Annotated in this window: 93 protein-coding genes and 1 other RNA gene (1 of these 94 running past the window's edge); 48 read left to right on the top strand and 46 right to left on the bottom strand. The window is 53.4% G+C overall.

Annotated elements, in window-relative coordinates; all coding sequences use genetic code 11:
• Positions 1-251 carry the 3' portion of a ribonuclease HI gene (gene rnhA / locus LX66_RS24925; protein ID WP_145718574.1) on the top strand. The gene continues 205 nt to the left of window position 1, outside the view, so only the last 251 of its 456 coding nucleotides appear in the window; the start codon falls outside the window, past its left edge; the stop codon is at positions 249-251.
• On the opposite strand, the gene LX66_RS24920 is transcribed toward rnhA, so the two are convergent.
• The 15 genes from LX66_RS24920 to LX66_RS24850 all read right to left on the bottom strand — a co-directional run bounded on the left by LX66_RS24920 (position 248) and on the right by LX66_RS24850 (position 27,598).
• On the bottom strand, positions 248-1,972 hold the full coding sequence (locus tag LX66_RS24920; RefSeq protein WP_145718572.1) for a porin family protein: 1,725 nt from the start codon (positions 1,970-1,972) through the stop codon (positions 248-250). The two genes, rnhA and LX66_RS24920, sit on opposite strands and share 4 nt — an antisense overlap.
• Positions 1,965-3,311, bottom strand: a complete 1,347-nt coding sequence (locus LX66_RS24915) for a PKD domain-containing protein (RefSeq protein ID WP_145718570.1) — start codon at positions 3,309-3,311, stop codon at positions 1,965-1,967. Before LX66_RS24915 ends, LX66_RS24920 begins: the two co-directional genes overlap by 8 nt.
• Positions 3,312-3,346: 35 nt before the next feature.
• On the bottom strand, positions 3,347-3,823 hold the full coding sequence (locus tag LX66_RS24910; RefSeq protein ID WP_145718568.1) for a hypothetical protein: 477 nt from the start codon (positions 3,821-3,823) through the stop codon (positions 3,347-3,349).
• Between the two features lie 3 nt (positions 3,824-3,826).
• Entirely contained in the window at positions 3,827-6,613 is a 2,787-nt protein-coding gene (locus LX66_RS24905; protein WP_145718566.1) for a hypothetical protein, read from the bottom strand.
• A gap of 4 nt (positions 6,614-6,617) precedes the next feature.
• Positions 6,618-8,777, bottom strand: a complete 2,160-nt coding sequence (locus tag LX66_RS24900) for a fibronectin type III domain-containing protein (RefSeq protein ID WP_145718563.1) — start codon at positions 8,775-8,777, stop codon at positions 6,618-6,620.
• Positions 8,778-8,890: 113 nt separating this feature from the next.
• Positions 8,891-13,711, bottom strand: a complete 4,821-nt coding sequence (locus tag LX66_RS24895; protein ID WP_145718561.1) for a hypothetical protein — start codon at positions 13,709-13,711, stop codon at positions 8,891-8,893.
• 35 nt (positions 13,712-13,746) lie between these two features.
• Positions 13,747-15,870 (bottom strand): fibronectin type III domain-containing protein, encoded by a 2,124-nt coding sequence (locus LX66_RS24890; RefSeq protein ID WP_145718559.1) that lies wholly within the window; start codon positions 15,868-15,870, stop codon positions 13,747-13,749.
• Positions 15,848-20,515 carry a hypothetical protein gene (locus LX66_RS24885; RefSeq protein WP_145718557.1) on the bottom strand — a complete coding sequence of 1,556 codons (4,668 nt, stop codon included), beginning with the start codon at positions 20,513-20,515 and terminating at the stop codon, positions 15,848-15,850. The genes LX66_RS24890 and LX66_RS24885 overlap by 23 nt, the downstream gene beginning before the upstream one ends.
• A gap of 170 nt (positions 20,516-20,685) precedes the next feature.
• A complete protein-coding gene (locus LX66_RS24880) occupies positions 20,686-21,822 on the bottom strand; it encodes a tetratricopeptide repeat protein (protein WP_145718555.1) in 1,137 nt (378 codons plus the stop codon).
• A gap of 206 nt (positions 21,823-22,028) precedes the next feature.
• The gene (smpB, locus tag LX66_RS24875; RefSeq protein WP_145718553.1) at positions 22,029-22,466 is read right to left on the bottom strand and encodes an SsrA-binding protein; all 438 of its coding nucleotides are present in this window, start codon (positions 22,464-22,466) and stop codon (positions 22,029-22,031) included.
• Positions 22,466-23,314, bottom strand: a complete 849-nt coding sequence (accD, locus tag LX66_RS24870; protein ID WP_145718551.1) for an acetyl-CoA carboxylase, carboxyltransferase subunit beta — start codon at positions 23,312-23,314, stop codon at positions 22,466-22,468. Before accD ends, smpB begins: the two co-directional genes overlap by 1 nt.
• A 230-nt stretch (positions 23,315-23,544) precedes the next feature.
• The gene (gene fbaA / locus LX66_RS24865; RefSeq protein WP_145718550.1) at positions 23,545-24,612 is read right to left on the bottom strand and encodes a class II fructose-bisphosphate aldolase; all 1,068 of its coding nucleotides are present in this window, start codon (positions 24,610-24,612) and stop codon (positions 23,545-23,547) included.
• A gap of 176 nt (positions 24,613-24,788) precedes the next feature.
• A complete protein-coding gene (locus LX66_RS24860) occupies positions 24,789-25,226 on the bottom strand; it encodes a QcrA and Rieske domain-containing protein (protein WP_145718549.1) in 438 nt (145 codons plus the stop codon).
• Between the two features lie 163 nt (positions 25,227-25,389).
• The gene (locus LX66_RS24855) at positions 25,390-26,193 is read right to left on the bottom strand and encodes an ABC transporter substrate-binding protein (RefSeq protein ID WP_343898894.1); all 804 of its coding nucleotides are present in this window, start codon (positions 26,191-26,193) and stop codon (positions 25,390-25,392) included.
• Positions 26,194-26,239: 46 nt separating this feature from the next.
• Positions 26,240-27,598, bottom strand: coding sequence for a pyridoxal-phosphate dependent enzyme (locus LX66_RS24850; RefSeq protein WP_145718545.1), 1,359 nt, complete (start codon positions 27,596-27,598; stop codon positions 26,240-26,242).
• 111 nt (positions 27,599-27,709) lie between these two features.
• On the opposite strand from LX66_RS24850, the gene bioD reads away from it, so the two are divergent.
• The 11 genes from bioD to LX66_RS24795 all read left to right on the top strand — a co-directional run bounded on the left by bioD (position 27,710) and on the right by LX66_RS24795 (position 37,850).
• Positions 27,710-28,345, top strand: coding sequence for a dethiobiotin synthase (bioD, locus tag LX66_RS24845; RefSeq protein WP_145718543.1), 636 nt, complete (start codon positions 27,710-27,712; stop codon positions 28,343-28,345).
• A complete protein-coding gene (locus tag LX66_RS24840) occupies positions 28,335-28,916 on the top strand; it encodes a 5-formyltetrahydrofolate cyclo-ligase (RefSeq protein ID WP_145718540.1) in 582 nt (193 codons plus the stop codon). The genes bioD and LX66_RS24840 overlap by 11 nt, the downstream gene beginning before the upstream one ends.
• 5 nt (positions 28,917-28,921) lie before the next feature.
• On the top strand, positions 28,922-29,980 hold the full coding sequence (gene lpxK, locus LX66_RS24835) for a tetraacyldisaccharide 4'-kinase (protein WP_145718537.1): 1,059 nt from the start codon (positions 28,922-28,924) through the stop codon (positions 29,978-29,980).
• A gap of 25 nt (positions 29,981-30,005) precedes the next feature.
• Positions 30,006-32,036, top strand: a complete 2,031-nt coding sequence (rnr, locus tag LX66_RS24830) for a ribonuclease R (protein ID WP_145718535.1) — start codon at positions 30,006-30,008, stop codon at positions 32,034-32,036.
• A gap of 58 nt (positions 32,037-32,094) precedes the next feature.
• Positions 32,095-32,478 carry a four helix bundle protein gene (locus tag LX66_RS24825; protein WP_145718533.1) on the top strand — a complete coding sequence of 128 codons (384 nt, stop codon included), beginning with the start codon at positions 32,095-32,097 and terminating at the stop codon, positions 32,476-32,478.
• 108 nt (positions 32,479-32,586) lie between these two features.
• Positions 32,587-33,558: a polyprenyl synthetase family protein gene (locus tag LX66_RS24820; protein WP_145718531.1), complete on the top strand. Its 972-nt coding sequence runs from the start codon at positions 32,587-32,589 to the stop codon at positions 33,556-33,558.
• A 48-nt stretch (positions 33,559-33,606) separates the two neighbouring features.
• On the top strand, positions 33,607-35,241 hold the full coding sequence (locus LX66_RS24815; protein ID WP_145718529.1) for an amino acid permease: 1,635 nt from the start codon (positions 33,607-33,609) through the stop codon (positions 35,239-35,241).
• Positions 35,242-35,372: 131 nt separating this feature from the next.
• Complete coding sequence (locus LX66_RS24810; protein WP_145718527.1) at positions 35,373-35,810, top strand: DoxX family membrane protein; 438 nt, start codon at positions 35,373-35,375, stop codon at positions 35,808-35,810.
• Between the two features lie 143 nt (positions 35,811-35,953).
• Positions 35,954-36,979 carry a Smr/MutS family protein gene (locus LX66_RS24805; protein ID WP_145718525.1) on the top strand — a complete coding sequence of 342 codons (1,026 nt, stop codon included), beginning with the start codon at positions 35,954-35,956 and terminating at the stop codon, positions 36,977-36,979.
• Between the two features lie 22 nt (positions 36,980-37,001).
• Positions 37,002-37,374: RNase P RNA component class A (rnpB, locus tag LX66_RS24800), an RNA gene on the top strand.
• Positions 37,375-37,430: 56 nt separating this feature from the next.
• The gene (locus tag LX66_RS24795) at positions 37,431-37,850 is read left to right on the top strand and encodes a DUF4870 domain-containing protein (RefSeq protein WP_145718523.1); all 420 of its coding nucleotides are present in this window, start codon (positions 37,431-37,433) and stop codon (positions 37,848-37,850) included.
• A gap of 100 nt (positions 37,851-37,950) precedes the next feature.
• Here LX66_RS24795 and LX66_RS24790 read toward each other — a convergent pair whose 3' ends face one another.
• The 10 genes from LX66_RS24790 to panC form a co-directional block, all read right to left on the bottom strand.
• A complete protein-coding gene (locus LX66_RS24790) occupies positions 37,951-39,624 on the bottom strand; it encodes a S8 family peptidase (protein ID WP_145718521.1) in 1,674 nt (557 codons plus the stop codon).
• A 759-nt stretch (positions 39,625-40,383) separates the two neighbouring features.
• Positions 40,384-41,913 carry an L-piperidine-6-carboxylate dehydrogenase gene (gene amaB / locus LX66_RS24785; protein ID WP_145718519.1) on the bottom strand — a complete coding sequence of 510 codons (1,530 nt, stop codon included), beginning with the start codon at positions 41,911-41,913 and terminating at the stop codon, positions 40,384-40,386.
• A 29-nt stretch (positions 41,914-41,942) separates the two neighbouring features.
• Complete coding sequence (locus tag LX66_RS24780; protein WP_145718517.1) at positions 41,943-42,827, bottom strand: DUF1338 domain-containing protein; 885 nt, start codon at positions 42,825-42,827, stop codon at positions 41,943-41,945.
• Positions 42,828-42,886: 59 nt separating this feature from the next.
• Positions 42,887-45,283 carry an ABC transporter permease gene (locus tag LX66_RS24775; RefSeq protein WP_145718515.1) on the bottom strand — a complete coding sequence of 799 codons (2,397 nt, stop codon included), beginning with the start codon at positions 45,281-45,283 and terminating at the stop codon, positions 42,887-42,889.
• Between the two features lie 136 nt (positions 45,284-45,419).
• Positions 45,420-46,235 carry a 3-methyl-2-oxobutanoate hydroxymethyltransferase gene (panB, locus tag LX66_RS24770; RefSeq protein WP_145718513.1) on the bottom strand — a complete coding sequence of 272 codons (816 nt, stop codon included), beginning with the start codon at positions 46,233-46,235 and terminating at the stop codon, positions 45,420-45,422.
• A gap of 28 nt (positions 46,236-46,263) precedes the next feature.
• A complete protein-coding gene (locus LX66_RS24765; protein ID WP_145718511.1) occupies positions 46,264-47,145 on the bottom strand; it encodes a Ppx/GppA phosphatase family protein in 882 nt (293 codons plus the stop codon).
• Between the two features lie 53 nt (positions 47,146-47,198).
• Positions 47,199-49,349 (bottom strand): polyphosphate kinase 1, encoded by a 2,151-nt coding sequence (ppk1, locus tag LX66_RS24760; protein WP_211366527.1) that lies wholly within the window; start codon positions 49,347-49,349, stop codon positions 47,199-47,201.
• A 138-nt stretch (positions 49,350-49,487) separates the two neighbouring features.
• Positions 49,488-50,483, bottom strand: coding sequence for a lysylphosphatidylglycerol synthase transmembrane domain-containing protein (locus LX66_RS24755; RefSeq protein WP_145718509.1), 996 nt, complete (start codon positions 50,481-50,483; stop codon positions 49,488-49,490).
• A gap of 193 nt (positions 50,484-50,676) precedes the next feature.
• Entirely contained in the window at positions 50,677-51,021 is a 345-nt protein-coding gene (gene panD, locus LX66_RS24750; RefSeq protein ID WP_145718507.1) for an aspartate 1-decarboxylase, read from the bottom strand.
• 64 nt (positions 51,022-51,085) lie between these two features.
• Complete coding sequence (gene panC / locus LX66_RS24745) at positions 51,086-51,955, bottom strand: pantoate--beta-alanine ligase (RefSeq protein ID WP_145718505.1); 870 nt, start codon at positions 51,953-51,955, stop codon at positions 51,086-51,088.
• A gap of 247 nt (positions 51,956-52,202) precedes the next feature.
• Here panC and LX66_RS24740 point away from each other — a divergent pair, with 247 nt between their 5' ends.
• The 3 genes from LX66_RS24740 to metK all read left to right on the top strand — a co-directional run bounded on the left by LX66_RS24740 (position 52,203) and on the right by metK (position 55,772).
• On the top strand, positions 52,203-53,018 hold the full coding sequence (locus tag LX66_RS24740) for a glycogen/starch synthase (RefSeq protein WP_145718503.1): 816 nt from the start codon (positions 52,203-52,205) through the stop codon (positions 53,016-53,018).
• Positions 53,019-53,132: 114 nt separating this feature from the next.
• Entirely contained in the window at positions 53,133-54,500 is a 1,368-nt protein-coding gene (locus LX66_RS24735; RefSeq protein ID WP_145718501.1) for a DUF4270 family protein, read from the top strand.
• Between the two features lie 18 nt (positions 54,501-54,518).
• On the top strand, positions 54,519-55,772 hold the full coding sequence (gene metK / locus LX66_RS24730) for a methionine adenosyltransferase (protein ID WP_145718499.1): 1,254 nt from the start codon (positions 54,519-54,521) through the stop codon (positions 55,770-55,772).
• 82 nt (positions 55,773-55,854) lie between these two features.
• Here metK and LX66_RS24725 read toward each other — a convergent pair whose 3' ends face one another.
• Positions 55,855-56,373 (bottom strand): peroxiredoxin, encoded by a 519-nt coding sequence (locus LX66_RS24725; protein ID WP_244620506.1) that lies wholly within the window; start codon positions 56,371-56,373, stop codon positions 55,855-55,857.
• A gap of 128 nt (positions 56,374-56,501) precedes the next feature.
• The gene (locus tag LX66_RS24720) at positions 56,502-57,170 is read right to left on the bottom strand and encodes a hypothetical protein (protein ID WP_145718497.1); all 669 of its coding nucleotides are present in this window, start codon (positions 57,168-57,170) and stop codon (positions 56,502-56,504) included.
• Between the two features lie 156 nt (positions 57,171-57,326).
• On the opposite strand from LX66_RS24720, the gene pyrR reads away from it, so the two are divergent.
• The 12 genes from pyrR to LX66_RS28235 all read left to right on the top strand — a co-directional run bounded on the left by pyrR (position 57,327) and on the right by LX66_RS28235 (position 71,706).
• Complete coding sequence (pyrR, locus tag LX66_RS24715; protein ID WP_145718495.1) at positions 57,327-57,854, top strand: bifunctional pyr operon transcriptional regulator/uracil phosphoribosyltransferase PyrR; 528 nt, start codon at positions 57,327-57,329, stop codon at positions 57,852-57,854.
• Between the two features lie 447 nt (positions 57,855-58,301).
• Positions 58,302-59,237: an aspartate carbamoyltransferase catalytic subunit gene (locus LX66_RS24710; RefSeq protein ID WP_145718493.1), complete on the top strand. Its 936-nt coding sequence runs from the start codon at positions 58,302-58,304 to the stop codon at positions 59,235-59,237.
• Between the two features lie 9 nt (positions 59,238-59,246).
• The gene (locus tag LX66_RS24705) at positions 59,247-59,576 is read left to right on the top strand and encodes a DMT family protein (protein ID WP_145718491.1); all 330 of its coding nucleotides are present in this window, start codon (positions 59,247-59,249) and stop codon (positions 59,574-59,576) included.
• A 103-nt stretch (positions 59,577-59,679) separates the two neighbouring features.
• On the top strand, positions 59,680-62,160 hold the full coding sequence (locus LX66_RS24700; RefSeq protein ID WP_145718489.1) for a PIG-L family deacetylase: 2,481 nt from the start codon (positions 59,680-59,682) through the stop codon (positions 62,158-62,160).
• A 24-nt stretch (positions 62,161-62,184) separates the two neighbouring features.
• Positions 62,185-62,346, top strand: a complete 162-nt coding sequence (locus LX66_RS28275) for a hypothetical protein (RefSeq protein WP_170232421.1) — start codon at positions 62,185-62,187, stop codon at positions 62,344-62,346.
• Positions 62,347-62,530: 184 nt separating this feature from the next.
• Complete coding sequence (locus LX66_RS24695) at positions 62,531-64,228, top strand: sodium:solute symporter (RefSeq protein WP_145718487.1); 1,698 nt, start codon at positions 62,531-62,533, stop codon at positions 64,226-64,228.
• Between the two features lie 107 nt (positions 64,229-64,335).
• A complete protein-coding gene (locus LX66_RS24690) occupies positions 64,336-64,935 on the top strand; it encodes a hypothetical protein (protein ID WP_145718485.1) in 600 nt (199 codons plus the stop codon).
• A gap of 124 nt (positions 64,936-65,059) precedes the next feature.
• Entirely contained in the window at positions 65,060-65,809 is a 750-nt protein-coding gene (locus LX66_RS24685) for a LytR/AlgR family response regulator transcription factor (RefSeq protein ID WP_145718483.1), read from the top strand.
• Between the two features lie 32 nt (positions 65,810-65,841).
• Positions 65,842-67,851 (top strand): sensor histidine kinase, encoded by a 2,010-nt coding sequence (locus LX66_RS24680; protein WP_158642752.1) that lies wholly within the window; start codon positions 65,842-65,844, stop codon positions 67,849-67,851.
• Positions 67,852-67,952: 101 nt separating this feature from the next.
• Positions 67,953-69,134, top strand: coding sequence for an HlyD family secretion protein (locus tag LX66_RS24675; protein ID WP_145718479.1), 1,182 nt, complete (start codon positions 67,953-67,955; stop codon positions 69,132-69,134).
• Positions 69,135-69,143: 9 nt separating this feature from the next.
• Positions 69,144-71,330, top strand: coding sequence for a peptidase domain-containing ABC transporter (locus LX66_RS24670; protein ID WP_145718477.1), 2,187 nt, complete (start codon positions 69,144-69,146; stop codon positions 71,328-71,330).
• Between the two features lie 226 nt (positions 71,331-71,556).
• On the top strand, positions 71,557-71,706 hold the full coding sequence (locus LX66_RS28235) for a hypothetical protein (protein ID WP_158642751.1): 150 nt from the start codon (positions 71,557-71,559) through the stop codon (positions 71,704-71,706).
• Positions 71,707-71,809: 103 nt separating this feature from the next.
• On the opposite strand, the gene LX66_RS24665 is transcribed toward LX66_RS28235, so the two are convergent.
• From LX66_RS24665 to LX66_RS24655, 3 genes are read right to left on the bottom strand one after another with little or no spacing between them, the layout of a single operon-like run.
• Positions 71,810-72,046 carry a hypothetical protein gene (locus LX66_RS24665; RefSeq protein ID WP_145718475.1) on the bottom strand — a complete coding sequence of 79 codons (237 nt, stop codon included), beginning with the start codon at positions 72,044-72,046 and terminating at the stop codon, positions 71,810-71,812.
• Between the two features lie 11 nt (positions 72,047-72,057).
• Positions 72,058-72,348 (bottom strand): DUF1360 domain-containing protein, encoded by a 291-nt coding sequence (locus LX66_RS24660; RefSeq protein WP_145718473.1) that lies wholly within the window; start codon positions 72,346-72,348, stop codon positions 72,058-72,060.
• A gap of 9 nt (positions 72,349-72,357) precedes the next feature.
• Complete coding sequence (locus tag LX66_RS24655; protein ID WP_145718471.1) at positions 72,358-74,481, bottom strand: hypothetical protein; 2,124 nt, start codon at positions 74,479-74,481, stop codon at positions 72,358-72,360.
• Positions 74,482-74,714: 233 nt separating this feature from the next.
• Between LX66_RS24655 and LX66_RS24650 the strand changes: the two genes are divergently transcribed.
• Positions 74,715-75,878, top strand: a complete 1,164-nt coding sequence (locus LX66_RS24650) for an acyltransferase family protein (RefSeq protein ID WP_145718469.1) — start codon at positions 74,715-74,717, stop codon at positions 75,876-75,878.
• A gap of 58 nt (positions 75,879-75,936) precedes the next feature.
• Here the strand turns inward: LX66_RS24650 and LX66_RS24645 are convergent, their stop codons facing one another.
• The 5 genes from LX66_RS24645 to LX66_RS24625 form a co-directional block, all read right to left on the bottom strand.
• Positions 75,937-76,782, bottom strand: a complete 846-nt coding sequence (locus LX66_RS24645; protein ID WP_145718467.1) for a DUF2911 domain-containing protein — start codon at positions 76,780-76,782, stop codon at positions 75,937-75,939.
• Between the two features lie 25 nt (positions 76,783-76,807).
• Positions 76,808-77,482 (bottom strand): response regulator transcription factor, encoded by a 675-nt coding sequence (locus tag LX66_RS24640; protein ID WP_145718465.1) that lies wholly within the window; start codon positions 77,480-77,482, stop codon positions 76,808-76,810.
• Between the two features lie 106 nt (positions 77,483-77,588).
• On the bottom strand, positions 77,589-78,386 hold the full coding sequence (locus LX66_RS24635) for a sensor histidine kinase (protein ID WP_145718463.1): 798 nt from the start codon (positions 78,384-78,386) through the stop codon (positions 77,589-77,591).
• Positions 78,383-79,012 carry a hypothetical protein gene (locus LX66_RS24630; protein ID WP_145718460.1) on the bottom strand — a complete coding sequence of 210 codons (630 nt, stop codon included), beginning with the start codon at positions 79,010-79,012 and terminating at the stop codon, positions 78,383-78,385. Before LX66_RS24630 ends, LX66_RS24635 begins: the two co-directional genes overlap by 4 nt.
• A gap of 55 nt (positions 79,013-79,067) precedes the next feature.
• A complete protein-coding gene (locus LX66_RS24625) occupies positions 79,068-79,478 on the bottom strand; it encodes a hypothetical protein (RefSeq protein ID WP_145718457.1) in 411 nt (136 codons plus the stop codon).
• 709 nt (positions 79,479-80,187) lie between these two features.
• Here LX66_RS24625 and LX66_RS24620 point away from each other — a divergent pair.
• A complete protein-coding gene (locus tag LX66_RS24620; protein WP_145718455.1) occupies positions 80,188-81,078 on the top strand; it encodes a hypothetical protein in 891 nt (296 codons plus the stop codon).
• A 106-nt stretch (positions 81,079-81,184) separates the two neighbouring features.
• On the opposite strand, the gene LX66_RS24615 is transcribed toward LX66_RS24620, so the two are convergent.
• Complete coding sequence (locus LX66_RS24615) at positions 81,185-82,606, bottom strand: aminotransferase-like domain-containing protein (protein ID WP_145718452.1); 1,422 nt, start codon at positions 82,604-82,606, stop codon at positions 81,185-81,187.
• A gap of 100 nt (positions 82,607-82,706) precedes the next feature.
• Between LX66_RS24615 and LX66_RS24610 the strand changes: the two genes are divergently transcribed.
• A complete protein-coding gene (locus tag LX66_RS24610) occupies positions 82,707-83,582 on the top strand; it encodes a DMT family transporter (protein ID WP_145718450.1) in 876 nt (291 codons plus the stop codon).
• Here LX66_RS24610 and xerD read toward each other — a convergent pair whose 3' ends face one another.
• Complete coding sequence (gene xerD / locus LX66_RS24605) at positions 83,583-84,479, bottom strand: site-specific tyrosine recombinase XerD (protein ID WP_145718448.1); 897 nt, start codon at positions 84,477-84,479, stop codon at positions 83,583-83,585.
• Between the two features lie 301 nt (positions 84,480-84,780).
• Between xerD and LX66_RS24600 the strand changes: the two genes are divergently transcribed.
• The gene (locus LX66_RS24600; RefSeq protein WP_145718446.1) at positions 84,781-88,233 is read left to right on the top strand and encodes a pyruvate carboxylase; all 3,453 of its coding nucleotides are present in this window, start codon (positions 84,781-84,783) and stop codon (positions 88,231-88,233) included.
• A gap of 112 nt (positions 88,234-88,345) precedes the next feature.
• Here the strand turns inward: LX66_RS24600 and LX66_RS24595 are convergent, their stop codons facing one another.
• A complete protein-coding gene (locus LX66_RS24595; protein ID WP_145718444.1) occupies positions 88,346-88,762 on the bottom strand; it encodes a nucleoside-diphosphate kinase in 417 nt (138 codons plus the stop codon).
• Positions 88,763-89,059: 297 nt separating this feature from the next.
• Here LX66_RS24595 and LX66_RS24590 point away from each other — a divergent pair, with 297 nt between their 5' ends.
• Complete coding sequence (locus LX66_RS24590; RefSeq protein WP_145718442.1) at positions 89,060-90,064, top strand: DHH family phosphoesterase; 1,005 nt, start codon at positions 89,060-89,062, stop codon at positions 90,062-90,064.
• Positions 90,065-90,178: 114 nt separating this feature from the next.
• Positions 90,179-91,030, top strand: a complete 852-nt coding sequence (locus LX66_RS24585; protein ID WP_145718440.1) for an FKBP-type peptidyl-prolyl cis-trans isomerase — start codon at positions 90,179-90,181, stop codon at positions 91,028-91,030.
• Positions 91,031-91,103: 73 nt separating this feature from the next.
• On the opposite strand, the gene LX66_RS24580 is transcribed toward LX66_RS24585, so the two are convergent.
• From LX66_RS24580 to folP, 3 genes are all read right to left on the bottom strand, one after another.
• Positions 91,104-91,940 (bottom strand): FkbM family methyltransferase, encoded by an 837-nt coding sequence (locus tag LX66_RS24580; RefSeq protein ID WP_145718438.1) that lies wholly within the window; start codon positions 91,938-91,940, stop codon positions 91,104-91,106.
• Between the two features lie 268 nt (positions 91,941-92,208).
• The gene (locus tag LX66_RS24575) at positions 92,209-93,018 is read right to left on the bottom strand and encodes a diadenylate cyclase (protein WP_158642750.1); all 810 of its coding nucleotides are present in this window, start codon (positions 93,016-93,018) and stop codon (positions 92,209-92,211) included.
• 55 nt (positions 93,019-93,073) lie between these two features.
• Positions 93,074-93,919, bottom strand: coding sequence for a dihydropteroate synthase (folP, locus tag LX66_RS24570; RefSeq protein ID WP_170232419.1), 846 nt, complete (start codon positions 93,917-93,919; stop codon positions 93,074-93,076).
• Between the two features lie 43 nt (positions 93,920-93,962).
• Between folP and LX66_RS24565 the strand changes: the two genes are divergently transcribed.
• The 8 genes from LX66_RS24565 (at position 93,963) to LX66_RS24530 (ending at position 99,447) form a co-directional block, all read left to right on the top strand.
• Positions 93,963-94,517: a DUF1599 domain-containing protein gene (locus LX66_RS24565; RefSeq protein ID WP_145718432.1), complete on the top strand. Its 555-nt coding sequence runs from the start codon at positions 93,963-93,965 to the stop codon at positions 94,515-94,517.
• 30 nt (positions 94,518-94,547) lie between these two features.
• Positions 94,548-95,639, top strand: coding sequence for a BT_3928 family protein (locus LX66_RS24560; protein ID WP_145718430.1), 1,092 nt, complete (start codon positions 94,548-94,550; stop codon positions 95,637-95,639).
• A gap of 6 nt (positions 95,640-95,645) precedes the next feature.
• Positions 95,646-96,695: an ABC transporter permease gene (locus tag LX66_RS24555; RefSeq protein WP_145718428.1), complete on the top strand. Its 1,050-nt coding sequence runs from the start codon at positions 95,646-95,648 to the stop codon at positions 96,693-96,695.
• A gap of 276 nt (positions 96,696-96,971) precedes the next feature.
• Positions 96,972-97,223, top strand: coding sequence for a hypothetical protein (locus LX66_RS24550; protein ID WP_244620505.1), 252 nt, complete (start codon positions 96,972-96,974; stop codon positions 97,221-97,223).
• Between the two features lie 154 nt (positions 97,224-97,377).
• Positions 97,378-97,896, top strand: coding sequence for an RNA polymerase sigma factor (locus LX66_RS24545; protein ID WP_145718426.1), 519 nt, complete (start codon positions 97,378-97,380; stop codon positions 97,894-97,896).
• On the top strand, positions 97,883-98,365 hold the full coding sequence (locus LX66_RS24540; protein ID WP_145718424.1) for a hypothetical protein: 483 nt from the start codon (positions 97,883-97,885) through the stop codon (positions 98,363-98,365). The genes LX66_RS24545 and LX66_RS24540 overlap by 14 nt, the downstream gene beginning before the upstream one ends.
• 54 nt (positions 98,366-98,419) lie before the next feature.
• Positions 98,420-98,932: a DUF4252 domain-containing protein gene (locus LX66_RS24535; protein WP_145718422.1), complete on the top strand. Its 513-nt coding sequence runs from the start codon at positions 98,420-98,422 to the stop codon at positions 98,930-98,932.
• Positions 98,929-99,447, top strand: coding sequence for a DUF4252 domain-containing protein (locus LX66_RS24530; protein ID WP_145718420.1), 519 nt, complete (start codon positions 98,929-98,931; stop codon positions 99,445-99,447). Before LX66_RS24535 ends, LX66_RS24530 begins: the two co-directional genes overlap by 4 nt.
• 9 nt (positions 99,448-99,456) lie before the next feature.
• Here the strand turns inward: LX66_RS24530 and LX66_RS24525 are convergent, their stop codons facing one another.
• On the bottom strand, positions 99,457-99,744 hold the full coding sequence (locus LX66_RS24525) for a DUF721 domain-containing protein (protein WP_145718418.1): 288 nt from the start codon (positions 99,742-99,744) through the stop codon (positions 99,457-99,459).
• A 172-nt stretch (positions 99,745-99,916) separates the two neighbouring features.
• Here LX66_RS24525 and LX66_RS24520 point away from each other — a divergent pair, with 172 nt between their 5' ends.
• Positions 99,917-100,483, top strand: a complete 567-nt coding sequence (locus LX66_RS24520; RefSeq protein WP_145718416.1) for a Crp/Fnr family transcriptional regulator — start codon at positions 99,917-99,919, stop codon at positions 100,481-100,483.
• Positions 100,484-100,521: 38 nt separating this feature from the next.
• On the opposite strand, the gene recF is transcribed toward LX66_RS24520, so the two are convergent.
• Complete coding sequence (recF, locus tag LX66_RS24515) at positions 100,522-101,631, bottom strand: DNA replication/repair protein RecF (protein WP_244620504.1); 1,110 nt, start codon at positions 101,629-101,631, stop codon at positions 100,522-100,524.
• Between the two features lie 73 nt (positions 101,632-101,704).
• Here recF and pdhA point away from each other — a divergent pair, with 73 nt between their 5' ends.
• From pdhA to LX66_RS24490, 5 genes are all read left to right on the top strand, one after another.
• Entirely contained in the window at positions 101,705-102,715 is a 1,011-nt protein-coding gene (pdhA, locus tag LX66_RS24510) for a pyruvate dehydrogenase (acetyl-transferring) E1 component subunit alpha (RefSeq protein WP_145718414.1), read from the top strand.
• A 58-nt stretch (positions 102,716-102,773) separates the two neighbouring features.
• Positions 102,774-103,472 (top strand): tetratricopeptide repeat protein, encoded by a 699-nt coding sequence (locus tag LX66_RS24505; RefSeq protein WP_145718413.1) that lies wholly within the window; start codon positions 102,774-102,776, stop codon positions 103,470-103,472.
• Positions 103,473-103,555: 83 nt separating this feature from the next.
• Positions 103,556-103,981: a 6,7-dimethyl-8-ribityllumazine synthase gene (ribH, locus tag LX66_RS24500; RefSeq protein WP_244620503.1), complete on the top strand. Its 426-nt coding sequence runs from the start codon at positions 103,556-103,558 to the stop codon at positions 103,979-103,981.
• A gap of 77 nt (positions 103,982-104,058) precedes the next feature.
• Entirely contained in the window at positions 104,059-104,778 is a 720-nt protein-coding gene (locus LX66_RS24495; protein ID WP_145718409.1) for a (Fe-S)-binding protein, read from the top strand.
• 152 nt (positions 104,779-104,930) lie between these two features.
• The gene (locus LX66_RS24490; protein WP_244620502.1) at positions 104,931-105,338 is read left to right on the top strand and encodes an EVE domain-containing protein; all 408 of its coding nucleotides are present in this window, start codon (positions 104,931-104,933) and stop codon (positions 105,336-105,338) included.
• A gap of 71 nt (positions 105,339-105,409) precedes the next feature.
• Here the strand turns inward: LX66_RS24490 and LX66_RS24485 are convergent, their stop codons facing one another.
• The 3 genes from LX66_RS24485 to LX66_RS24475 all read right to left on the bottom strand — a co-directional run bounded on the left by LX66_RS24485 (position 105,410) and on the right by LX66_RS24475 (position 114,261).
• Positions 105,410-111,763: a fibronectin type III domain-containing protein gene (locus LX66_RS24485; RefSeq protein WP_145718406.1), complete on the bottom strand. Its 6,354-nt coding sequence runs from the start codon at positions 111,761-111,763 to the stop codon at positions 105,410-105,412.
• Between the two features lie 240 nt (positions 111,764-112,003).
• Positions 112,004-113,083: an acyltransferase family protein gene (locus LX66_RS24480; RefSeq protein ID WP_145718404.1), complete on the bottom strand. Its 1,080-nt coding sequence runs from the start codon at positions 113,081-113,083 to the stop codon at positions 112,004-112,006.
• Between the two features lie 5 nt (positions 113,084-113,088).
• Positions 113,089-114,261 carry a glycosyltransferase family 2 protein gene (locus LX66_RS24475; RefSeq protein WP_145718402.1) on the bottom strand — a complete coding sequence of 391 codons (1,173 nt, stop codon included), beginning with the start codon at positions 114,259-114,261 and terminating at the stop codon, positions 113,089-113,091.
• Positions 114,262-114,422: 161 nt separating this feature from the next.
• Here LX66_RS24475 and LX66_RS24470 point away from each other — a divergent pair, with 161 nt between their 5' ends.
• Positions 114,423-115,328, top strand: a complete 906-nt coding sequence (locus LX66_RS24470; RefSeq protein WP_145715802.1) for an IS982 family transposase — start codon at positions 114,423-114,425, stop codon at positions 115,326-115,328.
• Positions 115,329-115,343: the final 15 nt, after the last annotated feature.

The raw sequence follows: 115,343 nt of genomic DNA, 5'->3' as shown, positions 1-115,343 counted from the left end.
CCGACAGTGAATACATTGTAAACAGTATTGAAAAAGGCTGGCTCTGGAACTGGGTAAAGATCGGCTTCAAGGACAAGAAAAATAAAGACCTCTGGCAGCGGTTCATTCCCCTGTATAAAAAGCACCAGGTAAAAATGACCTGGGTAAAAGGCCATGCCAGCAACCCTTATAACAACCGCTGTGACGAACTGGCCACCCAGGCCGCGGATAATGGCCCCTGGCTGACAGACGAGGGGTTTGAGCAGGGTTAAAAGCTGTAATTATACCCCAGCGTTGCCGTCACGTTGCTGCTGTTGCCTTTGGGCGTCCACCGGGTCTGGTGCACGGCATTCAGGTTCACATTATGTTTTTTCAGGAAAATGTAGGCTGCGTTCGCGCGCAGGTTGAGCACCTGTCCCTGTTGCTGTCCGTCGCTGGCGCTGCTGTTATAGGAAGTGGTGAAGCCGGCGGTAGCTTTTTTGTCGAACAGCTTTGCGTTGATGCCCAGGGTGGGGCCCAGCGTCAGGAAATCGTTGCGGCCGATGCTGTTGTAGCTTAAGTTAAAGGCGCCGGTAAAGCTGATCTGGCGCGGTATCAGCAGCAGGGTGTAGGCCGTGTTGGCGTTATAGAAACGGGAGCCGTTGCCTTTCCACAATACGCCGTTCTGTATGTCCGCCGCATCCTGTACGTTGAGGTTCATGTTAATGTTATGGCTTTTGTTGCCGGCGGTCTTCATCATGTAGTTCACATTAAGCCCTACGTTCTGCGACACCTGTTTGAAGTTCAGGGTATCCATATTGCCGTAAGGGTCGGTCTGGTTAATGTATTCAAACTGCGGCCTGATGTTGGTATAGGTCTGGAAGTTGGAATAGCTGAGATTGAGGTTCCATTTTTCATCCGGCATGTAATTGGCGTTCAGGGAGCTGACCATGCGCGAGGTGGCGCCGGCTTTGGTATGGCTCAGGTCGTCGCGCTGGTAGCCTACGTTAACGGCTATATTGGCCTTGTCCTTCAGGAAAGGCTGGGAGAAATTGACGGTGATGTTCTCCAGGTCGTTGTTCATGTAATACGCGCCCAGGGTCTGGTAGCCGGGATCGATGCGCTCATAGCCCAGGCCGATGGTGCTTTTGAAGAAGGTATAGTTCAAGCCTGCTTTCAAGGCTTTATAGAAGCGGGTATTCCGGGCCTCGTACATAAAAACGGTTTCCAGCAGGTTCCCGCCGGATGTTTTGGCCGCCCCGTGGTTATCGCGCCGGTCCAGCTTCATGGCGCTGTTGGCATACTCCGCTGTCAGCTCCAGCCCTTTACGGGGTCGCAGGGTAGCGCTCAGGCTTACGGTCAGGTTCTCTTTCGGGTAGATGTGCAGCGTATCCGGCAGGTATTGCGCAGGATCGGTATGGTCCTTGGCGCGGAGAAAGCTGAGGGCCAGCGCATAGTGCTCCCTGTTCAGCGCCAGCTTAGCCCCGTAACCCATGCGCCGGTAGGAGGGCAGCACGCTGCGGTTGGTGCTGTCATAGTTCACGGCGCGCAGCAGCCGGCCGTACATAGCGCTGATGCTCCAGCCGCTTTCCGGCGCCACGTCTACGCCTACACCGGTAAACTGGTGCCCGTTCAGCGTATAAGGCGAGAACGACATGACCACATCGCCGATATGGGCCGTAACGCCTTTGTAGGTAGGGTGCAGGCTGAGGCGGTTGGGCATGGTGGGATAGGAATAGCCGGCGCCGGCATTGGTGAGGTTAAAGGAAAAGGGCAGGTTGAGCTGGCCAAGCAGGTTGGCGTTCAGGCTGCCGTTGATGAACCAGGTGAAAGGCTGCCGCCCGTAGCCGCCGCCGCTGTTGAATACCGTGCTGGCATTGAGGCCGCCGTTCACTTTAAGCGGCTTGCCTTTGCCAAACATATCGCCGATATTTTCCAGGTTGATCTGTTGCGCCGGTGACAGCAGGGGTAAGCACACTGCCGCGCATAGGCATAGGGCCAGGGGTTTATTCATACTTCTGAACTTTTATGTCCGCCAATATATAGGCCGTGCTGCCTTCCAGCACGAAGTCCTTTATTTTCACCGCGCCTTTGCGCCCGTCCTGCGTTTGGAACAGCACCACGCGGGGTAGCAGGGTATAGTCAAACTGCAGGCCGCCTGTAGCATTGGCCGGCCATTGCAGGCTTTGCAGGGGCGCATCGCTCTGCATGTTGTCAAAATCGGCTACGGTGAGCTGCACATTGCAGTTGCACTGTTCCTGCCGGTTGATGAAGCGGGTGGCGGCAGCGCCGGGTATAGCGCTAAAGGTATAGCTGGCGGCCGAATCCGGGGATATGAACTTGTTATAGGTAAAGTTCCGGTTAAGCCCGAAGAATACCAGGTCTATCTCTTTGCCGCCTGCCGAAAGGTCGTCTCCTTTGCGGAACACTTTCCGCAGCCGGGTGGAATAGAAGCAGCCAATATCCGCATGCGCGGTGCTGATGCCCAGCTTCACATCCTTGATAGTGCGCAGGCGGGAATTGGGCTTTACCGTGATGCTGCGCGTGATGGCGCCGGACTCCTTGCCATTGGCCGTTTTGAGCGTAATGGTATAGGTGCCGGGATCCTGCAGGAAGAGGGTGGTATTGGACGCGGTATCGCTGTCCAGCACGCCGCCGCTGCTTTGCCACTGCTGGCTGAGGTAGCTGCTGCTTTTGCTTTCCAGGATGGCGGTCAGGGGCGCTTCATAATCATCGTCATGGAAGGAGGGCCTTATTTCAAAGTCCGTGCTGAGTGGCGGCTTTACGGAGATGGTTTTGCTGAGCGAGAAGGTTTGTCCGCCGTTGCTTACCTGCAGGGTCACTTCGTGCGGGCCGGGTGTGGTAAACGTAATGAGCGGCGGCGCAGTGCCTTCCGCGGCGGCCGGGTCCCCGCCTTCAAAGGTCCAGTTCCAGGCGCTGCCGCCGGTAGTACGGTTGGTGAATTTTACCTGTACGGGTGAAAAGTCGTTGAGCTGTATTTCGGCATCAAAAGCCACCTGCACGGCGCTGTCCAGCGTGATGGTGATGGTCTTTGTTTCGCGGGTATCCTCATTCCAGGCTTCCAGGGTCACCTTGTGGGCGCCTGCCTGGCTAAAGGTTACGGAGCCGGGGTTCTCATATTCCGAAGTAGCCGGTTCCCCGCCTTCAAAGGTCCATTTAAAGCCGGTAGCGCCCACGCTGCGGTTGGTGAAATTGAGCACCGCGGGCACGGTACGGGAGCTGTCTGCCAGCACATAGGTGAAGTCTGCCGTGACCGGGCGGGGCACTTCCTTATAGCAGGCCGCGCACAGCAGCAGCAGTGTACATAGGGTATAGGGTAAGGGTTTGGTCATAGGCGTTATACATCAGGGAAGATATTCCTGACGGTTCATTTATATTTTTCCTTTCGAATAATCCAGTTACTGGCAAAGAAGAACTGCTCTTCAAAGGGCAATTCCTCTTCATCATGATAGTAAAGCTCCCGGTACTCTATCAGGCCATACTTCTCATCATAAGCCTGGTCTATCTTCAAGCGCCAATACTCATCAAAGTGATACACGGAGAATCCCGATATCCGGGAATTAATAAACCTGGTAGTGTGGATGGTCCTTTCAGCCACGTAGTCTTCTACGTGAAAGGACATACCCTGCCCGTAGTGCTCATTGTGAAAATCAATTAAAGCCTTATTTCCGTGCCGGGCCTTCACATAAATGACCAGGTCGATATTTCCATGATGATATGCTTCTATTATTTTATCGGCGAAAGGTACTTTCATCTCTTTCTCTTTATAATAGCCACTTCTTTTCAATGCAGTAGCTTCATCTACCTGGCTTATCTGCTCAAAAGGTGATCCGAGGTAATACATATATCATTTTAGTTTTAGGTATGGACTTACATCCAGTGCGGCGTCCATTTTAATTATTGATATCTGGAAGTCAATACCGCTGCTTTTTAACCTTGCTGCTATAGCGGCAGTTTCCGCCTGGCTTTCGAAAGCATTCCAGAATTTTGCTTTAAAGGAGCCATTCACGTCTTTTTGAAACATCATACCGCCACTGATCTTGCCCTTCAGCGCATCGGCTTCAATATTCTTAACACGGCCGGTGGAAGAAGTAGCGTTTTTAAACCTGTCTACAAGGTTATCAAATGTGGCTCCATCCACTTTTATGGCTACGTCAATATCAGCTATATCAACTGCTTCAGAAACTTTCAGGGAGCTGCCCTGCACAAAAATAGAATTTTCAGGTAAATCCCACTTTTTTGCCAGGGTTTTCAGTACCTCACTGAATTTTTCGTATTCCTGCAGCGTGTTGAATAAGTTCGGATAACCCCTTTGCTTAACAATCGTCCAGAAATTGCATTGTGATACCAGTTGTTCTGCCGTGAACTGTTTTTCGTTCCTGCAGCCGTTGAAGATGATGTCTTCTATTTCGCGGTCCGGCAGCTCCATTTTTTTTGCGTTGGCAATGATCATCCGCAGCTCATCATCCGTATAACGCATGGTAAACAAGGAGCTTTCCCCGGCAATTCTTTCTGCCAGGCTGTTCCTGATCCTTAACAGCAGGTCGTCTTCCAGTTGCATGGCATTCAGCAACTTGCTGATTTCGTCCAGGTGGTTAGGTTGCTGCCGCAGCCGGGCATCTTCCGCCATTTCCCGTATGATCCTCCTGGTGGTGGCGTTCTGCACCACATTGTCAATACTTTTGATAATGCCGGTGGTCAGGTAAGCTACTCCCACATACATGCCCAGTTCATCAATGGCGTCCAGGGTAGCAATGCCATCCTCTCCCCATTTGTCCTGCACATAGTTCCTGACATCCTCATCCTGGGTAATGACGGAGGCGGTGGTAAAGAATATGTCCGCAGCGGCCCATATCCTGGCAGCGGTAGAAGTGGCCATTACCAGCTCTCCGGTACCTGTAAAAAGGGCTACGGTCAGAATGAGCCCACGGGCCTGTTCGGCCAGTTCTTTCTTGAATTCATTCTGCACCACCCATTGCAGGAAAATGGCGGGAACGGTGATCGTTTCCCCTACTTTTACGGGCATGCCGTTCACGTTCCTGATATAGGCCACCTGGTCTGTGATCACCAGTTTGACCGGCGTAAAGGGCAAGCAGGGATCAAACGTATGGGAGGGCAGGGTACGCCACCTGGTTTTAATGCCGGACGTTACTTTGAACTGGATGCCGGTTTTTTCATCAACGGTAGCATCAACGTCGCTGACTATCTTTACCCGGTAGTTCCCGATCTCTTCTATATACCATTTAAACACATTTCCGTCTATGCTGTTATGGGCGCTATCACCATATTGCAGGCGTTCCGCCATATTGCTTAGTATGAATACAGCCTCTGTATAATTGTCATCTCCCCCGGCATCATCTATTTTCTTCACCAATTTGTAGTAATTGCCCGGTTGGTTGAAAAAATCGAGCAACTCTTTTTTCTGGTCCTGGGGGGTGCCTTCAATAACATCCAGCAGCACGTTCTCGCAGCCGTTGGCTGAAAAAATGGAACCACGTATATCTGTACAGTAGTCCTTGTTCAGCAGGTACTCCAGCAGGCATTTCCGGTCATTGAAAGACATGCCTGTGAATATGCCGGGATTACGCATGGCACGGCCTTCTGTTGGCATGGAATAGGTGCTGGCGATCTTTTCCACCATCGCCTGCGGGTCCGGGGCCTTGCAGAAGTTTTTCATCAGGGTGTCCTTGTCCTGCTGGTAGAAGTACAGGAAAGTATTGGTCACATCTTTAAGCAGCTTGCTATTCCTGCTGACCGTATTATTGTAATCTGTGATGTCTCCATTGCTATCCCGGTTCAGAAAGCTTACCAGGCCGGTAATATCACTTTCGTGTTTGCGGTAGTAACGAATACCGTCAATTACGTACATAGCAGATTCCTGGTGGGTAGTGTATACTCTTTTCAGGTTCTCTTCTATTGTATTACCTGCATCAGGATCGTATACATAGTCATAGGCGCCTTTTGTGGTAATGTCAAACATTACCCATTTAAACACGATCAGGGTTTTGTCGGCCTTGTCATATTCAAAACCCGAGAGCCTGGTCATATCCTCGGTTACTCCCTGCTTTACTTTCTTTAGCAAGGCTTCTGTAAGTTGGGACACATACTTTTCCAATGCTGCCTGGCCGCCTTTTTCTTTTGCAATCCCATCCTTTACATCCGTGTCAAAGGACCGGGTACGCAGGTTCTTCCAGTCCAGTGATTCCTCCTTCTCCCGGTCTTCAATATTTTTTGCATAGTAGACGCCGGATACTACAAAATAGATATCATAATCCTTGTACTTTGTTTTATTCAGGTAATTCTCTTTCAGTTCGTTTATCTGCTGATTGATCTGTATCTGGATGGGGGAGTTATACTCGGTTTCCCCCGGCAGGTAATAGCTGAACCACAAGCGGGCGGCATCGAGCGAAGTAAACCAGGGTACAAAGCCGTCCTGCCCGCCATCGTCGAAGACCAGGTACTGCTTCCTGCCGCCGGTTTTTCCAGGGTTGTTGTTATGTGCGATGGCTTTGACCAGTTTGGCGGACAAGCGGTCCAGCAGTTTTTGCTCATAGTCATCCGGGGGATGACCATAACCGTTAAAAGCGGTTCCTATGAACCATACTGCCAGGATTGATATGATAAGCTTCTGCATGGAATTATAGTTGATCACCGATTTTACAAATTGTTATAAACAGGTATTCCTTCACCCTGGCCTTGATCTCCTCTTCCGGCTGGTTCTTATAAAGCCCGTCCAGTACGTCTTTGACCATTTTTTTACCATTTAATGCCACATCTGATTCAATGTCGGCATCTGTACGATCCGCATAGTGACTATTAATGGCATTGATGATCTTTCTAAAGGTGCTGTAGCTTTTGAACAAGCGGATGTTCTGTACAGGGGCCGTTATATCGTTAAAGGCCTGCTGATCCTTATCGCCTACCGTGATCTTTTCGGTTCTGATAATAAGGATGCCGGTTGCGCTGTTGTTATCCGTTGTAGCAGTAATTGCCGCCGCTTTTTCCCTGGCAGCGGCATATTCATTCTCCCGGTTTTGTAAGGCTTCGGCTTCGGCATGCAGCTCTTTTATAGCCTTGATGATAATTTTCGTGGCATCCTTCACCAGCTTCTCCTTCTCCTTATTCACAGCGGTTACCTCTTTCTTCGCATCCTCAAACTTCTGTTCTGCCGCTTCCATCTTCTTTTTAGCTTCGGCCTTTTCCTCCGGCGTGGTGGCTGCGTCGTAGGCTTTCTTCGCTTCGTCATACTCCTGCTTGGCCTGCTCCATGTTATCCGCAGCTTCGGTCATGCGGTCTTTCAGCGCTTCGGGCAGCTCTTCTTCCGCCATTTCTTTGATCTGCTCCGTCAGCTCTTTGATGGCCAGGTAGTCCTCATCAATGGCCAGGCGGGCCAGGTCGTTGATCACGCCGGCCAGGTCGCTGAAGGCCTGCACTACCGTATCCACGCTGACCACCTGCTTTTCCAGCGGGTCAAAGGTGGTCATGATCACGCCGCCGATCAACTGCCGGTCGGTGTTTACCTTGATGTTCTCAAACTTCACCTTCAGGCGGTTGTAGCCCAGGAAGGGAATGGTGATATAACCGTAACCGGTAAACGATCCTGCGCCGCTTACCTGCAGCAGCCTGACCGGGAAATCGCCGGCCATGATCTGGTCGTCCGGCAGCAGTTGCTGGATGGCGGTCTGGTTGGCGATCTTTATATCCGGCAGCAGGCCGCAGTTCTTGTTGCGGGCGGTATCCTGCGCCGGCACGGTAAAACCGTGCAGGTCGCCCAGGGTTTTATTGCCCAGGGTGCAATAGCCCCCCACGCGGTACTCGTAGCGGCGGCCGGGCACGGCGTCGTAGATGGTAACGGCGTTGCTGTTGGTCTTTACGTTGAACCACTCTGCGTTATCCTTGCCCTGTTCCCGGTACTCCACGATGTACTCAAACATTTTGGGCTGTGGCATCCAGTTGATGCTGATGCGCCCGTCGGCGACCGTGGCGCTTACCTGCTGCGGGGGCTGGCAGTCCTCCTGCAGGGTGAAGTAGAATATTTCGCTGTAGCCGTTGTTGAGGAACACGTCAAATTCATCAACGCCCTGCCTGGCCTTGGCGCGTATGCGCCAGGCATAACGCTTGCCGGGCAGCAAGGGCGGCTCTGCAGGGCCATACAGCAGGGTAGTGGCATTGGTAGTGGTTTGGTACAGGGGCGGCACGGTGCCAAAGGCCGCCTCGGGCAGAATGCCGGTATCCCACAGCTCCGCCAGCGTAAATTCGTATTCGGTCTGGAAAGCGGCATTGGGGCTGCCCATATGCCGGGGCGTCCAGTTAAAGATAATGTTCAGGGGATCGCGGAAGGCCACGGCTTCGCCTTTGCGCGGCAGGTTCAGCAGGGGCGGCTCGCTGGTGCTGATCCATACAGGCGGGGCGCAACCGGTTTTTTCATTGCTGACCAACTGCCCGCTGCGCTCTTCCACCACTTCCATGCAAAAAGTATAGAAACCATCCGGCAGCTTGCCGTTTTGCTGCAGTTGCGCCCGCGGTATGCCGGACACTTCCAGGTTATTGATATCAAAATACGGGGCCAGGTCGTTGAGCGACAGTTGCACCGGTATGCCGGCATCCAGCGGTATCACAGGATAATAGCCATAGTCGCGGCTCCGCAGGGCGGCCGTAGTGCCTTTGATGCTGAGCCGCAGGCGTACCCGCAGCACCGGTTTCTGCAGGTCAGTGTTCAGCAGGGTCACCAGCATGCGGGGTTGCGTGCCGGTGTACAGGTTGCTGAGCTGCGCGGAAACCGGCTGAATGGTTTGCACCTGCACTTTTACGGGGTATTGCTGTGCCGCAAGCCGATGGCATATTATGCAGAATAATATGCTGACTGCTATTTGTATACTGCGTTTCGCTGTCACCGGTATCTTTTTAATAATTATTGACTGATGATGATCTTCCTTATCGCAGGTCCCATGGGCGTTTCCAGCAGCAACACATAGGTGCCGGCCGTTATGTTCAACTGGTAACCGATGTTGAACTGCTGCGCCGGGCTTTCCCTGCGGTCGCTGACCAACTGGTTGCTGATGATGTTGAACAGGCGCAGCCGGATCTCCGCTGTCTTGTCCAGGGAGATGCGCACACTGAACTGCCCGGTGTTCGGGTTGGGCATTACCTCGAAGGACCTGATAAAGGGCTCCTGCGCGCCGCCGGGCTGCGTAAAGGATTGCTGCTCCAGCACGGCGATCTGCTTGGAAAATACCTGCTCGCAATCGCCGATGGTGCTGCGCAATTGTATGTGGTACACGCCGGTATCGCCAAAACGCAGCTCTGCCAGCAGGGTGCTGTTTTGCAGTACGGTGATGTTACGGTTGGCGGGTATGATCCATTCCGTTTTTTCCGGCAGCGGGCTGCTGATGTTGATGAGCGACACGGTTTCATTGCGGAACACCTGCGTGGCGGCCACAAACTCGGCGGAAATATCAACTTTACGCTGTTGTATGCGGATGGTATCGCTGCCGGTACAGCCCTTGCCATCAGTAACGGTTACCCAGTACTGCCCGCTGTTGCTGAGCGTGACCTGCGGCGCTGCGGCCTGGAAGGCGGGGCTGCCGCCCCATACGTACCTGGCCTGCGGGTCTGCAATGGCGGCATTCACCGTCCAGGCCTGCCCGTTGCACAGGGTTTTGTCCGCGCCCAGTTGCACCTGCAGCGGCGCCGGGTCCGGCAGGCTGAAGGTCTGGATGCGCCTGCAGTTGTTGGCGTCCGTGATGGTGAGCGTGTACCTGCCTGCGCAAAGCTGTTCCAGGGCGGCGCCGGTATGACCGGTATTCCATTTATACGTGTAGGGGGGAACGCCGCCGCTGATGCTGGTACGGATATAGCCGTCACAGTCGCCATGGCAGGTAGGCGCTTTGATATCCGCATCTATCACAATGCCGCCGGGGATATAGATATCCGCCTGGTTTTGGGTTTCGCAGCCATGCGCATCCCTTACGAACAGCAGGTAGCTGCCTTCCGTGATATTTTGTATGCCGGCAGTGGTATCGCCGGTGGTCCATTCATAGTGGAAGGGCGCCGTACCGCCGCTGACAATACCGGTAGCGGTACCATCCTGCCCGGAAGCGCAGGTAACCGCCGTGGTGCTGATCGCCACAGACAGCGGCCCCGGTTCTGTGAGGTGGAAGGTGTCAGAGGAACGGGTAATATGATTGTAGTCTGTTACTGTCACCAGGTAAGCGCCGGCGGCCATGCCGTGAATAATGCTGTCCGTTTGCGGTACAGGCACAAGGCTGCCGTTCAATACTTTAAACCACTGGTACTGGTAGGGCAGACCGCTGCTAAGGGGGATGCCGCCTTCCGCATGCGCCACCAGTTGCCCGTCGCTGTCCCCGTTGCAGGCAACATAGCGGTGCTGCGCGATGTATACTTTCAGCAGGGGCGGTTCCGTAAGCTCATAATCCGCGGAGATATAGCAGCCGCCGGTGCTGCCATTGGTGCTACGGCCGAACTGCGCGTCTTTCACCTGCAGCGTGTAGCGCCCGTCACCGGCATGCTCCAGCTTTGTTACAAAAGCGCCGGGCGCAACCTGTTCTGTATGCTGCGTGAGCGGTTGCCCGTTGGCATCCAGCCATTGCACGCTGTAGGAACCGTCAGCAGCAGGCGTGCCGCCGCTCAGCGTAACGGTGATATGACCGTCTGTATAACCAAATGCCTGCGGATCGGCAATCACCACATGGATAATGGCCAGCGGTGCTACAGGCTCCGTGATCGTGGCGGCGGGCTGTTGCATGCACCCGTGCGCGTCTGTCAGCAGCAGGCTGTAATCCCCGGCAGGCTGGTCCAGGATATTGGCGGCCGTGGCGCCGGTATTCCAGGACCAGGTATAGGGCAGGGTGCCGCCGGTAACGGTGCTTTTTACAAAGCCGTCATCGCCGCCGTGGCAGCTTACTGCGCGGGTTTGTAGCTGCACCTGTAGCTGCTCCGGTTCCACCAGGTGGAAGGGTGCAGATTCCCTGGTGATGCCGTTCCAGTCCGTAATGATCACTTTATAGATCCCGGTGGACAGTCCGCGCGCGGTATCGGTCGTTTGCCCGATAGCGTTATAGACGCCATTGTCTGCCTTATACCAGGCAAAGTAATATGGCAGAGGGCCGCTTACCGGTACGCCGCCGGCAGCGGTAGCCACCAGCACGCCATCCGCATCACCCTTGCAGGAAACGTAATGCTGCTCCGATATATCCACCCTCAGCGCCGGCGGTTCCGTTAATGTAAAGGTGGCGGCGACTATGCAGCTTTGCATATCCGGACCGGGGCCGGTATAGTTGGCGTCAGTAACGGTGATCGTGTAGTCGCCTGCGCCGATATTGCCCAGCAGCGACTCGTAGCCGCCGGCTGTTACCTGGCCGGTATGCCCGTTCAGCACAGTACCGTCTGCCCGCTGCCAGGTAACGTGGTAGGCGCCGTCCGCCAATGGCGTGCCGCCGCTGAGCAGCACCCTGATGCTGCCGTCCGTGTACCCGTAGGCGCGGGGATAGGTGAGCGTGGGCGTCAGGATCTGCAGCGGGGCGGAAGGCTGTTGTACAAAAGCCACATCCGTGAGGCGGCAGCCGTGGTAGTCCGTTATATTCAGCGTATAGGCGCCGGTGGGCAGGTGATTGATACCGGCAGTATGGCTGCCGTTGCTCCAGGTGTAACTGTAAGCAGGCGTACCGCCGGTCACCAATGCACTGACGGCGCCATTGCTGCTATTGTAGCAAGTGGCGGGCGTTTCGGTAAACTGTACCTGCAAGGGGCCGGGGTCTGCCAGGTTGATGATGTCCGACGTTTTCTCTATGCCGTTGGCGTCCGTTACTTTCACCTGGTAGCGGCCGGCGCGCAGGCCGTTGGCTACCGTGCCCGTTTGTCCCGTAGCAGCAGGTTGCCCGTTAATGATCTCGTACCATTCATAGGTGTAGTAAGGTGGCTGGGTCATTGGTTTGCCGCCGGTAGCCAGGGCGGTGATCACGCCATTGCCGTCGCCGTTACAGGCAATACTGTCTGTAATGCCGGCGTTCACCACCAGCAGCGGCGGCTGGGTAATGGTGTAGACAGCGGTCACTATACATCCTGCTTCGCTGCCGCTGCCTGCTGCGGCATGGTTGGCGTCTGTAACCCGTAGCTGATAGGTGCCATCCGGGATGTTGGATAAGGTGGTGGTATAAATGCCGCTGCCGGTACTGCCATTGTGCGCCACTGGCGTGCCATCCGGGCGGGTCCAGGTGACATTGTAGGAGCCGTCTGCAGCAGGCGTACCGCCTTTGAGCCGGACTACTATGCTGCCATCGCTGTAGCCAAAGGCGGCAGGGTCTGTGAGGGTGGCGGCATCTATGGCCAGCGGGGCAGCCGGTTCCGTAATGGTGACGGTGCGCTGCACTTCCGCATTGCCGGCGTCCCTGGGCATACAGCCCTTGCTGTCCCTTAACCATAAGGTGTACACGCCGGGCTCCAGTCCTTCCAGCGTATAGGCGGTATTGTTGCCGATGGATACCTGCCGGTCCACGCCGTCTGCCGCATTCCTGTAATAGAGTATACAGCCGCCGTTGCCGCCGCTGATACTGATATCCACCGCGCCGTCCGCACCATCGTAACACCGCACATCGTGCTGTTTGACGGCGTTAAAAGTAATAGGCCCGGGCTGCGTGATCTCGAAGTTGCGCCGGTAATCAGGCCCGTTCGTATACGTGGCTACCGGGTTGGGCACGTCATTGGGATAGGAGCCTCTCAATACAACACGGTACCTGCGCGCTTCCCGGTCATTGGACCAGGTGAAGCGGTATGCCCCATCGAGGGCCGTGATCTGCCGGTCGTCAATGAATGCCTGCGGGGAACCTTCCGGCTCCTCCTGCTTGTCCAGTTGCAGCACCAGCGATTCCTTCGGCTTCAATGGCCGGCTGAACTGTACGATGAAGCTGCCATCCTGGTCGCCATAGCAGGTAGGGGCCACCGGCGTGACCGATACAATGCGGGGTGCTGCCAGGCGCGGACTGAGAGTGACGGTGTTGCTGTACACGCCTCCGCAGCCGTAATTAACGCGCACCTGGATGTTCTCCCGGTTCGCAAAGGCATTGAGGAAAAAGTTGTTGGGGAGGTCGTTGCCGGAAAAGCTGATGGAAGGCCTGCGCTGGAAGGCCGCGGGGAAATCCTGCCAGCCGGTGGAGGAAGTGCGGTACTGCCATACATAGGTGCTGTTGGGAAAGCCGGTGGTGGCATTCAGCGTAATATTGCCCTCGTCGGGAAACAGTTGGTTGTACGGCGTTGCCGTGATGCTCCGCGGGTAAACGTTGATGGTCATATCGCCGCGGGTATAGCGGGGAATAAAGCCGGTTCTGAAAGTGGTGTAACAGGGTTGGGAAGGACTGACATATATATCCTTCGAGTCTTCCACATCATTTCTTTTACAGCCGGCCGGCCAGCCACGGTCCCAGCTTCGCCTGCCAAAAATATGGAAGCGGGTGAGCCGCTTGGTGGCCGCGAAATAGAATTTCTTGTTGTACGTTCTTACCTCGTCATCCCGCAAGCCGTCCAGTGACTCTGTCCACACCAGGGAGGAAGTGCCGTCACTGAAATAAGCGGTTATTTCAAAGCGGCTGCCACAGTCGGCCCTGTCTGCATTACCGTTGTAAGACAGCACCAGGTCCATGGATACCTCATACTGCGCCTGACCATTCGCCAGCGTATGCATTAAAATGAAAAAAAAGAGGGGTAAAATTTTTTTCATTCGTTCATGTTTTATTTTTATAAATCTGCCGCATATCAGTATTGCACATTAATGACTTTATAATTGCCGGTAGCGCCGCTGCGCAGCACCGCGCGGATGCTGTACACGTATTCCGTATTGATGCGGGGCTGGTCATCCACAATACGGCGGGTGCCCGGCGGAATGATCTTCCACAGGGTAACGGCGCCGTCTTTTTCTCCTTTATAGAGCTGGTACTCCTGCACATCCGCCAGGTCGTCTTTCCAGAACAGCTCAATGTACCGTTCCTGCCGGTTTACCTGCGCGTTGAAAGACCGTACCATGCCTTTAGCCGGGTTGTAGGGCACGGTTACCGTTAACGGCTGCACGGGTTTGGACTCCAGCCCGCTGCTGTCCCTGGCCAGTACCAGGTAGGCGTAGGTTTGCCCGGGCGTGACGGCCCGGTCTGCAAAGTTGCGGGCGGCAGGCGGCAGCGGCGGCAGCCCTTCCCATTTATCCGCTCCGGCTGCTAATGTTTTGCGGAACACTACCTGCTGGGCAATGTCCTCATCCCTGGCGGGTATCCATGAAAGGTGCACTGCATCGTCCGCCACCCTGTAGCCGGTGAGCACGGGGGAGGTGGGCGGGATCACATCGGGTTTGCGGATCTCTATCACGGCGGAAAAGGGGGATTGGTTATACCGTTGGTCCAGCGCCGTTACCCTGTAATACACTTTGCCGTTCAGCGAACGTATGTTCACAGAGTCGCGGTACTTATTCGGCAGCCATACGGAATCCACCAGGGCGGCTGGTTCCTCGCCGGCCATGTTGGACCGGAATATTTTATAGCCCAGTATGTCTTTTTCACTGTTGGCCTGCCAGGTGAGCTGCACCACGCCATTGCTGTCAATAGTGCCGGCCAGGCCGGCAGGCGCGGCTGGCGGTATGGAGTCCACCGGTTGCACCAGCACCGGGAAGGAGGTGGAGGGCTCGCCTTCAATGGCCACGGCGGTGATGGTAAAATAATTGGTGGGCAGCAGTTGGCCGTACCTGAGCGTGCGCTGGTCCGGGGGAATATTGCTGAGCACTGCTGTGTAGGGGCCATCTGCCGTGGGGGCCTGGTTCAGCGTAAAACCGCTGATCAGTTTATTGCCGGCTGCTTCAAATTCCCAACCCAGCTCCATCACGCCTTTTTCATCCACGCTGTTGCTACGGATATTGGGCACATAGGCCAGCAGGTGCCTGCCCTTGCCGGTAACCGGGTCAGAAGGCGGGCCGGCCTCCCCGAAGGGCGATACGCCGCGTACCCGGTAATGGTACACGGTATTATTGTCCTGCAGGGAGTCGATGAAATACATGCGCGGGGAGGCGCGTTTTTCCTTTTCATTGAAATTGGTCACCGGCAGGTTGCGGGCGCGCTCATAGGTTTGCCCGTTGTCGCGGGACCGCTCAATAAACCAGGAGTTGTAGTAGTGCTGCAGCAGGCTGTAGTCCCAGCTCAGCACCACGTTCCGGTCGCCAAATACGGCGCCGATGTTGGCCGGTTTGGGCAGTTCCCGGTGGTCTGCCAGCCCGATGAAGGCGCCGGAAGAATCTATTCGTATACGCGTGGCCGGGGCCAGCGACTTAATGCGGTACAGGTATTTTTCATTGGGTTTTACGTTACGGTCTTCATAGCCCCAGCCGGCCAGTTTAGCCGCTTCAAAGCTGTTGTCCGCCGCGTACAGGGAAAGGGCAAAGCGCTGCTCCAACTCCTGAGACTGGTTCACCAGCCTGGCGATGCCGTTGTTGTCACCGCCGCTAACCTCGAAATCCTTCCCGAAGATGGCCTGCGCAATGATCACCGCGTAATTATCCTTCCGCACTATTTCCTCCCAGGCTTCCAGCGGCTGCGGTTTGATGGGCTGCGGGCTAAGGAGCGTTATTTCCGGCTGGGGCAATACCTGCCCGTTGCGCACCACGGTAAAGCGCCACAGCTCAAAGCCATACTGGTTGCTGAGCCGCCAGGCAGATGCTTTGGTAACCGCCCAGCGCAGCAATATGCTGTGCTCCTGCGCCCTGGCCATAACCTGGATGCGGGCGGTATCCCTGCGTTGCGCCCTGGCGGCGCCGCTTAGCGCCAGCAACCCTACTGCCAGGAGAATTATGTACTTGCATGGTATGAACTGCAGCACCGTTTTAATAGGTTTTAATGTAATCATAGATAGCGGACGTTCCTTTTATACCACCCGGCAGCGTGTACTGGTACGCCACTTTGTAGCGGCCGTTGCGCATCAGCGGGTACCAGGCGTTGATCAGGTACAGGTACCGGCTTTGCTGCGGGCTGCCCAGGTATTTGTTCACCACCTGGTACTGGAGGTCTTCCAGGTCCAGCTTGTAGGCCAACGGCAGGTCGTATACATAGGGCAGCCTCACGGACAAGGTGGCGGGCAGCGGTTGCCCGCTGGCTGCGCCGGCCAGGTAATCGGCCATTACCGTAATGGCTTTGGTGGGCACAATGCCCCATTCGTTGGTATCGCGGTGCGTGATAACGATCTCCGGGTCTACCGGGTAGTTGCGGTAAATAATGGGATCTACATCTTCCCGGAAATATATATCGTCGGTGACGGCATGGACGCTTACCAGTGGTTCGTAACCGGTAAAGGGCGTGCCCTGCAGCTCCGGTACATCAAACAGCTCATAGCTGCCCACTTCCACCTGCAGGCTCACCACGTCGGAGGTAACGCGGCTGGCCATACCCCGTTTGAGCGGCAGCGACTGCAGCTTGGCGGCAAAGGTGTTATAGCGGCTGGTATGGAAGCCATAGCCCAGCAGTGATTTGGTGACATCGCCCCGGCTTACGTTACTAGCCTTGTTGCTTCTTACGGAGTAGTCACCGTCCTCGCCGTTTTCCTGTTGGGTGTAGGCCACCACTGCATTGACGGCAGCGTCGCCACCCGGCGGTATAGCGATCACATCGAAGGTATAATCCGTTAGGGGCTGCAACGGCGGCAGCACAAAGTCTATGCGCTGGGCAATGCTGTCGTACTGCATCGGCAGTTTGGCAACGGATGCGCCGCCGGTATTGAATTGTATCTCGTAGCGCCAGCGCCTGTCAAACAGATAGCTCTGCCCGCGCTGCAGCACTATGTAGCCACGGTCCAGCTCATCCCGGAACAGGTTACGCTGGTTCACCACCGGGTAGCAGTAGGCGATATTTTGCAGAGGAATAAAGTCCGGCGCGGTACCGGTGGTAAAGGTCACCGTCTTTTCCTCCTCGCTTTTTTTGCCGTCCATGTACACGGTTTGCCAGGTACCGTTGAGCAGCTCTTCAAAAGTGACCTTTACAACGGCCTTCAGGGTATGTTTGGTAGGTAATACTTCCTTGGAGTAATAGGTTACCACGTCGTTATTCGTATTCCATTCCAGGCGGCCGGGCACGGGTTGCCCGTTATCCGTTACGGTAAAGGATTCCAGGCGCGCGCGGTAGGTTTTGGAGCCGTTGTCGTCCTCCACGTTGAAGGGCTGCCCGATGCGCATGTTAAAAGCGGCCTGCGGCGCGGCAAACACATCTACATCCGCAGAATTGTCGGCCGGCGTTACATCCGCGATCATCTTTACATCCACGGGGCTGTTGCTGCCGGTCACGATCTCGCATTCGTCCCCGATGGTCACTTTGAGGCGCATGTTGCCGCTTACCAGCCCGCCGAGTATATCAAACTTCACGGCCATGTAGCCTTTCAGCCAGGTGGGGTTGGGCAGCTTTGCCTGCATCAGCACGGCTGCCGCGCCGGATATGATGGGAAAGCGGCCTTTGATAAAGGCCAGGTTTACCTTTACGCCCACTTCTCCCTGCAGGTACACATAGGCCTGCCCGTTAGCATACCAGCCGTCAATGCCTATTTTTTCCGTGCTGCCCTTGCAATGCGCGTCGCCGTAATCTTTCAGCATAATGTCAAAGCCTACGCCGCATTTGAAATTGGCATACAGTATCAGGAAGGTGAGGTCGCCGGTCTCTACGCTGAGGCTGGCGCCAAAGGCAAAGCCCCGGCCGTCGCCCAGCGCATTGAGGTCACGCATGTAATCCAGTTCCTTCAGGTCTACGCCCAGTATGTCCGCCACTTCCTGCGGCGGAGCAGGGGAGGCGGGTATCTTGTCGCCCACCATCAGGTAGGCGCCTGTTTTGATGGAGATGCTGCCCAGGCCAAACTTAACGCCTAAACGATTTTCCGGCGTGCCCATATGGAAGTACCATTCCCCGGGGGCTACGTGTATCACGGCCCAGCCGGCGCGGTTGCCGCTGGCGGTGCCGGTTAGCAGGCCACCGGCTATGTTCAGGTACACATCAAAATTGGCGTGGAAGGTGGACTGCGTAAAATCATATTGCATGCCTACATAGGCAGACAGCCCGCTTTCGCCCACCCGGTAGCTGTCGCCGGCAATGCTTTCCGCTGCCTGCGAGGGGTTGGACACTTTCAGCGCCTGCAGCTTCTCGCCGGTGCCGCCCAGTTTGCCGATGGCGCTTTGTTCCGCCGCTTCCAGCTTGCTGAACTGCTTGCTTACATAGTCCTCCACGCCGCCTACATCCGGCAGCAGGCCCAGTATTTTGGCGTAACCGTAGAAGCCCATGAAGTTAATACCCCCGTTCCTGTTGAAGGCCACTTCAAAGGAAACTTCCCCGTTCACTACCTGTTTCTTGACAATGCTGAACAGCACGGCGGCTTTAATGCCCAGGCCCGTGTTCTCATCCGGCACATAGTTCACCCCGGTAGGAGAGGCCAGCATGTCCACGCCCTGTTTTTTCATGCGGTAGTAAGCGCCGCCGCCAAAGCCCTGTATATTGACAGGAGGCACCAGCGGAATGCCCAGGCCCAGGTCTGCCTTCGCATCTACATACCAGTAGCGGAAGTCCTTGCAGCCGAACATGGCGCGGGCCTCTATTTTTACCTTGTCGTTCAGGAAATCCGCGGCTACCTGGCCGCTGATGGCATTGCCATATACCGGGTCGTCATCGTATATTTTTATGCGGCCGGAAACCTTGAGGGCATTGGCTATTTTGGCATTGATGGCAATCTCTTCCAGCTTCAGCTTTTCGAATTTCCAGGTCTGCAGCCCTTCCTTTTCATTGAACCTGCCTACCAGCGCTATTTTGGTGTCGCCGCCAAAATTCTGTTCCATCAGGTTGATACGGATGCCAAAAATGAGCGCGGCTTCGCCGTTTTGTGCGCGCAGGGCTATTTCATTGATGGATACGGGAAAGTTGGAAACACGGTTCTCGCTTTTATACCCGAAATAGCTGGCGGTGAGGTAGGGCGGGTTGGTTTCCAGGTGCAGGTCCCTGAAAACAATGCCTTTGAAGGTGGCAATGGGCTTGCCGTCATCGCCTTTGGTGGAGGCGGATATGCCCAGGTGACCGTGCAGCATGGCTTCCGGCTGGAAGCGGTCTTCCGCCAGCTTGAGCTGCACCCAGGAATTGGGCTCCAGCTCGCATTTGGCCTGCCATACATTGAAGCTCAGGGTATCCAGGGTGCTCAGCTTCAGGATGTACTCGTTATCTGCGGTGACCACGGCGGTATAGCCCAAAGGGTCATCAGATACGGGCAGGCCCACCATGCCGCTGAAACCTGCGCCTACCAGGTGGTTGGCTTCCAGGTCTATATTAAAACGGTCTACCGTAAAGCGCCAGCCGGAAGCGCTGCCGTCCGGCAATATGTTGTTGGCAAAGAAAGCGCCGGTAAGGCCGTTGTTATCAATGATCATGTGCTGCGCGCCAAAGGATACGCGGGCGCCCGGCTGGTTGCGGCGGGCAAATTGTTTGGGCAGGATCACTTCCAGGTCCGCCACGTACACGCCGCGCCAGAGGTTGGGATTATCCGCCGGCATGTACCGCTGCTCATACCCGGTGGGATATACGATATCCGGCGTATTGCGCACGTCGCTGCCGTCAAATACGGCATTGCCTATATGAAAACCCACGCCTTTCAGCGGCGCTATCTCGAAGGCGGGCAGGCTCAGGTTCACCAGTATGTCATTCCAGTCGGCCACCACGGTTTTAAAAGCCGCTTTTACCAGGGCATTGGGGTCCTCGTTCCGCTCCCCGTCGGGCTTCAGCGGCACCAGCATGGTGCGCGGGAAGGCCACTTCCGCGGCCAGGCCCAGCTCTTTGAAGCCGTTGCAATCCATGGTTACATAGGTGAGGTCCAGTCCCTGGCCGGTTTCCATGTTCATGCCGCCTTTGAGTATCAGCGCGGCGGTGCCGCCATTGATGCGGATGGGCACATCGCCCAGCAGCACCAGTTTGGCGTCGCCAATGATGCCGCCGTTGTAGGACAGCCGGATGCCTTTTATGCCGAAGAAGATCTCGCGCGGCTCCTGCGGGATCTCCAGCCTGGCGTATACGGTCAGCTCCGCGTATTCCGGGTGAAAGATGGCGTTGCTGACGGCGATCTTCACCGTGGTATTGTTCACGGTACGGGAAAGCCCGATGGGCAGCTCATTCAGATCATCCGGGGAGAGGGCGGAGGTGTAGCGGTTCTCCTGGTCCATTTTCAGGAACGCTGCCCTGGCCTGCTCCCGGTAAGGGTGCGTGGCCGTATCGGTATCATATGTTTGCCGGAGGTACTCATTGGTGAACAGGGCAGCGGCGGGGGCGGACAGCGTTTGCTGCAGCAGTTGCCGGTCAATGTCCGGGAAGCTGCGGATTTCCATTGCGCTATTGCCTTCAACGGTTGCGGCTATGGGCAGCGGCGCCTTTACTTTAAGCGAGTCGCCATCCCCGGCCAGCGCAGTCAGCACGCCTCCGGCCATGAGCCAGGCAAACAGGAGAAAACAACGGTAATAAAGCTTACGCGGGTAACAGTTGACCATAGGCAAGGCAAATAGGGTATAGGTATACAGGGTTTGTTACTACTACTACACAGTTATACGGATTACTCAATCATTACAATGGGGCATCCCCGTGTAATCAATTGCAATATTAATATTTTTTACAAATTAAGAAAAAATATTTTGTGTGGAGCCGGTAAATAAAGCAGGCATTACAGCCTGCTGTAAAAGCTTTGCAGGTCCCTGGCCAACTGGTCGTAGATAGGGCGGGTAAAGAGCATGAACAGCTCCTGCGGGGGCGGCGGCGGGGCGTCCACACCGCCCAGTTGCCGTTTGTCTTCCTCGCTGAGGGCCCTTTCATCGCCGCGGAAGGTGCCTACCTGGTTCACCCAGGTATAGCTGCCGGGTATGCGGTCTGTACGCAGCACCTGGTTATTGGCTACATCAATGATGCGGTAGTCCAGCAGGCCGCGGGAAACGACGGTTTTCCGGGTGATATAGATGGTGGCCTTTACGGTGGTGTATCTTTTAATGACCTTGCCGCTGGTGTCTTTTACGGAGCCGGTCTCTATTTCGCGGCTTACTTCGCGCTGGGAGCGGTCCACATAGGTTTGTCCCACTTCAAAATCGTAGAACTGCATTTCCAGGTATTCATCCGGCTGTATGTTCTCCCCGCGGGCAAAGCGTTCGTCTGTGAACTTCACGAAGCGGTTGACGCCGCGCTGCTGCAGGTTGCGTACCAGCGCATCGCGGAACTGGTCGGCGCTGAACTGGTAGTACGGGCTGCGTACTTCTATGCGGCTGACCAATACGTTGATAGTGCCCAGCTCAAAGGCTTCCTCCATACGTTGCCGGGCATCCCGGTAATTGTTCACCATTTTGAGCGTGGCGGCAAATTCGTCATAGGCTTCGCGGGCGCTGGCCTTGTCGCCGCGCTCCAGCAGCTCCATGCCGCGCTCATACCTTACCTGGGCGGCATTTTCCTGGGCGCCGGTGATGGCGCTGCGGTAATCTTTAGGCTGTACCACGCTGAGTGCTGCGGGGGAGGTGTGTATAACATCATAGAGGTGCTGCAGGACGCGGTATTCCCGCCTTACGGATTCCCATTTCAGGGGATCGTCCGAGCGGAGGTAGCCGCTTACGCGGTCCTCATGTAGTTGTAATGATTGTTGGTACGCTTTGGGCAGCAACTGCAGGGCGATGGCATCCTGCGGCCGGCGCTGCAGCTTTTTTACGAAGGCGGTTACGGCATCGTCATAGCGGCCTTTGTTATAGAGTTTTTCGCCTGACTTGCAGGATACGGATAGGAATAGGATAGCGGCCATGATCAGCCGTGTGTAGTTACGCATGAACAGTTGAAGTTTATGATTTGCATATTGTTCCTTTTTGCTTGCCCAAAAAGGAACCCCAAAGGGCACCCACAGCCGATTACACCCCGGCTGTGGCGAGGTCCCTGATCAAGCGCCAGTGCTACTGTAGTGCCGGACATAGCGGCCCTGACATGACAGCGAAGCGGATAGTGGTTCATACCTGGTTACGTAAACGGATAATCATTTTATTTTACATACCGGCGAAGCTCTCGTTCTGTTTCCCTTTGCTTGATGCTTTCCCGCTTGTCGTGCAGCTTTTTCCCCTTGCCCAGGCCTATTTCCATTTTGGCCAGTCCCTTTTCATTGATAAAAATGCGCAGGGGAATGATGGTATAGCCCCTTTCTTTCAGTTTGTTCTCCATTTTGCGCAGCTCCCGTTTGGTGAGCAGGAGCTTGCGTTCCCGCAGGGGATCATGGTTGGCATAGGTACCATGGGAGTAGATGGCGATATGCAGGCTTTTTACAAACAGCTCTCCCCTGGAAAAATAACAGAAGGCATCGTTAAAGCTCACTTTACCGGCCCGGATGGATTTGATCTCGGTGCCGGTCAATACGATGCCTGCAATATATTTATCTTCTATTGCATACTCAAAATAAGCCGATCTGTTCTTTAGCTCTGCCATTAGTGTTTAAACATCTCCAGCACCATTGCCAGCTTTTGTTTCAGTTCTTTACGGTCCACAATAAAATCCAGGAAACCGTGCTCCTGCAGGAATTCGGCGCTCTGGAACCCTTCCGGGAGGTCTTTCTTGATCGTTTCCTTGATAACACGGGGGCCGGCAAAACCGATCAGCGCTTTGGGCTCGGCGATGTTGAGGTCGCCCAGCATGGCATAGGAGGCCGTTACGCCGCCGGTGGTGGGGTCTGTCATCAGGGAAATATAAGGCAGCCTGGCATTGGCCAACTGGGTAAGCTTGGCGGATGTTTTGGCCATCTGCATCAGGGAGAAGGCGCTTTCCATCATGCGGGCGCCGCCGGATTTGGAAATGATCATTAACGGCATTTTATGCGCAATGCAATGATCAATGGAGCGTGCGATCTTTTCTCCTACCACGGAGCCCATGGAGCCGCCGATAAAGGCGAAGTCCATGCAGGCCACCACGAGGTCGTTGCCCAGCACCTTGCCTGCGCCCACGCGCATGGCGTCTTTCAGGCCGGAGCGCTTCTGCGCTTCCTTTAACCGTTCCCCGTAGGGTTTCAGGTCCTGGAAGCCCAGCATATCCTTTGGGTAGATGTTCGGGAAAAGCTCCTCGTATTCGCTGTCATCAAATATTATCTCAAAGTATTCCGCGGAATTGATGCGGTTGTGGTAATTGCATTTGTCGCAAACGTAGTAATGTTCCCGCAGGTCTTTTACAGTAATGGTTTTCTTACAGTTAGGACATTTGTGCCATAAACCGTCCGGTGCTTCCTTCTTTTCACTGGTAGATGTTGAAATGCCCTGTTTAATGCGCTTAAACCAGCTTGACATATATTACTATTAGGTTAAAAAATAGTGGTGCAAGATACGAATTATATTTACACTCCCTTTTTTAGTTCGCAATATTACGCTAAAAGAACCTGTAACACAATAATTTGAATGTATTATTTATATATGTGTATTGTTTAATGAATTGGGAAAAAGGGAAAAAGGAGAAGGGAAAAAGGAGTCTGTTCTTTCTCCCTTTTCCCTTCTCCCTTTTCCTTTCTTCTTCAGTATGATTATGCGTTCCTGTTGATGCAGTTCAGGTCGGCAAATGCTTCTTCCAGGCGCTTCACAAAGGTTTCTTCGCCCTTGCGCAGCCATACCCGGGGATCATAGTACTTTTTGTTCGGCTTGTCCGCACCTTCCGGGTTGCCGAGCTGGGCCTGCAGGTAATCCCTTTTGGCCTCGTAATAGTCATGCACGCCTTCCCAGAAAGCCCATTGCATGTCGGTGTCAATGTTCATCTTGATCACGCCGTAGCCCAGGGCTTCACGGATCTGCTCCTTGGGAGAACCGGAGCCGCCGTGGAATACGTAGTACACGGGCTTGTTGGCTGTTTTATGTTTCTGCTGGATAAAATCCTGGCTGTTCTTCAGTATAACGGGGCGCAGCTCCACGTTGCCGGGGGAGTATACGCCGTGCACGTTACCGAAAGCGGCGGCCACGGTAAAGCGGGAGCCAACCTGTGACAGGGTTTCGTAGGCATAGGCCACTTCTTCGGGCTGGGTGTACAGCTTGGAGTTGTCCACGCCGGAATTGTCCACGCCATCTTCTTCACCGCCGGTTACGCCCAGCTCTATCTCGATGGACATGCCCAGCTTGTTCATTCTTTCAAAATACTTTTTGGAGATCTCGATGTTCTCCTGGATCGGCTCTTCAGACAGGTCCAGCATATGGGAGCTGTACAGGGGCTGGCCGGTTTGCTGCTTGAAGACTTCGCCGGCATCCAGCAGGCCGTCTATCCAGGGGAGCCACTTTTTAGCGGCATGGTCTGTATGCAGCACTACGGGCACGCCGTAGTATTTGGCTACTTCATGTACATGCTTGGCGCCGGAGATACCGCCGGCAATATTCGCCTGCAGCTTGTCATTGGGCATGCCTTTACCGGCAAAGAACTGCGCTCCGCCGTTGGAGAACTGTATAATTACCGGAGAGTTTACTTTGGCAGCGGTTTCCAGCACTGCGTTTACTGAGTTGGTGCCTACCACGTTCACCGCAGGCATGGCAAATGCATTTTCCTTTGCATCCTTATACAGCGCTTCCAGCTCTTCGCCGAATAACACGCCGGCTCTGTATTTTCCCATATAGTTTTAATTGTTTACTGTTTACGGAGGGCAAAGATACTTGGAAAAAGGAGAAAGCAAAAGGTGTAAGGCAGAAAGCCTAAAGCAGAAAGCAAAAAGCTGATCAGGGCGAACCGGAATAAGGGACTCGCGCCAATGGCTTCGTTGCTTTCTGCCTTCAGCTTTCCGCTTTTGCATCAGGTGACGGTCAGCGTGCTGCCGCTGATGGTGATCGTCCGTTTGGCCAGCGCCGCGGTGGCGGGGCCGGTGTTGACAGCGCCGCTGGTGGTGTAACGGCTGCCATGGCCGCAGGGCGCATTGCACTCAATCAGGTTGGTGCTGCTGTTGAACCGGGCCACGGTGCAGCCCTGGTGCGTGCAGGTGCTGGACAGGGCGGCAAAGGAGGATACCGTATTGCCGGCTGCTATCCTGATCAGGATCACGCCGCCGCCTATTTTATAGTCGCCAGTGTTTTGCAGCTCGGAGCCGAGATTGGCGGTGAGCAGGGCGCCGCCACCGCCGCCGGGATTGGGATCAGGGTCGCCGGAGTCGCTTTTGCTGCAGGCGGCCAGTCCGCCGGTGCATGCCAGCGCCAGCGCCACACTGAGATTGGTTACAAAGTCCCTTCTTTCCATGGATTGCAGGTTTAGTACGTATATGAGTACGGGGCACGGGGAGGAAAGGTTGCCAGGAAGTGGGAGGGAAATGGGCGTTTCACAGGAGCTGACCGGGAACTTAACAGGGATGACAGGGGGAAAACATAGGAAAACACCGGGAAAGTACCGAAGCCGGCCTGCCTTATATATCGATTTTCTGTTTTATTGCCTGTAATAACTGCCGGAAATAAGCAGGGGCCTCCAGCAGGCGGCTGCCGTACCAGGAGAACATTTCCCCATCAACCAGCAGCACGCGGGCATGGGGGAGCGCCGCGGTGATCTCCGCGATATGCTGTTCTTTAAAAGGGTAGGGCTCGGACGACAGCAATACCAGTTGCCGGCCGGCCGGTACGCCATCAAAGCATTCCGGTAGTTGGGACAGGGATATTTCGGGGTAGCGGGGCGTGCCGGCAAAGCTATTCTGCAGGCCGCAGGCTGCCAGCATGGAATGGATGAAGGTGTCACCGCCGGCCACCATCCAGGGCTTGCGCCAGATAAAGTAGGCAGCGTGCCAGGAGGAGCCCTCGTCCGGCAGGCTGTCGCGCAGTGTTGCGAACCGGGCCTGTATCTCCCTGCTTAACTGTGCCGCCGCAGCGGCCCGGCCAGTAAGCCCGCCTACCTGGCGGATCATATCCAGCGCGTCTTCCAGGGTGTGAATGTCGCTGGTCCACACGGGAAATTCCTGCATGAGGACTTCTACCTGCTCCCGCTGGTTCTCTTCCTTATTGGCCAGGATCAGTTGGGGCTGCAGGCTGCGGATCTTGTCCAGGTGCAGGCTTTTGGTGCCGCCTATGCGGGTTTTGCTGCGGAACCAGTGATCGGGGTGCACGCAGAATTTGGTGATGCCCACCACTTCCGCCTCCAGCCCCAGGTGGTGCAGCAGCTCGGTTTGCGAAGGCACCAGGGAGATAATGCGTTGCGGTCGCGCTGAATTCAATCGGAACACCTGCCTTACAAATATTATTAATTATTAATTATTCATGCTTAATTACTCAGGCTCCCAGCGCCTGGATGATATCGTACTTGGTAACAATGTGGTAGCTGCCGCTCTCGTCTGCGGCCAGCACGGCGCCATTTTCCTTGTTGATGTATACGGAAAGCTTTTCTATGGGCGTATCCATGCTCACCTGCGGAAAAGCGGGCTGCATTACCTGCCTCACCTGGGCGTCTTTCAGGTTGGCGTCATCTATCAGCCTGCTGAACAGGCCGCCTTCAGATACCGCGCCCACGATCTCGCTGTTGTGCAGCACGGGGATATGCTCGATCTCAAATTTTTTCATTTTGGCAATGGCGTCGCTTACCTTCTCTTCCGCGGTGATGGTCACCAGCGGCAGGTTGCGGCGGGTATTTACCACATCCTTTACGGTCTTTACATCCAGGAAGCCGCGTTCCATCATCCACTGGTCATTGTACACCTTGCCTACGTAGCGGCTGCCATGATCGTGGAACACCACTACTACCAGGTCCGTAGGCTTCAGCTTGTCTTTAAGCTGCAGCAATCCTGCAATGGCCGATCCGGCGGAGTAACCTACAAAGATGCCTTCTTCTTTGGCAATGCGGCGGGCCATGATAGCGCCGTCCTTGTCGGTTACCTTCTCAAAATGGTCTATCACGCTCATATCGTAGTTCTGCGGCACAAAATCCTCGCCGATGCCTTCAGTAATGTAGGGATATACTTCCGACATATCCAGCTCACCGGTCTCATGGTATTTTTTCAGCAGGGAGCCGTAGCTGTCAATGGCCCATACCTGTATACCCGGGTTCTTTTCCTTCAGGAATTTACCGGTGCCGGTTACGGTGCCGCCGGTGCCGGTAGCCACCACCAGGTGGGTGATCTTACCATCCGTTTGCTCCCAGATCTCCGGGCCGGTCTGTTCATAGTGCGCATCCCGGTTGGCCAGGTTGTCATACTGGTTTACATAAAAGGAGTTGGGTATCTCCTTTGCCAGGCGCCTGGCCACGGAGTAGTAGGAGCGAGGGTCTTCGGGCTCTACATTGGTGGGGCATACGATCACTTCTGCGCCTACTGCTTTCAGGATGTCCATTTTTTCCTTGGACTGTTTATCTGTAGTAGTAAAAATGCATTTGTAGCCTTTTATAACGGCCGCGAGCGCCAGGCCCATGCCGGTATTGCCGGAAGTGCCTTCTATGATGGTGCCGCCGGGTTTCAGCAGCCCCTGCTGTTCGGCCACTTCCACCATCTTGATGGCCATGCGGTCCTTAATGGAGTTGCCGGGGTTAAAGAATTCCACCTTGGCCATTACGGGGCAGGGCAGGGCGGCAGTAACGCGGTTCAGTTTTACTAAAGGGGTGTTGCCGATCGTTTCGAGAATATTGTTGCAGAACTTCATACGGTTATTGTGTTAGCAGCGGCTAAATTAAGATAAAAAATCGGGAGGCCGCCAAAGGGTTGATATTGAGAGGAGTATGTATTTGGAAGGAACTGCTATCTTTGCCGCGTGATGTATAAAAGGATATTTATTACCGGTATAGGCACCGGCGTGGGAAAAACCCTGACCGCGGCCTGCGTAACGGAGGCGCTGCAGGCGGATTACTGGAAACCCGTGCAAACAGGGCTGGAGGAAGGTACGGACACGGAAACGGTGCGCTCCCTGCTGAGCAACCCGGTATCCGTATGCCATAAAGAAGTATATTGCCTGCGGGAGCCGGCCTCTCCCCACCTGGCGGCCAGGCTGGAACAAACCCGCATAGACGTGGAACGGGTACTGCAGCAGGCGGAGATCGTGCAGCCGGCGGATCGCTGGCTGGTGGCAGAGGGCGCCGGCGGTTTGATGGTGCCCCTGAACGAGGACGTGTTTACCCTGGACCTGGTAGCCCGGCTGCAGGCGCAGGTGATCATCGTGGCGCAGAACTACCTGGGCAGCATCAATCATTCCCTGCTTACGGCGCGGGTGCTGCAGCAAAGCGGTATTCCCGTACTGGGCTGGATCTTCAGCGGAGATTATCATACCAACGAGGACGAAGTGGTGCAGTGGAGCGGCTACCCCAGGCTGGGCCGCATTCCCCAGGCTGCGCGGGTAGACCGGGCCTTTGTAAAGGAACAGGCCGGAAAGCTGACAATAACAGGTGCTCACTAAAAAGGACATACGAAAACAATTCCTGGAACGGCGCCTGAACCTGGATGCCGGTACAGCGGCGGCCCTCAACAGCCGCCTGCTGGAGAACTGCCGGCAACTGGATTACAGCGGCGTGCACCGGGTGCATACCTTCCTGCCCATCACGGAAAAGAAGGAAGTGAACACCTGGCCCATTATCCGCTGGCTGCGGCAAACCTATCCCCACCTGCAATGGGTGCTGCCCAGGGCCCTGCTGTCCACCGGGGAAATGGAGCATTTCCTGTGGGAGGAGCATACCCCGCTGGTGAACAGCCGCTACGGCATACCGGAGCCGGCTGGCGGCATGCGGATAGCGCCGGAAGCGCTGGACCTGGTGCTGGTGCCCATGCTGGCTTTTGACAGGGCCGGGCACCGCGTGGGCTACGGCAAAGGCATGTACGACCGCTTCCTGCAGCAGTGCCGGCCTGATGTGCGCACCGTCGGTCTCTCCCTGTTTGAGCCCGTCAACGTGATCATCGATACCGACGACCACGATGTGCCGCTGGATACGGTGGTTACCCCCGATACCATCTTTCATTTTGATAAAAAATAACGAACGTGCTGCAATACCTGAAATTTTTACTATATCCCTTTTCCCTGTTGTATGGCCTGGTTATGTGGGTACGGAACCGCTTATACGATGCCGGCACCCTGACCGCCGTGAGCTTTGACGTGCCTACCATTGCCGTGGGCAACCTCTCCGTAGGCGGTACCGGTAAAACGCCGCACGTGGAGTATCTCATCCGCCTGCTGAAGGATCATTATCCCATTGCCACCCTGAGCCGGGGCTATAACCGCAAAACCCGCGGGTTCCTGCTGGCGGGCGAACAAAGCACCGCGGCCCAGTTGGGCGATGAGCCCATGCAGTTTCACCGGAAGTTCCCGGAGATCACCGTATGCGTGGGCGAAGAGCGCATGCTGGCCATTCCCCAGTTGCTGGGCGAAAAGCCGGATACCCGCGCCGTGCTGCTGGATGATGCTTTTCAGCACCGCTCCATCAAACCGGGTTGCAACATCCTGATTACGGAATACAACCGCCCCTTTACCCGCGACCACGTGGTGCCTTTTGGCCGCCTGCGCGAAGGGCGCAAAGGCTATGAGCGGGCCGATGTGATCATCGTGTCCAAATGCCCGGAGAACCTGCCGGTGGCGGACAAACAGGCGCTGCAGCGGGAAATAGCGCCACTGCCTCACCAGCACCTGTTCTTTACCACCCTCCGGTACGGCCAGTTGTATGATATGCTGTCCCATGAGCCGGTTAGCGTGTCGCCGGAAGCTACCGTGCTGCTGGTATGTGGTATTGCCCGGCCCGCACCCCTGGTACAGCATTTGAAGGAGCAGTATAAGGAAGTGTTCCTGCTGCCCTTTCCGGATCACTATTATTACAGCCAGCCGGACCTGGAAAAGATCAGGCGGGAGCTGAAAGACCTGCCTGGCACGGAAAAGCTGGTGGTCACCACCGAAAAGGACGCGGTGCGCCTGCACCTGCTGCAACCCCGTTTGCAGGCCCTGGGTTTAAACATGGCCGTGATACCGGTGGAAATATCTTTTCTCTTTGGGGAAGGGATTTCATTTAATAATTATATTTTTGATTATATAGAGGGGGCGGGCACGTAATATCAGAACTTAATGGGACATAGAGATGACTAAAAAGAAAAGATCAAAAAAAAGCAGTAGCCAGAAACAGGCTTTCCGTGGACTGGTGGAAGTGACACGTTCTGGAATGGCATTTGTCATCGTGGAAGGCCTCACAAAAGACATCCTGGTAAAGCAAAAGAACCTCAATACCGCGCTGGACGGGGATGAAGTGCTGGTAGATGTGATAAGGCCCGCCAAAGGCACGGCCCGCATGGAAGGCGTGGTAACGGACATCCTTAAACGGAGGAAGACGGAATTTACCGGCACCCTGGAGGTGAACAAGGGCTTTGCCTTCCTGGTGCCTGAAAAGGGGGCGTTTGTGCCCGATATCTATATCCCCGCCAATTCCGTAGGAGATGCCAAAACCGGCGACAAGGCCGTGGTGCGCATCGTGGCCTGGGGCGAGAAAACCCGCAAACCCGTTGGGGAGATCGTGGAAATACTGGACGCCAGCAATACCAACGACCTGGCCATGAAGGAGATACTGGTGGAAAGCGGGTTCCCGCTCAACTTCCCGGATGAAGTGACGGCAGAGCTGGCGGAGATAAAGGAAAAGATCACCACCAAGGAAGTGCGTAAAAGAAAAGATTTCCGCAAGTACCTGACATTTACCATTGACCCCGCCGACGCCAAGGATTTTGACGACGCCATCTCCATCCGCAAACTGCGGGGCGGCAATTATGAAATAGGAGTGCATATTGCAGACGTGAGCCACTATGTGCTGCCGGATACCCCGCTGGACAAGGAAGCCGATAAAAGGGCCACCTCCGTGTACCTGCCGGACCGGGTGCTGCCCATGCTGCCCGAAAAAATATCCAATGAGCTGTGCTCCCTGCGGCCGCACGAGGACAAGCTCACTTTCTCCGCCGTGTTCAAGATGAACGAGAAAGGCGAGGTGAAGGACCACTGGCTGGGCCGCACCGTGATCCACTCCAAGCACCGCTTTACCTACGAGGAAGTGCAGGACATTATTGAAACGGGAGAGGGGCCGTATGACAAGGAAGTACTGCTGCTGAACAAAATAGCGCAAACCCTGCGCAAAGAGCGCTTTGATGAAGGCGCCATCAACTTCTCCTCCCAGGAGGTGCGTTTTCAATTGAACGAAGAAGGCAAACCGGTTGGTATCGTGATCAAGGAAAGCAAGGAAGCGCACCAGTTGATAGAGGAATTGATGCTGCTGGCCAACCGCACGGTAGCGGAATACGTAGCTAAAATAAAAGTGCATAAACACCCTGTGCCTTTCCCTTACCGCGTGCACGACACGCCGGACGATGAAAAGCTGAAAGTATTTTCTGTATTCGCCCGCAAATTCGGCCACAAGTTTGACCTGGAGAACCCGGACACCATTGCCCGCTCTTTCAACAAAATGCTGCAACTGGCCAAAGGCAAACCGGAGCAGCACGTGCTGGAGACCATCGGCATACGCACCATGGCCAAAGCGGTGTATACCACCGATAACATTGGCCACTACGGGCTGGGCTTTGAGCATTACTGCCACTTTACCTCGCCCATACGCCGCTACCCGGATGTGATGGTGCACCGCGTGCTGGCGCAGTGCCTGGAGAACGAGATCAAGCCGGACAAGCACATGGAAAAGAAGTGCAAGCACAGCTCTGAAATGGAGCGTAAGGCCATGGAAGCGGAACGGGCGGCCAACAAGTACAAGCAGGTGGAATACATGCAGCAGTACATCGGGGAAACCTTTGAAGGCGTGGTGAGCGGCGTGGCCCATTTCGGCTTCTGGGTAGAAACCGTAGCCACCAAGTGCGAAGGGCTGGTAAGCATCCACAACCTCCTGAGCAAGGATGAGTTCAGGCACGATGAAGGAGAGTATGCGCTGATAGGCCTGCGCACCGGCCGGAAATTCCGTATAGGCGACAAGGTGACGATCCGCGTGCTGGCCGCCAACCTGGCCAAACGGCAACTGGACTATGACCTGGCGGAGGAATTGGAAGTAAGAAGTAAGAAGAAGGACGTAGGAACCAGGAAGGCAGGAAGCAGGAGTAGGAAGAAGGAAGTAAGAAGTAAGAAGTAGGAAGTATAGATATGCTGACTTTAGGGGTAATATTTAAGTTATTATCTAAAACGGAAGCATGGCTATTAAATCGTTTAACGATCTGGAAGTTTATAAACTGGCTCATTTATTGGCAATGCAGATATTCAAGATGACAATTGATTTTCCGAAAGAGGAAAAGTACAGCTTAACAGATCAGATCAGGCGCTCTTCCAGGTCCATTGCCGCAAATATTGCGGAAGGCTGGGGGAAACGGATTTTTGAGAATAACTTTAAACGGCATTTGATAGACGCCATTGGATCTGTAGAAGAAACCAGATCATGGCTGTTATTCAGTAAAGACAGCGGTTATATTAATGAGGATATTCATGGAAAGTTATATGAAAATTATGAGATTTTAGGTGCCAAATTGCACGTTCTACATGAAAAATGGGTGAATTATAAATTAAACAAAATGAATTAATCTCATGAAAACCTACACTTTTCATGCATCAAACATCATCTTTCATTCATCCAGTAAGCATCAATCATCATACATCTTACTTCATACATCATTCTTCATACATAAACCATGCACTCTTTTCAAGAACTGATCGCTCAATTTGTTAAACAGTTTGATCAGCAGCAGTTTCCGCAACACCCGGCTTCCTTGTACAATGCCGCTTCCCATATCCTGAAAATAGGCGGCAAGCGTATACGCCCTGTGCTGTCGCTGATGGGCAATGAGCTGTTTGACGAGATACACCCGGATGCCTGGCAGGTAGGATTTGCCGTAGAGCTGTTCCATAACTTTACCCTGGTGCATGACGATATCATGGACAAAGCGCCCCTGCGCAGGAATCATCCCACCGTGCACACCCTGTACGGCGACCCGGCGGCCATACTGGCCGGCGATGTGATGCTGGTGTACGTATACGAGCACCTGAACAAGGTACAGTCCCGCTACAAGCAAAAGATCATCACCGTGTTCAACCGCGCTGCCATACAGGTATGCGAGGGCCAGCAACTGGACATGGACCTGGAAGCCATGGACCCGGCGCAGGTGCAATACGACGACTATGTGAACATGATAGCGCTGAAAACCTCCGTGCTCCTGGCCGCTTCCCTGCAACTGGGGGCTATCATCGGCGGCGGCAGCGAAGGCAACCAGGCCTACCTCTATAATTTTGGCCGTAACATCGGCATCGCTTTCCAGATACAGGACGATTACCTGGACGCCTTTGGCGACCCGGAAAAATTCGGCAAGCAGCAGGGTGGCGATATCCTGGCCAACAAAAAAACCTTCCTGCTGCTGAAGGCGCTGGAAATGTGCAATCCTGCCCAGCGGACCCGCCTGCAGGAGCTGCTGGACTCCAACAGCGAGAGCAAGGTGGCGGACATGCTGCAACTGTTCCGCGACTGTAAGGTGGATGCCTGGGCGGCGAAAGAAAAGGAGCGTTTCCAGCAACTGGCGTTTGACAACCTGGAGAGCATTGCCGTGTTTTCCGCCCGCAAACGCCCGCTGATGGAGCTGGCCGAATTTTTGCTGAGCCGGCAGCAATGATGGGGCATAAATCCTTATATTCGCACATTCACCAAAATAGAACTTGCTTTGTCTAAATCGCTATTCCGCAGGAAATCAATATCCACTATACTGAAAGATGCCAGGGAAGGAGCTACCGACGGTCATGGAACAGGAACGCTGCACAGGGTGCTGAAGGTAAAAGACCTTACGGCCATGGGTATTGCAGCGGTGATAGGCGCCGGCATTTTTTCCACCATAGGGGAGGCATCTTTCCACGGCGGCCCTGGCGTATCCATCCTGTTTGTGATCACGGCCATTACCTGCGGATTTTCAGCGCTTTGCTATGCGGAGTTTGCGTCCCGGGTACCGGTATCCGGCAGCGCCTACACGTACTCGTATGTGACATTTGGTGAACTGACCGCCTGGATCATAGGCTGGTCCCTGATACTGGAATATGCCATTGGAAATATAGCCGTAGCCATCTCCTGGAGCGGCTATTTTAATAATCTGCTGGCCGGTATCGGCATGGGGCTGCCCGGCTGGCTCACCAGCAATTACGACAACGCATCGCCGGAAACACTGGCCGCCGCCCCGCATATTGCGGGCCTGCCCGTAATCCTGAACCTGCCCGCCTTCCTGGTGGTGGTGTTCATTACCTGGCTGGCCTACGTGGGCATACAGGAAAGCAAGCGCAGCGCCAACGCCATGGTGGCCTTCAAGATACTGATCATCATCTTCGTGATCGTGCTGGGCGCTTTCTATGTAAATACGGACAACTGGAACCCCTTTCTGCCCAACGGGTTTTCCGGTGTGCTGCGGGGCGTATCCGCCGTTTTCTTTGCCTACATCGGTTTCGATGCCGTGAGCACCACGGCGGAGGAATGCACCAACCCGCAGCGGGACCTGCCCCGGGGCATGTTCTACTCCCTCATCATCTGTACGGTATTGTACGTGCTGATAGCGCTGGTGCTGACGGGTATGGTGCCCTTTACCGATCTGAAGGTGGCGGACCCGCTGGCTTTTGTGTTTGATGCCGTGAACCTGCGCTGGATCAGCTACATCATTTCCATCAGCGCCGTCATTGCCACTACCAGCGTATTGCTGGTGTTCCAGATCGGGCAGCCGCGCATCTGGATGAGCATGAGCCGCGATGGCCTGCTGCCCGGGCGCTTCAGCCGGATCCATCCCCGCTTTAAAACACCTTCCTTTGCCACCATTGTTACCGGCATACTGGTAGGCGTGCCCGCCCTGTTCCTGAACCTGACCATCGTTACCGACCTGACCAGTATCGGCACCCTGTTTGCCTTTATACTGGTATGCGGCGGCGTACTGCTGCTGCCCCGGGAGGAGAATAACGGCAATACCAGCCGTTTCCGGCTGCCTTACATTAACGGGCAATGGATCGTGCCTGCGCTGGTGGTGCTGGGCATTTTCCTGTTCCGCGCCCCGCTGGGGGAGAAGCTGTCCTTTGCCGGTGGCTGGGAGGTGTGGAAGCATAACATTCCCTTCTTTTTCTTTACCATCGTGGTGATCGTGATCACGGTGCTGTCCTTCCTGCGCAAGTTATCGCTGATACCCGTACTGGGGCTGCTGAGCTGCTTTTACCTGATGACCGAAATGGGGCTGAAGAACTGGATCGTGTTTGCCGTATGGCTGCTGACCGGGCTGGTGATCTATTTCGGCTACAGCTACCGTAACAGCAAGCTGAACGCAGCAAACTGAAAGCTTAAAGCATAAAGCAAAAGGCTGCCCGTAGCGAATTTATCCGCGGCAATAGCTTTATGCGTTCAGCTTTCAGCTTTAGGCTTTTTTTCGTAAATTACATTAGCTCTTTGATCTTAAAACCTAATGTTATGAACCTGCTACAGCGAATTGAAGTATGGGGCGACCGGCACCATCCCCGCTGGCTGGATGCGGTACGCATCTGCCTCGGGATCTTCCTGTTCTGGATGGGCGTAATGTTCATACAAAACAGGGATGCCCTCACCGCCCTTATCAATGAGAGCCCGTTTCTGACGGCAGCATCCTTCTGGCTTGGGCATTTTATCGTATTTGCCCACCTGGCGGGCGGCCTTCTTATAACGCTTGGATTATTAACGAGAGTGGCTGTAATTGCAAACATACCGGTTTTATTGGGTGCTGTTTTCTTCGTACGTTCCTCCACGGGACTGTTCGAAGTATACCCGCAGCTTGGCCTTTCTATCCTTGTCCTGTTTCTGCTGATCCTTTTCCTGGTGGAAGGCAGCGGCCCCTTTTCCATAGACGCGTACATGCGCAGGCATCCGAACTGATGCATCGGGGGTGGGACAATCCGATTTCAGATTTACGATTTTAGACTTTAGTTTTGAGTTTTTAAACAGACCTGACAGGTTTCCGAAACCTGTCAGGTCTTAAAACCTCGTATAGCCAGGTTGTCAGTGGAGAGCATGCTGTTATGAAATATGAAATCGGAGATAAAATAATACTGCTGCATTCCAGGGAAGAGGGCACAGTTGTAGACATCGTTAATCATGAAATGGTGATGGTGGAAGTAGCGGATGTTACTTTTCCCGTGTACCTGGACCAGATCGATTTTCCCTATTTTTACCGTTTTACAGAGAAAAAGGCCCCGCCTGCCGCTCCCCGCAATCTGCCCGGTGAAGAGCTGCCCAAAGAGAAAAAGCAGGAAGTGATACGGATGGACAAGGGCATGTTCCTCTCCATGCTGCCCGTGTACCAGTTTGACGGCTTCGAGGAGCAGGTGCAACTGTTGAAATTCCACCTGCTGAATGAAACGAACCGCGCCTACGGCTTTCATTTCCAGATATGGCTGCGGCACCAACTGGACCTGGAGATCAAAAACGAGCTGCTGCCTTTCAACCACTTTTACCTGGCGGACCTGTTGTTTGAGTCCCTGAACGATAATCCCCGTTTTGAATTCACCTTCTACCTGAAAGACCCGGACCCGGCGCTGGCACCTTCTTTCCGCAAGACCTGGAAGATAAAGCCGAAGCACCTGTTCCGGCAACTGAATGATATGCGCGTGCGGCGGGACGCCATGCTGAGCTTTCCGCTGTTTGAAAAATATCCCGCCAGGGAAGCGCCCACGCATTACGGCTTTGACCCGGACGACATCGGTAAGCTATCTTCCCCGTACGCCAACATACACATCGCGCCGGATACGCCGCTGCAGCCCAAATACGAACTGGACCTGCACATTGAGCAACTGGAGGAGGACTGGAAAAGCTTAAGCAATATTGCCATCCTGGCCATACAACTGAATGAGTTTCAGCGTTATCTGGACCTGGCCATCTCGCACCACCAGCATGGCATGATCGTGATCCACGGCCTGGGAAAAGGCAAGCTCCGCGATGAGATCCATCATATACTCCGGCAGACCCCGGAAGTGGAGCGCTTTGCAAACGACTATCATCCCAAATACGGGTACGGCGCTACGGAGATATTTTTTAAATATGCGTAACTTTGCATCTTAATAACCTGAAACTACAAACCGTGCTATCGTCTTGGCCCCGTGCCAGGAAGGAAAGTCCGGACAGCATAGAGCAACGCACCACCTAACGGGTGGGATGTGCGGGTGCAAGGCCCGCGCAGACAGAAAGTGCCACAGAAAATAACCGCCGGCCCCCGGGCAGGTAAGGGTGAAAATGTGGGGTAAGGGCCCACGTCGCGGTGTGGTAACACGCCGGGAGGGTAAACCTTGCGTGCTGAAATGCCATGTATACGGTCGTTTGAGGGCTGCTCGCCCGATGACCGAGGGTAGGCAGATACAGGCGGCGTGCGAGCGCCGTCGCAGATAAATGATAGCAGCCCGCCCCCGGGCGGGAACAGAATCCGGCTTACAGGTTTGTAGTTTTTTGTTATTATTTCCATACCCGTCCGCAACCAGACTAAACCGCTATTATACTTATACTATGGAACAGAAAGAAGAAAAAACCTGGGGCGCCCTGGTGCATTTAGGCGGCATCATCGGCATGGTCATCCTGTCTTTTGTAGGCAACATCATCGGCGCGCTGGTAATGTGGCTGATCAAGCGCAATGACTCCGCTTTTATCGACAACCAGGGTAAGGAGGCCCTCAATTTCCAGATCACCCTCAGCTTTGTGAACCTGGCCATTGGCCTGCTGTTTAGCATCCGTCATGGTTTCTGGGCATTTCGGAGAATATGGCGGGATGATTTTGACTTCGACCATTTTGATGTGTTCACTTTCTCCTCAGTGAGCGCCTACGGCATTGTGTGGGTGCTGAATGTCGTGTTCTCCGTGATAGCGGCCGTACGCGCCAGCAACGGCGTGGCTTACCGCTACCCGTTCAGTTGGAGGATCGTGAAGTAATGTGCGAATATGCAAATGTGCGGATGTGCAAATGAGAATGCAGCGATAACATTCGCTTTAATTCATCTGCACATCCGCACATTTGCATATCTGCACATTATTATCCTTTCTTCACCGGTTGCATCCGGGGCTTGCTCTTCCGCTTTCCATGCGTACTGATGCTGTCCGCCATTTTCAGGGCATTATAGGCGTTTACAATACCGCCGGTAACAGACAGTTGGTAAAAAGGCACCTGCTCATCCGTACCGGGTTTGTTCACCAGGCTGTCCCGGAGGGGAGTGGCGCTCTTTTCCAATATCGTTTTTAATTGCTGGGGGGTCAGGTCCGGGTAGTAGGAAAGCACCAGCGCCGCTACACCGCTTACCACCGGGGCCGCCATGCTGGTACCGCTGGCGCTGCCGTACTTGTTGCCGCCGGGCACGGTAGAGTAGATCTGCACGCCAGGGGCAAACAGGTCCACTTCCCTTCTGCCAAAGTTGGAGAAGTTGGCCACCTTGAAGCCAGCGGGGCCGCCCGCGCCGTTTGCGCCTACCGTAATGAAATTGCTGGCCCGGGTATGGTCATCCAGGTGCGGAGTCGGGAAATTGTCCACTTCATCGTTATCGCTGGCGTCGTTGCCGGCCGCATGTACCAGCAGCACGCCTTTGGATTCGGCATATTTGATCGCGTCATCCACCCATACCTTGTTGGGGCTGAAGCCCTTGCCAAAGCTCATGTTGATGATACGGGCGCCATTGTCCACCGCGTACCGGATGCCCAGCGCCACGTCCTTGTCGCGCTCGTCGCCGTCCGGTACTACCTTTACGGCCATGATGCGCACATCGTCCGCAATACCGTCAATACCTACGCCATTATTCCTCACCGCCCCGATAATGCCGGATACGTGCGTACCGTGAAAGGCGAACTGTCCCATTACGTCATTATTGCCGTAGTAGCGGTCGTTAATATCGTTGATATCATCGCCTACGATCTCTTTACGGAGATCCGTCGGGGGCTCGTCCATTCTTTCCGCTTTTTTCTTCAGGTCGTCCAGGTATTCCTCGAACTCGGATTTGAACTCGGAGTAGGACAGGTTTTCCTCGCCGGTGCTCTGCAGCAGCCGGGTCATGAAGTTCCTGGCCACCATCACTTCCTGGTCAGGCGTTTCCACGCTGTCCAGCTTGCTGATGTTAAAATCTTCCTGGCCCAGGTAAGTAGTGAGGATGAAAGCGCATTTTTTCAGGTTCTCCTGCAGCTTTGTCATGGTTTTATATGACATTTTATACTGGCTGACAGGTTGTACCACTTTGGCTACCAGTTTTTTCCAGTAGGCATACTCCCGGGAGGTGGGGTCCAGCGTGGAGTCAGGATTGCCATAGATGTGCTTATAGCGGTAATACTCGCGGGTAGCCTCATCGGTATCTTCCTTGATGCTTCTGCCGTCTTTACCACCGATGAAGTTCCAGCCATGTACATCGTCCACATAACCGTTGCCGTCGTCGTCAATGTTATTGCCCGGGATCTCTTTGGGGTTGGTCCAAAGCACCGGGCGCAGGTCTTCGTGGGTGGTATCTATGCCGGAATCGATCACGGCTACTATTACGGGCGTGCTTTTCCTGCCCTTTAACAGCTCCTGGTAAGCCTTGTCCGCACTGATCCCATACACACTATCCTTTTCATAGCTGAGTAAGTGCCAGTTCCTGGGAGCGGATTTGCCCTGGCCGGAAGCGCCGGAAGATGCCGTCATCAGCACAATGCTACCTAACAGGACAGTTGCTGCTCTGCGTAAATTCATGTAAGTTGTCTTTTATTGGTCAAAATGGAACCTTGCATTTACCGGATGCGGAGGTTCGCAGGTCTAAAACATTAAAAATAAATATTGGTAATAAACGTGCTACTTAGAGCAAGTTAAATACCACAATTGGTTAAAGATATGTAAAATGATATTATGACAAGACAATTATCTGACGAGCGCATAAAAAAGCTGATCATTGACAGATGTCTTGCAACACTGCTCCCGGATTGCAGCAACTATTGACAGGTTTCTTGCCGGCGACGACTATTTCCAGCCTGGAGTTGATTGTTAGCAGAACCTGTAAATGAATTGATAACCAGTTAGTAAGAAGGAGAGGAGATCGGTTTGCCCTGTTTCATATTAAATGTGAAGTGTACAGGGCGGGAAGGCTGGTGATAAAAAGGTGATTATAGCACAAAAGTAGAATATGAATTTTCAAAAAAAAGTATAATATTTATCGCTGGAAGAATGTTTGAAAGCCATCTTCGGCTTCTCAAATGTTTTTCTCATAAGCATGGTTTCCGTTTAACGAAAAAGCGAGGTTCTCTAACCTCGCTTATTTTTTATTCCAAATTAACGGTTTGTTTTGTAGATAAAACGCAACACCCGGCTGGATTATTGCGGAAACTTACCTTGATACGCCTTTTTTTTGAATATTGACGAATGAGAACAGGGAAAGGTGACGGTCCTTTTCATGCAATTGCATTCGGTTGCATTGAAAGTAGGCCGTCAGTTTTTTACTTTTTCTTTTTTACTTTTTTAGAGCCCGAATTCGATCCCCTGGGCCAGCGGCAGGCTGGTAGAATAATTGATGGTGTTGGTCTGCCGGCGCATGTAGTTTTTCCAGGCATCGGAGCCGCTTTCCCGGCCGCCGCCGGTGTCCTTTTCCCCGCCAAAAGCACCGCCTATTTCCGCACCGGAAGTACCGATATTCACGTTGGCAATGCCGCAGTCAGAACCGGCTGCGGACAGGAAGGCTTCCGCTTCCCGCAGGTTCAGCGTCATGATGGCGGAGGACAGTCCCTGCGGCACGTCATTCTGCAGGGCGATGGCCTCTTCCAGGGTCTTGTACCGGATCACGTAGAGGATCGGCGCAAAGGTCTCATGCTGTACAATGTCGTAATGGTTCTGCACTTCGGCAATACAGGGCCTTACGTAGCAGCCGGACTCAAAGCCCGGGCCATCGAGCACGCCGCCTTCCACCAGGAAACGGCCGCCCTGCGCCTTCACCTGGTCCAGGGCCTGCAGGTACATCTGTACGGCATCTTTGTCTATCAGCGGACCTACGTGGTTGCGCTCGTCTAACGGGTTGCCTATACGTAGTTGCTGGTAGGCGTTCACCAGCTTTTGTGTAAATGCTTCAAACACGTTTTCCGCTATGATCAGGCGGCGGGTGGAGGTGCAGCGCTGCCCGGCGGTGCCTACGGCGCCAAAAACGCAGCCGATCAGGGCCATGTCCAGGTCGGCCTCCGCGGAAATAATAATGGCGTTATTGCCGCCCAGCTCCAGCAGCGACCTGCCCAGCCTGGCGCCTACTGCGCTGCCTACGGCCTTGCCCATACGGGAAGAGCCGGTGGCGGACACCAGCGGGATACGGGTATCCTGCGCTATCCATTCGCCTGCTTCACGGCCGCCGGCCAGCAGGCAGCAAACTCCCTCCGGCACATGGTTGGCGGCAAATACCTGCTGCACAATGTACTGGCACACCAGGGCGGTGACCGGCGTTTTTTCCGAAGGCTTCCAGATACATACGTCGCCGCAAACCCACGCCAGCATAGCGTTCCAGCTCCATACGGCTACAGGGAAGTTAAAGGCGGAGATAATGCCGGTAATGCCCAGCGGGTGCCACTGCTCATACATGCGGTGACCGGGCCTTTCGGAGTGCATGGTGAGCCCGTACAGTTGCCGGGAAAGGCCTACGGCAAAATCGCAGATATCGATCATTTCCTGTACCTCTCCATAACCTTCCTGCAGGCTTTTCCCCATTTCATAGGACACCAGTTTGCCCAGCGCGGTCTTGTGCCTGCGCAGGGCTTCTCCTATCTGCCGCACTACTTCTCCGCGTTTGGGAGCGGGCCATTGCCGCCATTCCTTAAATGCCTGGCCGGCGGCGGCTGCTACGGCATCAAATTCCGCCCGCCCGGCGCTTTGTACGTCTGCAATATGCTGCCCGTCTACCGGGGAAGAAGAGCTGAGTACCGGTCCTGTACCGGGCAGCCAGTGGGCGCCGGTGCTTACCCCGCTGTGGGTTCCTGATATGTTGAATTGCTGAAGAATATCTTTTATCATGGCGTGCAAGTTAATGATTTAGCGCTTAGCTATTTCCCTGTCTGTGAACTATAGGTGCTTTCAAATATCTTGTCTGCGTTACCGGCTTCAAAGCCGTCGCGGCGGTGCTCGCGGCGCAACTGGTCTGCCGGCAGGTGGGCAAACTGCGGCAATGGCTTTCTCTCCGCAAACTCCACGTAGGAGCCGGCAATGCGATGGGTTTGGTTACTGGCAAAAGTGGCGGTGATCATGTTGGCCACGGTAGCGCTTTGCAGCAGGCCCCCGTCCGGGCTGGTCTTTATTTTGCCGCCGGCAGTGTTCAGGGTAAAGCCGTTGCGCTCCAGGAAAGCGTTGAAGTCCGCTATGGTGTTGTATCCCGGCGGCAGGTTATGTACGCTGATGGTGAAGTGGTTCAGGTAATAACGGTTGTAGATCACCCAGGCGGCGTACTCGCTTTCCGCAGCCAGCGCCTGGTAGTCTTCCAGGGTGGGCAGCCGCCACAGCCCGCTGTGCAGGAAGTGGTCTACCGCTGTTGCGTCGTCCAGGTCCAGGGCGTCCACGGGATCGGTCTTTACCTCGTTCGTATAGCCGGAGATCAGCGCCTGTGCCTGCGGGCTCAGGTCGGGCACGCGCAGCTCGCTGATGAAGATGCGCGGGAACCCGGGAGATGGCGGCGCATACCAGAACGCGTCCAGTTTCTTTTCCGGGAAAAAATAGGCATCCTTTTTCGTGTAGCCGTAATGCAGGAATATCTTTTCCAGCGATTGAATGCCCAGTTGCGGCACGCCCATGGTACGGAAGGCAATATGATCGTTCTCCACGTCGCCGGGCTGCTGTATAATGCCCTCCTTTATCATGGTCTGTATAATGGCCTTTACATCCGGCACCCGCTCCATGTAGCGTTGCATGAGGCCGTTAAGCACATCGGTAAGCATTGTTTTGGTAATTTAAATGCTAAATGTAAAGGTTTTTTCACTTACCGGTTGCGTTTTGCCTACTCGGTCCTCAAACTTTTGGCGGGATTGGCCAGGGCTGCCCGCAGGGTCTGGAAGCTGATCGTGGCCAGCGCAACGGCAATGACCAGCACCCCGGCAATGGCAAATAGCTGCCAGCCCGGCGTAATACGGTAGGGGTAATTTTCCAGCCATTTCCCGGCCGCCATCCAGGCCAGCGGTACGGCCAGCACCAGCGCGATGGCCACCAGCTTCAGGAAATCTTTTGAAAGAATAGCCACTACGCTGTTCACCGATGCGCCCAGCACCTTCCGGATGCCGATCTCCTTGGTGCGCCTTTCCGTGGCCAGCACGGATAACCCGAACAGGCCGATGCAGGAGATGAATATAGTGAGCACCGCGCTTAACAGCAGTATCTGCTTCCATTTTGCTTCCGCGGCATAGCTTTGCCGGTTGGCTTCATCTTTAAACACATAGGAGTAGGGGCTCAAGGGAAAGAACTGCCGGAAGGTCCGCTGTATATATTGCAGGGTGGCGGCCTCTGTACCGGGCTTTATTTTTATATAGAAGGTGCCGTAAGGGTTGGACTCCTTCATGGTAAATAGCTGCGGCCCGATCTTTTGGGTCAGGGAGGCATAATGATAGTCTTTCACTACGCCCACCACGCGGTATATTTCGTTATTGTTATAAAAGAAGTTCACGATCTGCCCCAGGGGCTGCTTCCAGCCGGCCTGCTTTACAAAGGCCTCGTTGACCAGCACGGAATGGGCGGCATCGGAAGGGTAGGCGGCGGAAAAATTCCTGCCCTGCACCACCGGGATCCTGAAGGTTGGAAAAAAGGCTTCGTCGATGGTCACATAGTTGAAGCTGATGGCGGAGTCGTTGGCCAGGCGGGCGCCGGTGAAGGAGTAGCCGCCGTCTTTTACCGCAACGCTCCGGATGCCGGGATTTTTAAGCAATTCCGCCCGGAAAGCGGCGGCTTCCGGGTGCTGTATATCATACTTGTTCACCGCCACCATGTTGCGGTCGTCATACCCCAGGTCGGTCCGGGTAAGGTAGTTGAATTGCGCATAGATAATGAAGGTGGCGATGATCAGGAAGGACGCCAGCGCAAATTGCAGCACCACCAGCGATTGCTGCAGGTAGTTCTTCCCGGCTATATTGAACCGGTGATACAGGGTCTCCACGGGCCGGTACCCGGACAGGACCAGGGCCGGGTAGCTGCCGGCCAGGAAGCCGGTGAACAGGAACAGCAGTATGTAGCCGCCTATCAGCCTGGCATCCAGCAGGTAGGAGAGGGAGAGGGCTTTGTTGGCCAGGGTGTTGAATGAAGGCAGGATGAGCTGCACGATCAGCAAGGCGAGGCTAAAGGCGATAAAGCAAAGCAGGAAAGACTCTCCCAGGAACTGGAGCACCAGTTGCCGCCGGTCGCTGCCTACCACTTTGCGGATGCCTATTTCCTTTGCCCGTTTTACGGACCGGGCTACGGTAAGGTTCACAAAGTTGATGCAGGCAATCAGCAGTACGAATAATGCAATGGCTGAAAGTATATAAGAATAGACAGGGTTGCTTGCATGGGAGAGGCCATTCGTTGCGGGCAGGGCGGTATTGGTATGCATGTCCGCGAACGGTTGCAGGAAATAAGTGCCCATGGAAGCGCCATGGTCGCCGTACCTTTCCACCAGTATGTTAAAGGCCTCCCTGGCGTCTGCCAGGTAAAAGCGCTGCATCTGTTCTCCTACCCGCAGCGGGTCCTGCCCCGGCTCCAGCGTTACAAAGGTGTTCAGGAAATAGCTGTACCAGTTCTCATTAGTGCTCATGGCTTCATCAGAGGCGCTGAAAGGCAGGAGCATTTCAAACTGGATGGAGGAATTCTGCGGGCACCTTTTGGTCACGGCAGTCACCCGGAAGGGGGCAAAGGTGCTGTCTTCCTTTATCATCAGCACTTTTCCTACCGCGTCGGTAGTGCCGAACTGTTTGCGGGCGGCGTCTTCGGACAGGACAACGGTATGCGGTTCGCGCAGGCAGGTTTGCGCATTGCCGCCCAGCAGTGGGAAGCTGAACATGGAAAAGAAGCTGTGATCAACGCGCAGGGCGTCCTGCGTGCTGACATCCGCCCCGGTTTTTATATTTACGGTGCTGCTCTCTATACGTACAAAATCCCGGATGCCGGATACATGCTGCGCAAACCTGGGGCCTTGCAGGTAGCCGGTGTTGGAGTTCTGCCGCCGGTGGCCTTCCTCGTCGACTTTAGATACAATGCGGTAAATGTTGTTTCCATTTTTGTGGAAGCGGTCAAAGCTTACTTCATCCTTCACGTACAGGATAATGAGCATAGCGCAGGCCAGCCCCAGCCCCAGCCCCGCGATATTGATCAGGGAGTATATTTTGTTCCGCCGCAGGTTCCTGAAAGCGATCTTGAAATAGTTGCCAAACATAGGAGCGATATTTTACACCCGGCAACAGGTACAAGGGGTATGCCAGTTAGGCAAAGCCTTTGTGCATAAGGGAGTGGAAACAGGAAGGCGCAGGAAAGTGTGCGAAAACGGACGCGGAACTGTACGAAACCGGATATCAATACTGCTCGTTCTCGTTCGGGAAATCCTGCCCTTTTACATCGTTAATATACTGCCGGGTGGCGTTGTAAATATCTTCGTACAGGTTCAGGTAGCGGCGCAGGAACCTGGGTTTGAACTCCTTGTTGATGCCCAGCATGTCGTGCATGACCAGCACCTGCCCGTCCACGTATTTGCCCGCGCCAATGCCAATGGTGGGAATGTGCAGGCTTTCCGCCACCTGCTTGCCCAGCAGGGCAGGTATCTTTTCCAGCACAATGGCGAAGCAGCCGGCTTCCTGCAGCAGCAGGGCGTCTTTCAGCAGTTTTTGCGCCTCGGCTTCTTCCGTGGCCCGCACGGCATAGGTGCCAAACTTGTAGATGGACTGGGGGGTAAGGCCCAGGTGGCCCATTACGGGCACCCCGGAGGAGATAATGCGTTTAACGGATTCTATGATCTCTTCCCCGCCTTCAATCTTGATCCCGTGCGCGCCGGTCTCTTTCATAATACGGATGGCGGAGCTCAGGGCTTCCTTTGAATTGCCCTGGTAAGAGCCGAAAGGCAGGTCTACCACCACGAAGCTGCGCCTGATGGCCCTTACCACGGAGGAAGCATGGTAAATCATCTGGTCCAGGGTAATGGGCAGGGTGGTTTCATGGCCGGCCATTACATTGGAGGCGGAGTCGCCCACCAGGATCACATCCATACCGGCATCGTCAAAGATGCGCGCCATGGAGAAATCATAGGCCGTGAGCATGGATATCTTTTCCCCATCTTCCTTCATCTTTTGCAGTACGTGGGTGGTAACGCGCTTTACTTCCTTATGTATAGACATTGAAAAATTAATTTTTTCTTTTTTACTTTTAAACGCTGATCTCCGCGTAGAGGGCCTGTATCAACCCGTCGGCCAGTCCTATCTTAGGCACGTATATCTCCTCCGCGTCTGCCCAGCGCATTACGTTCACATATATCTGCAATGCCGGTACGATCACGTCTGCGCGGTCTTCCCGCAGGTTGTAGGCGTGTATCCTTTCCTCTACGGTAAAGCTGCTGAACTCCTTGTAGTAGTCCTTCAGCATGTCCAGGGAAAGGGGCTTGCCTTCCTTGCGCTTGGAAAGGGAGAATACCTTGTTGATGTTGCCGCCGGAGCCGATGGCCGTAATGGCGCCGTAGCCTTTGAGCAGTTGCTTGAGGCTGTCTTTCATCTGCTGCCAGTGAGTTTCTGTTACCTGCTGCTGCAGCAGGCGTATGGTGCCGATGTTGAAAGAGGTTTTGAAGATGAGCCGGTTTCGGCTGAAGAAGGTCAGCTCCGTGCTGCCGCCGCCCACGTCAATATACAGGTAGGAGCGGGTGGCGTCCATATGTTCGGCAATATGGTTCTCGAATATGAAGGAGGCTTCTTCCTCGCCGGAGATCACCTGGATATCGATGCCGGTTTGCTGCCTTACCTGCTTCAGTATGTCGGGAGCATTGCTGGCATCGCGCATGGCGGAGGTGGCGCAGGCTTTCAGGTACTTCACATTGTACACTTCCAGCAGCAGTTGGTAGGCCTTTATCGTGTTCAGCAGGTCCTGCACTTTCCTGTCCGAGATAGTGCCGGTGCTGAATACGTCAAAGCCCAAACGCAGGGGCACGCGCACCAGGTTCACCTTCGTAAAGTCCATCACCCCGTTGCTCTTGGGAGAGGCTTCTGATATGAGCAGCCTCGCCGCGTTGGAACCAATATCGATAGCAGCCAGTTTCATTCATGCAAGATAATTAATAATGTGGGAATGTGCAGGGGCGCATCCACACATCATTACTCGTACTTTTTCTCGTGCAGGTACCGGTATATCTCTATCTGGGAGCGTATCCTTTTACCGGAATTGTCGCGTTTGTATTCATTTTTCTGCTCGTTGTCCAGGATGCGGGCCTTTACGTTGCCGCTGAGCTGGATCTGCATAATGTCATTCAGCTCCTGTTTAATGGAGGGGTCCAGGATGGGCACGGCAGCTTCCACGCGGTGGTCCAGGTTGCGCAGCATCCAGTCGCAGGAGGCGATGAACACTTTTTCCTGCCCGCCGTTATGGAATATGAACACGCGGGCATGTTCCAGGTATTCGTCTACGATGCTGACCGCCGTCATATCCTTTTTCCATTTCTTGTTTTCCGTATAGGCGCAGCAGATGCCCCGGATCACCATTTTGATGTCTACGCCTTCCCGGGCGGCTTCGTATAGCCTGGCCACCATTTCCGGGTCGGAGAGGGAGTTCATCTTAATGATCATGCCGGCCGGCTTTTTATGCCGGGCGTTCTTGATCTCGCGGTCTATCATCCGGAGGAAGAAGCTGCGCATGTTGTACGGGCTTACCGGCAGGGTAGTGCAGGCTTCCAGGAATTTCTGGTCGTGCCGCGGGTGCTCCAGGTAATTGAAAATACGGTTAATATCCGCCATAATGCTGCGGTTGGCCGTCAGCAGGCAGTGATCGCCGTATACGCGGGCGGTCTTTTCATTGAGGTTGCCGGTGCTTACAAAGCCGCACTGCACCGTTTTATTACCGATCCGTTTCTTGATCACGCAGAGCTTGGCATGCACTTTCATGGCAGGAATGCCGATCAGCACTTTTACGCCTTCATCTTCCAGGCGGGTCTTCCATTCCAGGTTGTCGGCTTCGTTAAAGCGGGCGCGCAGCTCCAGGGCTACGGTCACCTGCTTGCCGTTGCGCACGGCATTCACGAGGGCATTGATGATCTTGGAATTGCGGGCCAGGCGGTAGGCCGTGATCTTGATGCTGGTCACATTGGGATCAATGGCGGCTTCGCGCAGCAGGTCTATGATGGTGTCAAAGGAATGATAGGGGAAATGCAGCATTACATCCTGCTGCTGCATCACGTGCATTACGCTGGGCGCGTTCATGAACAGCGGATGAATGAAGGTTTTGCGGTGGTGCTGCTGGCGGCCGGAGAACACGGATTCCGGGAACTCCATAAAATCCTTGAAGTTGTGGATGCGGGCGCCGGGTATCAGGTTGTCCTTGCCGGACAGGCCCAGGCGGCGCATCAGGTATTCCAGCAGCAGGGGATCAATGTCCTTGTCATACACAAAACGCACCGGCTTGCCCTTGCGCCGGGCTTTGAGGCCTTTTTCCAGTTGATGGATCAGGCTGGTGGAAATATCGTTGTCTATATCCAGCTCCGCATCGCGGGTCACTTTTATAATGTGGGCCGTGAACTTGTCATAGCCAAAATAGGAGAAGATATGCGGCAGGCAGAAACGGATCACGTCCTCCAGCAGGATGATATCGTGCTCGCCTTCTTTGGACGGCAGGATGATAAAGCGGGGCAGGATGGCAGTAGGGATCTCTATCAGGGCAAATTTCTGCCGCACGGAATTATCCTGGCGGGCCAGCACTACGGCGAGGTAAATGGATTTGTCGCGCAGGTAGGGGAAGTGCTGGATGCTCTCTATCATCAGGGGGATGATATTGGTGCGCACTTCCTCATCGAAATAGTTGAGCACGAATTTCTGCTGGTCCCTGTTCAACTGCTTTTCCGTCCGGATAAATATCTTTTCGTTGCGCAGCTCTTCTTCTATGCCTTTCCAGATGCGGTCAAACTCGCGCTGCTGCTGTATGCTGATCTGCTGTATGTCGTCCAGTATCTGGCCCGGGTTTTCTTCCAGGTGCACCTTGGCGGAGCGCCCGAAGGACAGCATCCTTTTCAGGGTGGCCACCCGTACCCGGAAAAATTCATCGAGATTGTTGGAGAAAATACCCAGGAAGCGGATCCTTTCCCGCAAAGGCACACTGAGATCTGCCGCTTCCTGCAGCACCCGGGCATTGAATGACAGCCAGCTTACATCCCTGGCGATCATTTTCTTTTTGACGGTAAGGTCCTTCTTCTTGCTTACTTTTTTTTCCGGTATAACATCTGCCACGGCAACGATATTGGCGGGTTCACTTTTCTTCATCAATCGCATATACTGTTTTTTGCAACCTGGAGTTTCACATTACGGCCTAACATACGTATTTTCCATGAACCCGTATGTTAAATTTAAAGTTACAGTATTTGGCGCTGAAAGCGAATCATGAAGCATGAAAGGGCCCGGCTATTTACGGTTGAGCACGGGGAGCAGCACCAGGGAAACGAAGCCCAGCACCATTACCAGCAGGGTTTGCGCCAGCCATAATATCCAGCCAAAGGCGTAACCGGTGGTAGCGTGAATGCCGTACAGCACCAGGGTTTGCTGCACCAGTATCTGGTAGGCGCCGATACCGCCCTGGGTAACGATCATGCCTATACTGCCAAAGCCCAGCACCGCCAGCGCGGCGTTAAAGCCCAGGTGGGAAGTTTCATCCAGGGTATAGAAGCCGCAGTACAGCATGGAAAAGTAAAGGGCCCAGATGAGCAGGGTATGGAACAGGAACCAGCCCTTGCGTTCCATTTTACCGATGGAAAGAATGCCTTCCAGCACGCCCCTTGCCAGGGCGCGTACGGTAATAGCCGCTTTGGAGCGGGCAAAACGTTTGAAGAGGAAGTATACCAGCAGGATGGCGATAGCCAGGGCCACCGCCAGCACAAACAATTGCGTGGTGCCGGCATTGGCGAATTTCTGCTGCAGGGGGAGCCAGATGCGGGTGTTAAAGAACTGGCCCACTACGTCTATCTGCACCAGTACCGTTACGATCATCAGGATCGTGAGGCATACCAGGTCCACCGCCCTTTCCGCGATCATGGTGCCCACCAGCTTGTCAGCCGGTATCTTTTCATAGCGCGCCAGTACGCCGCAGCGGCTTACTTCGCCCAGGCGGGGCACGCCCAGGTTTACCAGGTAGCCTACCATGACGGCAAAGAAGGTGTTGAGCGTGCGCGGCTCGTATCCCAAAGGTTTAATGAGCAGCTTCCAGCGTACCGCCCTTACCCAGTGGCTGGCAATGCCAATGAGCATGGCGGGCAGCACCAGCCAGTAGTGGGCGTTGCGAAAGGCAGTCTTAATATCTTCCTTCTGCTGTACGGTAAGGTCTTTGGTCACCAGCCATATCAGCAGCAGGCCTATGCCCAGGAAAATAATGATCTGCAATAAGCTTTTGAGCTTTTTGGACATAATGTATAAATTCCAAATTCCAAATCCCAAATCCCAAATTCCAAAGAAATTCCAAATCCCAAAAAACCAAATTCCAAAATGATGGCAATCACCCAGCTACCGGTAACAGTTCAGTATTATTGAGGGCTTGCCTGCATTGCTGGAATTTGGGTTTTGGGGATTTGGAATTTCCCGCTTTGTTTTTTGGAATTTTCTATAATTTATTACCTTCTTTGGGGAATACGGCAACCGGTGTATGCTTTTTGGCTGCTTCAAAATCCATGGTGGCATAGGAAATAATGATCACCACATCACCCACAGCGCATAAACGGGCGGCAGGGCCGTTCATGCAGATCACGCCGGAACCGCGTTTGCCTTTGATGACATAGGTTTCCAGGCGTTCGCCGTTATTCACATTCACCACCTGCACTTTTTCGTATTCGATGAGATTGGCGGCATCCATCAGGTCTTCGTCAATGGTAATGCTGCCAACATAATTCAGGTTGGCCTCGGTTATCACAGCCCGGTGTATCTTGCCTTTAAGTACTTCAATCTGCATAAGATTATTTCAGGTCCGCAAAGATACGGAATAATGCGGTAATTAGCCGTAGGGGCATACCTGCTCATCCGTTCATTAACAGGTTGTCTATCAATCTCACGGGGCTGCCTTTCATGCTGGCGGCCACCACGGCGTACATAGGCAGGCCGCTCACCGGGGCCTGCGGGAACAGGACCGCACCATCTTCCCGGACGGCAATAACGTCCAGGTAATCAATGTCAAATTTAGCGGATTGCAACTGCAAGCGGGCAGCAGCCACCACTTCCGGCAGGGAGGTTGGCCCGCCCAGGTGGTCCCGTACATAGCAAAGCGCCTTGTACAGGGCCACGGCATTGTTTCTTTCCGCCGGTCCCAGGCGCATATTGCGGCTGCTCATGGCCAGGCCGTCCGGCTCGCGCAGGGTAGGGCAAATGATCATTTCCGCCGGGGAGCCGATGAGTTTTAACAAATGTTTCACAACCAGGCATTGCTGCAGGTCCTTCTGGCCCATGAACAGGCGCTGCGGCTGTACAATATCCAGCAGCTTGTGCACGATACGGCCCACCCCCTGGAAATGGCCGGGCCGGTAACGCCCTTCCAGCACTGTTTCCAGCTCCCCAAAATCATAGCGGGGGCCGGGTGTGCCCGGGCCCTCGGGGTACATTTCCGCAACGGAGGGCAGCAGCAGTGCGTCTGCACCTGTCGCGGTCAGCAGTTGTATATCCTTTTCTATGGTGATGGGATACTTTTCAAAGTCCGCCGGGTCGTTGAACTGGGTAGGGTTCACGAAGATGCTGCATACCACCAGGCTGCATTCCTGCCGGGCGCGGTGTATTAATGACAGGTGGCCCTGGTGCAGCGCACCCATGGTTGGCACAAAACCGGTTGTTGCTCCCTTTTCCCGGGCGCTGGTAAGAAAGCGCCGCAGGTCATCCTTTCGCTTGAACAGGTACATCTCTAATTGTTTAATATGCAGCGATGCAAAAGTGCGGATAAAAATGCAGCGAATGTATTAAATTTATAGTAATACATGTCTTCAATTCGCCTGCAGATCTGCTCATCCGGATATCTCCACATTATGAAAACTGACATGGAACAACACTTAAAACGATGTTAAAAGTGCCAATTTGTCCTTTTTTCCGTAAAAAATCCGTAATTTTGCAAGCCAAATTAAAAATTACTGCATTAATAATCAGCATTAAATGTCCACAAAGAAAAGAATTCTTTTTATTGCCCAGGAGATGTCGCCATATTTGGAATTAACTGATTATGCGGCAATGGTCAATAAGATGGCAATCAAGTCCAATGAAGCGGGTTTGGAAGTTAGGGTGATCATGCCGAGGTTTGGCGTTATTAATGAGAGACGGCACCGTTTGCATGAAGTGGTAAGGTTGTCGGGGATCAATATTGTGATAGACAATGATGATTACCCGCTGATCATTAAAGTAGCCTCCTTGCCGAGCGCCCGTTTGCAGGTATACTTCCTGGACAATGAAGATTATTTTAAACGGAAGTCGGTATTTACCGATGATGACGAGCAGTTCTTTGACGACAATGCTGCCCGCGCGGTGTTTTTCTGCAAGGGCGCCCTGGAAACCGTCAAAAAATTTGGCTGGCCGCCGGATGTGATCCACTGCAGCGGCTGGATGACCTCCCTGATACCCATGTACCTGAAAACCGCCTATAAAAAGGAGCCGGTTTTCTCCCACTCAAAGATCGTATATTCACTGGAGCCCAATTCTTTCAAGGAAAAACTGGGCCCCACTTTCATAAAAAAGGCCACTATCAGCAACCAGATCAAGGAAAAAGACATTGAGCTGTATAAGGACGGCACCAATGCTGCGCTGAACAAGGGGGCTGCCAAATATGCCGATGCGGTAGTAGTAGCCGGCGACAAGGCAGATAAAAAACTGGTGGAGGAAATAAAAGGGGAAAAGGGCAAGATCCTGCTTCCTTACAAAAAAGACAATGAGGACCTGGCGGATTATCTGCAATTGTACAGCCAGCTAGCCAAATAATTAATAATGAATAATATCAGTAACAATATTGTTTCGTTGAAACACCGCTGCTACGATTATTAATTATTAATTTCTAATTTTTAATTAGGAAAACAAACCACAAAATAGCAACACGTGAGCGTACTTTTCAGGAACCTGGGATTTGTAGCCGTACTTTTTTCCTCACTTTATATTTCATCCGGTTGTAACGAAGCTACCATCCTCGGGGAGGAGCTGATTCCGGGAAAGGACTATGTAAATGGGGTAGACACTACCATCACCGATATCATTACCCATAACATCTGGAAAACAGACTCTGCTGTATACACCGGCCGGAGCAATTATGCCAAAGTGCTGGGTTCCATTACAGACGACCCGCTGTTTGGCCGCGCACATGGTTTTGTGTACACCCAGGTAAGCCTGCCAAGTGGCAGCTATGAGTTTGCGGGCGACAACCAGACCCTGGACTCCGTGGTGCTGAGCCTCGGCTTTGACGGGTACTATGGCGACTCCCTGGCTACCCAGACCTTCCGCGTGTACCGCATGAACGAGCCGGATTTCAAGATAGATTCCAACTACCGGTATTACCAGGCGCTGTCCTATAATGCCGGCGAGCTGTTGGGCACCGCCACCATCGTGCCCAGGAGCCTGAAGGATTCCGTATCTGTTTACGGTGTAAAGGAAGCGCCGCAACTGCGCATCCGCCTGAGCAATACCTTCGGCAACCTGCTGCTGCAGCAGACCAAGGAGGGCGCTTTTGCCAACGACTCGTCCTTCCGGGCCTTCCTGAAGGGCTTTGCCATTGTGCCGGATACTACCCTGACCACTAACCGTACCATGGTGTACCTGGACCTGAGCGACCCGGTGACCCGCCTGCGCGTGTTCTACAAGAACGCAGAGGAGGACTCCCTGAGCGCCAGCTTCCCGTTCTCCGTATATGCTTCCGCCCACGCCAACTATTTTGTGCGTAACCATACCGGCTCGGAGGCTGCACAGTACATTAACACCAACAATCCCGACGGCGACAGCCTGATATACCTGGAAGACGCACCGGGCCTGTTTACGAAGATCACTATCCCGGGGCTGGAGGACTTCCCGAATTCCGTGATCAACAAGGCGGAACTGGTAGTTACCGAGATCACTACCGGTACCGGCAGCCTGGATGCTATTTATTCTGAACCGAATTATCTATTTTTACAGCAGTATGTCAACGGCGATACCACCAGGCCGGTGATAGACTACGGTAACCCCTCAAATCCTAACCAGCCTTACTTTGGTGGTGAGAAAACGGAGGTGACCAATTTTGGAGGCGTGAAAGTGGCGCAATACAAGTTCAATATCGCCCGGTTTATGCAGTACCTGCTGCGTAAGCAGGAAACCAATACCGGCTTCAAGCTGGAGGCGCTTTCCCCGCGGAATATTGACGTGCATCGTGTGAAAGCAGGAGGCGGGAACCACTCCCAATACAATTTAAAACTGCGGATTATTTACACTAAACTTTAAAAGAGAAATCATTTTTTTATGCCTTATTTATTTACGTCAGAATCTGTATCTGAGGGTCACCCCGATAAAGTTGCGGACCAAATTTCCGATGCGCTGATCGATCACTTCCTGGCATATGATGCGAAGTCCAAGGTAGCCTGCGAAACGCTGGTTACTACCGGTCAGGTGGTGCTGGCAGGCGAGGTTAAATCAGAGGCTTACCTGGATGTGCAGGATATTGCCCGCGAGGTGATCCGTAAAATAGGGTATACCAAGAGCGAATATATGTTCGAGGCCAACAGTTGCGGCATCCTGTCCGCCATCCACGAGCAGTCGCCCGACATTAACCAGGGCGTGGACCGCCAGCAGCCGGAAGAGCAGGGTGCGGGCGACCAGGGTATGATGTTTGGCTATGCCACAAAAGAAACCGAGAACTATATGCCGCTGGCGCTGGACCTGGCCCATAAATTACTGCAGGAGCTGGCTGCTGTGCGCCGCGAGAACAAGGACATCACTTACCTGCGCCCCGACGCCAAATCACAGGTAACCATTGAGTACTCCGACGACAATAAGCCGGTGCGTATAGACACCATCGTTATATCCACCCAGCACGACGATTTTGATAAGGACGACGCCATGCTGGGCAAGATCAAGGCGGATATGATCAACATCGTGGTGCCCCGCGTAAAGGCCAAGCTGAAGCCCGAACTGCAGGCGCTGTTCAACGACAAGATCACCTATCATATCAATCCTACCGGCAAATTCGTGATCGGTGGCCCCCACGGGGATACCGGCTTAACCGGCCGCAAGATCATCGTGGACACCTACGGTGGTAAAGGTGCGCACGGCGGTGGCGCATTTTCCGGTAAAGATCCTTCCAAGGTAGACCGTTCTGCCGCCTACGCCACCCGTCATATTGCCAAGAACCTGGTAGCGGCGGGCCTGTGCGAGGAAGTGCTGGTGCAGGTATCCTACGCTATCGGCGTAGCCAGGCCCTGCGGCCTGTATATCAACACCTACGGCACTGCCAAAGTTGGGCTTACCGACGGCGAGATTGCCCGCAAAGTGGAAGAGATATTTGACATGCGCCCTTATTCTATCGAACAAAGGCTGAAGCTGCGCAACCCCATCTACAGCGAAACCGCCGCTTACGGACATATGGGCCGCGACCACCAGGTAGTGACCAAGGTGTTCAACAAAGGCAAGCAGACCGAGAAAAAGGTAGAGGTAGAGCTGTTCACCTGGGAGAAATTAGATTATGTTGAAAAAGTGAAACAGGCTTTCGGGCTATAGGATGTAGGAAGTGGGAAGTAAGATGTAGGATGTAGAACGTTTGAAGTGTCTTGCGACAATCTTACTTCCTACATCTTACTTCTTACTTCATTTTTTCCAACCCAACCAGTGCCTCCGTTACATGCTTTTCCGCGTCGCGCATGGAGTTAAAGCGATGCACTACTACCCCCTGCTTATCTACCACATAGGTTACACGCCCCGGCAGCATAAATGTTTTAGGCACCCCGAACAGCGCTCTTACCGCTTTGGCCGTATCCGCCAGCAGGGTAAAGGGTAGCTGGTGATGTTCCGCAAATTGCCGGTGGCTTTCCACGCCATCGCTGCTGATGCCGATCACCCGGGCGCCATGCTCCTGGAATTGCGCATACGCATCCCGGAACGAGCAGGCTTCTTTGGTGCAGATGCTGGTTTCATCTTTGGGATAAAAGTAGATCACCAGCGGCTGCTTTCCCAGCACCGATGCCAGGTCAAATACCTGCCCGTGCTGGTCTTTCAGCCGGAATGCCGGCACCTTGTCGCCTTCCGCCACCTGGGCATTGGAGGCGCAGCCCCAGAGCAGCAGGGCCGCCGCCAGCACTAAACTGTGCATTAATAGTCGCATGATCCTTCGAAGGTTTGATGTACCCTGCAAAGTTGGGGGATTATGCATTACCATAAAAGTATAATTACATAAGTGAAGGAGAGGAGTAGTCCCACCGGCCGGCGGGACTACTGTGGCTGACCGTTGCGTTAAAACAGGAAATTAATGCCGATCTTGAAGTCGTCCGTGCCGTTGTGGTTGGCCCGGATGCCGAAGCTGTGCGACCTGAAGCTGCCGTTGCTGGTGTACTGGTAACCTACCAGGTTGCCGAGGGATGCCTGTAAAGCAATATTGCTTTTGATGCGGAACAGGAGCCCCGGTTCATAATAGGCGCCGGCAGACCAGGATTCTGTAAGGGTGGCTTTAACGCCGTCTGTTTCCTCGGTGCGTTTTGCATAAGTGCCATAGATGCCGAGGTCGTTGTAGATGCTGAAACGGCTTTGCCATAATGGGATCTCAAACCGGATGAAAGGCCCGAAAGTATACCAATGATCCTTTCTTTTGTCAACATTGTAAGGAGCATTTTTCTGCGTGCTGTAAGCCGCAGAGAGACTGGCGCCAATAGCAACGTGTTCTTTAAAATAGTACGCATAAACGGGGGCGAAGGAGAGCGTTGCGTAAGAATACTCCGCGTTGGCGGATGTGCCCGGCTCCGATTTTGTATAACCGAATGATAAACTGCCGCCGATAAGGTGCTTTCTGAACATTGCCTGGTCCTGTTTGGGTGCCTTTTTGGGGGGCTGCGTCTGCGCCTGGGTTTGGGATTGGGTAAACAATACAAGGGTGCCCGTACAAAGGGCGGATAGAATTTTCTGCATAGATGCTGTTTTAGTGAGGAAATAGGTATTAACAGCATCGAATCTAGCCAGTAGTATTCTAAAATGTTGTTAAAGCGCCCTGCCAGTGTCACAAAACGGTGTTAAAAAAATTGTATGCCATTAATTACTATTTTTGCTCCTTAAACTGAATGCGCATTGAAGACTATTCTGAATGGGACGCAACTGGCCATTACCATTGACAGGCTTTGCCACCAGTTAATAGAGAACCATCTTAGTTTTGAGCATACCGTGCTGATAGGGTTGCAGCCGAGAGGTATCTACCTGTCCGACAGGATCTACCACACCCTGCAAAAGCTGCTGCCCGGCACTCCCATAGCCTACGGCAAGCTGGATATTACCTTTTACCGGGATGATTTCAACAAGGGGACCGCGTTGCACGTGCCCAATGAAACGGATATTGACTTTTCCATCGAGAACAAGCGGGTGGTGCTGATAGACGATGTGCTGTACACGGGCCGTACCACGCGCTCTGCCCTGGATGCCATGCTGGACTTTGGCCGCCCGGCCAGGGTGGAGCTGCTGGTGCTGATAGACCGGCGCTTTACCCGCCAGTTGCCCATCCAGCCGGACTATACCGGCCGTACCATTGATGCCATTATCAGCGAAAAGGTGCGGGTGCTGTGGCAGGAGCGGGACGGCAAGGATGAGGTAATACTGGAATGAGGAAATTCCAAATCCCAAGTTCCAAACTCCAAAAGGGAGGAAGTTTACAACAAGTTTAGGGAGTGGATTGTATATATGTTTAACCTAAAAATTATGTATGATCTATGAACTGGAGGAAAGGACAATGGTATTTGCATGTGGTGTGAGGGACTTTTGCAGGGAGCCTGGGCGCAGCGGATCGTAGAATGCGCATCCGTATTTCCGTAAAGAAGCAAAAGAGTCCATATGGTGGCTTCGTTTGCTTATAACTGAGGCTGCCGAACAAGAGTCTGTCAGGCTGAAATTGATAGACGAAGCGGAGCAATTGCGCAAGATACTTTCTTCTATTTTACAGAAGCTGGAAGCGAGGCAAGCACCCTGATACAGACTTGGACTTTGGGATTTGGAATTTGGAATTTGTTGGAATTTGGGATTTGGATTTTGGAATTTCTATATTTGCACCTTAGAATGTCACTCTCAACAAAACATCTTCTCGGAATACGCGATCTGGCACGTCAGGATATAGAGCTTGTTTTTCAAACGGCCGACCAGTTTAAAGAGGTGTTGCAAAGGCCCATCAAAAAGGTGCCTACCTTGCGGGACACCACCATCGTCAATTTATTTTTTGAGAACTCCACGCGCACCCGCATTTCCTTTGAGCTGGCGGAAAAACGGCTGAGCGCGGACGTGGTGAATTTTTCCGCTTCCGGGTCCTCCGTGTCCAAGGGAGAAACGCTGATAGATACGGTGAACAACATCCTGTCCATGAAAGTGGACATGGTGGTGATGCGGCACGCTGCCAGCGGCGCCCCGCACTTCCTCTCGCAGCATATAGACGTACCTATCGTGAATGCCGGCGACGGTATTAACGAACATCCCACCCAGGCGCTGTTGGACGCTTTCTCCATCCGGGAGAAGCTGGGCGGCGTGGAAGGTAAGAAGGTCGCCATCTGCGGCGATATCATGCATTCCAGGGTGGCCCTTTCCAATATTTACTGCCTTAAAAAGCTGGGCGCCGAAGTAACGGTAGTAGGCCCGCCCACGCTCATTCCCAAGTACATGGAATCCGCCCTGGGCGTAAACGTGACCTACAATATCCGGGAAGCGCTGGCCTGGTGCGATGTAGCCAACGTGCTGCGCATACAACTGGAAAGGCAGAATACACCGCTGTTCTCCTCCCTCCGGGAATACTCCCTGGCATACGGGGTGAACCGCCGCCTGCTGGACAGCCTGCAGAAAGACATCGTGATCATGCACCCCGGCCCCATTAACCGCGGCGTGGAGCTGAGCTCCGATGTGGCAGATTCCGGGCAGTCTATCATCCTGCACCAGGTGGAGAATGGCGTGGCTGTACGCATGGCCGTGCTGTACCTCCTGGCTGGCAAGAAAATGAATAATGAATAATTAAGAAAGGTGCGCACCATTATACTGCTGCTGATCTCCAACACTTTCATGACGTTTGCCTGGTACGGGCATTTAAAGCACCAGCATACCGCCCTCTGGAAAGTGATACTCATAAGCTGGGGCATCGCTTTCTTTGAATACTGCTTTATGGTGCCGGCCAACCGGCTGGGTGCGCAGGAAGGATTCAGCGGCTTCCAGTTGAAAACGATCCAGGAGATCGTTACCCTTTCCGTTTTCTGCGTGTTCGCTGTTTTTTACCTCAAGGAGCCGCTGCGCTGGAATTACCTGGTAGCTTTTGCCTGTATACTGGCCGCGGTGTATTTTATGTTTAAGAAATAGCGCGCCGGTACATCCGCACATTAATTCTCCCGTCCATCCTTTTATTGTCCGCTCCCTGCCTGAAATGCTTATTTTTGATGATCTGTAAACTGGACGCAACGACATGTTTGTAAGGATCATCTTTTTATGGCTATCCGCCGCAACCCTTTGCCTGCAGGTATCGGCACAACCAACGCCGCAGTTGGACGCTGCAGCTATCAAATTACAGCTAAAGAAACTGGACACGCTGGGCAGCGTGCTGTACATGGCCGCCCACCCGGACGATGAGAATACCCGGCTGCTGGGCTACCTGGCCAAAGAGAAGCTGTACCGCACCGGCTATCTCTCGCTGACACGGGGCGATGGCGGGCAAAACCTGGTAGGAGACGAGCAGGGGGAGCTACTGGGGCTGATCCGCACCCAGGAGCTGCTGGCCGCCCGCCGTATAGACGGCGCCGAGCAGTTCTTTACCCGGGCGCAGGATTTCGGTTATTCCAAGAACCCGCAGGAGACCTTTACCATCTGGGATAAGGACAAGATACTGGGCGATGCCGTATGGGTGATCCGCCGCTTCCGGCCGGATGTGATCATTTGCCGCTTCCCGGCCGATAGCCGCGCGGGGCACGGGCACCACACGGCTTCCGCCATGCTGGCGGCAGAAGCGTTTGAAGCGGCTGCCGACCCAACACGCTACCCGGAACAGCTCAAATATGTACAAACCTGGCAGCCCAGGCGCCTGCTGTGGAATACCTACACTTTTGGCAGCATTAATACCACCGCTCCGGACCAGTATAAAATAGATGTGGGCGAATTTAATTTCCTGCTGGGCAAAGGCTACGGGGAAATAGCCGCCGAAAGCCGCTCCCAGCACAAGAGCCAGGGCTTCGGCGTGCCGGCGTCCCGCGGCAGCGCCCTGGAATATTTCACCACCATCAAAGGAGATGCGCCGCAGCACAGCCTGATGGATGGCATCAATACCACCTGGGAAAGAGTGCCGGGCGGCCAGGCGGTTGGCAAGCTGGTAGACAAAGCGCTGGCGGAATATGATATAGACAACCCGCCGGCTTCCGTACCTGCGTTACTGGCTATACGAAAAGCCATCATGGCGCTGCCGGACGGCTACTGGAAAACGCAGAAGCTGAAGGAAACAGCGCAACTGGTACTGGCCTGCGCCGGGCTGTGGGCAGAAGCATACAGCACAACGCCTACCGTGGTGCCCGGCCAGCCCATGCGCGCCAGCGTGCAACTGATCAACAACAGCCAGGTGCCGGTGCGCCTGCAAAGCATCCGCCTGCCGGGCAAGGACACCGCTTTCAACAACCAGCCGCTGGCGTTTGACAAACTGCTGACCATACAACAGGACCTGACCGTGCCTGCAGCCACGCCTGTTTCCCAGCCCTATTGGCTGGAGGAAGCGCACCCACCGGGCACCTACATCATAAAGGACCAGCAGCAGGTAGGACGGCCGGAGAACGTGCCGCCCCTGCAGGCGCTGATCACGCTGGATATCGACGGTCAGACCTTCGTACTGGAACGTCCCCTGCAATACAAGCACACAGATCCCGTAAAGGGCGAACTGTACGCACCGCTGGTGATAGCGCCGCGTGTAACGGCCAACCTCGGCAACCAGGTGTTCATCTTCACCGGCAAGGAGGCGCAACCCGTTACCATGAAGCTGAAAGCCATGGCGGACAACACCGCCGGCACCGCCCGGCTGCAATTGCCTGCCGGTTTCCGTTCCAGCCCGGAAAGCCTGCCGTTCACCCTGGCCAGGAAGGGCGATGAGACCGAGCTGCACTTCAGCATCGCCCCGGTACAGGTAAATGGCATCAACCGGGTAGACACCCTGGCCGTAGCCATGGAGGTAAACGGCCAGGAATACACGCAAAGCCTGCAAACCATTCACTACGACCATATACCGCCTATTACCCTGTTCCCGCCCGCAGCCGCGCGGCTGGTAACGGTGCACCTGGAGCACAATGGCAACAAGCTGGGATACATTGCCGGCGCCGGCGATATGGTGGCCACCGCCCTGCGGCAGGTAGGCTACGACGTGACCATGCTGAACGAAAAGGACATTATGAGCGGATCACTGCAGCAGTACGATGCCATCATTACCGGCGTAAGGGCCTATAACACCAACGAACGACTGAAGTACTGGCAGCCCAGGCTCCTGGAATATGTAAAAAATGGCGGCACCCTGCTGGTGCAGTATAACACACATGCGCCGCTGGTCACTACCCAACTGGGCCCGTATCCCTTCCGCATTGTGCGGGGCAGCCGGGTGACGGACGAAACGGCGGAGGTGACCATCCTGCAGCCGAATGCGGCAGTAATGCACTACCCGAACAGGATCACGCCGGAGGACTTTGAAGGATGGGTGCAGGAGCGGGGCCTGTATTTCACGGGAGATGCGGACCCGGCTTATCAAAAGCTGTTTTCCATGCACGACAGGGGCGAGCAGCCGCTGGACGGCAGCACGCTCATTGCCACTTATGGCAAGGGCCGGTATGTATATACCGCGCTGGCCTTTTTCCGTGAGCTGCCGGCCGGCGTACCGGGCGCCTACCGGTTATTTGTGAACCTTATTTCAAAGAAGCAATAATCATTCACCGCGAATAGCAACTATATGGGGAAACAAGCGGATAATCATTCTCGTCGCAATATTGCCGCAGGCCTGTGCATCGCCATCGGCCTGATCATCGGCATCCTGATCAAAAGAGTGCATATAGGGCTGATGATAGGGTTGGGGTTGGGGCTGTTGGGCGGAGGGCTGCTGAGAAGACGGTAAGTTAATTAACAATGAAACACTTGTGCTACGATTCTTAATTCTTAATTCTTAATTCTTAACTGATAGAACTGATGCAAAATGAGAAACCGCCACTATTTCCTGCCTGGTGGATGTGGTATCTCCTGGTGATCGGCTGGCTGACCGTGCAGATCGTGTTATTCTATTTATTTACCAAAACATTTTCATGAGTGTACTGGACTGGATCGTGCTATCCGTTACCTTAGCGGGCATTATTTTATACGGGGTATGGAAAAGCCGTGGGCATAAGAACATAGACGGCTATTTCCTGGGCAACCAGTCTATGCCCTGGTACATTGTACTGCTGTCTATTATCGGTACGCAGGCCAGCGCCATTACATTTATCTCTGCTCCCGGGCAGGCCTATACGGACGGGATGCGCTTTGTGCAGTATTATTTTGGCCTGCCCCTGGCCATGGTGGTGCTGTGCATTACGTTTGTGCCCATTTTCCACCGGCTCAAAGTATATACAGCCTATGAGTTCCTGGAGCAGCGGTTTGATCTGAAGACCCGTACACTGACCTCTATGCTGTTCCTGGTGCAGCGCGGCATGTCTACCGGCATCAGCATCTACGCGCCTTCCATTATCCTCAGCAGCCTGCTGGGCTGGAACATTTACTGGACCAATATTATCATGGGCGGCCTGCTCATTATCTATACCATGTCCGGCGGCACGCAGGCGGTAAGCTACACGCAGACGCTGCAACTGGTGATCGTGTTTACCGGCATGTTCCTGGCCGGCTGGATGGTGGTGCACCTGCTGCCGGAGAACATCAGCTTCAGCGATGCCCTGCATGTATCGGGTAAAATGGACCGGCTGAACGTGATCGTCACGAAATTTGACTGGGACGATAAGTACAACATCTGGAGCGGGGTGATAGGGGGCTTTTTCCTGGCGCTGTCGTATTTCGGTACGGACCAGTCGCAGGTAGGGCGCTACCTCACGGCCCGCTCGGTAACGGAAAGCCGCCTGGGCCTGCTGATGAACGGGCTGGTAAAAGTGCCCATGCAGTTCCTGATCCTGCTGATAGGCGCCCTGGTATTTGTGTTCTACCTGTATTTCCGCTCTCCCATTTTCTTTAACCAGGCGCAGCTCAACAAAGTATACCGCACGGAGCAGGGCGCGGCACTGAAAGCGCTGGAGCGGCAGTACGACGAGCTGTCCGCCGTCAAGCAGCAGCAGGTGAAAACCCTGGCCGATGCACTGGAAGTGAATGATGCAGCGGCCGTGCGCAGTGCGCAGGCAGCCCTGCAAAGCACGGAAGCCGCTGCGGCAGGCATGCGGGAAGATGCCAAAGTGCTCATCAAAAAGGCCGACCCGGCTGCGGACGATAACGACACGAACTATATCTTCCTGCATTTTGTGGTGAACAATCTTCCCAAAGGCCTGGTAGGGCTGCTGATCGCCATTATTTTCCTGGCCTCCTGGGGCAGCGTGGCCGCCGCGCTCAATTCCCTGGCCTCCACTACCGTGGTGGATGTATACAAGCGCATGGTGAACAAGGACGACACGGAAGCGCATTACCTGCGGGTATCCCGCTGGTGGACCCTGATCTGGGGCATCTTCTGTATAGCTGTGGCGCAGTTTGCCAGTGAGCTGGGCAGCCTGATAGAGGCGGTGAACATACTGGGCTCGCTTTTTTACGGCGTAATACTGGGCATATTCATGGTGGCCTTTTACATCAAAAGGATAGGGGGCAACGCCACCTTCTGGGCCGCCGTGGTATCGGAAGTGCTGGTGATCACCGTCTACCAGCTACAACTGGTGTCCTTCCTCTGGCTGAACGTGATCGGCTGCGTGCTGGTGGTGGTGCTGGCGGCGATCATTCATCCGTTTGCGCAACGCTCGCGGTCCGTCACATAACACATAACCCGAACGGATAATGAAGACCACATAACACTTACCGGAAAATCCGTTACACTTAAAAAACAGGGCTTTTAAATGTCTTTCCCCGGAAATATTTTCGGGGCATGGTTGCATGCTACAGAACATTTTCTTCCCAGGCGCTCCTGCTGGCATTGCTCTGCCTGTTTTGTATTTATTCGTATGCCGGGGGATGGTCGGCCTTTGAAATGCAGACTCCTTGTAAGAACGTGCTGCGGTATAACGGGAACGGCGGCCCGGTGCATTTTCTGTTTCAATATCCGGCACCAGGGGCTAAGGAAATAAGGCCTTCATTTGAGCGGTTTTATTTTTACAAAGGGTATGTCATCGGGGAGTCTGCCGGCAACACATTTTATGTGGTAGATGAAAAAGGAGGCCGTATACAAAAGTTTTCAGACGGGGCAGCATTCGAATCTTATTTAAAAGAAAACACACTGACACCACTGCTGTGGACGCGCTGGTACGACCGTTTCTACGACGAGGCCAATTTCCGGGGCCTGCTGTTGCTGGCCCTGGTCATGTTCCCGCTCACGGGCTTGCTGCTGGTACTCTACCTGTACAGCTTATACAGCCTGCTGTTGGGCCGGCATAAAAGTTACGCAGTGGTGAAGCGGGTCTATGCAGGAGGCGTGAGTGTTTTTATACTGCTGGCAGCGCTGATGCAGGTTTTTCCACAAAGTATATAACGGACACATCAAAGCAGTCCTGAAATAATAAAAAGCACGGAAGGAGAAGGCCGGGGCCTATGCTGAGATATCTTTTAAATAAAAGGGAAATGGCTATATTCGTTCAAGTTAAACTTTCAGTCGGATGATAAAAACGATTGTCATTGAAGACGAACCGGCAGTACGGAAGGAGATTGAATGGCTGGTTAACCGGGAAAAAGATCTTGACCTGCTGGGGTCGGCAGCAGGTGTACATTCGGCGCTGGGACTGATCGGGGAAACCGCCCCCCAACTGGCCCTGATGGATGTGCAGCTCGCCGACGGAACCGCATTCGACATCCTGGCCAAACTGAAAGAGATTCCTTTTCGCATTATTTTCATTACGGCTTACAATCATTTCGCCGTAAAGGCCATCAAGTACGGTGCGCTGGATTACCTGTTGAAGCCTTTGGATGAGGAAGAGCTCCGGGCGGCCCTGGAAAAAGTGCGCGCCGAGGGTGTGGGCAACCTTGAGGCCCAGCAACAGCAACTGGACATCGTGCGGGCTTATACCGGGCAAAAAGAGGAAAGCCTGGAGGACCAACTGGTATTGCATACCATGGAATATATCCAACTGCTGCAGCTCAAGGACATCATGTACTGCCGGAGCGAAGGCAGCTATACCAATTTCTTTTTACATGACGGCAGGAAGGTGATGGTCTCCAGGCCGCTGAAATATTACGACGATCTGTTGCCCGAAAAATGGTTCCTGCGTCCCCATCAGTCCTACCTGGTCAACCGTTTGTGCATAGACCGATTTATGAAAAGCGGCGCCATCGTCCTGAAGAATAAGACAGAAATACCCGTATCGGTGCGGCGCAGGGATTATGTGCTGCAACAACTGGTTCGAAATTAATCATAAAGTCATTTGCTTTAAAGTTATATGTATTGAGCTTTTGGTTTCGTTTTAGCCGTTTGATCGCACTTGCCATGCCCGGCATTTTCCTGTTTTCCTGCAGGGAAAATACGGTGGAGTTAGCTGCGCAGCGGCGGGCGGCGGGCCTGGCCATGCTAAAGGAAGCCGTACCGGAAGCCAGGAAACTGCCTTCGGCTGAAGAGCGCCTGGTATACTGGGAGCAACTGCTGAACAGCGACCCTTACCGGGGCGATTCGGTGCTGGAAGCCCGTATTCATTATGAGCTGGCCGGTGTGTATTATGCAAAGAATGACCTGGACTCCATTAAATGGCATTTGCAAAGCGCCTGGGACCTGATGGAAAGGCAGCAGGGGTATGGAGAAATAATGGTCCTGATCTATTCGGGAGAAGGGAATATCGCTACCATGGAACAGCAAGTGCACCAGGCCAGTTATTATTTCAACCAGGCTGCACGTATCCTGCTGGCAGATACCTCACTGGATATGACCGCCCTGCAAAAAGCCAATATTTTCCTGGCTACCGCCCAGGCGGATGCACACCTGTACCAGTATGACCAGTCCCGGCAATGGAACCATATGGCAGCACAGGTCCTGGCGCCCGGAGACCCTGATCAGGCGAGGCTGCTGTTCCGGGCATACGACCAGTTGGCGCTTCATTACCTGGACGGAACAGGCAGTAATACGGATTCAGCATGGACCTATATCCGCTGGATGGAAAAGCTGCTTCATGGGCATCCCCAAAGTATAGATCCCCAGTTCCTTTACGACAGAAAGTCGATCTATTACGACAGAACCGAACAGCCCGACTCTGCGCTTGTATACAACCGGAACGTGTTAGCGATATGCCGTAGTGATGTAGCATCCGGGAAGGCGCTTTTCGGTCAGTATGCCAACCTGTTCAAAAGCTACGTGAACATGGCGGTTACTTTTACCAGGCTTTCCCGGCACGACAGTGCCGGTTTCTATCTGGACCGGGCCACTGCTTTCATCAAAGCATATGAACAATACCTGGATGACACCGATTATATCTTATACCGGAAGAGCCTGATCGCCCATCTTTTTGAAACCGGCCGGTCCCGTGATGCTTATGATCAGTTTGAAACCCTGGTAGATAGTTACGAAACGCTTTCAGAAAACAAATACGCCCAGGCAATTGCCGAGATGTCCACTATTTATGCGCTGCAGGCCAAGGAAAAATCCGTTCTCCAGCTCAATGAACAGGTATTTCTGGTGGAAAGCCGTCTCCGGCAAAACCGGCTGCTGCTGGTGATCACCACCTTGTCGGCCCTGCTGGCTATAGCCCTTGCCGTGCTGCTGTATTTTATCCAGCAGCAACGAAAGCTGAAGGAAGAGAAAGCGCGCGTGCAATTACAGAAAAACGCCATTGAGCTGGAACAGCGGCTCCTGCGCACCCAGATGGAACCTCATTTTATCTTTAATACCTTGTCGGCCCTGCAGAGCTATGTACGCCTGGACGAAAAGGAAAAAGCGCTGAAATACCTGAAGCAGTTCAGCAGGCTTTTGCGCAGCAGCCTGGAATTATCCAGGGAAAGCCTGGCGCCTTTGGATGAAGAGATCAATACGCTCGAATATTACCTGAGCCTGCAGCAGATGCGCTATGACGATGCCTTTGACTACCGGGTTTCCCGCCCGGAATCCGGCGACACAGACCATCTGCTGATCCCACCTATGCTGGTACAGCCCTTTGTGGAAAATGCCATTATCCACGGCATGAAGGGGACCGGGAAAAAAGGCCGGATCGATATAGCGCTCCACTTGCTGGACCACAGCTTGCGGGTGACCATTACGGATAACGGGCCGGGTATACAGGCTACCGCCGGGAAGCCGGCCCGGGAAAAGAAATCCCTGTCCACCACCATCAGCCGGGAGCGCCTGGAGATGCTGGCCCGGGAAAAAGGCCTGAAGGCAGGCGTAACCATCACCGACCGCCGGGACCTTCCCGGGGAAAACAGGGGTACCTTGGTGGAGCTGATCATTCCAGTCCAGGAAAGCAACGTTTAGCATGCTGCGAATAATGAATTTACCCGGACGGAAAGTAAGTACCGGTAAACGGATTCACCGGGCCGGTTTGGCAGGGTCCCGGATGTGCGTAGCTTAGCCCCATGCAAAGAATTTTTCCCGTCGAGATCATGGAATTTACGGCTGAGCATCATTTTCAGCAGCATCACACGCGCAGCCGGGTGATCTACCAGGCGGTATTGCTGTTCCTGATGCTGGGGTTTGGCTCCCTGTTCTTTATCCGTGTAGACGTGAGCGTGAATAGTCGTGGAATACTAAGAGCAGCGGCGGAGCATAATACGGTAAAAGCGCCTGTTTCAGGGAGGATCGAGCGGGTGCTGATCCGGGAAAACCAGTTGGTAAAGCCCGGAGATACGCTGCTGGAAATACAGGCCGGGGCATTAGAGGCAGAATCGGCATATGTGGTTTCCAGGCAACAGGAGCTATCCCTGCGGATCGGTGATCTGAAGCAACTGACCGCGCTCTCTGAAACGCTGGCTGCGCCGGGCTCCAGCGCTTCGCAGGGGAAGCTTGCCCTGAATACCAGCCTTTATGCACAGCAGTATAGCCTGTTCAAGGAGCAGTTGGCGGAGCCCGAGTTGGCCAGGCTGGAGGCGCAGACCCGCTTCGCCCGGCAAAAGATATTGCATGATCAAAAGGTGACCTCAGATGCGGAATTCGAGCAGGATATGTACGCGTTGAAAAATGCGCAGGCCCGCCTGCATTTGGTATACGACAAGCAAATGAGCCAGTGGCAAACCGAGCTGAACGAGCTGAAACGGGAGCTCCGTGAATTATCCTCCCGCAAGCAGCAATTCGACCAGGAAAAGGAATTCTATACGGTGAAGGCGGTGGCAGGGGGAAGCATTCAGCATTTTAACGGTATACGCCCCGGGAGTTTTGTCACCCTGGGTGAAACCCTGGCGCAAATCTCACCAGACTCGGGGTTGATTGCCGAAGTGCAGGTCTTGCCAGGAGACATCGGCTTACTGAGGAAAGGCATGACGGCCCGTTTCCAGGTCGATGCTTTTAATTATAACGAATGGGGCATGGTAGAAGGGCATATCTGGGATATTGCAGACGATGTGCTCGTAACGGAAAGCGGGTCGCCGGTATTCCTGGTAAAATGCCGTTTGGATAACTATACCCTCCGTTTGCGCAACGGCTACGAAGGCGCCCTGAAAAAAGGAATGACCCTGCAGGCCCGGTTTATGGTTACGCGGCGCACCTTGTTCCAGCTTTTATATGACAAAACCGATAACTGGTTAAACCCCGGCCGGGCATAAACTTGTCTGATGAATATCAAGATCAAACAACGGGATATGACCGATTGCGGGGCGGCCTGCCTGGCATCGGTAGCGGCGTACTACAAGCTGAAGCTGCCGGTGGCCCGCATCCGGCAGTATGCGGCTACCGATCAGAAGGGGACAAATGTATTGGGCCTGATCGAAGCATCGGAAAAGCTGGGCTTTTCGGCAAAAGGGGTGAAATGCCCCTGGGAAAGCTTATTTAAAGTACCCCTGCCGGCGGTTGCCCATATCACGGTAAAGGGAGGGCTGCATCATTTTGTGGTGATCTACCGGGTAAGCAGGCGCTGCGTGCAGGTGATGGACCCGGGAGAGGGGCGCATGCATAAGCTCCCGCATGAATCCTTTAAAGCGCAATGGACCGGCGTGTTGCTGCTGCTCATGCCAGGTGAGCAGTTCCGGGAAGGCGATGAAAAAGTGCCGGTCCTCAGGCGGTTCAGTTTCCTGTTACAACCGCATCGCAGCATGCTCCTGCAGGTGCTGCTGGGCGCGGTGATGTATACCTTGCTGGGGCTGTCCACCTCAATTTTCCTGCAAAAGATCGTGGACCAGGTGCTGCCCGGGGGCAACCGGAATTTGCTGCATCTAATGGGCGTGATCATGGTTATGCTGTTGTTCCTCCAGGCATTTATCAACCATGCCAGGACCCTGCTTACGATCAAAACCGGCCAGTTGATCGATGCGCGGCTTATCCTGGGCTATTACAAGCACCTGCTGAGACTCCCGCAACGTTTCTTTGATACCATGCGAACCGGGGAGATCATTTCAAGGATCAACGATGCGGTAAAGATCCGCACTTTTATCAACGACGTGCTGATCATGTTTGCCGTTAATATTTTCATCGTGCTGTTTTCGTTTGCACTCATGTTCACCTTGTACTGGAAGCTGGCATTGGTGATGCTGTTGGTGGTCCCGTTGTATTCCCTGATCTATTACTTTTCTAACCGGGTGAACAGGAAAACCCAGCGGAAACTGATGGAGCGCGCGGCCGAGCTGGAATCCCAGTTGGTGGAGTCGGTAGGCTCGGTGGGAACGATCAAGCGTTTCGGGCTGGAGGAGTTTGCCAACCTGAAGATGGAAAACAGGTTTATCCGCCTGCTGGGAACAACTTACCGGTCTTCGGTAAATGCGTTATGGATCGGGAACTCCGGCAGCCTTACTTCCGTACTGTTTACCGTTATCCTGCTGTGGGTGGGAGCCGGTTTTGTGATGGATACGCGGATCACTCCCGGGGAGCTCCTGTCTTTTTATGCGGTGATCGGTTACTTTACCGGTCCGGTTACCCAACTGATCGGGATGAACCGTACCATCCAGGATGCCCTGATCGCCGCCGACAGGTTGTTCGAGATCATGGACCTGGAACAGGAAGCGGCCGGGCAGCAAGCTACGCTCACCCCTGAGCTGGCAGGTGATATCGAATTTAAGGGAGTCCATTTCAAATACGGAACCCGTGCGGCGGTTTTCCAGGATCTGAACCTGCGCATGCGCAAAGGACAGGTCACAGCAGTAGTGGGAGAAAGCGGCTCGGGGAAAACCACCCTGCTATCTCTCTTGCAGGGGATCTACCCGGTAAAGCAGGGGAGCATCATGATCGGCGATTTTGATATCCGTTACCTGAGCCCTGAGAGCCTGCGCCGGGTGATCGGCGTGGTGCCCCAGCAGGTGGACCTGTTTGCGGGGAATGTGATCGAGAACATCGCCGTAGGAGCGCCTGAACCGGATATGAGCCGCGTGATCCGTACCTGCAAAGAGCTGGGGATGGCTGAGTTTATCGAACAGTTGCCGGAAGGGTTCCATACGTATCTTGGAGAAAACGGGGTAAACCTCTCGGGGGGACAGCGCCAGCGCCTGGCCATTGCCCGGGCCCTGTACCGTGATCCTGAGGTGCTCATCCTGGATGAGGCTACATCCTCGCTGGATTCCGTTTCAGAGCAGTATATCCGGCAGGTGATCGATTCGCTGCGAAACCGGGGGAAAACCGTTTTGGTGATCGCTCACCGCCTTAGCACGGTAGCGCAGGCCGATAAGATCGTGGTGCTTTCCAAAGGAAAAGTGGCAGAAGAAGGCCCCCACCACACACTCCTTGAAGCTAAAGGCGCCTATTACCAACTGTGGAGGCAACAGGTACCGGACTGCGCTCCTTCCGCTCACATCGCTGCAGCAAACAACACCTGAGCGATACTAAAAAAGCCCCGGCCTTTTAATGGCCGGGGCTAATACCGGGTGCCATCGGGAATATCCCGATACGACGCGTAGAAACGTATACAAACCCAATGGGGTCGCTTTCTGGACTGGTTGCCACGTTTCCGAATTGTGCCTTGGAGTGAGGGCTGCCTGTTATTACCTTAGACCCGTTGTACAACAAAAACAAATTTTATTTACGTATTAAAATCAGAAAATCATGAATTTAGAACATTTGAATGTAGCGGAGCTCAGCTCCCGGGAATTGGTTGAAACAACCGGCGGCAAGTATTGGTGGCAGTATGGGAATCTAATAGCCGATATCTTTGCGGTGACACCCGAAGCACAAAGGAAGCTGGAAAGCTTTTAACTAACGTTTCAGCACAATGATTCAGGTGCGGGTATTGCCCGCACCTTTTGTTGCTTGCCGATGGCCTTAACAAGGTTACTATTCGTAATAGGACGGTATCATTTTATATTCTTTCCAAACCCGGCACCTCTTCCAGGCTTCCCGCATCACGGGGATGCACCAGTTGCACCGCTCCTTTGGAAACAAAACGGTAGATCTGCCCGGTGACCGTACCGGTAGTGACCAACGCCGAATGGCCGGTATACCGGTATGCAATGAAGGCTTCCGCATCCGCCTGCCCGGCAGGCGCCAGACCCCGCTGCTGTGCTGCCAGCGCAGCTCTCTTTTTTCCGCAACACATACATTTTCATTTTAGTGGTTGATGATTTCCCGGCTGGTGATCCTTTCCAGCAGGATAGCGGCTCCTGAAATGGCGGGCCAGAGCAGCAGGCGCTCCTGCCAGGATATGCCCAGCCAGATGGCAAAGGGCAGGGCCACCCATATGCTCAGGCAGTAAAAGCAGTCGAGCAGGTTCCCGAAGAAACCTGCTCCTGCTTTTTTCCTGAGCAGGAAGACGAGGTCAAACGGACCGTCCTCCGCCTGCAGCAGGTGCGTGATCCGCCAGGCGGCCAGCACGCACAATAGGAAATAATAACTATGCATGGCCGCAGTTTATCCCAGGCAGAAGCCTTTGGGCATGTAAGCATGATAACCATACTGGCTGCTGCCCACAATGGTCCGGTCGCGCCCGTGTATCCAGATGTTGTAGCCGCAGGGCTGCGTAGCCGCTGTGGTTTGCAGGGTCCAGGTGCCGGATTTGCCGCCATTAGGCAGCGGGAACAGGGCGCTGCCGTAAGCCAGGGAGGCCGTGGGCTGCCCGTCTATCTGTATGGTAGTGCCTGCTGCTGCCGGTGTAACGTAAATGTTCAGGCTGTGGCTGTCGTTGTCCGTCATCTGGTAAGTGCCGGAAATGGTGCTGCCCGGCGGGAAGTCGCCGCAATCGCCGCCACCGCTGGTAATGGTGATGTCCACCTGCGGGGCCGGGATGTCTGCGCTGAACTTCACCCACTGGCTGTTATAGAACACACCTCCCAGGGTAATGTCCTCAAACTCTATCCTGATGTAATGGATGCCCCTTTCTGTGGGCGTAAAGCTGCCGAACAGGTCGTCCACGATGAAGGTGTTAGTGGCTGGGTTGGCCAGGTAAGGCATCCAGCCGTTCACATCCGGGGTAAGGGTGATGAGCGGGGAAATAGTGCCGAAGGTATCCGTTTTCAGCTTCACCTGCGTCATGACGGAGTGCTCGGCTGTGCTGGGCGCTATGACCCGTATGCGGTAGCGGAAGCTGTGGGTATTCTGGTTAAAGAAGCGGCCGCGCAGCGTAGTGTTGCCGCCAAAGGGACTTTCCACTGCGGTAAAGCCCAGGGTGTGCAGGCCGTTGGCTTCGCCGGTGATGCCGCTGATCAGGTCTACCGGCATGCCGCCCAGCAGTTCTATGAAGGGCTTGAGTTGGCCGGGGTTTACGCCGTCCGGCAGCGGTTTGATCTCCACCTGGCATTCTTCCCAGTCGCCCCAGGGCGCTACCCAGTTGGGATCTATGGGCGGCACCCAGTTCCAGGACAGGATCACTTTTACCTTGGCGCGGCCGGTCTGGCACCAGGCTTTCTGGTATGGGTCCAGCGTTACTTTCAGGGGAGCGTTGTACCAGAGGCCGCCGTCCGGCAGGGGAATATCGTGCACTGTTACGGAGGAAGTGCCCATGTACACCCAGCCGCCGCCAAAGTCCATATAGTAGGCCAGGTATTCCTGCGAGCCTTTGGAGCAGAGGTTTCCGGAATAGCCTGCGGAACGCTTGATGTGAATGGCCGCGTTCAGCGTGTCGAAATCGCGGTTCAGGCCCACGCAACGCACTTCTTCGTAGGTGGTATTGAATTTTTGCTCCTGCAGCGCGCCGACAATGCTGCTGATATCCAGCTCGTATTTTTTCAGCAGCTCGTATTCCTGCGCCGTTACGGCCGCTTTGGTAAAGAAGGCGTTGCTCACAAAGCTGTAGCCTTTACGGGAGGGCTCCACCTCTTTGCCGTATACTTTGGCAATTTCCGCCAGCGTATAGTTCTCCTTCAGGGCAGGCGCATATTCCAGCGGGGGCAGGGCCTGGTCCACCAGGTCAAACTGCTTGCCGTCCAGTTGCACGCCGATATTGCCCAGGATATCGTCCAGCAGGCAGATAAAGCCGGTGCGGGGAGCGGCCTGTATGCGGGCTTCCAGCACATTGCCCCAGATGGGCGGCCAGAAGGGGGCTGCGGGTGGCGGCAACTGGTTCCAGGAAAGGATGCCGCGCACCAGCGGCAATACGGGCTGCTTATCGCAGCAGGACCTTTTCCTGGGGGCAAAGGTTTTGAACACCTCGTAGCAGAGGTCTTCGCTGTTGCCAAAGTCGTGGATGTCAAAGCTCACCACGCCTTCATCTTCCCAGGATACGCCGTTGTCATAGCTGACATAGAAACGCACGTATTCCTTGCTGCCCGGGGTACAGGGCCCGCCGCTGTAGCCGGCTCCCTGCTTTACGGTGATGATCGCACTGAGACGCTGGGCGTCCGGTTTGTAGCTGATGCAGGTCAGCTCTTCATAGAAGGTGTTGGATAGCAGCTCCAGCTCCGGCTTGAACTGCGCGTTCAGGGGGCTCTCCTTGTCCTGTATACCGAAGTAGTTCGGGTTTTTGAGGAGCAGCCACTGTTGTTTGTTTCTGAGCTCAGCGGAGTCTTTCGCGCTCAGCTCCTTGATGCGGGATTGCATGGTAGTTCAATTTTTGGGGTTGAATAATTCTGGGGTATTGTATGCAAAAGTACGGGAACAGGGAGGGGGTTGACAAGCGTATAAATACCTGATTTGGAAGGCAGCACTGACAGGAATCAGCCAGATAGATGACCCGGATCATTTAAATACAGCGGCAGGCGGACATAATTTCATGAAAAATGGAAGGACTGCTGTAAATTCGCTAAGCAGCCATATTATCCCAACCCCAGCCGATGAAAATATACTTTAAGAATCTGGATGGTCTCAGGTTTTTTGCCGCCTTACTGGTATTGATCCATCATGCCAGTTTTTTTAAACTGGATGCTGTAAAGGGAGCTTCTGCCGTTTATCACGTGTACACGAAACAGTTTGGCACCCTGGGGGTGAACCTGTTCTTTGTACTGAGCGGGTTCCTGATCTCGTACCTGTTAATGGTGGAACAACAGCGAACCGGTACGGTCAATATTAAGCACTTTTACCAGCGCCGTATTCTCCGGATCTGGCCCCTGTACTATTTTTACGGGATCTCCATTACCCTGCTTGCCCCGCTCGCGATCAACTGGCTGGGAATGGGAGCGCAGGAGGTAGACTGGCATACGATAGGCATCAACCTGGTGTTCCTGGTCTTATTTGCCGTTAATATACAAATGGCTTTCTTTCAATATAACCCGGGCATTGCGGAAATCACCTGGTCTGTATGCATAGAGGAGCAGTTTTACATGGTATGGCCCTGGTTTATGCGCTGGTTCAACAAGCGATTGCTGCAATTGTTTGTTATAGTAGTAGCTGTCAGCATGCTGATGAAAGTGTTGTTCTTTGTGCTGATGGCAGCGGGGTATATTACGGAGCACAGGATGAAGCTCATTAACTATGTATTTGCCCTGAACCGTTTGGAACTGTTTGGCATGGGGATGTTAGGCGCTTATTTTTATTTCAACAGGGAGCGGTATGGCCGCGTCTATAAAAAATTGTTCCACAGGGGAGTACAATGGGTAATGTGGGCGCTGTCCATCCTGTTTGTGCTGGATCTATTCCCTTTACCGGCTACATTCCGTTACTTTTTTGCCCATGGGCTGGCGGCCGTCCTGTTCTGTTATATCATAGTGGCCTCCGTAACGGAGCGGTCTGTTGTTAATTTTGAGCAGCCGCTCCTGAGAACGTTGGGAAAAATATCCTATGGCATTTACCTGTATCATACGGTGATATGCCAACTGACGATCAACCTGTTTGCGAGGGTTTTGCGGGTGCCGCCAGCTTCCTTCATCGGGTATGATGTTATTTACCCCTTTGTTTGCCTGTTACTGACGGCGGTGGTGGCCTATGCATCCTACCAGTTGTTTGAGAAGCGTTTCCTGGAAATGAAGCAAAAAATTGCCGTGATCCAGACCCGGGTGTAGGCGGTAAAATGTAAAAGTTGGCGAAAGTGAATAACGCCAACTTTTACAGGTGTAATTTTTACAAGCCGGCTATCAGCTTATTATTCAGCGCTACATAATCATCGTTCTTGGCTTCTTTTGCCAGTTCAATGGATTGCATGGCAGTAGCCTTTGCACCTTCCTTGTCACCGGCTTTGGCCTGTATCTTGGCTTTCAGGTGATAGATCCAGAATGCTTTCGGGTTCTCCCTGGTAGCGGCGTCTGCCCACTCCAGGGCTTTCTTCAGGTCGCGGCCGGTTTCATAATAATAGGTGGCCGCCTGGAAGTAGGGTTTCTTTTCGCCTTTCATGGCTTCGTCCAACTGGGACATGATCTTGCCGTCAATGTCTGCGGTAATGTTTACCGGTACGATGGTCTTGTCCCAGATCAGCATCATGTTCATGGAAGTGGGCATCACTTCGTCGAAGGTGATCAGGAAGCTTTCCACGGTTCCCGGCATTTCCATGGGGGCTACCTTGACGCGCACCACATCATTGGCCTCCTTGTAGGCGGCAGGGTTGGTTACGTTCAGGTCTTTGGTCAGTATCACGATCCATTCGGACTGGCCGGGAATGGTGAGCAGGCCGTACTTGCCCGCTTTTACCGGGGTGCCCCCAAATTTCACGTCATCGCCGAAGGTGATGGTGGTAGCGGCGTTGGCGCCGGTTCTCCATACTTTGCCATAGGGCACCAGCTCGCCCATAATGTTCCGGCCTTTCATGGCAGGACGGGAATAGCTTACCTCCACATAGGAGAGTGCAAAATCCTGTTTTACGGTCTGTCCGGGACTGGGAGCAGGCATTTTAACGTTCTGTGCAAGGGCGCCCTGGGCGTAGCACAGGAGCGCGCAGGCAACGGTAGCAATGTTGTAACGTAATGTTCGCATATGTTGGTGGTTTAATGGTGTGCAGCTATTCTATGAGGCCATTGCGGAAGGCGTATACTACCAGCCCTACGGTGTTCTTGGCGCTCGTTTTTTCCAGGAGCTTCTGCCGGATCCCTTCTACGGTGCGGGGGCTCAGGAATATCTTTTCGGAGATCTCCTGGGTGGTGCACTCGTTGCAGATCAGTTGCAGCACTTCCTTTTCCCGGTCGTTCAGTTGCAGCTCCGCATTGGTGTTGCTGTTCCTGAAAACAGGCTTGAACTGTTGTTTGTTCTTGTGCAGCACTTTTTTGAGCAGGGCCAGGTTTACGTTCTCGCTGAAGTAAAAGCCTTTTTCATACGTGGTGCAAATGGCTTCGTATATTTCCTCGGGTTCTGCGTTCTTCAGCAGGTAGGCGTTGGCGCCGTTCTCCACCAGGTGCACGATGAAGTTGTCATCTTCATACATGGTAAGAATGATGACCTTTACATCCGGGTATTTTTCCTTTACCTGGACGGTAGCCTGTATGCCGTCCATATTGGGCATTTTCAGGTCCATCAGTATAACATCCGGCACTTGCTCTTCTATGATACTTAACAGGTGCTCCCCGTCCTCCGCCTCAAAAACCACGTTAATGTTATGGTAGGGCGTGAGCGTATTGATAACGCCACTGCGAAATATCTTGTGATCATCAGCAATCGCCACTTTTATCTGGTCAGCCATAGGGAGTGTTAGTTGTGTGAACAGTATAAACAGGCCGTAAAGTTAAGTGAAAATTTTTCTTAACGTTTAACTCTCAACAATTTAATAACCTGAAGGGTAACGACGGTTATTGCGATTGATAGTTTTCCACGCGGATCTGTGCTATTGTTCCTGTTGGCGTTCTTTCTGCAAATTTGATACTTCCGCCGATAATATTCAAGCGGCTTTCAATATTTTTAAGTCCCAGGCTGCCGGTTTTTTTGCGGGAACCCTCCAGGGCGCCCAGCAGGCGGCCGTTGCCGTCGTCTTCCACGTCAATGCTGAGCAGGGCAGGGGTGCTGTGGTAGGTGATCAGCACTTCTTTGGCCTGGGCGTGCTTCAGGATATTGTTGATAAGCTCCTGTACCACGCGGTATACGTTGAGCGCTTTTTCCCGGTCTACAGTATGGCCGTTACCGGAGGTTTTGAAGGATATCCGCACCTGTTTGTTCTTGTTCATCAGGCTGCAGAAGGAGTCCAGCGCATGGGAGAGGCCCAGGTTATCCAGCGCCTGGGGGTGCAGGCTTTGGGAGATGAAGCGCAGGTGCTGAATAATGGTATCGGTGAAATCCTTGGTTTCCTTCAGGCGTTCGGCTTCCCCGTTGCCGGTTTTGAGGTGGTGCTGCAGTTGGCCCAGGTTCAGCTTCAGTACGGACAACTGGGCGCCTACTTCGTCATGCAGGTCTTCGGCAATGCGTTTGCGCTCCTGCTCCTGGCCCTGTAAAACGGCCACCAGGCGTTCCCGTTGCAGCTCCAGGTCCTTGTCGCGCAGGGCGAGTTTATGCTGGATCACCTGTTTTTGCTGAAACATTACGAGCACTACTACGAGGATGCCCAGCATAAACATAGCGGCTGTGCCTATTATCACTATTTCAACAATGTTCATCCGTACTGTCTTTTGGCTTTCAGTAGGCCAATATAAAAAAGAATTCCCTCAATTATGCCGCTAATGAAGATAAGGTAAGGCATAATATAAACATTAGGAATGGAATGCCGGAGAAAGAAATTATAAGTAAGTGCCTGGAAAAATGAGCAGGAAAAGAAAATGAATAACCCCGCATTGAACCAGAAATCAGGTAGGATATTAATAAAGATGGCTTCTCTTACAAGGTCTTCATCAAACAGCAGTTGGATAAAGAAAATAATGCCATAGCAAAGCAGCAGGGAAGCCCTAATCGTTGCAAAAATAGAATTATAGGTCATTATCCCTTCCAACTTGAGTATGTCCAGGAAGAAAATAATAACAACTGGGACTAATAATATTTTAATTACTTTTTTAAGCAAAGGGGATTTTATTATTAGCTGATAATACTTGGAGAGGATAATAAATTGCACGAAGTGCATAATAGAAAGAAACCATAAATTATTGTGAAACAGTTTGGCTAGGAGAGCAGATCCTGCTGCAAATATCACACTAGAAATAAGATAGTAATAAGCCCACTGGCCTGCTTTATCCAGCACCCGGCGGTGTAAAGTAAAGGGGATCAAAATTAAACATTCGATCCCCAACATTACGTAAAAAAGTACTAAGTAGATAAACACCTATATGAAATTTTAATTGAAATCTCTAAGGACAGTAAGAAGGACAGCCAAGACCTTCATCCAGCGCCTTACCGTCATCTCCGTCACCACCATCATCCGGCGCCGGGGACATAAATCCCAGCCCTGCGGTTTTAGGCTTGGGCGGGTAATAAGGCATGTTTTTGCCTTCTTTATTGACAGCGTAGATCACCATCTTTTTATCATCTATACCATCCCCGTCCAGATCCACGCCATAGTATATACGAATTCCTACGCAGCCTTCACAATCCAATAGTTCCTTTATTTTGTCCTTACCAAAGAAATAGGCTTTCGTAAAGTCCTTTTTGCCATGTTTTTTCTCCTTTTCATCATAGTTCTTGATCAACCGGTCGGCTTCCTTTAAGGAAATAAACTTACCCGCATCCGGGGGATAATGTTTTTTTTCATTTGTACTCATGTGACATTAGTTTTAGTTAATTAGAAAAGTTCAGTATTAGCCAGTGGGAGTAAAGTTATTATAAAATCCTACTTTTTATAGTGTAGATATATATGGCACTTTTGTGTTAAGTGTATGTGTGCGTTCTCGGAAATGGGCTACTATAGGCTGTTTGGGACGTTTTTCTGTAAAAGCTGATCTGATCAGGTTACGTAGTTTCCCGCAAAAATGCGTAGTTCTACGTATTTTTCCTTTTGTCCCCTGAAATTATTTTGATTATAAAGAATAATAACTATTTTGCCGCAGCAAATCACCAACCCGATACACCCCTGTCATGCTGCGCTTTTATAAGTCAATGCTTTAAGTCAATTAAGCTGATCCGCCCGCCGGGACTGGACATGCTACATGCCCTTCCTGCCCGGAGGCCCCTTAGCGTGCCCAACCGTATTTTCCGCAAGAATGCGTAGTTCTACGCATTCTCCATTTATGGGACTTCTACGCTTGTCTGCTGTTCCTTTATTCCCAACCTTTGTGATATCAACCTGAGTTCAAAAGATATCACGTTATTACTTTAGAGGGGACAGTGCTTAGGTTATACGTTGGGCCTTTCTACCCATGTTTGTTTCTTCCGGTTTATGCAGAGAGAAGTAGGAAAGAAAAAGCCGGCTGTTCCGTAGAATGGCCGGTTGAGGGTTTAGCACGTTAACCCCTTTTTTTAAAATTTTAAGCCATGAGTTACCTGTTAATTGGAAACATCTCTGCATTGATCTGTGATGACTGTATAGAGCCGCTGTCAAAGGGGCGCTTACGCATCTATCTGCCGGAAGGCCGCTCCCCATCGGATACATCCGGTAAAGGCAATTTTAATCATCTTAAGCTGCTGGCTCCGGGAGAAGCGGAGCGAAAAGCGGATCGTTTGTTAGCGGAAGCCATGCTGGATGAAAGAGGTGATTTTAGCCTCTCCTGGGAACAGATACACCTGTTCACAGAACCACTGGAGCTGGATCTCTGCCTGGAACAGATGCCAGGCAGGGCGCCAGGCTACCGGGGCGTTACGCAGTACCACCTCAGCCGGCTGGTGCCGCACTGGAAACGCACCCGCGACAAGTACCTGGGCGCATTTGCCTATGTGATCCCCTCGGAGCACTGGAGCCAGATCAGGGGGAGCTATGGCACCTGGGTGATCAGCGGCACTGTCCGCTTTCAACACCACGCGGCAGGCCAGCCGCAGTTAAAAGTAGAAGCTTACAATGCGCAGAACAACAAGCTGCTGGGCACTGCATACACCAATTTGCTGGGCCGCTACAAACTGCAGTTCGGAGTAAAAGATATGTCAGCCGGCGTGTTGATGCCGGTCCGCCAGGGTCAGTACCAGCGGGGACCGGACGTATACTTCAAGGTATATCGCAACAACCTGCTGCTTTGGGAGGAGGACGCACAAACCGCGCAAAGCCCCGAAAGGAAGGCGATTGCACCCTGTACCTTGCTGAACATCACTGTAAAACCTTCAGCCATGAAAAAAGCGACCACTCACCTGGCGCAGTGGCTGGGCGGCTGGTCCGTGATGGTAAAGCAACGGAAGAGATACCAGGACGAGTTTTTGCTGTTAGCACCATTCTAAAATCAGAGTTTTAGTTAGGAGTCATCGTGTTTGAGAGCCCCATTTGTACATATAAACAGCTACCCACCAGCCAGTTTCCGGGTAGCTGTTTTTTTATTGCCCCTGATCAGGTGGCAGACAGCATTGCGGCCAGGTTACCCAATTGCTTCAGCTTCCGCTCCAACTCATCAGACCAGGGTAGCCCTATACACAGCCGCATGCAATGCTGAAACTGGTTTTGTAAGGTAAACATCCGGCCGGGCGCAATACTGATATGCTGTTTCATGGCAAGTTCATATAGCACCGTTGTGTCGATGGCTTGGTCAAACTCCACCCACAGGGTAAGGCCGCCCCGTGGCCGGCTTGTTTTGGTTCCCTCCGGGAAATACCTGGCGATGGCCTGGAGGTAATGCTGGTAATTTTCATACAGGGTCCGGCGCAGGCGGCGCAGGTGATGCTCGTATCTGCCGGAGCCCAGGAAGCCCGCCACTGCCTCGTGCACCAGTGAAGTGGCCGAAATGGAATGCACCAGCTTCAGCTTCAGCACCTGTTCCTTAAACCGGCCCGGGGCTACCCAGCCCACCCGGTAGCCGGGCGCCAGCGTTTTCGAGACAGCGCTGCACCACAGCACATTGCCCGTTTCATCAAATGATTTGCAACATTTCGGACGCTGGTCGCCAAAATACAGGTCGCCATATATATCATCCTCGATAAGCGGGATATTATGGGCGGATAAAAGCGCCACCACTTCCTTTTTGTGCTCATCCGGCATACAACTGCCCAGCGGCGTGTTGAAATTCGGGATCAAAAGGCAAAGGTTGATCCTGGGGAGCGACTTCCGTAAAGCAGCTATATCAATGCCGGTGGCAGGATGGGTAGGCAGCTCCAGCACCTGGAGCCCCAGGCTGGTGGCCAGTTGTAATATGCCGGGATAGCAGGGGCTTTCTATGGCAACGGTATCACCCGGTTTGGACACGGCCATCAGGCAGAATGACAGCGCGTTCATACCACCGCCGGTGGTTACCAGGTCGCTTTCCTGCAAATGGCCGCCCCATACCCGTGAGCGCGCGGCGATCATTCTCCGCAACTGCAGGTTGCCTTGTAAGGGCTCATACGCCGTGCCGCCTGCTTCAAGTTTCCGGGTAGCCTGCAATATCTCTTTTTTGAGCCTGGCCAAAGGCAGCAGCGCCCCGGAAGGAACCCCGATGGAAAAAAGCGTGAGATCTTCCCTTCCCATATTTTCATAAACGCTGGTAATGATATCCGCCGGCGCCTCATTGCCGGCTACCGGCGAGGGACGGCTGGGCGACGAAAGCGGGAGCCTGAGATAAGACAGCCGGCGCACAAAGTAACCGGATTGCGGTTTGGACTCCACGAGCGACTGCGCTTCCAGTTCCAGGAACACCCTTTTGGCGGTATTCATGCTAATGCCGTGCTCCCGGCACAAGGTTCTCACAGAAGGCAGGCGGTCACCAGCCTGCAATACCCCGCTGCTGATCTGCTGCGCAATGCCATTGGCAATGGCGCTGTATAAAATCACCTTTCCCATGGCGCAAATGTAACTGTGTCTATTGAAATACACAAAACTGGGGCTGTGCTCATTGTGTTTCGCTGTTTAGTTTTGCCCCCGTTATTTAAACAGGTTTATTATGAAGCATGCATACGGCTGGATCAACGGATTAATAGGGGTGGTCATTTTTAGCGGCTCATTGCCGGCCACAAGGGTGGCCGTGCAGGATCTGTCCCCGGTGTTCCTCACCGTGGCGCGCGCAACTATAGCCGGTGTGCTGGCCCTTTGCCTGCTGATCATCTTCCGGGAAAAGCGGCCCGCAGGCCGGCAGATTTTTTCACTGGGTATTGTGGCGATAGGGGTGGTGCTGGGTTATCCGCTGCTGACCGCCCTTGCTTTACAATATGTTACATCGGCGCATTCCATCGTCTTCGTGGGAATGCTGCCCCTTGCCACGGCTGCATTTGGCGTGATGCGCGGGGGAGAGCGGCCCCGTCCGGCGTTCTGGTTTTTTTCGGTGCTGGGCAGTTTGCTGGTGATCGGATTCGCCATTGCCCAGGGCCTTTCCGCTTCGCCTGCCGGCGACGTGCTCATGTTGCTGGCCATCGTTTTATGCGGGCTTGGTTATGCCGAAGGGGCAAAGCTGTCCAAAACACTGGGCGGCTGGCAGGTCATTTCCTGGGCCCTGGTGCTGTCATTACCGTTGATGGCGCCTTTGGCGTATTACTCGCGCCCCTCGTCATTCACCGGCATCCGTGCGGAAGCATGGATCGGGCTGGTGTATGTGTCCCTGTTCAGTATGCTGATCGGTTTTGTGTTCTGGTACCGGGGCCTGGCGCAGGGCGGGATTGCTGCTGTAGGACAGTTGCAGTTGCTGCAGCCGTTTTTAGGGCTGGCGCTGGCCGCCACTTTACTGCACGAGCACATAAATACAGGCATGATAGGCATTACGGCGGGCGTAGTGCTCTGCGTTGCCAGTTCAAGGAAATTTGCGAAACAGGCGCAGGAAAAGTGATCAGAACCGGGGGTGGAAGCGCTGCAGGGTGTCCCGCAGGAATTCCCGGTCCAGGTGGGTATAGATCTCCGTGGTGGTAATGCTTTCATGTCCCAGCATCTCCTGTACGGCGCGCAGGTCGGCCCCGCCTTCCACCAGGTGGGTGGCAAAGGAGTGCCGGAAAGTATGTGGCGACACCTGTTTGGTAATGCCTGCCGCTGCTGTCAGCTCCCGGATCACCAGGAAGATCATGACCCGGCTCAGCGCGCTGCCCCGGCGGTTCAGGAACAGGGTATCCTCCTGGCCGTTCTTCACGGGCACGTGCACACGTATTTCGTCCTTGTACAGGTTAATATATTTCATGGCATCCCGGCCCACCGGCACCAGCCTTTCCTTATTGCCCTTGCCGATCACGCGTATAAAGCCGGCGTCGAAATGCAGTTGGGATATTTTCAGGTTCACGACTTCGCTAACACGCAGTCCGCAACTGTACATGGTTTCCAGTATGGCGCGGTTGCGCTGCCCTTCGGGCGTACCGGCCTTTACCTGTGCAATGATGCGCTCAATTTCTTCGAAGCTCAGCACATCCGGCAGCTTGCGCTGTATTTTGGGGGCTTCCAGCAACTGGGTGGGGTCCTGCTTCACAATGTCCTCCATCATCAGGTAGCGGTAAAATGCCTTGATGCCGGAAATGATGCGCGCCTGCGAGGTGGCGGTCATGCCCAGCCCGGCAATCCATTGCGCGCAGCCTTGCAGGTCGTCCAGGGTCACCTCGTCCGGCGGCACGGGCCGGTTGTGCGCCAGCAGGTACTGCTCCAGCTTCTCCACATCCCGGGTGTAAGCCAGCACGGAATTATCCGAGAGCGACCGCTCCAGTTGCATGTAAGCGCTAAATCCTTTCAGGTACACCTTCCACATAAGGTAAATGTAAAATGGCAAATGTAAAATCTTAAATGTAAAAGTTGGTGGAAACGTATACAGCTTGAACAGTAATGTTTTGTGAAGCATGCCCGCCAACTTTTATATTTTACATTTGAAATTTTACGTTTTACATTCCATTCTTTTATTTTTGAATTTTATTTATTATTCATTATCAATAATTAGAAATATTCGAATAAAAATACCTCTTCTTTTACTATTTTAGCGCCGCGCCGGCATCCGGGTTTTCCCTTATTTTAGCATACGATTTTAACAGAAACGCATATTTATTTAACATACCATGCCCGATATTCCACTTCAGAAATTCCAGAAATTATTGGTTGCCAACCGGGGCGAGATCGCAGTAAGGATCCTGCGCGCAGCGGCGGAGCTGCGTATACGCACCGTGGCCATCTTTACGTACGAAGACCGTTACTCCCTTCACCGTTACAAGGCCGATGAGGCCTACCAGATAGGCAAAGATGACGACCCCCTGAAACCTTACCTCGACATTGAAGCGATCATCCACCTGGCTAAGGAGCAGGAGGTAGACGCTATCCACCCCGGCTACGGTTTCCTGAGCGAGAATGTACAGTTTGCCCGCCGCTGCCGGGAAGAAGGCATTGCGTTCATTGGCCCTACCCCGGAAGTAATGGCTCAACTGGGCGACAAGGTGGCGGCCAAAAAGCTGGCCCGCGAAGCCGAAGTGCCATTGATAGAAGACAGCCGCGTGCCGCTGGACAGTGTGGCGCTGGCGCTGCAGGAAGCTCAGCGTATTGGGCTCCCCGTTATGCTGAAAGCCGCAGCAGGCGGCGGGGGCAGGGGCATGCGTGTAGTACATAAAGCAGCGGACCTGGAAAAGTCCTTTACCGAGGCGCGCAGCGAAGCCGCCAAGGCTTTTGGCGACGATACTATCTTCATTGAGAAGTTCATAGAGGAGCCCAAGCATATCGAGGTGCAGCTAATGGGAGACAATCACGGCAATATTGTGCACCTGTACGAGCGCGACTGTTCCGTACAGCGCCGTTTCCAGAAAGTGGTGGAGATAGCGCCCAGCCCCAACCTGCCGGAGGAAACGCGGTCCGCCATCTATGAATATGCCCTGCGCCTGGCCCGCAAGGTGAATTATAACAACGTGGGCACCGTAGAGTTCCTGGTAGACCGCAGCAATAATATCTATTTTATAGAAGTAAATCCCCGCATACAGGTAGAGCATACCGTAACAGAGGAGGTGACCGGTATTGATATTGTGCGCTCGCAAATACTGATTGCGCAGGGGCACCGCCTCAGCGACCCGGAAATATTCCTGAAAGGGCAGGAGGATGTAAAGCTCAACGGCTTTGCCATCCAGTGCCGCATCACCACGGAAGACCCGGAGAACAATTTTACACCGGACTATGGCACCGTGATCGCCTACCGCAATGCCGGCGGCTTTGGTATCCGCCTGGACGAGGGCAGCACCTACTCCGGCGTAAAGATCTCGCCCTTTTTCGATTCCATGCTGGTAAAGGTAACGGCCTGGGGCCGCACCCTCTCCGGCTCTTCCGCACGCCTGCACCGCACCCTGCGCGAATTCAGGATACGCGGCGTGAAAACCAATATCCGCTTCCTGGAAAATGTGATCACGCATGATATCTTCCGCAAGGGCAACTGCACCGTGGGCTTTATTGACAAGCACCCCGAGCTGTTCAAATTGTCGCAGATACGCGACCGGGGCACCAAAACCCTGCTGTACCTGGCGGACGTAACGGTGAACGGGCACCCGGACGTGAAGGTGAAGGACCTCAACAAGAAATTCCGCGTGCCCCAGGTACCGGCCTACAGCCGCCTGGAGCCCTTCCCGGAAGGGAGTAAGAACCGCCTGGAGAAAATGGGACGGGAGGATTTTGCCCGCTGGCTGCGTAACGAAAAGCCCGTATACTTTACCGATACTACTTACCGCGACGCCCACCAGAGCCTGCTGGCCACCCGGGTGCGCACCAGGGATATTATGGCCGTAGCCGAAGGCTATGCCCGCAATAACCCGCAACTATTCTCCATGGAAGTGTGGGGCGGGGCTACTTTTGACGTGTCCATGCGCTTCCTGCATGAATGTCCCTGGCGCCGCCTGCAGCAGATACGGCAGGCCATGCCCAACCTGCTGCTGCAGATGCTGTTCCGCGGCTCCAATGCCGTGGGCTATTCCGCTTACCCGGAGAACCTGATCGCCCGTTTTATTGAGAAGAGCTGGGAAAACGGTATCGACGTGTTCCGCATTTTCGACTCCCTGAACTGGGTAGACGCCATGGCCCCCAGTATCCGCTTTGTGCGCGAGTATACGCCCGCACTGGCGCAGGCGGCCATCAGCTATACCGGCGATATTTTGAATAAAGACAACCGGAAATATACGCTTCAGTATTATACGGACCTGGCTAAACGCCTGGAGGATGCCGGCGCGCACATGCTGGCCGTGAAGGATATGGCCGGGCTGCTGAAACCGCAGGCCGCCACGGTACTGATAAGCGCCCTTCGCGAAGCCGTGCAGCTACCTGTGGTGCTGCATACGCACGATACCTCTTCCGTACAGGCTGCCACCTACCTGAAAGCCATTGAGGCGGGGGTGAACGTGGTGGACTGTGCCATTGCCTCCCTCAGCGGCCTTACCTCGCAGCCCAACCTCAACGCGATGGTGGCCATTATGGAAGGCCATGAAAGAAGCCAGCCCATGAACCTGGCCTCCCTCAATGCCTACAGCAATTACTGGGAGGATGTAAGGGAGTTCTACTATCCATTTGAGTCGGATATGAAGGCCGGCACCGCCCAGATATATGAGAATGAAATACCGGGCGGCCAGTATTCCAACCTGCGTCAGCAGGCGGAATCACTGGGCCTGGGCACGCAGTTGGAAACCATCAAAAGGAATTATGCGGTAGTGAACAGGCTGTTCGGGGATATTGTGAAAGTAACGCCCAGCTCCAAGGTGGTGGGGGATATGGCGCTGTTCATGACGGCCAATAACCTTACGGAATCCGATGTGCTGGATGAAACCCGCAACCTGTCGTTCCCCGCTTCGGTAACCGGTTTTTTCCGGGGCGACCTGGGCGTACCTTATGGCGGTTTCCCGGAAAAGCTGCAGCGTATTGTGCTGAAAGGGGTGCAGCCCCTGAACGGCCGGCCCAACGAGCATTTGCCGCCGGTGGACTTTGACAGCGATTTTGCCGCTTTCCGGTTGAAATACCCGCAGGCCGAGTTCCTGGACTATCTCAGCTATCACATGTTCCCGAAAGTGTTTGATGAGTATTACCATCATGCCATGCGCTATGGCAACGTGGAAGCTATCCCTACGCCGGCCTTCTTTTACGGGCTGAAGCTGGGAGAGGAGATATTGGTCACACTGGGTAAAGGCAAGACCATCATCGTAAAGCTGCTGTACATACAGCCCGCCGATGAAAGCGGTATGCGCACCGTGGTGTTTGAGCTGAATGGTTATACCCGCCGGGTGCAGGTAAGGGATCACTCGGTAGCCAGCCTGGTGCCGGTCAACAAAAAAGTAAACAATCCCGGTGTGGAAATAGGCGCGCCCCTGCAGGGCAAGCTCTCCAGGCTGCTGGTAAGGCCGGGAGACCCGGTGGCCAGCAATACGCCCCTGTTCATAATCGAGGCGATGAAGATGGAAACGACTGTAACGGCTACCTATGCCACCATCGTAAAAGCCATTCATCTGCCGGAAGGCACTATGGTGCAGCAGGACGACCTGGTGGTGGAGCTGGAATAGAAAGTAACGAAAGAAAAAGTAAAAAATAGAAAACAACAGGCAGCCTTTCATAAAAAAGCGCTGCCTTTTTGTTGAAAGGCAGCGCCGCTATTCTTACTTTTTCTTTCGTTACTTAAAACTTCTCCAGGTCGCTGAAGAAGAAGCTGCCTTCTATCTCTGCGTTCTCATCGGAATCTGAGCCATGCACGGCGTTGCGGCCCACGGACTCTGCATATAGCTTGCGGATGGTGCCCGGCTCGGCGTTTGCAGGGTTGGTGGCGCCAATCAGTTTGCGGAAGTCTTCCACGGCGTTGTCCTTTTCCAGGATGGCGGCTACAATATGGCCGCTGCTCATGAATTCCACCAGCTCGCCGTAAAAGGGGCGTTCTTTATGCACTGCATAGAACTCGCCTGCTTTTTCTGCAGACAGCCTGGTCATTTTGAGTGCCGCGATACGGAAACCGGCAGCGTTTATCTTTTCCAGGATAGCGCCAATATGCCCGTTAGCTACCGCATCCGGCTTGATCATCGTAAATGTTCTGTTGCTCATATAGTTGTTTAAATTCTAAAAAGTCTAAAAATTCCAAAACCCAAATTCCCAAATGGTGGCAATCCCCTAATTGTCAGTAACAGTTCAATATTATTGAGGGCCTGGCCTAACTTTTGGAATTTGGGTTTTGGAATTTGGAATTTCCCCCTTTGGGGATTTGGAATTTGCAAAAATAACCAGAATTTGCTAATCAGATAAATCCGGGACAAAATTTTGAAATTCTGCACCAAATAAAGAACTTCGCACTTCGTTTCAAATGAACGCATAACAATATTTTAACATCCGCTTAATCTTGGTATGAAGCCGATCGAGGAAATCAAGCCTTTACTGGAAAGCCCTAAAAAAGTGGTGATTACCATGCATCAGAAACCGGATGCGGACGCGATGGGCTCCTCATTGGCGCTGTATCACTACCTTATTCAGAAAGGTCACCAGGTAGCCGTGATCTCCCCCACAAACTTTCCGGACTTCCTGAAATGGATGCCAGGGGCAGACCAGGTGCTGGATTTTGAGTCCATGCAGGAAAAGGCGCTGGGCGCTTTGCAGGGCATTGACCTGCTGTTTTGCCTGGATTTCAATGCATTATACCGCACCAAGAACATGCAGCCCTACCTGGAGCAGCTCCGGTGCGTGAAGATACTGATAGACCACCACCTGGAACCGCAGCCCGATTTCGACTACGGGATCAGCGATACCGCTGCTTCTTCTACTGCCCAGCTCGTTTATGAAACACTTTATAAATTGGGGGAAGAGCAGTATATTACCAACGAGATCGCGCAATGCATTTATGCCGGTACGATGACAGACACCGGGTCTTTCCGGTTTGCCTCCACGTCCGCCAGGGTACACCGCATGGTGGCAGACCTGCTGGAGCGCGGACTAAAACACGAGCTGATTCACCAGGCCATTTACGATAATTTCCTGGAAAACCGCCTGCGTTTTATAGGCCACAGCCTGCTGCACCGTATGGAAGTGTTCTATGAATACAATACGGCCATGATGGCTATACCGTATGCAGACCTGAAGCGTTTTGACCTGCAGACCGGCGATACGGAAGGATTGGTTAATTTTTTGCTGTCTATACAGGGGATCAAGATGGCAGCCCTGATCATAGACCGGAGAGAGGAGATAAAACTGTCGTTCCGCTCCAAAGGCGATTTTGATGTGAACACTTTTGCCCGCAGGTATTTTGAAGGGGGAGGCCATTTTAACGCTTCCGGCGGCCGGAGCACCGATACGCTGGATAAAACCGTACAGCGCTTTATTAAAGCTGTGCAGGAGAACGAGGAGTTATTACAATAAAAAGAACTACGATAATAAATACCTACAGATGAAACCGAGCATAGCACATTTTCTTACACAGGGGCATGTAAATGCGAGGTTCCATGAGACCTTTGAAAATACAAATCTCAACGAATGAAAAAAAACAATCAGTTACTTGTTGCAGCATTAGGTCTTATCATGGCCGGCTGCGGTACCGGCGGTGTCAAGAAAACACCCAGTGGTGTGGAATACACCGTACACAAATCGGGCAACGGTGCGCAGCTTAAGCTGGGCGATACGGTGCTGATGAACATTACACAACGCCTGAATGATTCTGTACTGGCAGAATCCCGCAAATTAGTAGGCGCTCCCGTACCTGTGCTGATCTCCAAGTCAGTGAACAAGTACGACCTCATGGAAGGGCTGGCCCTGCTGCATGAGGGCGACAGCGCTACTTTCATTATTCCCTGGGACTCCTTACCGGAGCCGCGCCCGCCTTTTGGCAAGAAAGGGGATAAGCTGAAAGTGACCTTCGCCGTAGAAGACAAATATTCTGCAGCCAATCAAACCGCTAAAGACGAAAAGGAAATAAAAGAATACCTGGACGAGCACAAGCTGAAGGCCACCAAAACGGATGAAGGCGTATATGTAGCGGTGAACCAGGCCGGCTCCGGCGACAAGCCGCATGCGGGCGATACCGTGTTTGTACATTATACCGGTAAGCTGCTGAACGGCAAAACCTTCGACTCCAGCCTGGATTCCACTTTAAGGCCCGGCATGCCGCTGGAGCCTATCAAGTTCCCGATCGGGCAGGGCTTCGTGATCAAAGGCTGGGATGCCGGTATCAGCGCGCTGAACAAGGGCGCCAAAGCTACCCTGGTCATTCCTTCTTCCCTGGCTTACGGCCTGCAGGGCAGCCCCCCGGCCATCCCCGGCAACTCTGTACTGGTATTTGATGTGGAGCTGGTAGATGTGAAACCCGGCAAAGCAGAAGAAAAGAAATAACACCTGGCGTTGAAGCAATAAAAAAAACGGCCGTCTCCTGGAAGGAGACGGCCGTTTTTTTTGCGCCGGTTATTTACAGGCGATTGACGAAATCCATTGAATGGTCCGGCAGGTAAGGGTTGTTCGGGTAGTCAAGACCCGAGACAGGATAAGAAGCGGTTTCAAGAACATCTTCCGGGGAGATCCTATCCTTTCTGACAAAGGTCAGTTCCAGCGTATCCGGCAAAGCAATGTCATTACCTTCAGCATCCAGTATACCATAGAGGTAGAAGGCCTGTCCCCAGTTATTGCCGTGAATATGGACCAGTTCGTAATTTACTCTCAGCTTTTCGATGATCTTCTTAAACCTCCGGAATAAATTTTTGATGTCGTGAAATTCTATAAGGATCTGGTTTACGTTCGTCAGCAGTTTGTAACTGATATCCTGTTCCCAGATACTGTATTCTTTTCCTTCGATATCCATCTTCAGCAATACCTGTTTGTCATACAGGTGAAACCGGTCCAGGTGATGCTGCATTGTATCATAGCGGGCTGACGGCTCGGTATCCACACCCTCATTGATGAAATAGATATGCCGTTTCTTCAGTTGGTTCATCTTCCTCCAGGCAATCCAGGCCCTGCGCAGATAATAAATGCTGTTCTTTATCCGGAAAGTGATCAATAATCGCCCCAGTGCCCTGGCATCAATTAAATATTTGCCGAACATCGTGGGATCAAACATAAGTACCTTGCTGGAAGTCACGTTATTAAAGTCCTCTTCAAAAGACACTTCCCAGCCTACTCCGTAGGTAAGCAGTACATCAGTTTCCTTTAAGATGCGGCCATATACAACGTAACCGCTGTCCCGGTTAGGCCCTAACCGTATCTTGTGTTTTACAGGTAATGGTTTTAGAAAATGCAGATCTTTCATATGTTGATATAGATTTATGATTTCAGCGGAAACGGGAGCCGAAAAATGAAAGCGCTATAGTAAATACTTTATATTGGGGTGGATATATAAAGTAAGTACAGTGCAGATGATGATCTTTTCCGGGGATAATGAATAGTAAATGCCAGGGTAATAGCTACCGCTACAATAACAACATTGCAGTTATTGAAAGTACAGGTTGAATGACAAATAAAGATAAACGAATAATAAAAAAAAGCGCAAACTTTTTTCAGGGATTTTTCTCCAACCGCTAAATATTAACCTCCCCATCCACCAGCACTTCATACATCTTTATCTTCAGCTCTTCCAGGGAAATGTTCTGCACCAGGCGTCCGTCCTGCGCGTAGGAAATAGTGGCCCGTTCCTCGGACACGATAATGGCCAGGTTGTCGCTATGCTCGGTAATGCCCACGGCGGAGCGGTGGCGCAGCCCGATACGGGTGGGCAGGTCAGGGTTATCGGACACCGGCAGTATCACCTTGGCCGCCAGTATCTTGTTGCCCACAATAATAAGGGCGCCGTCGTGCAGCGGACTGCCTTTGGCGAAAATGCTCTCTATCAGCTTGGCGCTGATGTTGCAGTCCAGCGCAATGCTGCTGGCCGAGTCAAACTTCACACGGTGGGTAGTAGCGATCACGATGAGCGCACCGGTATGCCGGGCGGAAAGATGGCCCACGGCGGTAACCACTTCGTTAATGATGTTCTCCTCCTCCCGGTAGCTTTTAAAGCGGTCCGGCATAAAGAGCTTGGTGAGGAAGCTGTCTTTGCTGAGCGGTGTTTTTTTGCCCAGCACCAGCAGGAACTTGCGTATCTCCGGTTGAAAAATGATAATGATAGCTATGATGCCTACATTGATAAAATTCTGCAGGATAGAGGTGAGCACGGGCATATGCAGCGCCTGCACCAGGAAGTAGGCCAGGTATACCATCAGCAGCCCCACAAAGATATTGAAGGCCAGGGTGCCCTTCAGCAGCCGGTACAGTTGAATGACCAGGAAAATAACGATCAGCAGGTCCAGAATATTCAGCCAGTTGAACTTATAGTCGTAAAGTTGAAACATATCCATAGCTGTAAAAATAGGAAATGATTATCATATGTTTCACAACATGATATGATCACTCCCCGTTGCTGATGTATTGCCAGATGCGAACGGCCTCTGCTGCCGCTTTTACATCATGCACGCGCAGCAGGTGCACGCCCTGTTGTAAAGCCAGTGTATGTATCACGGTAGTGCCGTTCAGCGCTTCCGCCGCGGTGGTGCCCAGCAGCCGGTAGATCATGGATTTGCGCGATACGCCTGCCAGCAGCGGGCACTCCAGCATATGGAACAGCTCCAGGTGCCGCAGCAGCGCATAGTTATGCGCCAGCGTTTTCCCGAAGCCGAACCCGGGGTCTATGATCACATCGGCTATACCGGCCGCCCTGCACTGCGCCAGCTTCTGAATGAAATAGTCCAGCACCTCCTGCACTACATTTTCGTATTGCGGCGCCTGCTGCATGGTAGCCGGCGTGCCCTGCATGTGCATGGCAATGTAAGGCACCTGCAGGCGGCCTGCAGTGGGCAGCATCTGTGCGTCCATGTCGCCGGCGCTTACGTCATTGATAATGGCGGCGCCGGCCTGCACGGTTTTTTCCGCTACTTCCGCATACCAGGTGTCTACGGATATCACGGCCTCCGGGTACTGGTTGATGATGGCGTGTATGGCCGGCAGCAGGCGGTCCAGCTCTTCCTTTGCGCCGATCAGGGTAGCGCCGGGCCGGGTGCTCTGCGCGCCCAGGTCCAGGATGCCGGCGCCCTCTGCCAGGTGCTGTCCCGCTTTTTCCATTACCTGGTGCAGGTGCCGGCTGCGGCTTTCGGCGTAAAAGGAATCGTCCGTCAGGTTAATGATGCCCATCACTACCGGCCCCGCAAGGTCCAGCAGCTTTCCCCGGCAATTGATGGTATATGGCGTAAGTTTCATTATTTTGCCCTGCAAATTAATCCATATTGCCATAATAACGATCATGAACAAAACCTTAGAGCAGTACCAGCGGGCATTCGACGCATGTAAGGACATCTTTATCAAAAAAACAAAAGACTACGGTACTTCCTGGCGGGTGTTAAGGCCGCTTTCCGTTACAGACCAACTGTTCATTAAAGCGCAACGCATCCGCACCATCCAGGAGCTGGGCACGCAAAAGGTGGAAGACCAGGTGGACGGCGAGTTCCGCGGCATTGTAAATTATGGCATCATCGGCCTGATACAACTGGGGCAGCAGCAGGGCAATCCCTACCAGGACCTGCCGGTGGAGGAAGTGTCCCGCCTGTACGAAGCGCAGGCCGCGCATGTACGGCAGGTAATGGAAGACAAGAACCATGATTATGGCGAAGCCTGGCGCGACATGAGCCAGGAATCCTTCGTAGACCTTATTCTTACCAAGCTGCTGCGCATTAAGCAGATACTCCGCAACGACGGTAAAACGCTGATATCCGAAGGCATAGACGCCAATTACGTGGATATCATCAACTATGCCCTCTTCGCGCTCATCAAAATAGAGGAGGGGAACCAACATTATTAATTAAATTGAACCCTATTTATACTTGCAGACATGAAAATTATCCTAAACCTATTCAGGGTGCTGGTAGGCGTCCTCTTCATCTTTTCCGGCCTGATAAAGGCCAATGACCCGCTGGGGCTCAGCTACAAGATGGACGAGTTCTTCGAAGTGCTGCACCTTACTTTTCTTTCGCCGTACTCGCTGGCGTTTTCCGTGATCATGAACGTGTTCGAGATCGTGGCCGGCGTGGCGGTGCTGATCGGCTACCGCATGCGGTTGTTCTCTTTCCTGCTGCTGCTGCTGATCGGCTTCTTTACCTTCCTGACCGCCTTTGCGCTGTTCAGCGGCAAAATAAAGGAATGCGGCTGCTTTGGAGACTGTATCAAACTCACGGCGGAACAGTCGTTCTGGAAAGATGTGGCCCTGCTGGTGATGATCGTGGTGATCTTCATTTACCGCCGCCACATTAAGCCCCTGTTCAGCAAAACGCCTTCGGCCGTTATCATGATCGCAGCGCTGGTATTTTCCGCCGGCGTACAGTGGTATACGTTAAACCACCTGCCTTTTGTAGACTGCCTGGCCTATAAAGTGGGCAACAACATACCGGAAAAGATGAAGCTGCCCCCGGGCGCCAAACCGGATGTATACGAGACCGTGCTGATATACGAAAAGAACGGCGAGCAGAAAGAGTTTACCGTGGAGAACTATCCCTGGTCCGACAGCACCTGGAAGTTCGTGGACCGCCGGGACAAGCTGGTGCAGAAAGGCAATGCGGAACCAGCCATCAAGGATTTTATTCTCACGGATTTTGATGGCGCTGACCAGACGCAGGCCATCCTGCAGGAACCAACGCCGGTGTACCTGTTCCTGGTGCTGAACACGGAGAAGGCCGGCAGCGGCTGGGATGAGGCCATGCAGGCGCTGCAAAAGCGCGTGCAGGCAGGGGAGGTGTACATCTACGGCGTTACGGCTTCCGGCCAGGAAGCGGTAGACGCTTTCAAGGCGCAGCACGGCCTGCAGTTTCCCTTTGTGCAGATGGACGGCACCGCCATCAAAACAGCCGGCCGCAGCAATCCCTGCCTGATATTGCTGGAGCAGGGCACCATTAAGGGGAAATGGCATTATAACGATATACCGGAATAGTTGCACATGCGCTTCCTCCTCAGGAAAATAACTTACGGAATACTGGTGCTGCTCGGTGTAGTGGTGCTGGTATTCCTTTTATTTAATGTATTGCCCGGCGATCCTGCCCGGCTTACCCTGGGACAGCGGGCCGACGTGGCCTCCCTGGAAAACGTGCGGCGGGAGCTGCACCTGGACCAGCCCCTGCCCCTACAGTTCCTCCTGTACCTGAACGACCTGTCTCCCCTGGGCATCCATACGGAGCAGGAAGCGCAGGACAAGCTCAATCACGTAACGCTGCTGCACCTGTCCGCCTCCCGGATACTGGTACTGAAAACGCCCTACCTGCGCCGCTCCTACCAGGGCCGGAAAGATGTGTGGGAAATACTGACCGAAGCCCTGCCCGGCACGCTGCTGCTGGCCGTGGCGGCCATGCTGTTTGCCACCGTAACCGGCATTGCGCTGGGCATTCTTTCCGCCGTAAAGCAGAACACCTGGATGGATACCGGCGCCATATTTGCCAGCGTGCTGGGCATCTCCGCGCCCTCTTTTTTTACCGGCATTGTGCTGGCCTACCTGTTCGGTTTTGTGCTGAGCGGTTATACCGGCCTGCATATGACGGGCAGCCTGTTTGATATAGATCCTTTTGCCGGGCGCATACTGAACCTGCGCAACCTGGTGCTGCCGGCTATTACCCTGGGCATACGCCCCCTGGCCATTATCGTGCAACTGACCCGCAGCGCCATGCTGGACGTGCTGAGCCAGGACTACATCCGCACCGCTTACGCCAAAGGCCTGCGCAGCCGGGTGGTGATCTGGAAGCATGCGCTCCGCAACGCGCTGAACCCCGTGGTAACGGCCATTACCGGCTGGTTTGCCGAGCTGCTGGCCGGCGCTTTCTTCGTGGAGTACATCTTTGGCTGGAAAGGCATCGGCAAGGTAACCGTGGACGCCCTGGAGCAGTTCGATTTCCCGGTGCTCATGGGCTCCGTGCTGTTCACCGCCGGCATCTTCGTGATCATTAACCTCCTGGCGGATGTGCTGTACAGCGTTATAGATCCCCGGATAAAAATGTAAATTCCAAATTCCAAATCCCAAATTCCAAAAATGCAGGCAGGGCTGCAATAGTAAAGCACTGTTACCAATAGTCGGGGGATTGCCGCCAGTTTGGGATTTGGAATTTGGAATTTGAACTTTTATACCTTATTTTAGTAAAAACGATCTAAACCTGGTATTAACCTGTATTGCCGTAGCGTAATTAAGCCATTATCAAAACCGTAAACCGTAATCTTTTGACCCGGACCTGAAAACCTGAAACCCTTAATTATAAAACCCGTAAAAAGTAACACACCCATGAACAAGATGAGAATCATCCTGATGGCCGTAGCCATCACTGCAGGTATTGGCGGCGCCGTAGCAGCTACTTCCCGTACCGCCCCCACGGTATATTACAAAGCCAGCAACGGCGAATTCTATCCTGCCGGCATTAAAGATTACGATTATGTATGCGAGTGGGACCATTGGGGCACCTGCACATACACCTATAATGCTTCTACCGGCCAGTATGTGCCCTATGAGGCCGGGAAGATCTTATTCCTCAGATAAGTTTTGCCGTTATAGTCTCTTCGTTTAACTATGGTTGAAAGTTCCTGTCCGCCTTCCCGGTGGACAGGATTTTTTTTTGTTGCTTTGTAACAAAGCTTTTTTACGGTCGTCTTCCTGGTATAGCATATTGTAAAAAAGGCATTGAATCATTGTTATGTCCTTAGAACTGTTTCATTCACAGGTAATTCCTATCAGGCCAAAGCTGTTCCGCTTTGCTTACCGCCTGTTAAACAATGAGGAAGATGCCAAAGACATCATCCAGGATGCCCTGCTGAAAGTATGGCATCAGCAGGAGCGGATGACGGAGCTGCAAAACCCGGAGGCCTGGTGCATGCGCATTGTGCGCAACCTGGCGCTGGACAGGCTGAAGTCTAAAAAATACCGGCTTACTGAAGGACTGGAAAAAGTGGACGGCATACAATCCGGCCACCAACCCAGCCCGCACCTGGCGGCAGAGCAGCATGACGTGATGAGCCGGGTGCACCGTATCATTAACGCCCTGCCGGAAAAGTACCGTACCGCTATCCAACTGCGGGATATGGATGGCTTTTCCTACCAGGAAATTGCAGACGTACTTGAAATAACGCTCAGCGAAGTTAAAATAAACCTGCACCGGGCCAGGAAAGCCGTGCGGGAGCAATTACAAAATTTGCATGTATATGGATTACAATAAGATAAGAGCGCTGCTGGAAAAATACTGGGAAGCAGATACGTCGCTGGAGGAAGAAGCGCTGCTGCGCCGTTTTTTTGTAACGCACCGGGATGCATTGCCGGAAGACCTGCGGGAAGCCGCACCACTGTTCAGCTACTTCCAGGCAGAAAGTGAAAAAGAACTGCCGGCATTGCCTGATGATCGTATACTGCCCTTGCGCCGGGCCAGGCCCTGGCAGCACTGGATGAAATATGCCGCCATGCTGCTGCTGCTGGCAGGCGTTGGCTACAGCGTGCAGCAGTTCCGGCAAAAGCAGCAACAACTGGACCTGTCCGCCTGGCAGCAGGACACCTTCACGGACCCGGAGAAAGCCTACCGGGAAACGGAAAAGGCGCTGGAACTGCTGGCCCGGAACCTGAACAAGGGCACTTCCCAGGTGGAAAAGCTTTCCTATTTCAATGAAGCCACCGAAAAAGTAAAAAATGACTAGCGCAAGCACTACCTGATAAATAGTATAAATGAAAATGAAACCAAATATAAACAGATGAAAAAGTTAATATTAATACTGGCGCTGGTAATGGCCGGCCGCCAGCTATCCGCCCAAAGCGTTATAGACCGGTTCTTCCAGAAATACGAGGACGATCGCAGCTTCACCCTGGTGAGCGTTACACCCAAGATGTTCAGCATGTTCAGCAAGCTGGATATCAATACCGGCGAAGGACAGCAGTTCATGTCCGTTGTAAAGAAGCTGAAAGGGCTGCGCATCCTGGCCAAAGAAGACGCCAAAGACGGGTCTAAGCTGTACCGCGAAGCCGCCGCTTTCCTGACCAGGGATTTTGAAGAGCTGATGACGGTGCGTGACGGGCAAAGCGACCTGAAGTTCCTGGTAAAGGAAAACGCCCGGGGTAACATTGCAGAGCTGATCATGCTCGTAGGCAGCACCAATGAATTTGTGGCCATGAGCCTGGTAGGCGATATTGACCTGAACGAGATCGCACAGATTGCCAGCGGCATGAATATTCAGGGAATGGATAACCTCAAAAAACTGAAAAAATGAAAACACTCATCACCTGTTGCCTGCTCCTGGCACTGGCCGCCGGCCCGGTGTCCGCACAAAGGAAGTATTTAAAGGAATTTCAGCGGGAATACCGGGGTAAGGCGGAAACCTACCGCATCGGGCTGGGCTTCCTGGCAAAGATCGGGGGCGCCCTGCTGCCCGCCAGCCTGATAGACGAAGGGGAGGATAAGGAAACGGCCGTTGTTGTAAAACGAATGCTCCGGAAAGTGAAGCGCATGAAGCTCTACGTGATCCAGGCGAAGAACAGCGATGCGATTGACCGCGAATCCCTGTACCGCCTGCGGCAGAACCTGGCCGACAAAGCCGGTCTGGAGCCCCTGCTGGAAGTGCGCGACCAGGGCAGCACCGTATATATGATGAACAAAGGAAAAGGGGATGAACTGGGCAATGTGGTGGTGCTGATAAAAGATGAAAGCGAGCTGGTGATGCTGCACCTCCGCACCCGTATGCTGATGAAGGATATACAGGACCTGATAGACCTGGCGAAGAATTAAATTTACTTTTTACCTGACAATCACTTCCCGTACCGCTGGCTCTTCCAGCATTTCATTCACCAGTTTGATGATCTTTTCTTTGGCGTAATTCAGCTCCTGTTTAAGCGGGGCCACATTGGTGGTGATGATCAGCTTCCCGTCTATCAACTGGATGCTCTCCGTATACCGTGCTATGGTTTTTCCCATCAGTTGCTCCCAGTTTTCCTGTATACGAACTTCCATCATCCGCGGCTTAAGGCGGCTTTTGTTCATATATTCCCGGAGGGCATCCCCGATTGAGCTGATCCCGTGACGCATGCAGCAAAGGTAAAGCATTTATGCATATCGGTCTTTGATATCCCTGTTATTTACAGAAAACCCGTTAGTAACAGGGGCATAAGCTATAGATAACCTATATCTTTATGGGATAGCTTATCTATAGCTTATATATAGGTTGTATATAGGTCATATATAGGTTATCTTCAGGTCCATGCAGGAACAACTAAGGGAACACATAGAAAAGATAGTGCCGCTCACGGATGACGAGTTTGCGTTTGTATGGGAGCATTTCACGACTGAACAATATAAGAAACGTGCCTTTCTCATCCGGCAGGGGGAAAGCGTACCACATGCCTATTTTGTTGTGGCCGGGCTTTTGAAGCTGATATATGACGATGAATCAGGCCGGCAGCACATTGTTTCCTTTGCCATGGAGGACTGGTGGGAAAGCGATTACCAGGCCTATTTTACCCGGACGAAGGCCACCATGTCCCTGCAATGCCTGGAAAACACCCGGGTGTGCTGCCTTTCCCTGGAAAATTACCGGCAACTATGCGCAGGGCTGCAGAAGATGGAGCATTTCTTTCTTCAGAAGGCGAATGCCGGCCACATTGCATCGCAGCGGCGCATCTTGTCTTTCCTGACCGCCAATGCAAACGAGCGTTACGAGCAGTTGCTGAAACGGTACCCGTCCCTGTTCCAGCGGGTGCCTAAAACCCTGCTGGCTTCCTACCTGGGCGTGTCGCGGGAAACCCTTAGCAGGCTCCGGCGTTCCTGATCAGCCCTGTTTCCACCCGTTTATAATTGTGAGATTGCTCAGGCTTCCATTTCCACCAGTTGAAAATCGTCCGGCAGGTGCTCAAAAGCGGCCTGTAAGCGGTTGCCATGGGTGTCGGTAATGAACACCTGTCCATAGTCCGGGCGACTAACGAGCTGGATGAGGCGGGTCACCCGTTCCTGGTCCAGCTTTTCAAATACATCGTCCAGCAGCAGGAGGGGAGGGAACTGTTTCTGGTTTTTGATCACCTCGTACTGCGCCAGCTTCAGGGCAAAAAGGAAGCTCTTGCGCTGTCCCTGGGAGGCGCTGGTTTTCATGGGGTGCTCGTCCAGGAGGAACAGCAGGTCATCCCGGTGAATGCCGCCGCTGGTGCGCTGCAGTAGCTGGTCCCTGTGCCGGTTGGCGGCCAGGAGGCGCTCCAGGGGCTGTTCCAGCAGGCTGCACTGGTAGCGGATATTCACTACTTCATGCCGTCCGGCCAGGTAATCGTACAGCTCCTGCACCTTTTGTATAAAGGCGGGCAGGAATGCCCGGCGCTGCTCAAATACCGGCTTCCCGTGCTGCGCCAGTTGGGCGTCCAGCACGTCCAGCAGCGCATCCTGGGAGCGGCCCTGGGCGGCAATGGTCTTTAGCAGGCTGTTCCGTTGCTGCAATATCTTATTATAGGTGATCAGGTGCTCCAGGTAGCCGGGGTATAGCTGGGAAAGCAAGCCGTCCAGCCATTTGCGGCGCTCCTCGCTGCCGCCCAGGATAATGCCGGCATCGTCCGGGGCTATCATGACGGCCGGGAAGCGGCCGATGTGCTGGGAAAAGCGCTCATAAGCCTCCCCGTCCAGGGAGATCTCCTTTTTCCCTTCTTTCAGGGTGCAAACTACCTTATGGTCCTGCCCGCCGCGCTCCAGCACGCCCTCCAGCCGGAAACCAGGGGTGTGGTACTGGGTATTCTGGCTTTCATTGCTGCTGAAATAGCTCTTGGTAAAGCAGATATAGTAGATGGCATCCAGCAGGTTGGTCTTGCCGCTGCCATTGCGCCCGGTAATGCCCACAAAGCGCTGCCGGAAGCTAAAGCGCCGGAGCGTGTAATTTTTGAACTGGGTAAGCGATATGTTTTTGACGGTTAGCAGGCTACTGTTATTTATAACCCGCAAATTTACAGGTAATTGCCACAGTTATTTAGTTTTTAGGATTTTCCTTTTATATTTGCGGACAAATTTAGAAACAGTGGCTACTAAAACAGACGCGAAGACGAAATTCACCAAGGAAACGTACTTATATTGGTATGAATTGATGCTCTTGCTGCGCCGCTTTGAAGAAAAAGCCGGCCAGCTTTATGGTATGCAGAAGATACGTGGTTTTTGCCACCTGTATATCGGGCAGGAAGCAATTGCAGCAGGTGCTATGACTGCTACGAAGCCCGAAGATAAATTTATTACCGCCTACCGCGATCACGCGCTGGCCATTGCCAAAGGGTTGACTGCCAACGAATGTATGGCCGAGCTGTATGGCAAGGCTACCGGTTGCTCCAAGGGCAAGGGAGGCAGCATGCACTTCTTCTCCAAGGAAAAAGGTTTCTTTGGCGGCCATGGCATCGTAGGCGCCCAGATAGGCACCGGCGCAGGCCTGGCCTTTGCCGAGCAGTACCAGGGTAAGGACAATGTGGTGCTTTGCTTCTTTGGCGACGGCGCCGCCCGCCAGGGTATCCTGCATGAGACCTTCAACATGGCCATGTTGTGGAAGCTGCCGGTGATCTTCATCTGCGAGAACAATATGTACGCCATGGGTACTTCCGTAGAGCGTACCTCCAACGTACTGGATATCTATAAGCTGGCAGACGCTTACGATATGCCCAGCGACTCCATCGACGGCATGAGCTGCGAAGTGGTGCACGACGGCCTGGAAAGAGCCATCAAACGCGCCCGCGAAGGCAATGGTCCCACCCTGATAGAGATCAAGACCTACCGCTACCGCGGCCACTCCATGAGCGACCCGGCCAAATACCGTACAAAAGAAGAAGTAGAGCAATACAAGGAAAAAGATCCCATCAACCAGGTGCTGAAGACCATCCAGAAGAACAAATGGGCGACGGAAGCAGAAATTGAGGCGATCAATGAGAAAGTAAAGCAGGAAGTGGAAGACTGCGTGAAGTTCGCAGAAGAATCTCCCTGGCCCGATGACAACGAATTACTGAAAGACGTTTACGTACAGGAAGATTATCCCTTCATTGTAGACTGAGATAATTAGCTATTAGCCACGCAGCCAACAGCTAAAAAAAACTGATAACAAACTGAAAATGGCAGAAATAAAACATAAAGCCGCTACACCACAATCATCGCAGGAATTTGATCTGCAGGGGTCCGTGCACAAGGCAGAGGACTTCTATCATAAGAATAAGAACGTCATCAACATTGCCCTGCTGGCAGTGGTGGTAATCGTAGGCGGCTTTTTCGCCTATAACCGTTTTATCAAAGCGCCCAATGAAAAGAAAGCCCAGGAAATGATCTTCCACGCACAGGAGGCTTTTGCGGCGGACTCTTTCAGGCTGGCCCTGAACGGCGACGGCAATAACTATGGTTACCTGCAGGTGATAGACCGTTATGGCGGCACCAAGGTAGGCAACCTGGCCAAATACAGCGCCGGCGTATGCTATGTGAAGCTGGGCGAATACCAGAAAGGTATAGACATGCTGAAATCCTTCAGCGCCGACGACAAGCTGGTGCAGGCCTATGCATACGGCCTTACCGGCGATGCTTACATGGAGCTGAACAAAATGGATGAAGGCATCGGGTTTTACAAAAAAGCCGGCCATTACAGCGATAATGAGCTGACCGCCCCGCTGTACCTGTTCCGCGCCGGGCTGGCCCTGGAAAAGGCCGGCAAACCGCAGGAAGCCATCACTATCTACAAAGAGATCAGGGAAAAATACCCCCAGACCAACGAAGGCCGTGAAATGGACAAGTACCTGGCCAGGCTGGGTGAAGTCAGGGACTAATCCGGAATTTAATTATGTCAATACATAACCAAACGTTATTAAACGATGCTGGCATTCTCCATTTAGAGGATGCCAGTGTTGTTATGATATATACCGAATGGAACGATACGGTGACCAGCGAGCTGGTGGCCGGCTGCGAGCGTGCATTGGCGCGGTATAACATATCCAGGATCAACAAGGTGCAGGTACCCGGCGCTTTTGAGCTGCCCTTTGCCTGCCGGCAGTACTGGGAGGCCACCAAAGGCACCGGCTCGCAACCTGGCGCTATTATTGCATTCGGATGCGTGGTGCGCGGCGCCACCCCGCATTTCGATTACGTATGCCAGGGCGTTACCAGCGGCATTACCCAACTGAACCTGGAGCTGCCCGTGCCTGTTATATTTGGAGTGCTGACCGTGGACAACATGGAGCAGGCGGAGGAACGCCTGGGCGGCGCGCACGGGCATAAAGGCGAGGAAGCCGCTATTACGGCGCTGAAGATGATCGCATTGCTGAGAAATTTAAAATAAGCAGTTAGCTTCGTAGCCTTTAGCGTAAATGCGTAATAGCTACGAAGCTAACCGCTGACGGCTAAAAGCTAAAAAGAATGAACGTACAGCTTTTCATACCATGTTTTGTAGACCAGCTATTCCCCGAAACCGGCTTTAATATGGTAAAGGTGCTGGAAAAGCTGGGATGCAATGTGAGCTACAACCCCCAGCAAACCTGCTGCGGACAGCCGGCCTTTAACGCCGGCTACTGGGATGAGTGCCGTTCCGTGGCCACCAAGTTCGTAAAGGATTTTCGCGCTTATGAGTACGTGGTGGCGCCCAGCGGTTCCTGTATCGGGTTTATACGCAACTATTACGGCAAGCTGTTCGATAATTCGGCGGTGCATAATGAAGTGAAGCTGCTGCGCAAGCATATGTATGAATTCACAGAGTTTCTTACCGATGTGCTGCATGTAACGGATACCGGCGCTACGCTCAACGGTGTGGGCACCTACCACGATGCCTGCGGCGCACTCCGCGAGTGCGGCATCAGGCAGGGGCCCCGGGAACTGCTGTCCAAAGTAAGAGGACTGGAGCTGCGCGAAATGAACGATTGCGAGGTATGCTGCGGCTTTGGCGGCACCTTTGCCGTGAAGTTCGAGCCCATTTCCATCGGCATGGGCGAGCAGAAAGTACTGAACGCAATAGACAGCGGGGCGGATTACCTGATCTCCACGGACCTTTCCTGCCTGATGCACCTGGACGGGTACATCCGCAAGCACGGGCATTCCATAAAGACCATGCATATTGCAGACGTGCTGGCCAGCGGCTTATAGCTAATTAAGAATTAATAATTAATAGTTAATAATCGGGGAGGCAGTGCTGCAATGAACTTACCAGGTATAAACTTTATTAATCATTAACACGTGTATTTTAACGGTACACTTGTATATCAATATTATTAATTATTAATTTTTAATTATTAATTATGTACTGGCTCGTAAAATCAGAACCTGTCAAGTATTCCTGGGACCAATTTGTAAAGGACGGGCAAACCTTCTGGGACGGGGTGCGTAATTATGCCGCCCGCAATAACCTGAAGGCCATGAAAAAGGGCGACAAGGTACTGTTCTACCACAGTAACGAGGGCCTGGAAATTGTAGGCATTGCCGAGGTGGTGAAGGAGCATTACCAGGACCCTACCACCACAGACCCTAACTGGGTAGTGGTAGACCTGAAGCCGGTAAAGCCTTTTAAACAGCCCGTTACCCTGGCGCAGGTAAAGGCAGAAAAACGCCTGGCCAACCTGCAGTTAGTAAGGCTGAGCCGCCTGTCCGTAAGCGCCGTTACCCCCGAGGAGTACAAAGTGATACTGGAAATGGGAAAAACGAAGTAATTCAAGACCGCTTCCAATAAGAAAGGTCCGCTCCAACAGGAACGGACCTTTTTCTATTGTCTAGAGTTGGCCTAATGTTTCATGAGCTTGATCGTTTTCACCGGTTTGCCGTCAGACAGGATCTGCAGCAGGTACAGGCCGGTGTTCAGTTGTTTGTTGCCCAGTTCCAGTCTTTCCAGGTACTGGCCGCTGCCGCGGATTCCCAGGTCTTTCACCATTACCAGTCTTCCATTGATATCCAGCAGTCTTACCAGCACTCTTGTATCCGGCTGTTGCTGCCGTATGTAGAGGTTGATGAAGTTGCTGAACGGGTTCGGGTACACATTTTCTACGGTAATACCATCCGTGCTTTCCTCCTTGCTGGCCGGTTGTACTACTGCTCCGCTGATAGCGCCCAGCAGGCTCACGTTACCACCGCTGCTGCGGGCCATGGTGCCGCCGCTGTATGGCAGGCTTTGCAGGTTGGAGCTGTCTTCCGGCGGGTAGGCTTTCACTACCATCGCGTTCAGGTAACCGTAGTTCAGCACGGTGTATACCGTTACTACGATCTCACCGTTGCCGTCCGGTGTCACGTCATTGATGGTCACGGTGTTCTGGGTATTGTCGTTGGCATCCAGGGTGACAACCTTGCTGCCAATGGCGTAGGCCGTGATCCTGGTACCGCCGCTGGCCCTGCTGCCCAGGAAGGTGAAGGAGTAGCGTTTGGCCTGATCCAGCCCGCTAAGCAGCATCCTGGCGGTGTCTGTTTCTGTATAGTAGGATTCTGCCAGCACCTTGTCAGGATATACGCCGGTGTTGTTACCGGTTTGCATACCTGCCGGGTTGGTGCCGGTAAAGTTGCTGGTAATGCTCAGGGATACGCTGGTGGTGCTGCCTGCGTCGTCGCGCAGGTTGTTCCAGCTCTGTCCCTCGTATGGCAGCGTGCCGGTATTGGTCCAGGGCGCATCTGCCAGGTTGGTGGTGGTGAAGTTCACATACATGCCGTAGGCCATGGTGCCGCCCGCAACAATGTTGCTGTAGCCGGAGTTGAGCACGCCTGCCACGGCTCTTACCTTGTAATAGTATACGGTATTTTCGGTAAGGCCGGTATTGGTATAGGTGGTTACATTGGCGCCTACAGTTGCGATGAGGCTATAGGTGCCTTCGCGGGCAGCAGAGCGCCATACCTGGTAGCCGGTCTCATTGTTGGATTTATCTGCCCAGTTCAGCCTGATGCTGCTCCTGGAATCAGAAACGGCTGTGAGGTTGGACGGTGCTAACGGCGTACCGTCGTCTACGTAAGATTGTATCACCAGCGCGTTCAGGTAGGCCGCAAAGGAGCCGGAAGCCTGTCTTACCGTGAATATGATATTGCCGCTGGCGTCCGGGGTGAGACCGTTGAGCTGCACGGTATTGCTGGTATTGCTGGCGGCATTGAGCGTCACGGTTTGTCCGCCGGCGCCGTAAGTAGTGTTCCGGTTGTCGGCTACCGCTTCGCGGCTGCCGAAGAATACCAGGTTGTACTTGCGGGCAGCAGACAGGCCGCTGATGCGGATACGCCTGTCGGAGTTGCTCTGGTCATAGAAGAAAGTATGCATCACGGCATCGGGATATACGCCGCTTTCGTCGCCGGTTACGGCGCCTACGTTGTTAGCCCCGCTGAAGATATCCAGTACGGTAACGCTGATGCTTGTAGCAGCGCCTGTTTCATCCTTCAGGTTCGTGATGCCCGCATTCACGTTGGGCAGTGCGTTAAAGTTGTTCCAGGGCGCACCGGCAGGTTCTACCTGGTTGCAGTTCACGTAAATGGAAGTGATATTCTTATCCGTTACCTGCACGGCAAAGGTCTGGGTGCCGGCATTGCCCTTATCGTCGGTGGCTTTCACCTCAACGGTGTACTTGCCAATGTCGCCGCTGGTGGGCGCCAGGTTGAGCGTGCCGTTGCCATTGCCATTATCCTGCAGGGTGATGAAGCCCGGCAGCCCGGTAGCGGACAGCGTGATCACATCGCCCGGTGCATCGGTGGCGGTCAGTGCAACCTGCTGGGTGGCGTCGGTCTTGATCACCACGTCGGCGATGGCGGCCAGTGCCGGGGCCTTATTGGGAATGCTGATTGAAATGGTGTCGGTGTACGGAGACGCGCCATAGCCGTTAAGGGCCCGCATGGTATAGTACCAGGTTTGTGAGCTGGCGGCGGTAGCGTCGGTATAGGCCGTATCGTTCTCTGCACCTGTATGCAGCAACGTGAATGGTCCTGCCGGTGCGGAAGCACGGTATATCTCGTAGGCGGTTTCGTTGTACGCCTGGTCGGTCCAGCTCAGCCTTACGCCGCTGCCAAGGTTGCGGGCGGCAAAGTGGCCGGGTTTGGCTGGCGCGCTGCTGTCATCCAGCGTAGCGGTGATCACCATGGCGCTGAGGTAGGCATAGAATGTGCCGGAGGTAGCTTCCATGTCAATGTTAATGCCACCCTGCGCATCGGGCCGTACATTGCTGATGGTGATCGTTTGCGTGGAGTTGTTGGTGGCGTTCAGCGTTACGGTGCTGCCGTTGATGGTATAGCCGGCAATGCGGTTGTCCGCGGAGTTGAGGCCGGCCCGGCTGCCAAAGAACGTAAAGCTGTATTTGTACTGGCTGTTCAGTCCTGTGAACCGGATGTTTTGCGGAACGGTAGTGGTCCACCAGTTGCTTCCCATCACGTTGTCGGGATATACGCCGGAGTTATTGCCGGTGTAGGCGCCAGCGTTATTGGTGTTTACGCCGCCGTTGATGTTCTGCCAGGCCGAAAGCACATTCAGGGCGATGCCGGTGCTGTTGCCGGCGTTATCCTTCAGATCCGGGAACACATCGTTCTGCACAGGACGTTTATTGGTATTGTTCCAGGGCGCGCCTGCCTGGAGAGCGCCGTCCGTAAAGTTGATATACAACGCATAATTCGGGTTCACGTCCGTTACCGTGATGGTAAAGGATTGGGTGTCAAACCCGCCCTTGCCGTCGTCTACTTTAATGGTAACCGGGTAAGTGCCGGCATCGGCATAGCCCGGCGTCAGTTGCAACTGCGCGGTATTGCCTTCCGGCGCCAGGTTGGCGAAAGCGGGCAGGCCGGTAGCGGTCCAGTTGGTAGGATCACTACCGTTGGCGTCGCTGGAGGAAAGGTTGATAATAGTAGCAGCTTTTTCTGCCAGCGTTACATTGGCGATCGGGTTCAGCGCCGGTACATAGTTATTATTCACCGTGAGGGTAAACGTTTCATTGGTCACACCGCCATGCTGGTCAGTGGCCGTAACCTGTATGTTGCTGTATACGCCCTGGTCGCCTGCGCCGGGTGAGAAAGTGAGCAGGATACCGCCGTTACCGTTGCTGGCAACGGTACCGAACGCCGGTACGTTGGATGTTGTCAGGGTCACTTCTTCTTCATCCGGGTCGGTAGCGTTGATATCGTAGCTTAATTGTGTGCCGTAGCGCATGGTCTTGTCAGACAGGCCGGTGATGGCGGGCAGTGCGTTCAGCGTGGTCACATTCACCGCATTGGTGTAGGCGCTGTTGCCGCCGTCGTTCTTCGCCCTTACGCGGTAGTAGTATACGGCGTTGGCAAACAGGCCGGAGTCTGCGTAGCTGGCCTGTGCGGCGGCATTGGCCGCCAGGGTGGCTATCAGCACGTAATTGCTGGTATTATTGGCGGAGCGGTACACTTCAAATGCGGTCTCGTTGGTGGAATTGTCATTCCATACCAGGTTGATCCCGCTGCCGGATACTGCCGTGCCGACAAGATTGGTGGGCGCCGCGGGAATTGTGGGCAGGGGCTGCGTTTTACCTGTGGCAGTGGAGCTAAATGCGGAGCTGCCATACGTGTTGATCGCTTTCAGCCGGTAGTAGTAGTTGGTATTGGCATTGAGCGAGCTGTCCGTATAGGAGGTAACGTTAGCCCCCGTCGTGGTGATGATGGAGTAAGTGCCGTTGGAGCTGGTGCTCCGGTACACTTCAAAGCCGGTCTCGTTGTTGCTCCGGTCGTTCCAGTTGATCCGCAGCTTGTTGTGGGATACTGCGGTCACGGTTACATTGTTGGGAGCAGTAGGTACGGCACCCAGGCTAATGGATTCCTGGAATGCGGAAGCGGGTATGGCCTGGCGGCTGTTAACGCCATGGGCCGTATTCTTCCAGTACAGGGTGATCCTGTCGCTGCCTGTCCCGTCAAAATAGGTCACTACGATGGGGTGCATACCTTGTGTCAGGTTGATGGTGCCTTCCCGGTAGCGTACGCCATGTACGCCATCGTTGTTCACCAGCGGAGTGGCAGCCGGGTCGTATTTGGGCGTGCCGATATATACCTTGCTGCCGTCATCAGAATAGGTTTCGAAGGTATAATTGCCGCTTACCGGTATGTTGATATAACCTTCCCATACAAAGCCGAAGTTGTCGGTTTGTGTACGGGGACTATTGCTTACGGTAGATATGATGCCTGTCTTCACCGGTGTCAGGGTATTGAAGTTGGGCAGGGTGGTCCATGAGCCGTGGTAATATTTATAGGCCAGGCCGTTGCTGACAGCGGCGGCAGATACCTGGTTGCTGGCAGGGGACTCATTGCCGCTCACATCCCTGGCTTTTACCGCAAAGGTGTACACCTGCTGGTAGGTAAGGCCGTAAGCTGCAAAGGAGGTAGTGGTGGCGGGTACGGTATAAGTCTTTTTGCCATTGATGTAGATATCGTACTTATCGATGCCTACATCATCCGTAGCGGCAGTCCAGGTCAGGAACACGGAGTTGCGGGTGGAGCCGCTTGCGGTAAGGCTGCCGGGTGCTGTAGGCGGATTGGTGTCTGCCAGGGTTGTGGCGCTGGCTTCATTGCTTACCGCGGCGGCACCGTTATTGTTCACGGCCCGTACAATGTAATAATAGGTAGTGCTGGCTGCCAGCCCATTGTCGGTAAAGGTCAGCACATCTGCATTCACCTTGCCCGTCAGGGTGTAGGGACCACCGGCTGCAGGGGCGCGGTATATTTCAAATGCGGTCTCGTTATGTAATGGCGATGGTTTATCGCTCCAGTTCAGTCTTATCTGTGTTTTGGATATGCCGGTGCCCAGCAGGCTGCTGGCCGCGTCAGGTGCGGGTGTGCCTGCGGCGTTCACTACGGCGAAGGCCTGGGACAAGCTGCTGGAGCAGCCATACAGTTCCCTTACCAGGGCCACGTAGTTGCCGGCTGTCCGCGCAGTAAAGGTGCGCTCAGTGCCCAGGGTGTCGGAGCTGCCGGACCGCAGCCACCTGTAGGCGGCGTAACCTTCCGGCAATGACAGCACCACGCTGTCTTTTCCTTCGGGCGTAGGCAGCACATTGCTTTGTAGGCCTTCCATTTGTATGTTGGGCGTAACGGTAGGCGCTTTCTCTTTGATCACCACCGGGATGGGGGACCAGGGCGACCAGCGGCTACCGCTACGGATGCGGGCATCGTAGGTACCAAAGCTGGTTACCGCCAGGGTATTGCTGTTGGCGCCGGATATTACCGTCCCGTTCTTCCGCCATTCATAAGCGTCAAACCCTGCGGTCAGCCCCAGGGTGGCATTAACCGGCTCACCGGGGCAGAACTCTGTCCTGCCGAACAGGGGCCAGGGATTGGCCTTGTGCGCCCGCGACATGAAGGGGAAGTAATCCGCTTCATTCCATACGGTGTTCCAGATACCGTGCCCGCTGGTGGGATATACCTTGAGCTTGTAGTTAGCGCCTGCGGCCTGGGCAGAGGCTTCTATGCTCTGTGCCACGGCAGGGGCAGGGTTCTTGTCCACGCCGCCCTGGAAATGCCACAGGGGCATGTACTTCCAGGTCTGTATATAATCATCATAGGTATAAAGGGCGGCGCTGATGGGGGTGGCAGCCGCCGTAAGTTTGGGATAGCGGATCAGGAAATCCCAGGTAGCCGCACCGCCGCCGGAAAGCCCTTCCACCATTACGCGGAAAGGGTCCACATTGAGCTGCGGCACGAAAAAGTTGTTGATCAGCTCATTAATGTAATCATATTGGGTATTACCGAAATAGAGGTACTGGACCTGGGGGTACAGCAGGAAACCGTCAAAAGCGCCGGATTCCACCGCATTCATGTGTTTCTGCCCTCCGTGGTACAGTTGGTACTCATTGTCGTAAATGCTGCCGTCCTCACCGATGCCGTGGAAAAAGACAATGATCGGATACTTTTTGCTGGTATCCGCGGGGTTGAAGTTCTTGGGGTATTTCAGCCTGAACTGCATGCCCTTATAAACGTAGCATTTATAAAGATCGCTGTTCCAGGAAACCCGTACCGTCCTTACCCACTTGCCGATGGAGCCCCATGCCGGCTGGGAAGGAGGGTTGGAAGGATTGTAGGTCACCACCGGATCGTTGGGATCCAGTACGCCTTGTGACCATGCAGGCTGCGTGCAAACCAGCAGCAGCAGCAGTAAACGGAGGTAGAGTTTGATCATATATGATGATTGAGTATCCGGTAATCAAAAAAGTTTACCAGGCTCTTTCATGGGATATGATGGTTAAAATGTTGAAAATGTAAAAACGTGGCTTTATCGAAGGAGATGGTCAGAAAAGATATGAATTGTCCCTACACAAATATGCTGCAATTTATTTATTTACCCCATTCCTTTTTCCAAAAACTTGGTAAATCACGTAAAATAGCTGGTAAACCGTCGAAATTGCCCTATAAACGTAAATCAGCAGCCTACCAGGTATTTACTTTTGCCACCCAGTACCCGGCGCGCCAGTTGCAGGGTCCATACGGAAAGGAGCATCACGATCACCAGGCATACGGTCCAGTACAGCATATTGCCCGGTATCTGCTCATGGAACACCTTTTGGTATGCGCCTCTCAGGAACAGCACGAAGAAATAATGCACAAAGTAGATGCCGAAGCTTAGCACGGCCAGCACGTCGATGAACCGGGGCATATATTTTTCCAGTCTCCACAACCAGTAGATATAGAAGCAGCAAAAGAGCATTTTGTGCGTATAATCCAGGGGATCATAAAAGCGCTGGTCCGCGAAATAGTTCAGCGCCAGTACGGCCAGGGGCAGGAGCGTAACCAGCGCGGCGTATTTCCGGGCAAATGCCAGGTACTGCTCCTTGTAGCGGCTCATGAACATGCCGAATACATATACCGAGAGGAAATGCACGGCCATGGTAAGGGTGTCGCTCAGGGTGCTGCGCTGTACCACCAGGGAGAGAACGATCAGCGGTATCAGCACATAATATAATACCGGTTTGCGGTCGATATATAATAATACCGGCGCGATCAGGTAATACAGCGCAATCATGGGAATGAACCATAACTGCTGCAGGTGGGCCCCATGCAGCAGGTAATAGCCAGCTTGCTCCCAGGCCGGCCAGCTCCCGAAATCCGGGTGGTCTTCCAGGGTGAAACCATTGATGTCCTGGGTCACTACGCGGTAAACGATCACCGGCAGCGAGAGCAGGAGGTAAGGGCAGATCACGTTCTGGAATTTCTTTTTCAGGTAATCCCCGTATTCAAATTTGGCAGAGAGGTGCTGGAACAGGTACCCGGCTATGAACAGGAACAGGATGGTGGAGTTCTGGAAAATAAGGTCCAGCACCCGGTGGGCTACGGAACCCGCCGGCCAGTTCAGCAGGATATGCGCGCCCACCACATAGATAATGGCTACACCACGGAAATTATGGATGTAGCCGATGAATTTTTTCTGCGTTTTGGCCGTGCCTGCCACCGGTGGTGCGGCTGCGGATACTGTTGCTGTCGTAAGGGGTACTTGTTTTTCCATACCTGTTATATTTTACGTTTGGCTTTTTCCCAGGCGGCGGACTGACTCCCGGTCAGGTACCGGTAAAATCCCTGGTACACCGCTATGTTCATGAACAAAAAATAAAAAGGGATATAGAACAGGCTGATCCGAATGTTCCGCTCCGCCAGGCGGTAGCCGATACAGGCCGCAAGGTAGCCCAGCAGTTGCAGGGCCAGGCAGGTATAGAACAGCCAGCCGCCCACGTATACCACCAGCACAATATTGGTGACCAGCAGCAGCAGCAGGCTCAGGGGACTGAGGGTCCAGCGCAGCACCCGGTGGGATATGTACTGGAAAGACACCACCGGGAACCGGAAAAAGTTCAGCAACCCCCGCAGCAGTACGATAGACTGGAAGCCGCCGGCGCTGATGCGGATCTTGCGCTTATGCTCCTCTGTAATGGACGCGGAGGGCGCCTCCATGGCATAGGCATCCGGGGCATAGGCTATCCGGTATCCTTTCAGGTTGATGCGCAGGGAGATCACAAAGTCGTCCAGTATCACGTCTTCCTCCACGGGCTGGAAGAGGGCGGTGCGGATGGAAAAAAGCTCGCCGGCGGCGCCCACCACGGAGTATAGTTCGGCATCCAGCTTTTTCAGGAAGGACTCATACTTCCAGTAAATGCCTTCCGTGGCCGCCGCGCCCTCATCCCCGTTGCTGATCACTTTCTTTTCGCCCGCCACGCCGCCTACGGTAGCATCCGCGTAGTGCTGCACAATATTGCGCACGGCCGCTGCATTCAGCAGGGTATTGGCGTCGCAGAAGATCACGTAGGGGGTCTGCACATGGGCCATGGCCCTGTTGAGCGCTGCCGTTTTGCCGCTGCGTTGTTCCGAATGCAGCAGTTGGATGGCGGGGTAGCGGCGGATGATGTTGGGTGTATCGTCCGTGGAGCCGTCGGTAATGAACAGCAGGCGCAGTTTTTCCGGCGGGTAGTCCAGCGCCAGGGTATTGGCTATCTTGTCCGCTATCACCGCTTCTTCATTATAGGCGGCCACCACCAGGGTCACTTCTGGCTCGCAGGGTGCCGGGGGAGGCGTATTGCCTGCCAGCCGCCGCTTGATCTTTACCAGCAGCAGCAAGAGCATCCCGTATCCTACATAATTGTAGAAGAGAATAAAAAAGCTGGCCAGGAACAGTATGTAGATGATGGTCATATTGGAACAGTGATAATTAAGAATTAATAATTAATTATTAACTAACGTGTTGTGCTATTAAAAAGGCAAGTTGTATTTTAACAATAAATATATGTAGCTCAATGAAATAAAAAATGTTGTGCAATCGTCCTGGTAAGTAACCACACAAACCAGAACGATAGATGCACAACATCCGCACGAATTTCAGGAAATTCTACAGCATTTGCAAAGAGCTCTTTGAAAAAGAAGTAAATAGTCGGAACAATTTTCAATTCTATCCAGTTGCACCCAAGATGAACGATTTACAGATCGTTGCACTTTCTTGTTGTATGGAAGCCCTGGGCATTGATTCCGAAAATTTACTCTGGAGTAAGTTGAAGACCGATTATGCTGACCAGTTTCCCCACCTGATTGATCGAAGCCGTTTTAACCGTCGTCGCAGACGTCTGACAGCGGTTATCGAACGTGTACAAGGCCATGTAGGACAGCATTTGGAACATCTGAGTCAGACAATGATCGTGGACAGTATCCCGGTTCCTGTAATAAAGATGGTAAGGGAAAAGTCCTTCCGATCCTTTAAACAGGATTTTGAAACCGCACCGGCTAAAGCTTACAGTGCCATAAACAGAAGTTGGTATATTGGCTACAAATTACATCTGATCATCTATGATAACGGTGTTATTCAGCAGGCCGGTATCACCAAAGCCAATATCCATGATATCAACTTCCTGAAGGATCTGGATGCTTTACCTGAACAGAAAGTAATGTTAGGTGATCGTGCCTATATCTCTAAAACGGTTCAAATGGATTTGTTTGATCATTACCAGGTTAAGTTAAACGTTCCTTTTCGAGTCAATCAGCATAACTACAGAAAGTATCCCAAGAAGAACCGGTCGAAACGACAGATGGTAGAAACGGTATTTGCACAGTTATGTGATCAATTCCATTTGCGAAGAAACTACGCTAAATCATTTACAGGATTAGCTGCCAGGTTGACTTCCAAGCTATCGGCAACCTCCTTACTCCAGTTTATCAATTTTAAAAATGGTCTCAAAATTTCAAAGATCAAACACACTTTATGTTTTTAATAGCACAACACGTTA

Origin of the sequence: Chitinophaga japonensis, assembly GCF_007830125.1 — a bacterium.
Lineage (GTDB): Bacteria > Bacteroidota > Bacteroidia > Chitinophagales > Chitinophagaceae > Chitinophaga > Chitinophaga japonensis.
Note: the sequence above shows the minus strand (reverse complement) of the source record. Positions and strands in the feature narration are given on the sequence as shown.

What these genes read in the sequence shown, in the direction of transcription:
- LX66_RS24915 (WP_145718570.1), bottom strand. Translation starts at nt 3,311, where the DNA reads ATGACCAAACCCTTACCCTATACCCTATGTACACTGCTGCTGCTGTGC.
- LX66_RS24695 (WP_145718487.1), top strand. Translation starts at nt 62,531, where the DNA reads ATGAGTGTACTGGACTGGATCGTGCTATCCGTTACCTTAGCGGGCATT.
- LX66_RS24780 (WP_145718517.1), bottom strand. Translation starts at nt 42,827, where the DNA reads ATGCTTACCGATGTGCTTAACGGCCTCATGCAACGCTACATGGAGCGG.
- LX66_RS24860 (WP_145718549.1), bottom strand. Translation starts at nt 25,226, where the DNA reads ATGGAAAGAAGGGACTTTGTAACCAATCTCAGTGTGGCGCTGGCGCTG.
- ribH (WP_244620503.1), top strand. Translation starts at nt 103,556, where the DNA reads ATGATATATACCGAATGGAACGATACGGTGACCAGCGAGCTGGTGGCC.
- LX66_RS24690 (WP_145718485.1), top strand. Translation starts at nt 64,336, where the DNA reads ATGGTTGCATGCTACAGAACATTTTCTTCCCAGGCGCTCCTGCTGGCA.
- LX66_RS24775 (WP_145718515.1), bottom strand. Translation starts at nt 45,283, where the DNA reads ATGTTTGGCAACTATTTCAAGATCGCTTTCAGGAACCTGCGGCGGAAC.
- LX66_RS24540 (WP_145718424.1), top strand. Translation starts at nt 97,883, where the DNA reads ATGGATTACAATAAGATAAGAGCGCTGCTGGAAAAATACTGGGAAGCA.
- LX66_RS24600 (WP_145718446.1), top strand. Translation starts at nt 84,781, where the DNA reads ATGCCCGATATTCCACTTCAGAAATTCCAGAAATTATTGGTTGCCAAC.
- LX66_RS24755 (WP_145718509.1), bottom strand. Translation starts at nt 50,483, where the DNA reads ATGTCCAAAAAGCTCAAAAGCTTATTGCAGATCATTATTTTCCTGGGC.
- LX66_RS24905 (WP_145718566.1), bottom strand. Translation starts at nt 6,613, where the DNA reads ATGCAGAAGCTTATCATATCAATCCTGGCAGTATGGTTCATAGGAACC.
- LX66_RS24585 (WP_145718440.1), top strand. Translation starts at nt 90,179, where the DNA reads ATGAAAAAAAACAATCAGTTACTTGTTGCAGCATTAGGTCTTATCATG.
- LX66_RS24660 (WP_145718473.1), bottom strand. Translation starts at nt 72,348, where the DNA reads ATGCATAGTTATTATTTCCTATTGTGCGTGCTGGCCGCCTGGCGGATC.
- panC (WP_145718505.1), bottom strand. Translation starts at nt 51,955, where the DNA reads ATGTACCTGTTCAAGCGAAAGGATGACCTGCGGCGCTTTCTTACCAGC.
- LX66_RS24530 (WP_145718420.1), top strand. Translation starts at nt 98,929, where the DNA reads ATGAAAACACTCATCACCTGTTGCCTGCTCCTGGCACTGGCCGCCGGC.
- LX66_RS24550 (WP_244620505.1), top strand. Translation starts at nt 96,972, where the DNA reads ATGAACAAGATGAGAATCATCCTGATGGCCGTAGCCATCACTGCAGGT.
- panD (WP_145718507.1), bottom strand. Translation starts at nt 51,021, where the DNA reads ATGCAGATTGAAGTACTTAAAGGCAAGATACACCGGGCTGTGATAACC.
- LX66_RS24910 (WP_145718568.1), bottom strand. Translation starts at nt 3,823, where the DNA reads ATGTATTACCTCGGATCACCTTTTGAGCAGATAAGCCAGGTAGATGAA.
- LX66_RS24890 (WP_145718559.1), bottom strand. Translation starts at nt 15,870, where the DNA reads ATGATTACATTAAAACCTATTAAAACGGTGCTGCAGTTCATACCATGC.
- bioD (WP_145718543.1), top strand. Translation starts at nt 27,710, where the DNA reads ATGTATAAAAGGATATTTATTACCGGTATAGGCACCGGCGTGGGAAAA.
- LX66_RS24795 (WP_145718523.1), top strand. Translation starts at nt 37,431, where the DNA reads ATGGAACAGAAAGAAGAAAAAACCTGGGGCGCCCTGGTGCATTTAGGC.
- LX66_RS24560 (WP_145718430.1), top strand. Translation starts at nt 94,548, where the DNA reads ATGAAAATTATCCTAAACCTATTCAGGGTGCTGGTAGGCGTCCTCTTC.
- LX66_RS24635 (WP_145718463.1), bottom strand. Translation starts at nt 78,386, where the DNA reads ATGAACATTGTTGAAATAGTGATAATAGGCACAGCCGCTATGTTTATG.
- rnr (WP_145718535.1), top strand. Translation starts at nt 30,006, where the DNA reads ATGACTAAAAAGAAAAGATCAAAAAAAAGCAGTAGCCAGAAACAGGCT.
- fbaA (WP_145718550.1), bottom strand. Translation starts at nt 24,612, where the DNA reads ATGGGAAAATACAGAGCCGGCGTGTTATTCGGCGAAGAGCTGGAAGCG.
- amaB (WP_145718519.1), bottom strand. Translation starts at nt 41,913, where the DNA reads ATGATAAAAGATATTCTTCAGCAATTCAACATATCAGGAACCCACAGC.
- LX66_RS24545 (WP_145718426.1), top strand. Translation starts at nt 97,378, where the DNA reads ATGTCCTTAGAACTGTTTCATTCACAGGTAATTCCTATCAGGCCAAAG.
- LX66_RS24625 (WP_145718457.1), bottom strand. Translation starts at nt 79,478, where the DNA reads ATGAGTACAAATGAAAAAAAACATTATCCCCCGGATGCGGGTAAGTTT.
- LX66_RS24640 (WP_145718465.1), bottom strand. Translation starts at nt 77,482, where the DNA reads ATGGCTGACCAGATAAAAGTGGCGATTGCTGATGATCACAAGATATTT.
- LX66_RS24615 (WP_145718452.1), bottom strand. Translation starts at nt 82,606, where the DNA reads ATGGGAAAGGTGATTTTATACAGCGCCATTGCCAATGGCATTGCGCAG.
- LX66_RS24790 (WP_145718521.1), bottom strand. Translation starts at nt 39,624, where the DNA reads ATGAATTTACGCAGAGCAGCAACTGTCCTGTTAGGTAGCATTGTGCTG.
- smpB (WP_145718553.1), bottom strand. Translation starts at nt 22,466, where the DNA reads ATGGCAGAGCTAAAGAACAGATCGGCTTATTTTGAGTATGCAATAGAA.
- LX66_RS24655 (WP_145718471.1), bottom strand. Translation starts at nt 74,481, where the DNA reads ATGCAATCCCGCATCAAGGAGCTGAGCGCGAAAGACTCCGCTGAGCTC.
- xerD (WP_145718448.1), bottom strand. Translation starts at nt 84,479, where the DNA reads ATGTGGAAGGTGTACCTGAAAGGATTTAGCGCTTACATGCAACTGGAG.
- LX66_RS24595 (WP_145718444.1), bottom strand. Translation starts at nt 88,762, where the DNA reads ATGAGCAACAGAACATTTACGATGATCAAGCCGGATGCGGTAGCTAAC.
- LX66_RS24645 (WP_145718467.1), bottom strand. Translation starts at nt 76,782, where the DNA reads ATGCGAACATTACGTTACAACATTGCTACCGTTGCCTGCGCGCTCCTG.
- LX66_RS24495 (WP_145718409.1), top strand. Translation starts at nt 104,059, where the DNA reads ATGAACGTACAGCTTTTCATACCATGTTTTGTAGACCAGCTATTCCCC.
- LX66_RS24700 (WP_145718489.1), top strand. Translation starts at nt 59,680, where the DNA reads ATGTTTGTAAGGATCATCTTTTTATGGCTATCCGCCGCAACCCTTTGC.
- LX66_RS24650 (WP_145718469.1), top strand. Translation starts at nt 74,715, where the DNA reads ATGAAAATATACTTTAAGAATCTGGATGGTCTCAGGTTTTTTGCCGCC.
- LX66_RS24490 (WP_244620502.1), top strand. Translation starts at nt 104,931, where the DNA reads ATGTACTGGCTCGTAAAATCAGAACCTGTCAAGTATTCCTGGGACCAA.
- LX66_RS24850 (WP_145718545.1), bottom strand. Translation starts at nt 27,598, where the DNA reads ATGAAGTTCTGCAACAATATTCTCGAAACGATCGGCAACACCCCTTTA.
- panB (WP_145718513.1), bottom strand. Translation starts at nt 46,235, where the DNA reads ATGTCTATACATAAGGAAGTAAAGCGCGTTACCACCCACGTACTGCAA.
- ppk1 (WP_211366527.1), bottom strand. Translation starts at nt 49,349, where the DNA reads ATGAAGAAAAGTGAACCCGCCAATATCGTTGCCGTGGCAGATGTTATA.
- LX66_RS24665 (WP_145718475.1), bottom strand. Translation starts at nt 72,046, where the DNA reads ATGTGTTGCGGAAAAAAGAGAGCTGCGCTGGCAGCACAGCAGCGGGGT.
- LX66_RS24720 (WP_145718497.1), bottom strand. Translation starts at nt 57,170, where the DNA reads ATGCAGAAAATTCTATCCGCCCTTTGTACGGGCACCCTTGTATTGTTT.
- LX66_RS24685 (WP_145718483.1), top strand. Translation starts at nt 65,060, where the DNA reads ATGATAAAAACGATTGTCATTGAAGACGAACCGGCAGTACGGAAGGAG.
- LX66_RS28275 (WP_170232421.1), top strand. Translation starts at nt 62,185, where the DNA reads ATGGGGAAACAAGCGGATAATCATTCTCGTCGCAATATTGCCGCAGGC.
- LX66_RS24580 (WP_145718438.1), bottom strand. Translation starts at nt 91,940, where the DNA reads ATGAAAGATCTGCATTTTCTAAAACCATTACCTGTAAAACACAAGATA.
- LX66_RS24670 (WP_145718477.1), top strand. Translation starts at nt 69,144, where the DNA reads ATGAATATCAAGATCAAACAACGGGATATGACCGATTGCGGGGCGGCC.
- LX66_RS24820 (WP_145718531.1), top strand. Translation starts at nt 32,587, where the DNA reads ATGCACTCTTTTCAAGAACTGATCGCTCAATTTGTTAAACAGTTTGAT.
- LX66_RS28235 (WP_158642751.1), top strand. Translation starts at nt 71,557, where the DNA reads ATGAATTTAGAACATTTGAATGTAGCGGAGCTCAGCTCCCGGGAATTG.
- LX66_RS24805 (WP_145718525.1), top strand. Translation starts at nt 35,954, where the DNA reads ATGAAATATGAAATCGGAGATAAAATAATACTGCTGCATTCCAGGGAA.
- LX66_RS24675 (WP_145718479.1), top strand. Translation starts at nt 67,953, where the DNA reads ATGCAAAGAATTTTTCCCGTCGAGATCATGGAATTTACGGCTGAGCAT.
- LX66_RS24505 (WP_145718413.1), top strand. Translation starts at nt 102,774, where the DNA reads ATGGCAGAAATAAAACATAAAGCCGCTACACCACAATCATCGCAGGAA.
- LX66_RS24880 (WP_145718555.1), bottom strand. Translation starts at nt 21,822, where the DNA reads ATGCGTAACTACACACGGCTGATCATGGCCGCTATCCTATTCCTATCC.
- LX66_RS24630 (WP_145718460.1), bottom strand. Translation starts at nt 79,012, where the DNA reads ATGTTGGGGATCGAATGTTTAATTTTGATCCCCTTTACTTTACACCGC.
- LX66_RS24710 (WP_145718493.1), top strand. Translation starts at nt 58,302, where the DNA reads ATGTCACTCTCAACAAAACATCTTCTCGGAATACGCGATCTGGCACGT.
- LX66_RS24520 (WP_145718416.1), top strand. Translation starts at nt 99,917, where the DNA reads ATGCAGGAACAACTAAGGGAACACATAGAAAAGATAGTGCCGCTCACG.
- LX66_RS24765 (WP_145718511.1), bottom strand. Translation starts at nt 47,145, where the DNA reads ATGAAACTGGCTGCTATCGATATTGGTTCCAACGCGGCGAGGCTGCTC.
- LX66_RS24895 (WP_145718561.1), bottom strand. Translation starts at nt 13,711, where the DNA reads ATGAAAAAAATTTTACCCCTCTTTTTTTTCATTTTAATGCATACGCTG.
- LX66_RS24565 (WP_145718432.1), top strand. Translation starts at nt 93,963, where the DNA reads ATGAACAAAACCTTAGAGCAGTACCAGCGGGCATTCGACGCATGTAAG.
- LX66_RS24810 (WP_145718527.1), top strand. Translation starts at nt 35,373, where the DNA reads ATGAACCTGCTACAGCGAATTGAAGTATGGGGCGACCGGCACCATCCC.
- LX66_RS24885 (WP_145718557.1), bottom strand. Translation starts at nt 20,515, where the DNA reads ATGGTCAACTGTTACCCGCGTAAGCTTTATTACCGTTGTTTTCTCCTG.
- LX66_RS24525 (WP_145718418.1), bottom strand. Translation starts at nt 99,744, where the DNA reads ATGCGTCACGGGATCAGCTCAATCGGGGATGCCCTCCGGGAATATATG.
- LX66_RS24610 (WP_145718450.1), top strand. Translation starts at nt 82,707, where the DNA reads ATGAAGCATGCATACGGCTGGATCAACGGATTAATAGGGGTGGTCATT.
- LX66_RS24470 (WP_145715802.1), top strand. Translation starts at nt 114,423, where the DNA reads ATGCACAACATCCGCACGAATTTCAGGAAATTCTACAGCATTTGCAAA.
- LX66_RS24475 (WP_145718402.1), bottom strand. Translation starts at nt 114,261, where the DNA reads ATGACCATCATCTACATACTGTTCCTGGCCAGCTTTTTTATTCTCTTC.
- LX66_RS24825 (WP_145718533.1), top strand. Translation starts at nt 32,095, where the DNA reads ATGGCTATTAAATCGTTTAACGATCTGGAAGTTTATAAACTGGCTCAT.
- accD (WP_145718551.1), bottom strand. Translation starts at nt 23,314, where the DNA reads ATGTCAAGCTGGTTTAAGCGCATTAAACAGGGCATTTCAACATCTACC.
- LX66_RS24590 (WP_145718442.1), top strand. Translation starts at nt 89,060, where the DNA reads ATGAAGCCGATCGAGGAAATCAAGCCTTTACTGGAAAGCCCTAAAAAA.
- LX66_RS24725 (WP_244620506.1), bottom strand. Translation starts at nt 56,373, where the DNA reads ATGCGACTATTAATGCACAGTTTAGTGCTGGCGGCGGCCCTGCTGCTC.
- LX66_RS24620 (WP_145718455.1), top strand. Translation starts at nt 80,188, where the DNA reads ATGAGTTACCTGTTAATTGGAAACATCTCTGCATTGATCTGTGATGAC.
- LX66_RS24480 (WP_145718404.1), bottom strand. Translation starts at nt 113,083, where the DNA reads ATGGAAAAACAAGTACCCCTTACGACAGCAACAGTATCCGCAGCCGCA.
- metK (WP_145718499.1), top strand. Translation starts at nt 54,519, where the DNA reads ATGCCTTATTTATTTACGTCAGAATCTGTATCTGAGGGTCACCCCGAT.
- LX66_RS24740 (WP_145718503.1), top strand. Translation starts at nt 52,203, where the DNA reads ATGTCCACAAAGAAAAGAATTCTTTTTATTGCCCAGGAGATGTCGCCA.
- LX66_RS24920 (WP_145718572.1), bottom strand. Translation starts at nt 1,972, where the DNA reads ATGAATAAACCCCTGGCCCTATGCCTATGCGCGGCAGTGTGCTTACCC.
- LX66_RS24555 (WP_145718428.1), top strand. Translation starts at nt 95,646, where the DNA reads ATGCGCTTCCTCCTCAGGAAAATAACTTACGGAATACTGGTGCTGCTC.
- LX66_RS24575 (WP_158642750.1), bottom strand. Translation starts at nt 93,018, where the DNA reads ATGTTTCAACTTTACGACTATAAGTTCAACTGGCTGAATATTCTGGAC.
- LX66_RS24485 (WP_145718406.1), bottom strand. Translation starts at nt 111,763, where the DNA reads ATGATCAAACTCTACCTCCGTTTACTGCTGCTGCTGCTGGTTTGCACG.
- LX66_RS24535 (WP_145718422.1), top strand. Translation starts at nt 98,420, where the DNA reads ATGAAAAAGTTAATATTAATACTGGCGCTGGTAATGGCCGGCCGCCAG.
- folP (WP_170232419.1), bottom strand. Translation starts at nt 93,919, where the DNA reads ATGAAACTTACGCCATATACCATCAATTGCCGGGGAAAGCTGCTGGAC.